This is a genomic window from Halomonas chromatireducens (assembly GCF_001545155.1).
Classification (GTDB): Bacteria; Pseudomonadota; Gammaproteobacteria; order Pseudomonadales; family Halomonadaceae; genus Halomonas; species Halomonas chromatireducens.
Genome location: NZ_CP014226.1, coordinates 1197241 through 1309743, shown reverse-complemented (window position 1 = coordinate 1309743; position 112503 = coordinate 1197241). Strand labels below are relative to the sequence as shown.

Below are 112503 nucleotides of genomic sequence, written 5' to 3'. Positions count from 1 at the left end.
CCCTGGGAGCAGAGCCGACAGGAGGCCCTGCTCAAGGCCACCGATCCCAGGGACCCCCAATGCAACGCCCTGGCCAAGGAGACTCTCGACGAGCTCCTCGCCAGCGAGTATCAGCGCACCGAACTGCTTCACCAGCCGCTTGCCGTCCTGATCATACATCTGCCTCAGCTGGAGATGGCCAGCGAACAGTTCGGCAGCCGAGCACGTCAAGCGCTGCTGGATACTCTATGCCGAGAGACCAATCGCTGTTCACGGCGTCATGACTTTCTGGGACGCCACAGCGCGGCTACATTCTGGCTGGTACTGCCCGATACCGGCGAAAGCGGCGCACAAATGGTGCAGCAGCGCATCGAGGAGGCCATCAACCGGACGGTGCTCGTGGACACCGGCCCACTGCGTGCGCCGACCCTGCTCTGTCAGCGCTTCGCTGGGGAGTCATGGACGCGCTTCGAGCAGCGCCTGCAGATCCTGACACGTCGCCTTACAGAGCATTGACATATGCCGACCGCTATCAAGGAGCCGATGCTTGAGCCTGACCGAGACCCTGTACCTGTTCGCTCCCTCGCCGGGAATGCTGCTGTTCATTATTGGCCTCATTGCCCTGCTCGAATCCCTGGCACTGGTGGGCCTACTGTTGCCCGGTGTGGTTCTGATCACCGCGGCCGCATCACTGGCTGGACACCAGGACATGGGCATCGCCGCTATCCTGCTGGCAGCATTCATTGGCGCGGTGATCGGAGACGGACTGAGCTTCATCCTGGGCTACACACAACGAGAACGGGTCACACGGCTCTGGCCTTTCTCGCGCCACCCGGAGTGGCTGGCCAGAGGCGCCCGGTTCTTCCAGCGCTATGGCAGTCTCTCGGTGTTCTTCGGGCGCTTCGTCGGCCCGGTGCGCCCGGTGATACCGCTCATTGCCGGCATGCTGCAGATGTCCCCGCGCGCCTTCGTCTGGGCCAACCTGGCCTCGGCGGCTCTTTGGGCACCGGCCTATGTTCTCCCTGGCTACCTGCTCGGCCAGACCTGGCAACAGCTGCTCGGCCTGCCTCCCGGCCTGGGTGGCCTACTGATCACCCTGACACTCCTGGTGGTAGCGCTGGGATTCATCTTTTCCTGGCTGCGTCATCAGTTCAGCCGCAGCGGTCGGCTCTATCGCCTGCTGGCAAGCGTCGCTCGGCGCCACCCGGTGATGCGACGCCTGTGGCTGACGCACAGCTGGCGTAGCAGCGGCGAGATACCGCTGGCAAGCTGGCTACTGCTGATTTTCTCGCTGGGCGGGCTCTCGGGACTGACCATCGCCGTGATACGACAGCGCGGCCCCTTCGATCTCGATCTCAAGGTACATGCCCTGTTCGACAGCCTGGCGGTGCCGGTATTGCCCGCTTTCGGCCAGCTGTTGGCGCGTGTCGGCGACATGTATGGCATTCTGGCACTGGTCATTCCCTGGGGTCTCTGGCTGCTGGCGAGGCGGCACCTGGCAGCTCTCCTTCATCTTGCCGCCGGGCTGGGCGCCATCGCCCTGCTCAATACACTGGGCAAAGCGATAATCGGCCGGCCGAGACCGGATACGCCGGACTACCTCACCGGTTCGCTGGCTTACCCGAGCGCCCATGCCTCCTCCGCCGTGGTGCTCTATGGCCTGGCCGCCGCCTTCCTTGCACAGGGACTGCCGCGTCAGAAACGATTCTGGGCCTACTGGGTTGCCATTGCACTGGCACTACCGATGGCCTTCTCGCGCCTGGTCATTGGCGTACATTGGCTAAGCGACCTGATCGGCGGCGCCCTGCTGGGGTTGGTAGTCTGCGCGCTCGTCCGCCTCTCGTGGCAAAACCAGCCTCGCCCGGCGCTGACGCCATGCCCCTGGCTCGCGCTGGCCGCGGCGTCTTTGGTCCTGGTGGGGGCGAGGGTGGCCTGGCTGCCACCGGTATAGACGCTGCCCGGTTACACCTCAGCCCAGCGCCAACCAAAGGCCGACGCCGACCATCAGCGTCCCGGCGATACGATTGAGGAGCCTCACATTGCCGCTCTCGCCAAGCGCACGACGCAAACCTCGCCCTCCGGCGGCATACAGTAATAGACAGATGAATTCGATCACCAGTATGAGCGTGATCAGAACGGCCAACTGGCCTGCCAGGCTGCGCGACGCATCCAGGAAGGGCGGCAGAAGTGCCACGAAGAAGGCCCAGCCCTTGGGATTGGCTACCGCCGTGATGAAGCCCTGCAGCGCCAACTGGCCGCGTGAGGCCGGGGGCAGGTCGACGTTTTCGAGGGGGATTGCCATGCGCCCCCGAGAGCGCCACATCATCACGCCCAGATAGCCCAGATAGACGCCCCCCACCCACTTGAACAGGGCGAAGAGCTCCGGCTGGCGCAGCATCAGCGCGGCGACACCGGCACCAGCGGCGGCGGCCACCAGACCCACACCCACCAGCTCGCCGGCCATCATCCACAGCGTGCGCTTCACCCCCTGGGTCATCCCCAGCACCATGGAAAGCGTCATGCACATGCCGGGCGTCAGCGAAACGAAAAGGAAGGTCGGGATGAAGACCGACAGGATCGACAATTTGATCAAGCATTCTCTCCATCGCTCTCTTCACCTTGCGGCTCCCCCCAGCGGGGCATCAGCCGGTGGTCGATGCGGAGCTGATTGAGGATTCGGGCAACAATGAAATCGATCAGGTCGTCGATGCCCTGTGGCCGATGGTAGAACCCCGGCGCGGCGGGCAGGATCACAGCACCAAGCCGCGACAGCGCCAGCATGTGCTCGAGATGGATCGCCGACAGCGGGGTTTCGCGGGGTACCAGGATCAGATTACGACGCTCCTTGAGCGCCACGTCGGCGGCCCGCTCGATCAGATTGTTGCTCGCGCCGGTGGCCACGGCCGACAGCGTTCCGGTGGAGCAGGGGCAGATCACCATGGCAGACGACGCCCCGGAGCCGGAGGCCACCGGGGCCATCCAGTCCTCGCGTCCGAAGCAGCGAATCTGGCCCGGCGCCGCGGCGCTGCGCTCGGTCAGCGCCTGAGCCAGGCGTTCGGGCCTCGCCGGCAGCTCCCGGTCGGTCTCGGTGGCGATCACCAGATGCGCCGCCTTGGACACCATCACCCACACTTCATGTTCAGCCGCCACCAGCGCCTCGATCAGGCGCAGCCCGTACTGAGCCCCCGAAGCGCCGGTAATGGCAACGGTGACCGCCGCCTTGAAGCCCTTATCCGACTTTGCTTCAGCCATGTGCCACCTCCAGGGCCGCCAGCAGCTTTTCATGAATGCCGCCAAATCCGCCGTTGGACATCACCACGATACGGTCCAGCGGCCTGGCCTCGGCCACCAGTGCCGCGACCAGCGCATCGATATCCGAGACCAGCCGGGCCGGCTCGGGTATGGCCGCCAATATCGGTTCCAGCGACCAGTCGAGGCCGGCAGGCTGATACCAGAAGCTCTGGTCGGCAGCGGCGACGCTCGCCGCCAACCGGTCGCTCAAGGTGCCCAGGCGCATGGTATTGGAGCGCGGCTCGATCACCGCCAGCAGCCGTCCCCGTGTCGTGGCGGCGCGCAGCCCTTCGAGGGTTGTCGCGATCGCCGTGGGGTGGTGGGCGAAATCATCGATGACCTGGATGCCGGCCACCTCGCCACGCACCTCCTGGCGCCGCCGCGGCGTCTCGAAGCGTGCCAGCGCCGCACAGCCCCGGGCCAGGTCGACGCCGCACACATGGCCCGCCGCAAGGGCCGCCAGGGCATTGCGTGCGTTATGGGTACCCGTCAACGGCCAGTCGACCACCGCATCCTCATCGATTTCCGCCTGCTGGTGAATCACCCGAAAGCGACTCGCATCGTCGCGCTCCAGCGCGAACCGCCAGGGGCTCGAGGGCGCGGCACCCAATCGTTCGACGGGCGTCCAGCATCCCTGCGCAAGAACACGGTCGAGGGCCGGCTCATCATCGGCCACCAGCAGCCTGCCGCGACCGGGGACGGTTCTCACCAGGTGATGGAACTGTCGTTCGATGGCGGCGAGGTCGGCAAAGATATCCGCATGGTCGAATTCCAGATTGCCGAGAATGGCGATCTCCGGGCGGTAATGCACAAACTTGGAGCGCTTGTCGAAGAAGGCCGTATCGTACTCGTCGGCCTCGACCACAAAGGGGGCGTCCGCCGCCCCGAGGCGTGCCGAGATGCCGAAGTTGCGTGGCACCCCGCCGATCAGGAAGCCCGGTTCAAGGCCGGCAGATTCCAGCAGCCAGGCCAGCAGGCTCGCCGTGGTGGTTTTGCCATGGGTGCCGGCCACGGCGATGACCCGCCGCCCCGGCAGCACATGCTCAGCCAGCCACTGGGGGCCGGACACGTAGGGCAGCCCCTGGTTCAACACCGCCTCTACCTCGAGGTTGCCGCGAGAGAGCGCATTGCCGACGATCACCAGGTCCGGCCGTGGGACGAGATTGGCCGCATCATACCCCTCACGCAGCGCGATGCCGGCCTCCTCCAGCTGGGTGCTCATGGGTGGATAGACATCGGTATCCGAACCGCTGACCTGGAACCCCAGTTCGCGAGCCAACAGCGCCAGACTGCCCATGAATGTGCCACAGATGCCGAGAATGTGAAGGTGCATCAGAATCCGACCTTATCGACAGGAAAACGGGCGCCAAGGCCCTACACAGAAGAGTCGGCAGACTATCACGGCCCGACGACACGCCTCCAGCGGCGTGCAGCCTCGCCGACTTTCGACTAGAATAATGCGCCTTTTCGTGAAGCATGAAACGGACCATTCCCCCGCACGAGATCAGGAGCACGCAAGCCCCATGGCCCAGCATAACGCCTTCTATGCCCAGTCGGGCGGTGTCACCGCCGTGATCAACGCCAGCGCCTGTGGAGTGATCGAAGCCTGCAAGCGTCACTCCGACCGCATCGGCAAGGTCTATGCCGGACACAACGGCATCATCGGCGCCCTCACCGAGGACCTGATCGACGTCAGCCAGGAGAGCGACGAAACCATCTCTGCTCTGCGTCATACGCCCGGCGGCGCCTTCGGTTCCTGTCGCTACAAGCTCAAGGATATCGAGACGCATCGTACCCAGTACGAACGCCTGATCGAGGTCTTCCGCGCCCACGACATCCGCTACTTCTTCTATAACGGCGGCGGCGACAGTGCGGACACCTGCCTCAAGGTATCCCAGCTCTCCGAAAAGCTCGGCTACCCCTTGACCGCGATTCATGTGCCCAAGACCGTCGACAACGATCTGCCGATCACCGACAACTCGCCGGGTTTCGGCAGTGTGGCCAAGTACATCGCCACCTCCACGCTCGAGGCCTCGCTGGATATCGCCTCCATGTGCGCCACCTCCACCAAGGTCTTCGTCCTCGAGGTCATGGGACGGCACGCCGGCTGGATCGCAGCTGCCGGGGCACTTGCCGGGAACGGGGAAGGCGAGCCGCCCCATCTGGTGATCTTTCCCGAGGTGGCCTTCGATCGCGCCCGGGTCATGGCCCGGGTGGAAGAGGCGGTGCAGAAGTACGGCTACTGCGTGATCGTGGTATCCGAGGGCGCACGCTACGAGGATGGCACCTTCCTGGCGGATTCGGGCAATACCGACGCCTTCGGTCATCGCCAGCTGGGCGGGGTGGCACCTACTCTTGCAGGCATGGTCAAGCAGGATCTGGGCTACAAGTACCACTGGGCCGTTGCCGACTACCTGCAGCGAGCCGCACGCCACCTGGCCTCGAGGACCGATGTCGAGCAGGCCTATGCGGTTGGGCAGAAGGCGGTGGAGCTGGCCATCGAAGGCAAAAACTCGATGATGCCGGCCATCAAGCGAGTCAGCGAAACGCCCTATGAGTGGCGCATCGAAGCCGCACCTTTGGCCGATGTGGCCAACCGCGAGAAGTTCATGCCCGCCGAGTACATCCGCGAAGATGGTTTCGGCATCACCGCGGCGTGCCGCCAGTACCTGTTGCCACTGATTCAGGGTGAGGACTATCCCCCCTACGAGAACGGCCTGCCAAAGGTCGCCCGCCTCAAGCTCGCCAAGGTCGAGCGCAAACTGGCGGAGTTCAAGCTCTGAAGAGCGTTACAGGCGCCTCAGCCGACATCAGGGTGTAGTGGGGCCCGAACGGGCTGGCCAGGCATGGCCAGCCCGTGGCTTGTCATGACATCACCTCAGCAGCCAGGACAATACCAGTAACAGCAGCAGGATCCCGGCGATACCCTGCCAGAAATTGGCTGGCTCGCGCAGCAGGCGAGAGGATTTCACTGCAGTCCGGCCCTTCCCGTCATGGTGACGCAACGCATAGAGAAACTCCGACATGCGCCGGAAGCGCAGCGGACGCTGCGGATCCAGTGCCCGCCGCAAGGTGTCGTCCAGTTCAAGCGTGATCTCCGGATTGAACAGCCGGGCACTGCGGTAGCTCAGTTGCTCCAGGTCGGTATGGCCGCGCAGCTGATTCGGGGCCAGCTCGTAGGGCAGCTTGTCGGTCAACAGCCAGTAGACGGTGGAAGCCAGGGAGTATTGATCGCTGCGCCGGCCGACACTGTCATCCAGCGCATACTCAGGTGCGCTGTGTTCGCTGAGCCCGAGCTGACGCGCCAGTTCGCGGGAGCGGCGATGCCCCTCCAGGTCACGCATGTGACAGGCACTGAAATCGGTCAGCACGACCTGGCCGTGGGTATCGATCAGGACATTGTCGGGGTGAATGCGCTGATGCAGCAGGTCTCGATGGTGGAGTGCCTGCACCGCCTTGCCCAGCTGAATCGCAATGTCCAGGCGCTGCGCCAGGCTGGCCTGGGGATGGCGCCTGGCCCAGTCAGACAGTGTCACCCCATCTACGTAGACCATGAGGTAGTAGAGGTAGCGTCGCGGACGGGAGGGCTCCATGACACGAGCCACGAAGGGCGACTTGACCCTCTCCACCACCCATTGCTGCAGCAGGAAGTGTTCCAGGTAGGCATTGCGGTTCGAGAGTTCAGGACTCGGGGCCTTCATCACCATCTCGCGCTCGGTGCGTGTGTCACGCACTCGATAGACCCGGGATTGTGCGGTGCGCGACAACACTTCCTGGATCTCCAGGCCATCAATGCGTTCGCCGGGCGACAATTCCGGGGGGATCGGCAGGTCACCGTAGATGCGCCCAGGGTGGTCACGGCCCTCTTCCGGTAACTGGTCGATGCGCACCAGTTGAAAGCAGAACTGATCGGCACCATAGCCCCGGGACTGGGCACGGTCACGCGCCGCGCTGGCGAGTCGTTCGCAGGCGGCATCCAGATCGCTGGCATCCTCGCGAATCAGTTGGACATAATCCGAGGGCATCAGCGTACCCCGCACCGCCTGGGTCGTGAACAGGAAGATATCGCCCTGCTTGAGGGGAAGCTGCAGGTAATCGATATCGATGCTGCCATCCAGGCCCAGCGCCCTGGAGGGGTAGCGATACCCGCCCAGGTCGGTAATGTGGTCCCGCGAAAGCTGCTCGAATTCCGCCCCACGCAGGCGAAAGACCAGGGTATCTCCCATATGAAAGAGATGAGCCTCGCGAGCTCGAAACACCATGGCGGAAAGCGAAGCGACGTAGCTACCATCTTCGACGAAGGTGCTCTGGCTGTAGCACCAGCCATTCAATGCGCGCAGCACTCGTGTCGCCGATGTCTTGACGTCCCAATGATCGGGAGTTGAAAAATAGTCGGCAAGAAAGCCTCGCACGCTGAGGTCACCCGCCTGCTTGGCGATGGCATTGCGCGAGCTGGTATCGCTGATCAGGGCGCAGGCGCCCTTCGCCGTGAGCTGCCCCGCCTCATCGGGTATACGTACTGACATGGAACTGCGGTGGCGACGCCGATCCGGGGCCACGAAAGCCTGACCGACATTCAGTGACAGCTGGGTAGGTACCAAGGCACGCTCCTCACGATTTGCCGCTTGCGCTATATTGCCGAGTGCTGCCGTCGATCGGCCGGCCTGCTACTTGCGCATGCCATCATACACGCTTGTCAGGAGCCAGGCCTGCCCACCAAAGCCCGAGCCAGCTATAAAGCCGATCCATCACCTATGTCGCATTGGTAATCCACAGCTTGGCTCCGTATAATTCGCCGCATTTCGGGCCACTCGCATTTGCGCCAAAGCATTTTCGCCAAACCAAGGAAGCGACGATGAACTTCGACAACATCCCTGCCGGCAAAGACCTCCCCAATGACGTCTATGTGGCGATCGAGATTCCTGCCCATCATGCACCGGTCAAGTACGAGATCGACAAGGAGATGGGTACACTGCTGGTGGATCGCTTCATGGCCACTCCAATGTTCTACCCGGCCAACTACGGTTTCATTCCCCACACCCTGGCCGACGATGGCGACCCCCTCGACGCCCTGGTGGTGACTCCCGTTCCAGTGCAGGCGGGCAGCATCATCCGCGCCCGGCCGGTGGGCATCCTGAACATGACCGATGAAGCCGGAGAGGATGCCAAGCTCGTCTGCGTCCCCCACGCCAAGCTGAGCACACTGTATGACGACGTGCATGAGGTCACCGACCTGCCCGAGCTGCTGCGCCAGCAGATCGCTCACTTCTTCGAGAACTACAAGGATCTCGAGAAGGGCAAATGGGTGAAAGTGGAATCCTGGGAAGGGGCCGATGCCGCCCGCAAGGCCATCGAGAAAGCCGTGGCGGCCTACGAAAAAGCCTGATCACACCCCCTGACACGGATCACCTTGCGGGCCGCCTTTGGGCGGTCCGCGACGCTTGTGCCCTGCTATGCCCTACCCCCCAGCTCTTTTCACCCATGGCGCAACGTCGTGGACGAATCCAGACCTGACTCTACCCAAAGCGACAACCAGGCGGGGGTAGTGCGACAAACAAACGCAGCCGGGCGGCGGTGCTTCGGTTCTAATATGCTATCGACGTGAGTTATTCTGGCAGGAGAAATTTTCATCTCGCCCCATGGCTCGCCACGCGGGAACTCCCAACGTCGAAGCGAGTCTCAAAGGCGCCCGACCAGGCCTGGAAAAGGATGACTGCGTTGCCTATCCGCTACCCCCTTAGATGGCTGGCCCTTCTGCTGCTTGCATGTCTGCCCCTTGTGGCCCAGGCGCAGTGGTTCTCGTCCTCATCGGGGAACCAGGGGGACTTCCTGCCGGTGATGGAAGCCTTCCAGCCCAGCGCCTGGCACGACGGCGAGACGCTCTACATCGGCTTCGAGAACGCCGAAGGTTATTACCTCTACCGTCATCAGTTAGGGGTCGAAAGCCGAAACGACGGCCCCGAGCTGGGTGAGCCGGAAATACCAGCGGGCGAATTCAAGAGCGATGAGTTCCTCGGCGATGTCTACGTCTTCTACGAGAAGGTCGTGTTCGAAGCCCCCATCGAAGGTCACGCCGCCGGCCCGCTGGACATCACTGTCCGTTTCCAGGGCTGTGCCGACGCCGGACTCTGCTACCCCCCGGAGCAGGTTGACCTGCAGGCACCGGAACGCAACATGCCCGCCGCCTTCGTGGGATGGCGTGACGGCGGAGAAGGCACCGGCGACGCGGATCGCTCAACGAGCGTAGCTGGAACGCTGCAGGCGCCGCAGAGCGAGGACGGTCGCTTCAATGCCCTGATCAGCAGCGCCAGCCTGCCGATGACGCTCGGCCTGTTCTTCGTTGCAGGCCTGGCGCTTACGTTCACGCCCTGCGTGCTGCCGATGGTGCCGATTCTCTCCTCGATCATCGTCGGCCAGAATCCGACCCGGCCCCGCGCCTTCATCCTCTCGGCCAGCTATGTCGGCGGGATGTCACTGACCTACGCCGCGGTCGGCGTACTGATGGGCCTGTTCGGTGCCGGCCTCAATCTCCAGGCACACCTGCAGTCGGCACCGGTACTAATCGTCTTTGCCGGCCTTTTCACCCTCTTTGCCCTGGCAATGTTCGGCACCTTCGACATGCGCCTTCCCCCTCGGCTGGCCGGGCGCATCGACGCCTTGCAGAACCGTGCCCAGAAGAGTGGCCCTGTCGGCCTGGCCGGTGCCGGCTCACTCTCGGTGCTGGTAGTTTCTCCCTGCGTCTCGGCCCCCCTGGCCGGCGCCCTGGTATTCATTTCCACCACCGGGGATGCAGTGATGGGCGGCGGCGCCCTGCTCGCACTGGGCCTGGGCATGGGTGTGCCACTGCTGCTGGTCGGTACCTTCGGCGCCACGGCACTACCGCGCACCGGCGCCTGGATGAACGGCGTCAAGATACTCTTCGGCATCCTGCTGCTCGGGGTGGCGATCTGGCTGGTGGAGCGCCTGCTGCCGCCTCCGGTCACCTTGCTGCTGTGGGCCGCCCTGGCCATCGGCAGCGCCCTGGCCCTTGGCGCGCTCTCGCTGAACCTCACTCAGGGCTGGCCACGTGTCCGCCAGGCCGCTGGCCTGCTGCTGCTCACCTGGGGTCTAGCGCTGGTGATCGGCGCCGCACGCGGGGGCCATGACCCGCTTCGTCCCCTGGCCCCACCGCTGGCCCTGACCGGCGACGCCCAGCAAGCCGCCGAGATAACCACCGTCGAAGACCTGGGATCACTGGAGGCCACCCTGCTGCGCAACGCCGAGCAGGACATGCCCACCTTCGTGCATTTCACCGCCGACTGGTGTATTTCCTGCAAGCAGATGGAACGCCAGGTCTACCCCACCCCCCAGGTGGCCGAATCGCTGTCGCAGTTCGCCCGCATCAACGTGGATGTGACCCGCACCGGCGACGCGTCCCGGGAGCTGCTGGACCATTTCGGCCTGTTCGGCCCGCCCAGCCTGATGTTCTTCGACCAGGGTGAAGAGATACGCGAGGCCCGCATCCAGGGTGAGGTACGGGCCAACGAATTTGCCTCCCACCTGGAGAGCCTCCTCGACTGGCTTGGCCAGCGCAGCAGCTGATCCCAGCCTCATCGCCCGCTCCTACCATGAATGACCGAATACCCTCCCAACCGAGATGGCGAACACCGTTCCCTCTCGCTGGACATCGTTCGCGATTTTAGGCACACTCCGCCAACAACACATATCAAGGCCGATAGCGTCGGCAATATTCGACATCTTGCCGGGATCTATCGAAAGTTGGCTTGGGTTAACAGCGTCCCGGCCACCTGTCACCTACTCACCGATCGAGACAGAGTCATGGACATCCGCAAGGTCAAGAAGCTGATCGAACTGCTCGAAGAATCCAACATCAGCGAAATCGAGATTCAGGAAGGCGAAGAGTCCGTCCGCATCAGCCGTCATCCCAATGGCGTAAGCTGGCCACAGCCTCAGATGGCCCCCCAGTATGGTGCGCCGCAGCCCACTTCAGCCCCGGCCAGCGCTTCGCCGTCACCGGAACCGGCTGCAGAAACGGCATCTTCCTATCAGGGCCACGCCTTGACCTCACCCATGGTCGGCACCTTCTATCGCAGCCCTGCGCCGGGCTCCAAGCCCTTCGTCGAGCTCGGCTCCAGCGTCAAGAAAGGCGAGACGGTGTGTATCGTCGAAGCCATGAAGATGATGAACCAGATCGAGGCCGATCGTGACGGTGTTATCGAGGCGATTCTGGTCGAGGACGGTGAGCCCGTTGAGTTCGACCAGCCGATGCTCGTCATCTCCTGATCTTTCACCCAGAACTGGCGGACTTCATCATGCTGGACAAGGTTCTCATCGCCAACCGCGGCGAGATCGCTCTGCGTATCCTGCGTGCCTGCAAGGAGCTGGGCATCAAGACCGTGGCCGTTCACTCCAAGGCAGACCGTGAACTGATGCACGTGCGACTGGCCGACGAGGCCGTGTGTATCGGGCCGGCTTCCTCGGCACAGTCCTATTTGAACATCCCGGCGTTGATCAGCGCTGCGGAGGTCACCGATTCCAGCGCCATACACCCCGGCTACGGCTTTCTCTCCGAGAACGCCAACTTTGCCGAGCAGGTGGAACGCTCCGGTTTCGTCTTTATCGGGCCCCGGGCCGAGACCATTCGGCTGATGGGCGACAAGGTCAGCGCCATCGAGGCGATGCAGATCGCCGGCGTGCCGACGGTACCCGGCTCGGACGGCCCGCTGGGCGATGACGAAGGCGAGATCATCGCCATCGCTCGACGCATAGGTTACCCGGTGATCATCAAGGCCGCCGCCGGCGGTGGCGGTCGCGGCATGCGCGTGGTACACACCGAGGCCCACCTGCTTTCCGCCGTCAACGTGACACGCACCGAGGCGCACTCCTCTTTCGGGGACGGTACCGTCTACATGGAGAAGTTTCTCGAGAAGCCGCGCCATGTCGAGGTTCAGGTGCTGGCCGACGGCCAGGGCAACGCCATCCACCTCTTTGACCGCGACTGCTCGCTGCAGCGACGCCACCAGAAGGTACTGGAAGAGGCCCCTGCGCCCGGTATCGACCCTGAGGCACGCGCCCGGGTACTGGAAGCGTGCCGGCAGGCCTGCATCGAGATCAACTATCGCGGTGCCGGAACCTTCGAGTTTCTCTACGAGGACGGCGAATTCTTCTTCATCGAGATGAACACCCGTGTCCAGGTGGAGCATCCGGTCACCGAAATGGTGACGGGGGTCGATATCGTACGCGAGCAGCTTCGCATCGCTTCCGGCCTGCCGCTGTCGATCGCTCAGGAAGACGTCAAGATCCATGGGCACGCCTTCGAGTGCCGCATCAACGCCGAGGATGCGCGCACCTTCATGCCCTCCCCGGGCAAGGTGACGCTCTACCACCCCCCCGGCGGCCTCGGTGTGCGCATGGACTCGCATCTCTATACCGGCTATACGGTACCGCCCCACTACGACTCGCTGATCGGCAAGCTGATCACCTGGGGCGACAGCCGGGAGATCGCCCTGACGCGCATGCGCAATGGACTCGACGAACTCCTGGTGGAAGGCATCAAGACCAATATCGATCTGCACAAGGATCTGGTTCGCGACGGCTACTTCCAACAGGGCGGCGTCAACATCCACTACCTGGAGAAGAAGCGCTAGCGATGGATGCGTTCGATACGTAACCCATGGCGCTGCAGCTTGCGCACGACACTGGGCTGACTGATGCCCAGCCGCCCGGCCATGGCATAGGTACTCGACAGCTGTTCGCCGGCTACCCGCGACATTCGCCTGATCGGTTTCTCGGACGAAGAGATCGAGAACGCCCGTGAAGCAGAACCGGTGTTTGCCGCCTATGAGCTGCGTGCCGGCATGTACGACGGCATGGACGAGGCAGTGCAGACCATCAGTATCCCCAATGTCCTGGTCGTCAATTCCGACATGGACGAGGATCTGGCCTACGAACTCACCAAGCTGCTGTTCGAGCGTACCGATGACCTGATCGCCGTGCACCCGGCGGCCAACGACACCACCGTGGAGTTCACCATGGAGTCCACTCCGGTGCCGCTGCACCCCGGTGCCATTCGCTACTTCGAGGAAATCGAGGCCGATATCCCGGACGACCTGCGTCCGTGATGACGCAAAGTTGACGCCAGGGACAGGAAACCATGCGTCCCGGAGTGCGCCAAGCCATGGCATCAGGGCGGACCACGTTGTCCGCCCTGATGCTGTGGGCGTTATGGTTTGGCCCGGCAGTGGCAGCTGGTGGCCAGTGGCTCGAGGTGCGAAGCGTCGAGGATGAGTTGCTGTTGCGCGTCCCGATGCCGGAGGGTGACCGCTGGTGCCTGGGCTGGAACCACTCCGTCAGGCATTTCCCGGTACTCGACTGCTATCGACATCACCAGGGCCGGATGGAGCTCGAGCGCAGCCATCAGCCCGATTTTGCCGCGGGCCTCGGACACTCCCAGGGGCGGGGTGAGCAGGTCTCCGACGGGAAGGGCGGCTATTGGATCGAGAATATCCACGAACCCGTACCCGGCAACCGCTATGTCTTGCGCGTTGGCTCACCTGAGGTCGATCATCGTTTAGTATGGCAGCGCGACGGTGAGACAAACCGGATCAGCCTCAGCGATATAGCCGCGGGCCAGCGTGTCACCATTCAACTCAACATGCTCGACAACTGAGCTAGCCAGACGACGTCTGACGAGGAATCCATGAGCGAGTCCACAAACCCACCGGTGGTGATGCCGGGTGGCAACGCCATCCAGCCCCGCTTCGTCCTGTGGTTGATCACCATCGTGGCGGTGGGGCTTTCCCTCTTCCAGCTTTACTCGGCGGGCATCCAGCCGCTGGGCCTCTTCTACCAGCGCAGCATCCACCTGATGCTGATCATGATGCTGGCTTTCCTGATGTTTCCGGTGTTCGGGCCCGGCCGCAAACGCGGTATCCTGGGCTGGCTCATCGATGCCATGTTCTTCGCCGGCGCCCTGGTCACGGGTGGCTATCTGGTGCTCTACCTGGACGAGATCATCAGCCGCGCGGGCTTCTGGAGCCAGACCGATATCCTTGTCGGCTGTATCGCCACGTTGACGGTGCTGGAGGCCAGCCGTAGAGCGGTGGGCTTCGGCATGACGCTGATTGGCGCCCTGGCCATTGTCTACGCCTTCGCCGGCCCTCGCGGTGAGCTGCCCTGGCTGGGGCAGTTCATGCCGGGCATCCTCGAACACCGTGGCTACAACCTGGATCGGGTTGCCGGACAGCTCTACCTGGGACAGGAAGGGATCTTCGGCCTGCCGCTGGGTGTGGCAGCCACCTATATCTTTATCTTTGTGCTGTTTGGTGCTTTTCTCGAGAGCACCGGCGCCGGAAAGTTCTTCATTGACATGGCCTATGCCGCGACCGGTCGCCAGCGGGGTGGTCCGGCCAAGGCTGCGGTCATCGCTTCTGCCGGCATGGGGTCGATTTCGGGCAGCGCCATCGCCAAGCAGCTCAATGCCGATCTCGCCATCATCGACAAGCGCCGTCCCCAGGCCAACCAGGCCCAGGTGATGCATATCATCGGCGAGATCGAGAACCGTACCTGCGTGGTGGTCGACGACATGATCGATACCGCCGGCACCCTGTGCAAGGCCGGCGACGCACTCAAGGCCCATGGCGCTCGCCGTGTGGTGGCCTATGCCACCCACCCGATCCTCTCCGGCCCTGCAGTGGACAACATCACCGGGTCGGTGCTCGACGAAGTGGTCGTCACCGATACCATCCCGCTGTCCGACGTGGCTCGCCGCAGTGGCAAGATCCGCCAGCTCAGCGTAGCCGGTCTGATCGCCGAGGCGATTCGTCGTGTCAGCAATGAAGAATCCGTCAGCGCCATGTTCCACTGAGTCTCAGCGACTTTCAGCAAGAACAGGGCGTCGGAAAAGTGCCCCACGGGGCTTTCGGAAACGCGGTGGTCAGGTCGCGGGCCGCCGTGATTTCCTTATCTCAAGCAAGAGGCAACATCATGTCCGATTTCACTCTCAATGCCAGCGTTCGCAACGACCTGGGGAAAGGTGCGAGCCGCCGCCTGCGTCGTGAGAACCTTCAGGTGCCGGCCATCATCTATGGTGGCGAGCAGGCGCCGCAGCCGATCTCCGTCGAGAAGGCCGCCTTCTACAAGGCCATCGAAGACGAAACCTTCTTCTCCTCGGTACTCAACCTGGTCGTCGACGGCAAGAAGCAGCAGGTCGTCGTGCGCGATCTCCAGCGCCACCCGTACAAGCCGCTGGTCACCCACGCCGACTTCCTGCGCGTGGATGCCACCCACGAAATCACCATTCGCGTGCCGCTGCATGTCGTGGGCGAAGAGAAGTCCAAGGGCATCAAGGACGAGGGCGGCGAGCTGCACATCCTCTCCAACGAGATCGAGATCAGCTGCCTGCCCAAGGACCTGCCCGACTTCCTGGAAGTCGACATCGCCGAGGTCACGCTGGGCACTACCCTGCACCTCTCCGACCTCAAGGTCCCGGCCGGTGTGACGCTTGTCGAGCTCTCCCACGGCGCCGATCACGACAACGCCGTGCTGACCATCAGCAAGCCCAAGGTGCGCGGTGAAGATGCCGAAGGCGAGGAAGGTGAAGGCGAGGAAGGCGAAGGCGCGGCCGAATAACCGGCCCTGTCGGGGCCGCCCTGCGGCGGCCCCTTCCCGACCCGACCAAGCGCTACGGCGCTTGTTTTTTTTGGAGACCCCGCATGCCCCAGGTGAAAGCGATCATCGGGCTGGGCAATCCCGGTGACGACTATGCAGAGACCCGTCACAATGCCGGCGCCTGGCTGGTGGAAATCCTGGCACGCCAGGCCGGTACCGAGCTGCGCCCGGAGAAGAAGGTCCTGGGCCTCTATGCCAAGGTAATGCTCGATGGGCACGACCTGCATCTGCTCGAGCCTACGACCTTCATGAACCGCAGCGGTGCCGCCGTGGCGGCCCTGTGTCAGTTCTACAAGATCGCCCCCGACGAACTGCTGGTGGCCCATGACGAGCTGGACATTCCACCCGGCGCAGCCCGCTACAAGCAGGGCGGCGGTCACGGCGGACACAACGGCCTGCGCGATATCATCAGCGCCCTGGGTAACGACAAGAGTTTCCATCGCCTGCGTATCGGCATCGGCCATCCCGGCGACTCACGTCAGGTCACCAATTACGTTCTGGGCCGACCCGGCAAGGCCGAGCTCGGTGCCATCGGCGGCGCCATCGGCGAATGCCTGGCCACCCTGCCGCTGGCCATCAACGGGGAGTGGGCCCGCGCCATGAGCCGGCTGCACAGCTTCAAGGGCTGACCCCGACGCCATTTTCGCCATCACTTTCAGGACATCATCATGGGTTTCAACTGCGGTATCGTCGGCCTGCCCAACGTCGGCAAGTCCACCCTCTTCAACGCCCTGACCAAGTCCGGCATCGATGCCGAGAACTTTCCCTTCTGCACCATCGAGCCCAATGTGGGCATCGTGCCGATGCCGGACCCACGCCTCGATGCGCTGGCCGCCATCGTCAAGCCGCAGAAGGTGTTGCCCACTACCATGGAATTCGTGGATATCGCCGGCCTGGTGGCGGGCGCTTCCAAGGGCGAGGGCCTGGGAAACAAGTTCCTGGCCAATATCCGCGAGACCCAGGCCATCGCCCATGTGGTACGTTGCTTCGACAACGACAACGTCATCCACGTGGCCAACCAGGTCGACCCACGGGCCGATATCGAGATCATCAACATGGAGCTGGCCCTGGCCGACCTCGATACCGTCGAGCGGGCCATCCAGCGTCTGGTACGTGTCGCCAAGGGCGGTGACAAGGAGGCCATCGCCACCAAGGCCATCCTGGAGCGCATCCAGCCCCACCTGGCGGAAGGCCAGCCGCTGCGCAGCTTCGGCCTCGACGATGACGAGCAGCGCCAGCTCAAGAGCTTTGGCTTCCTGACGCTCAAGCCGACCATGTACATCGCCAACGTCAACGAAGACGGCTTCGAGGCCAATCCCTACCTCGACGTGGTGCGTGAGATCGCCGCCGAGGAAGACGCCGTGGTAGTGCCGGTGTGCAACCAGCTGGAGGCGGAGATCGCCGAGCTGGACGACGATGAACGCGCCATGTTCCTCGACGAGATGGGCATGGAGGAGCCGGGGCTCGACCGGGTGATCCGCGCGGGCTACGGCCTGCTCGGCCTGCAGACCTATTTCACCGCCGGGGTGAAGGAAGTCCGCGCCTGGACGGTCAAGGTAGGCGCCACTGCCCCGGAAGCCGCCGGGGTGATCCATACCGACTTCCAGAAGGGTTTCATCCGCGCCGAGGTCATCGCCTATGACGACTTCGTCACCCTCGGCGGCGAGCAGGGCGCCAAGGATGCCGGCAAATGGCGCCTGGAAGGCAAGGAGTACGTGGTCAAGGATGGCGATGTGATCCACTTCCGCTTCAATGTGTAACCACAAACCTTGACCTGCCGGAGGCGAATCCGTAAACTTCGCCTCCGTTGAATGGCTACGTAGCTCAGCTGGTTAGAGCACATCACTCATAATGATGGGGTCCCCTGTTCGAATCAGGGCGTAGCCACCAGATACCGAAAACCCGGCGCCATTGGCGCCGGGTTTTTGTATGGCAAGTATCCTCGACATTTGAGATCCGGGAGCAGGACCGGTGCCTCCCGTACGTCGCTCAGGCCAGCTCTGCGCGATTGCAGAAGGCAACGAGCGCCCGCGTCAGGTATTCCACGTCCTGGGCGCCGGCGGTCTCCCGAATCGAGTGCATGGCCCACTGGGGGACGCCCACGTCCAGCGTCGGCACACCCAGTTCGGTGGCGGTAATCGGCCCGATGGTGCTGCCACAGCCCATGTCGGCGCGGGTAGCAAAAACCTGGACCGGAACCCCGGCCTCGTGGCACAGGTCGCGGAACAGCGCCGAGGTGGCACTGTTCGTGGCATAGCGCTGGTTGGCATTGACCTTGATCACCGGACCGCCGTTCAGGGCCGGCCCATGGGCTGCATCGTGCTTGTCGGTGAAGTTGGGGTGCAGGGCATGGGCGTTGTCGCAGGAGATCATGCGCGAGGCCTGGATCAGCCGGATGAAGCTCTCGTCTTTCCCCTCCCCCGCCCCGCCCACATCGCCGAGCTGGGCATTGATGCGGCGCAGGACATCACCCAGGAAGGGGCCCTGGGCGCCGCAGGCGCTGGCACTGCCAACCTCCTCGTGGTCGTTGGAGACCAGCACGACACCCTGGGCTCCATCCGACTCGAGCAGCGCCTCCAGGCCGATGAAGCAGGAGAGCAGGTTGTCCAGCCGGGCACTGGCGATCAGTTCGCCCCTCACCCCCACCCGCGCCGGAGGCTGGGTATCGAAGAGCGCCAGCTCGAAATCGAGAATCTCCGCGTCCCCGATGTCATGCTGGGCATCGAGCCACTCCAGCAGCAGCCGCGTGAGATCGGCCTTCTCGCCCCCCTGGAGGAAGACCGGCGCCATCTGGGTCTGGGCGTTCAGCGCTCGTCCGTTATTGGCTTCTCGATCCAGATGGATCGCCAGGCTGGGGATCGTCGCCACAGGACGGTCGACATGCAGCAGCAACCCTTCCAGCCGGCCATCGGCCCGGCGCAGATGTACGCGCCCCGCCAGGCCCAGGTCACGGTCGAACCAGGGGGCTAGCAACGCCCCGCCGTAGAGCTCGACACCCAGCTGCAGCCAGCCAGCCATCGATGTCTGGGCAGCATTGGGCTTTAGCCTCAGACCAGGGCTGTCGGTATGGGCACCGATCATGCGCAGGGCGTCGAGCCCCTCCCGGGGTAGCTGTATGGCAACGATGGAGGAGTCGTTGCGGGTAACATAAAATCGCTCCCCGGCCGCCAGCTGCCAGGGGTGTGACTCGTCCAGTCGACGGAAGCCGGCGGCCTCTAGCCGCTCGGCCATGACCGATACGGCGTGCCAAGGGGTCGGCGAGCGCTGCAGAAAGTCGAGCAGACGCTCAATGCGGGCTTCCTGTGACATGAGAATCCTCTTCAGGGGGTCTGTGGTTGACGAGACAACTGCTACAATACCGTGTCGTCCTTTGCAACTCGCAAGCCTTGCGCGTGTCTAGGGAAGGAAGTTTACACGAAACCGGGAGTGCTTCATTGATGAGCCTGCTAGCCGTTATTCGGCACTCAGCCATACTGCTGGCCCTTGTATTGCTTACCAGCAATGTGGCGCTGGCGAAGATTCAGCCCAGCGAAGCCCAGCGTCAAGCAGCGGTAGAGGTGGCCGACTCGCTGCGCTATGGGCACTATGCTGATGCCACCCTTGACGATGAGTGGTCGCGAGTGGCCTTCGAGCGCTATCTCGATGTACTCGATGGACAGCGTGCCTTCCTGCTCGGCAGTGACGTCGATGATTTTCGTCACCTCGAGGAGCGCATCGACGACATGCTCTTCGAGGGGGAGCTGGCCCCCGCCTATGAGCTCTATCAACGCTATCACGATCGCGCCGAGTCGCGCTTCGAGTGGCTGCTGGACAAGATCGACGAGGGCCTCGGCTACACGTATGAGACCGATATGCGCCTCGAGCTCGACCGCAGCGAGGCCCCCTGGGCCGAGAATCAGGAGGAACTGGATGAGCTGTGGCGCAAGCGGCTCAAGAACGCTGCCCTGACCCTCGATATCACCGGCCAGGACGAAGAACAGGTCGAGACCAACCTGCGCCAGCGCTATGAAGGGCAGCTCTCCCGGCTTCGCCAGACCAACGGTGAAGACGTCTTTGGCCTGTTCATGGCCGCAGTGACCAGCAGCATAGATCCCCACACCGAGTACCTATCCCCCCGCCAGGGTGAATCCTTCGACATCCAGATGCGCCTGTCGCTGGAGGGCATCGGCGCCATGCTGCAGTCCGACGGCGAATACGTGAAGGTCTCGAGCCTGGTTCCCGGAGGCCCGGCGGACCGCGCCGGTGTGCTGGAGCCGGCCGACCGCATCATTGGCGTCGGCCAGGAGGATGGCGAAGAGATCGTCAACGTGGTCGGCATGCGCCTGGACGAGGTCGTGGATCTCATCCGTGGGCCCAAGGGCAGCGTGGTGCGCCTGGAGGTGGTGCCGGCAGAAGCCATGGACATGACCCGCTCCCACGAAGTCGAGATCACCCGCGATACGGTCGATCTCGAGGATCAGGCGGCCCAGGGAGAAATCATCGAAGTCGAGCGTGACGACGGCATGAAGCGTATCGGCGTGATCAAGATCCCCACCTTCTATGTCGACTTCGATGCCTGGCAGGCCGGCGAGGAGGAGTTCCGCAGCACCACCCGTGACGTCGCCCGTGAAGTCGAGCGACTCAAGGAGGAAGGTATCGATGGCATCATGCTCGATCTGCGCAACAACGGCGGTGGCGCCCTGCAGGAAGCCAACTCGCTGATCGGCCTGTTCATCGACCGCGGCCCCACCGTTCAGGTGCGCGATGCGCGTGGGCGTATCAGCCTCTATGGCGACACCGAGGCCGGCACGCTCTACGACGGCCCGTTGGCGGTACTGGTGAACCGGCTGTCGGCATCGGCATCGGAAATCTTTGCCGGGGCCATTCAGGACTATGGCCGCGGCCTGGTGCTGGGGAATGCCACCTTCGGCAAGGGTACTGTGCAGACTCTGAGTGACCTCAGCCATGGCCAGATCAAGCTCACCCGAGCCAAGTTCTACCGCATCTCCGGCGAGAGCACCCAGCATCGCGGCGTCGAGCCGGACATACTGTTCCCCAACCTGGTGGATCCCGAGCGGATCGGCGAAAGCAGTCTGGACAACGCGCTGGAGTGGGATACCGTTCAAGAAGTGCAATATCGCCACTACGGCGAACCCTGGGAGTACCTGGAGACCTTGCGCTCACGCCACCGGGAGCGTGCTGACACCCACCCCAACTTCGTCTTTCTGGAGCAGCGCGCCGACATGGCTCGGCGCCTGCGCGAGGAGCACACCAGCGTGAGCCTCGATCGTGAACAGCGCCAGCGTGAAGTCGAGGCGCGGGACGCCGAGCAACTGTCGCTGGAAAACGAGCGCCGTGACGCCCTGGGCCTCGACCTCCTCGAAGAGCTTATCGATGCCCGCGACGAAGACGACGAGGAAGAGCCCGTAGAGCGTGTTCAGGTGACCGAGGCCGCCGCTATTCTCGCCGACTATGCCGAGCTCACTCAGCGCCGCATGGCCTCACGCTTCTGATGTCCTCCCCCTCCGGCCAATGCCGGAGGGGGCCTACCCTTGAAGCACCTGGCAGATTCGAGCTGACATTTGTGCTGCCGTTCAGTCGCCCGCAGCCTGGTCGGAGCTCCACGCCCGGACCATCATGCTGGCCATGCGGCGACAGGGCGAGAGATGTCTCGCTGGCAATGCCTCAACGTAGAGGGGTGAACGCCGAACGCCTCGGGCAAGGTGATGCCGAGCTGATCGGCAAGCAGGCCCACTATCGCCATGTGATGAATGGTGTGGCTGGTCAGGAAAGCGAGTTCGCGCGCCAGGCTGGTATCCAGCACCTGCACGCCACTGCCTAGGGGATAATTCAGGCTCAAGCAGCCAGTTGGACAGTGCCCAACCAGGGCGATCAGCTCAGCCTTGATGTCAGTCAGGCGATCAACGGCCTGTTGCGGCCACTGCTCCAGACGCTCATCCCGAGGACGATCTTCGTAGTCGATCACATCATCGTCCAGGCTGCTCAGCAAGGCATTATAGTGATCGATGATGTGTCGTATGTGCTTGCCCAGCGTATGGCGACCATCGTGACCAAAGTTGTGCCGGTACTGCTCCGGCGTGAGGGCATCAAGGAATTCCTCCAACTGTGACAATGCCAGGAGGTTCTCTTCAATGAGACCCGCCTGGGGAGGATATGCCTGATTTATTATAGATGACATGGCGGTTTACCTGTTGATCGCAAGTGAGAAAACCGGGGCCGGCGCCAGGGTTGCCGGCCCGACCACCCACTCAGGGATTTAACGTTCCATTAGCCCTCCGCTTCTGCTTCGGCCTCAGCTTCACCTTCCGCTTCTCCCTCAGCTTCGCCTTCTGCCTCCCCCTCGGCTTCCGCTTCGCCTTCGGCATGGGCTTCTGCCAGCATCAGAGGCGCTTCCACGCCACTGGTGTAGGTAGGCTCCGTTGATGATTCGCTGGCCACGGCCTGAAAGGCGGCACCACTGGCTACCAGCACCAGTGCCGGGGCTGCATAACCCAGCTGCTTGCTGAGCCTTCCCAGCAGGCTTCGGCGCTTCTCGTCTTGCAATGTCATGATGATGACCTCCGTAGTGTCATGAAGAGACATGCGATGGCATGTCATCGTGCAGAGAAGTCAGCCCTTACGGCTGGCTTCTTATCGGCGCCACCCTCTGCCGATGGCGCCTCGACTGCTCCCTTATTGGTGTGCCGTGATGACTCTGTCGGCGCTTGCTTCCAGTCCTTACAGCGTTCTTCGTCGAAAGATGAACTTCACCAGGCTTGATTTATGTACCGATTGGTTCTAAATTCAAGGCATGACACGTGGACGCCCCATCGCATTCAGCCCCGACGAGGCCGCGAGCGCCGCCATGCAGGTCTTCTGGGCCAGAGGCTACGACAGTGCTTCGACCCGCGACCTGCTGGAGGCGATGAAAATATCGCGCAGCAGCCTGTACCAGGCCTTCGGCAACAAGGAACAGCTGTTTCTCGAGGCGCTGCGCCGCTATCGCGGCAATCTGATCGATCGACTCAACCACCGGCTGGAAGCGTCGCCCTCAGCCTTGGGTTTTCTTCGGGAGCTGTTCGTGGAGACAGCCCAGGAGTCCGGCAGCGAGCGAGCTGCCCTGGGATGCCTGATCTTCAATTCCGCCAGTGAGCTTGGCCAACGTGGCGACATCGCAGCCATCGAGGCCAGGCTCAGCGTCCAAGCCATCACTGCCCTGTTCCACGAGGCCGTCGTTCGGTCACAGGCCGAAGGCGATATCGCCTCAGATCGTGACGCACTGGCGCTCGCAACCTATCTCACGCTGGGCATGGCCGGCCTGCGCACCTTGCTCAAGTCCGGCGCCGCACCCGCACAGACTGAAGCCGCGGCCGAGTTGCTGCTCGGCACATTGCGCTGAACGATCGAGGTGATTTTTTACGACATATATGGACCGATCAGTCCATATATAAACCGACACCCCACGGTGTCCCCTTACGCTATTGAAAGGAATACAGGAGAGTCATCATGACTGCCGACTATCGACTACAACTCCCCCCGCAGACACTCGAAAATGCCGATGCCAAGGCACGGCCACTGCTCGAGAAGGCCAACGCCAAGCTGGGGTTCGTGCCCAACATGTACAAGGGCATGGCCAAGGCGCCCGGCGTACTTGACACCTACCTGCACGGCTATGAACTTTTCCGAGAGGATTCCGGATTCACCCCCCCGGAGCAGGAAGTGGTATTCCTGACCATCAGTCAACTCAACGGCTGCAGCTACTGCATGTCCGCCCACAGCATGCTGGCAGAGAAAATGTCTCAGGTGCCTGGCGATGTGCTCGAGGCGATCCGTGAGGATCGGGAGATTCCCGACTCTCGCCTGGCCGCGCTTAGCGAATTCACCGGCGTCATGTTCGACACCCGCGGCATGCCGAACCGTGAAGACGTCACGGCATTCCTTGATGCCGGCTTCGAGGAGCAGCATGTGCTGCAAATCGTGCTGGCGCTGGCCGTGAAGACGCTGTCCAACTATTCCAACCACCTCAATCACCCGGAGCTCGACGAGGCTTTCGCTGGCCACGCCTGGAAGAAGTGAGTCTCCGCCCCGACATGCACTGTCGGGGCGATACTCACCGAAATCGCGATAGTGCATGGATCATGCGCTGTGGAAACACTGAACAAATCGACGAGCGAGATGAAGCACAAGGCGCACGGAGCGCAGGAACCGGAGCATATGGGGTATATGTGAGGATTCCGAGCACCGCGCAACGCAGCGATTCGCTCGCGCAGGCATTTGTGCAGTGCTTCCCTGTCGCTTATTGCCGAGCATGCTGTACTAGACGGCATTCGGTCTTATTGAACCTTTGCCGCTCCCTGGCCGAGAGCATAGGCTCACGATAAACCCGACAGACGAGGTCAAGCTCATGTTACGCGCTCTCGTACTCGCCTTCAGTGCGCTGTGGTTATCGGCGCAGGTCCAGGCCGCGGAGATTTCCCCACTGGTCGAGGCCGAGTGGCTCGACCCGCACCTGAATGACGAGAACCTGGTCGTCCTTGATGTACGCTCCTCCATCGATGGTGGCGGCGACCGCCAAAGCTTCGAGGCCGCCCCCATCCCCGGCAGCCGCTACAGCAGCTACACCGACGATGGCTGGCGCGAAGAGCGTGACGACGTAGCGGGCCTGCTGCCGGAGATCGAACCTCTGCAGGAATTGATCGGAAGCCTCGGTATCGACAATGATACGACGGTCGTGATCGTCCCCGCCGGGACCGGACCCACGGATTTCGGCAGCGCGGCACGCATCTACTGGACCTTCAAGATTCTAGGCCATGACGAAGTCGCCATTCTCGATGGAGGCTTCGCCGGCTGGCAGCAACAGGGCTTCGACGTCGCCAGCGGCTCCGTTCCCGCCACTGAAGCCAAACAGTTTCATGCCACCCTGCGCAAGGAGCTGATCGCCACGACCGAGCAGGTTGAGCAGGCACGTCAATCCCAGACCCAACTGGTCGATGCCCGTCCATCGGACTACTTCACCGGCGAAACGATATCACCGGCCGTGAGAACTGCCGGGACTATACCCGGCGCCAGGAGCCTGCCCTATCACAGCAACTTCGGCGACCGTGCGGGCGCCTATTACCTGGACCGGGAAGGTCTCTCCTCACGCATCAACACTGCCGAGCTGGATCGCAATGCTCACACCATCACCTTCTGCAATACCGGACACTGGGCGGCAACGGACTGGTTTGTGCTCAGCGAGGTCGCCGGATTCGACAACGTCGCGATGTATGACGGCTCCATGGCCGCATGGACGATAAGTGACTCGCGCCCCGTGCAACTCGCCCGGCGGGGGCTGGAGCGTCTTCAGGAGGCTCTCGATTGAAAGCGGTGGGTCAGCGCCAGACGCCTTTGGTGCCGGCCCGATGCGTCGCTCCTGGCAAGGAGACACAGCTCATTCGCGCTCCATCGAGAGAAGGAACGGGGCGGCTCAAACGTAGAGATGGGGTGAAGCAGGCCGGAGATGAGGCCTTATGGCTCCCGGAGCAGGACTCGAACCTGCGACCCAGTGATTAACAGTCACTTGCTCTACCAACTGAGCTATCCGGGATCGGTCTTGATGACAACAAGGCAGGATATGCTGACGCCATGCAAGAGCTGATGGCCTTCAACAAGCTGATGACCTTCAACAAGCTGATGGCTCTCGTCAAAGCGCTGATGGCTCTCAACAACAGCTGATGGCTTTCAACAGAAGCTGATGGCTCCTCGAGCAGGACTCGAACCTGCGACCCAGTGATTAACAGTCACTTGCTCTACCAACTGAGCTATCGAGGAATGGCGCTTCAATCAGATGCTAGTACGATCAGCACGCGTTCATTGGCTCCCCGAGCAGGACTCGAACCTGCGACCCAATGATTAACAGTCATTTGCTCTACCAACTGAGCTATCGGGGAATGGCCCTGAACACGGTGCGTAGTATACGGATCGCTTCGATCAGGTCAAGGGCGGATTCCCCGCCCCGGCCGCTTCTATGCACAACGAAAGGCGCCCGCACGAGCTTTTCGTGCGGGCGCCTTCAGGTATTCTGGTGGCTACGCCCTGATTCGAACAGGGGACCCCATCATTATGAGTGATGTGCTCTAACCAGCTGAGCTACGTAGCCTTTCGGTGCCGAGCCAATACCATTGCCCGGTCAACGGGGCGAAATTATGCCCGAAGCATGTCACGGTGGCAAGCTGGGGTTGTCGCTTATCTTTTATTGATTGAACGTTCAATAAAAAAATGGCATGCTGCAAGACATGCTTAATAGTGCCGCCAGCGACCGACGACACCGTCGTCACCGGTGGCAGTCGTCACCATGATACAAGGAGTGCCTGATGCCCAAGGTTGGAATGGAGCCCATTCGGCGTCAGCAGTTGATCCAGGCCACCATGGCGGCCATCGACGAGGTCGGCCTTGCCGATGCGACAGTCATCCGCATCGCCGGGCATGCCGGTGTCTCCGCCGGGATCATCAGCCATTACTTCGGCGGCAAGGACGGGCTGCTGGAAGCCACCATGCGACAGATCCTCACCGATCTGGGCGATGCCGTCGCCGCTCGCCGTCGAGCCCTGGGCGATGCGTCGCCCCGCGCGCACATCGGGGCAATCATCGACGGCAACTTCGACCGCAGCCAGGTCTCCGGCCCGGTGGCCAAGACCTGGCTGGCATTCTGGGCCAGCAGCATGCACAAGCCCCAGTTGCAGCGCCTGCAGCAGGTCAACGATCGACGCCTCTACTCCAACCTCTGCAGCCAGTTCCGCCGCCTCATGCCCCGAGCCAAGGCTCGCCAGGCCGCGCATGGCCTGGCAGCGACAATCGACGGTCTCTGGCTACGCGGCGCCCTGACGCCGGAAGGGCTGGATGCCGACGGTGCACGACGCCTGGCCCATGACTACCTCAATCAGCTGTTGGCCAACTACGAGTCCACACCCGTTTCCTGACAGGAGCAACCATGGCAAGCCTCGAAACCGAAACACTCTATATCGACGGCCGCCGGGTGGAAGCCACTTCCGGCGAGACCTTCGACGTCCACAACCCCTATGACGGCAGCCTCCTCGCCAGGGTGCAGCAGGCTTCACAAGCCGATGTGGACAACGCCGTCGCCGCGGCTCGCAGGGGCCAGCGCGTCTGGGCGGCCATGACCGGCATGGAGCGCGGACGCATCCTGAACCGTGCGGTCGCCTTGCTACGCGAGCGTAATGACGAGATCGCCGAGCTGGAGACACGCAATACCGGCAAGCCGATCAGCGAAACCGCCGCCGTGGATATCGTGACCGGTGCCGATGTCATCGAATATTATGCCGGCCTGGCCCCCGCCATCGAGGGCAGCCAGCTTCCCCTTCGCGAGTCGTCCTTCGTCTATACCCGCCGCGAGCCGCTAGGTGTGATCGGCGCCATCGCGGCCTGGAACTACCCCATCCAGATCGCCTGCTGGAAGGCCGCCCCGGCGCTGGCCGCGGGCAACGCCGTGGTGCTCAAGCCCAGCGAAGTCACGCCACTGACTGCCATGAAGCTGGCCGAGATATTCACCGAGGCCGGGCTGCCGGATGGCGTCTTCAATATTGTCCAGGGCGACGGACGCGTGGGACAGATGCTGACTGGGCACCCCGGCATCGACAAGGTGTCCTTCACCGGCGAAGTGGGCACCGGCAAGAAGGTGATGGCTGCCGCCGGGGGCTCCTCGCTCAAGGATGTGACCATGGAGCTCGGCGGCAAGTCGCCGCTGATCGTCTTTGCCGACGCCGACCTGGACCGCGCCGCCGATGCGGCGATGATGGCCAACTTCTATTCCAGTGGCCAGATCTGTACCAATGGCACTCGCGTCTTCGTCCATGGCTCCGTGAAGGAGGCCTTCGAGGAGAAGATCACCGAGCGCGTGGCCCGTATCAGGGCCGGCGACCCGCTCGACCCCGAGACCAATTTCGGCCCCCTGGTGAGCTATGGCCATCAGGAGAAGGTGCTCTCCTACATCGAGCTGGGCAAGCAGGAGGGTGCCCGGCTACTGATCGGCGGTGAGCCGATGGCAGAGGGCGCCTTCGCCAAGGGCGCATGGGCCGCGCCCACCGTTTTCACAGATTGCAGTGACGAGATGCGCATCGTGCGACAGGAGATCTTCGGCCCGGTGATGGCGATACTCGCCTTCGATGACGACGAGGAGCTCATCCGGCGCGCCAACGACACCCACTACGGGCTGGCCGCGGGCGTTTTCACCGAGAGCCTCGCCCGGGCGCACCGCACCATCCACCGCCTTGAAGCCGGCATCTGCTGGATCAACACCTGGGGCGAGTCGCCGGCCGAGATGCCGGTGGGCGGCTACAAGCAGTCCGGTGTGGGCCGCGAGAATGGCATCGAGACCCTGGCCCACTACACCCAGACCAAATCGGTGCAGGTGGAGATGGGGCCCTTCGAGTCGGTCTTCTAAGCCACAGATCTCGAGCTACAGGCCGTGTGTATGCTGCGGCCAGCAAGATGAGCGGCGCCGGGGACAGGTCGTAGAGGGGGTCCGATGCCAGGGATGGCATCGGTAGCGTCCAAGGAAGGATTCACAGCGCCTCCTCGATGGTCCGGCGCTCCGGGGCTTGTCGACGGGTCAGTCCCGAGCCCCCCGTTAGCAGGCCCGCTTCCGTGGCGTTATCAGTGAGAAAGGTTATGTCCCAGATTCGCGAATTCGACTACATCATCATCGGCGCCGGCTCGGCCGGCAACGTGCTTGCCGCCCGGCTTACGGAAGACCCCGAGGTCAGCGTACTGCTGCTGGAAGCCGGCGGCCCCGACTACCGTCTCGACTTCCGCACCCAGATGCCGGCGGCACTGGCCTACCCGCTGCAGGGCAAGCGCTACAACTGGGCCTTCGAGACCGACCCCGAGCAGCATANCCCTAGCTTGAGTGCCGAGTCGGCGTTCTTCGACATGAACACCTGCTCGATGGCGAACTCCCCGGGCCTGTGCAGCGCAATCAGCTCGCTGATGCCGGCATAGGCCTGGGCGAGACGCTGGGCCAGGTCGTCGCCCTGCATGGCCCGACCGGCAATGCCGACCAAGGGCGCCGTCTCGTGCTGAATGAACTGCGGCTGCGCGCCCTGGACTTGCACGACGATCCAGCACTGGAAGTCCTGGATCTGCGCGGCTGTGGTCGGCAGCACTACCTGCACCTGCAGCTCGACCGCCTGCCCCACCTGCGCGAGATCTATCTGCCGTGCCTGGCGGAGGGTGCCATCCTCCATCTCTTCAACTTGGATGTGCCGGCGTCCCTGACGGTCCATGGTCGTGTTCGCGAGATCGATGCGGACTGGCAGAAGGGCACGCTGCGTCTTACGCATCGGCAGCGGAGCTGGGAGGGGGTGCAACTTCTGGGGCATGACGCCAAGCCGGACGACCTTGTCGATCCGCCACTGGCGTTCCCTCTGAACGTCGTGCTGAGTTCGGAACTGCTCCAGGCGGCGACCATGGATGGTGCACTATGCCTGTCAGGGCAGGGGGAGTGGATGGACGGCTTCCAGCCTCTGCGCATGGGCCAGCGGCTGTGGATCGTGCCGAGCTGGCACCAGCCGCCAGACCCCGATGCGGTCAACCTGCATCTCGACCCGGGGCTCGCCTTCGGCACCGGCACCCACCCCACCACGGCACTCTGCCTGGAGTGGCTGGACGGCCTGAGCCTGACAGGCGAGCTAGATGAACGAGCCGTACTCGACATCGGCTGCGGCTCGGGCATTCTGGCCATCGCCGCGCTCAAGCTCGGCGCAGGACAGGCCATCGGCACCGATATCGATCCCCAGGCGCTACAGGCCAGCCGGGACAATGCCGCCCGCAACGCGATTGCCGATGAAGACCTCCGCCTCTGCTATCCCGAGGAACTGGCAGAGTCCGGCACGGCAACGACCTTTCCCGTGGTGATCGCCAATATTCTCGCCGGGCCGCTGATCGACATGGCAGCGACCGTTGCCGGACACGTGGCTCCGGCCGGCCGGCTGGTGCTCTCGGGCATCCTCGAGAGCCAAGCCGGCGAGGTCCTCGAGGCCTACCGGGAACAGGGCCTGGTCATGGACGAACCGGAGATTCGCGAAGGATGGGTGCGCCTGAGCGGACAACGACCGATCTGAAGCGGAACACCACCTATTGCCGCCTTCACCATACGACGACGGGGGCGTATGATATGCAGCCCCCAAGCCATTAGACTGCACCATGCCTGATAGCCGCCCCCTGCCACAGATCGGCCGACATCGCCTACCCAACCGGGTGGTCCTAGCCCCCATGGCCGGTGTGACCGACCGCCCCTTTCGACAGCTCTGCCGTCGACTGGGTGCTGGCCTAGTGGTAGGCGAAATGGTGACTTCGGATCCCTCGCTATGGCACACCCGCAAGTCTCGCCAGCGCATGGACCACCGCGGAGAGCCAGGCCCTCGCACGGTGCAGATTGCCGGTGGCGATGCGGCGATGCTCGCCGAAGCGGCTCGCCTTAACGCCGCTCAGGGGGCAGAGATCATCGATATCAACATGGGCTGTCCGGCGAAGAAGGTGTGCAACAAGGCCGCCGGCTCCGCACTCCTGCGCGATGAAGCCCTGGTGGCCGAGATTCTCGAGGCAGTGGTCGCCGCGGTGGACGTTCCGGTGACGCTCAAGATCCGCACTGGCTGGTGCGCCGACAGCAACAACGGGCTCCGCGTGGCCCGGCTCGCCGAATCGGCCGGTATCCAGGCGCTGGCGGTCCATGGCCGTCATCGTCAGCAGCGCTACAGCGGCCAGGCCGAGTACAATACCATCGCCGACATCAAGTCAAGGGTGAATATTCCCGTGTTCGCCAACGGTGATATCGACTCGCCGGAGAAGGCTGCCTTCGTTCTCGACTATACTGGAGCGGATGCGGTGATGGTCGGTCGCGGCGCCCAGGGCAACCCTTGGATATTCCGCGAGATTGACCATTACCTTCGCCATGGACAGGCACTGCCCCCACCCACGGAGCGCGAGCGCGCCGACGTATTGCTAGATCATCTGTCGGCCCTGCACGCCTTTTACGGGGAGACAATGGGGGTGCGCATCGCGCGCAAACACCTCGGCTGGTACCTCGCATCGGATCATCGACTCGGCGAGGGTCGGCAGCGCGAACTACGCGCTGCCTTCAATGTCCTTCAGCATCCAGCCGAGCAATATGACTTCATCGACGACCTCTTTTGCCCTGGGAGCGGCCCAGCCTCCTCCAGGGCAGCGAATGGAATCAGTGCCGCATGAATCGTGAAGCCTTCAACCGGAACCCCAACCTGTCGGAAATCGACATCGGTCCTTGCACCGAAGTGGCCGGCCTCGACACGCCGTCCTCGCCGGCAGCGTCGGTAGAACAGCCACTGCGTGAGGCCGTGGATTGCGCCATGCGACGTTACTTCGATCACCTCGATGGCGGTACTGCGACCGACCTCTATGCCATGGTGATGGCCGAGGTCGAAGCCCCGCTGATGGCTGCCGTATTGGACTATACCCAGGGCAATCAGACTCGCGCCGCCGAAATCCTCGGGCTCAACCGAGGCACGCTGCGAAAGAAGCTCAAGCAGCATGACCTGATCTGAATTGGCTGGCCCTTGGCCGCCCGGTAGTACCTACTACTTCCCCCCACCTTCAACATAGAGTCGCATCATGTCCGATATCCCCGCCTCCCGACCGGTTCGCCGCGCCCTCATCAGTGTTTCCGACAAGAGTGGCATCGTCGACTTCGCTCGGGGCCTGAGTGCACAAGGGGTCGAACTGCTCTCTACCGGCGGCACATTTCGCCTGCTTGCCGAAAGCGGTATCGCCGTGACGGAAGTCTCTGAGCACACCGGCTTTCCCGAGATCATGGATGGCCGGGTCAAGACGCTACACCCCAAGATCCAGCGAGGCATGCACCTGCTCGGCGANCCTCAACCTGGCGGCACGCTGGTGCGACCATCTGTTGCTGCTCTATCCCGGCGGCGACGCCTGCTTGCCGAAAGCGGTATCGCCGTGACGGAAGTCTCTGAGCACACCGGCTTTCCCGAGATCATGGATGGCCGGGTCAAGACGCTACACCCCAAGATCCATGGGGGCATCCTCGGCCGCCGCGGCCAGGACGATGCGGTCATGGCCGAACATGACATCGCCCCGATCGACATGGTTGTCGTGAATCTCTACCCCTTCGCCCAGACCGTGGCCAAGCCGGACTGCAGCCTGGATGATGCCATCGAGAACATCGATATCGGTGGCCCCACCATGGTACGTGCCTGTGCCAAGAACCATGCCCACACCACCATCGTGGTGGATGCCGGCGACTACGAGCGCGTGCTGGCCGAAATGAACGCACAGCAGGGCTGCGTATCCGGCGCCACCCGCTTCGACCTGGCCGTCAAGGCCTTCGAGCACACCGCTGGCTACGATGCCGCCATCGCCGACTACCTGGGCAGCCGGGTCCCCGGCAGCGAGGATGGCTTCCCGCGCACCTACAATCTGCAGTTCCACAAGAAGCAGTCCATGCGCTATGGCGAAAACCCGCACCAGAGCGCTGCCTTCTACGTGGAAGCCGATGCCCGCGAAGCCAGCGTAGCAACGGCCACTCAGCTGCAGGGCAAGGCGCTCTCCTTCAACAACGTGGCCGACACCGATTCCGCCTTCGAGTGCGTCAAGGCGTTCACCGAGACCGCCTGCGTGATCGTCAAGCACGCCAACCCCTGCGGCGTGGCGGTGGGCGCCAGCGCCAGCGAAGCCTATGACAAGGCCTTTGCCACCGACCCCACCAGCGCCTTCGGCGGCATCATCGCCTTCAACGTGCCACTGGACGCCGACACCGCCCGCGCCATCATCGACCGCCAGTTCGTCGAGGTAATCATCGCCCCAGGGGTTGAACAGGACGCTCTGGCCATCGTCGCCGAGAAGCAGAACGTGCGCCTGCTCGACGTCGGCGACAGCTGGCCCGGCAAGCGCGAGTACGCTCACGACTTCAAGCGCGTGACGGGGGGACTGCTGGTCCAGGACAGGGACCTGGGCATGGTCGGACGCGATGAGCTGACAGTGGTCAGCGACCGGGTGCCCAGCGAGCAGGAGATGCGCGACCTGGCCTTTGCCTGGAAGGTGGCCAAGTACGTCAAGTCCAATGCGATCGTCTACGCCAAGGCCGGCCAGACCATTGGCGTGGGCGCCGGCCAGATGAGCCGCGTCTACTCGGCCAGGATCGCCGGCATCAAGGCCGCAGACGAAGGGCTGGCGGTACCCGGCTCGGTCATGGCGAGCGATGCCTTCTTCCCGTTCCGGGACGGTATCGATGCCGCCGCTGCGGCCGGTATCACGGCGGTGATCCAGCCCGGCGGCTCGATGCGCGACCAGGAAGTGATCGACGCCGCCAATGAGGCGGGGATTGCCATGGTATTTACCGGCATGCGCCATTTTAAGCACTGAGCCTGCGGCGAGAAGCGGCAGGCTCATAGCGAGCACCGCCAACCCATCGTAATACAAGAAGCCCCCATCGACCTGAACTGCCCCCAAGTTGGACGGGCAGTCAGATTGATGGGGGCTTCGCTTGTTTGGCGGGTCACCGGTGCCTAACGTCGCGGCTATCCCGGCGACAGGACTTCGCGGAGGCGCTGTGAACACTTCCCTGGGCGCTACTTTTTCCTTCCCTGGAAAAAGACCTCCGCTACGACCTGTCCCCGGCGCCGCTCATGTCAGTGGCCACCCGTACCATCTTGCTGCCTGGCAAAAGGGACGAACGCCGCTGTTGCTTAGCCAAGATCGATGCAGAGGTACTTGGTCTCGAGAAACTCCTCCAGCCCCTGATGGCCGCCCTCGCGACCGAGCCCGGACGCCTTGACCCCGCCGAAGGGTGCGGTGGGGTTGGAGATCAGGCCGGTGTTGATGCCGACCATGCCGTCCTCCAGCGCATCGGCCACACGCCATACCCGACCCAGGTCTCGCGAATAGAAATAGGATGCCAGTCCATACTCAGTGTCATTGGCCATCCGCACGGCATCCTCTTCATCATCGAAGGGGAAGACCGCGGCAAGCGGGCCAAAGGTTTCCTCGTGGGCCACCTTCATTTTAGCTGTGGCAAAGCTGATCAGGGTCGGGGTGAAGAAATTACCTCCCAGCGGGTGCGGATTTCCCCCCAACAACAGTTGAGCGCCATGGTCCACCGCGTCATGCACGTGCTCACTTACCTTGTCCACGGCCTTGCTATCGATCAGCGGCCCGATATTGACGCCCGCATCGGTGCCATCACCCACCTTGAGCTCGCTGTTCATGGCGACTGCCAGCTTTTCGCAGAAGGCATTGACCACACTGGACTGCACCAAGAAACGGTTGGTGCAGACACAGGTCTGGCCGGCATTGCGGAACTTGGCGGCCATGGCACCTTCCACGGCGGCATCCAGGTCCGCATCCTCGAAGACGATGAAAGGGGCATTGCCACCCAGTTCCAGCGATATCTTCTGGATGTGCTGTGATGCCTGCGCCATCAGTTGACGCCCCACTTCGGTGGAGCCTGTGAAGGTGATCTTGCGCACGCTGGGAGACTCGGTCATTGCCGCCGCAATTTCGCTTGCCCGTCCGGGCACCACGTTGAACACGCCGCGTGGCACCCCGGCGCGCTCGGCCAGCAGCGCCAGGGCGGTGGCGGAGAACGGGGTCTGGCTGGCCGGCTTGACCACGATGGTACAACCGGCGGCCAACGCCGCACCGGCCTTTCGCGTGATCATGGCCGCGGGGAAATTCCAGGGCGTGATCGCGCCCACCACCCCCACAGCCTGCTTGGTCACCACGATACGCTGGTTGGTCTTGGCGGCGGGAATGGTTTCGCCGTAGATGCGTCGGGCCTCTTCGGCGAACCAGCGCAGGAAACTCGCGGCATAGGCTATCTCGCCGGCGGCTTCCTTGAGCGGCTTGCCCTGCTCATGGGTCATGATCATGGCCAGATCGTCCTGATGCTCCAGCATCAGGTCATGCCACTTCATGAGGATATCGGCCCGCTCCTGGGCGGTAAGTCCTTTCCATCCGGGGAGCGCTGCTTCTGCAGCAGCGATCGCACGCTCGGTCTCGGCACGCCCCAGGCGCGGCACGTTACCGAAGGACTCTCCGGTAGCGGGGTTGACGACATCGATCTGTTCGCCGCTGTCGGCGGCGACCCAACTGCCATCGATGTAGGCAAAGGGGCAGTAAAGCTGCGTTTCCTTCAAGGCTTCCATGATCGTCTCTCCCGGCCGATAAGCGGCCAATTGTACAAGTTAAACGCGGCTTGGCAGGGCGTCCTCAGTCCAGCGCCTCAGCGCCCTGTTCCGGCACCATGTGCTGCTCGACCCCTTCCTCAAGCGGGGGCTGAACCATGGCAGTCAGTATGGCAAGTATCAGCACCAGCGCGATGGCGATCCAGCAGAAAGGGCGGCCAATGTAGCGCTCGGGGTTGCGGCGGATCTGACGCAGCCCCATGACGCCAAAGATGGCGGCGGCGATATTCACCGGGGGCATGCTGCCTGCGAGCAACAGCGAGATGATTGCCGTGACGATGGACGCCATGGCCCAGGGGGAATAGTGTCGGCGCGATGAGGATGGGGACATTTTGTCTCTGTGCAACGAGTCTTCACTCCCTGTGAGTCCGGAAATAATCCCTCTACATGCTACGCGTTCAGCCCCCGCGCACCAAATCGAGGATAATGATGCGAAGAAAGGTCGAATCACTCAGGGGGAAAATCAGCGCGGGCGACGGGGTTCTCGGCTTGCCGACAGCGTGACCGACACCGAATCGGCAAAGCGCAGCGCATGAGGCTTGTCGATCTCGACCTGTGCAGTGAGAACGGCCTCATGGGACATGATCAAGTCGAGGACCTCACGGGTCATTCGTTCCAGCAACAGAAACCGGTTCTCCTCGACCAGGGCAATGACCGCCTTGGTAATGGTGCGGTAATTCAACGCCTGCTCAATATGATTGAACGCCACGGCATTGTCCGCACGATAGCGGATCACCGCATTGATCAGCACATCCTGGCGTTTCTGTATCTCGTCGTCCTTGATCCCGATATAGGTGCGCAAACGCAGGTTCTTGATACGGATGGTCGCAAGATCGTGATCAAGGTGTTGATCATCCAGGGCGTACAGCGTCATGGCGTGGACTCCAGTGGAAGAACAGGTCGCAGCAGAAAGTAATGGATCGCCGTCGATCCGAGACGTCAGCGGCTGTTGACCAGGGTGAGAAACTCCTGTCGCGTCGGCTGGTTTTCACGGAAGGCCCCCAGCATCACCGATGAGGTCATACTCGAATTCTGCTTCTCCACGCCTCGCATCATCATGCAGAGATGCCGCGCTTCGACAACGACGGCTACCCCCCTGGCATCGGTTACCTGTTGCACCGCTTCGGCGATCTGTCGCGTCAGGTTTTCCTGGATCTGCATGCGCCGGGCAAACATGTCGACGATACGCGCAAACTTGGATAGCCCCAGCACCTTGCCATTGGGGAGGTAGGCGATATGGCACTTGCCGATGAAAGGCAGCAGGTGGTGTTCACACATCGAATAGAGCTCAATGTCCTTTACCAGCACCATCTCGTCGGTTTCGGATTCGAACACCGCTCCGTTGATGATGTCCTCAAGCGTCTGGGCATAGCCGCGGTTGAGAAACTGCATGGCCTTGGCTGCCCGCTTGGGGGTATCACGCAGCCCCTCTCGCTGCGGGTCCTCACCCAGTTCGAGAATGATCTGGCGATAGTGGTTGGCAAGTTCTTCGATCATGGTCGGCCCCACGCTTACCGATGGTTGGGTGATGGCCTGGCCACCACTTAATGCACAAATGATATACAAAATTTCATCTTTGTATAACTAAAGTTTTCTTGAAACGGTGATTCTATCGCAACCGCGTCCCGATCGCAGGCCAAGAGTCACCCGCGGTACTTCCCTGCGACATTCGCCCACTGCGGCCCCTCGGAGGGCTGTGATAGAATCGCCTCATTCGAATGACTGCCCCATGCGCAGCCGTGTCCATCGAGAGCCCGTTATGATCAAGATCCCGATCCTGGCAGCCGCCGGCCTGGCCCTGCTGATTATGCCCTTTGTCGCTTCCGCCGCCACCCTGACGCTGCCCGCCGATGCAAGCGTCGCCGTTCATGTCATCGACGAACTCACTCTCGATGACGAGACACCACGCCAGGATGACATCCTGCTCAGTCCTGCCGGTGGTGACAGCCCTGCATCCCATGCGCTGCCAGAATACTGTGTACTGGTGGGTAATGCCCGGCTGGATGGCGAACGCGTCCGCATCACCGCCCAGGCCCTTACCTGTATCGAGGCAAAAGGCGAAGAGAGTGAAATTTTCAGTGGCGAGATATCGGCTGCCGCCTACGAAATGGACGGTAGCTACGGCGTGGACGCCTGCGACGACGGCCGCTGCGAGCTGACGCCGGAACACGTCTTCCAGCTCAAGCTCGCCAGCGCGCTCGACATCGAGCAACAGGACAACCCCGCGGCACGTATCAATGAACAGCGCCGCCAGGCCGAAGGCGCCGGCATCGCCAATCCGATCCCGGCCGGACGTCCCGACCCGGATCAGTAAGCCCCTGACGACTAAAGCGAACGCGCCCCCGGAGGGGCGCGTCTGCCTTCTCATGCCTCTCCAGGCGATCCTCAGGCCAGCCAGCGCGGCGACTTTTCCAACAGCAGGCGCTGCTGCTCCAGCATGCGGATATGACCGTCCCAGTAGCCGGCATCGGCCAGCCAGGGAAAGGCCGGCGGGAATGCGGGATCCTCCCAGCGTGCTACCAGCCAGGCGCTATGGCGCATCAGCCGAAAGGTTCTCAGCGGCTCAATCAACGCCAGCTCACGGCGATCGAAGTCTCGGTGCTGCTCGTAGCCCTCCATCACTTCCGACAGCTGCATCTGCCACTCGGCGTCGTGCTCCGCCGTGAGCAGCATCCAGAGGTCCTGAATTGCTGGGGCCATCAGGCAGTCATCGAAGTCCACCAGAGTAAAGTTCTCATCGCGTCCAAGCACGTTGCCTATATGGCAGTCGCCATGCACGCGGATCGCCTTCTCACCAGCCCAGGCATACGGCTGAAGGGACTCGTGAAGGGCGGCAGTCACCCGCTCATAGGCTCGGCGCTGCTGACGCCCCAGCCAGTGGCTGCCAAGCACCCGCTCCCTCGCTTCCAGCACCATGGCATCCAGGTCCAGAGTACTTCGGTGCTGGAATGACGAGCGCTCGCCAACGGCATGCAGCGCGCCGATGACCTCACCCATGGCGAACAGGTGCGCGGGGTTTTCCAACTCGGGGGCCTGCCCGGACACCTGGGGAAAGAGCGTGAAACGAAACCCCTGGTCATGATGCAGCGATTGCCCTGCCGCATCCCGCCAGGGCGCTGATACCGCCACACCGGCCTCTTCCAGCTCGATCAGGAAGTCATGCTCTTCCTGGATCTGGGCGTCGCTCCAACGCTCGGGGCGGTAGAACTTGACCACCCAGCGACGGCGCTCGTCGTCGTGCACCAGAAACACGCGGTTCTCATAGCTGTTCAGCGCGAAGGGCTCGCCGGGCAGCCACAGGCCCAGGGACTCCACCGCCGCCACGATTCGTGACGGTTCAAGCCGGGCAAAGGGATGCGTCGACGCCATGCTGCCTCCGAAGTTCCAGTAAGGGACTACTAACGGAGTTGCATGCTACCAGAGTTGGGAAAAAGGCGTACGCGCTACCGCCCAGGCCTCCACTTCTTCTGCCCCGGCACGGCGACACGCCTGGGCCAGGGCGTCCAGCGTCGCCCCGGTTGTCATGACATCGTCCAGTAGCGCCACTCTATCGGGTAGCGGGCCGGCCACCTCGAAGCCACCCTTCAGGTTGCGCCGGCGCTCGCTGCGGTCGAGCCCTCTCTGGGAGGGGGTATCCTCCAGGCGCCTGGCCAGCCGCAGCGGAACGCCGAGGCGCGGTGCCAGTCGCCGGGCCAGCCACTCGGCCTGATTGAAACCCCGCTGCCGGGCCCGGTTCGGATGCAGCGGCACGGCGAGCAGCGCATCGGGCCGCGGAATGTCGGTCAGCCGGGTTTCGAGCATCGCAACCAGCACGCTGCCCGCCCGGGGCGAGGCCTGGAACTTGAAGCGCTGCATGAGCGACGCCACCTCGTCCTGGTAGCGCAGCGGCACCCAGGCCCGGTCGAATTTCGGCGGCTGCGCCAAGCAATGACCGCAAAGACACCCTGCCGGCGAGCCTGAGGGCTGCGGCTCGGCACAGCGCGGGCAGGCCGGAAGGTTCCAGGGTAACGCCTCGAAGCAGGGCTGGCACCAGGGCTGCCCGGCCTTGCCGGGCGCCAGACAGAAGGCGCAGCGCCCGGGCAACACGCGCCTCAGGCCAACGTCCAGACCCGACAGGGCCAGCCGGGGCCATTGGGTCCATCTATACCCGGTGCCAGGCGCCTGCCGCTTCGCCGTTGCCTTGCTCGCCATCTTCTCCATCGCGCCCCCACCCCAACCTAGTCAACACTGGATATACCAAGGGGTTGACAGCAATGACCCCCTACGCAATCCTACCGTCAACCAAATATATTCAACCGGTTGACCAACAGCGAGTCTGATCATGTCCTCAGCGCCTAATCCTCCCAGCCCCTCCGAGCAGACCCTAGCCGGAAATCCCGAGGTCCGCCACGACTGGTCCCTGGCCGAAATCGAGGCGCTGTTTGCCCTACCCTTCAACGACCTGCTGTTTAGGGCGCAACAGGTACACCGCGCCCATTTCGACCCCAACGCCGTGCAGGTCTCCACCCTGCTGTCGATCAAGACCGGCGCCTGCCCCGAGGACTGCAAGTACTGCCCCCAGTCGGGACATTACAATACCGACCTCGACAAGGAAAAACTGCTGGAAATCGAGAAGGTGGTGGAACAGGCCAGAGCGGCACGCGACGCCGGAGCGAGCCGCTTCTGCATGGGGGCCGCCTGGCGCAGCCCCCGGGAGAAGGACCTCGAGGTGGTAATGGAGATGGTCAGCCGGGTCAAGTCGCTGGGGCTCGAGACCTGCATGACCCTCGGCATGGTGGACAGCGACCAGGCCAAGCGCCTGGCCGGCGCCGGGCTCGACTACTATAACCACAACCTCGATACCTCCCCGGAGTACTATGGCGAGATCATCACCACACGTACCTACGGCGACCGGCTGGAGACGCTGGCGAGCGTGCGGGAAGCGGGCATGAAGGTCTGTTCCGGGGGGATACTGGGCATGGGCGAGGCGCCCCGTGACCGGGCGGCCCTGCTGCAGCAGTTGGTCCGCCTGGAGCCGCACCCTGAGTCGGTGCCCATCAACATGCTGGTCAAGGTACCCGGCACGCCGCTGGAGGATGTCGAGGACCTCGATCCCATCGTCTTCATCCGCGCCATCGCCGTGGCCCGCATCCTGATGCCGAGGAGCCACGTGCGACTCTCCGCCGGGCGCGAGCAGATGAGCGAGTCCACCCAGGCCTTGGCCTTCCTGGCCGGCGCCAACTCCATCTTCTACGGCGAGCGGCTGCTGACCACCGCCAACCCCCAGGCGGAGCGCGACCGCGCCCTTTTCGACAAGCTCGGCCTGCACCCGGAGCGTCGCGAGACCTGCACGGACGACTCACGCCAGCAGGAAACCCTGGAAGCGGCCATGGCCCTCAAGACGGGCCAGTCCAGGGCCGATGCCCTCGCCTACGACGCCACCCTGGCCTGAGTCGCGCCGTGATCCAGCAGTCCCACTGGCCCCGGCGGCTCGCTGCCCGAGCACAGGAGCGCAGGCTCCAGGGGCTCTGGCGCCAGCGAGATACGCACGGGCCTGACAGCGGCATGCATGACTTCGCCGGCAACGACTATCTCGGCCTGGCCCGGGACCCTCGCCTGGCCCAGGCCCAGGCCGAAGGCGCCAGGCGCTTCGGTGCCGGTGCCGGCGCCTCGCACCTGGTCAGCGGCCACCTCGGCGTCCATGAGGCCCTGGAGCAGCGCCTGGCCGAGCTTACCGGCCGGCCACGGGCGCTGCTCTTCTCCACCGGCTACATGGCCAACCTGGGCACCTTGCAGGCGCTCTGCGATGGCAACACCCACCTCTTCCAGGACCGTCTCAATCACGCCTCGCTGCTCGATGGCGCGCGCCTTGCCGGTGCCCGGTCGCGACGCTTCCACCACCGAGACCTGGATGACCTTGACCGCCTTCTGGCACGGGTGCCGTCCGACACCCTCAAGCTGGTGATCAGCGACGGGGTCTTCAGCATGGATGGCGACGTGGCCGATATCGAGGGCCTGGCCTCCGTCAGCGCCCGACACGATGCCTGGCTGATGATCGATGACGCCCATGGCCTGGGTGTCCTCGGCGACCGCGGGGAAGGGTGTGCGGGACGAGCCCAGGATGCCGCGGGGGTGCCAATCCTGGTCGGTACCCTGGGCAAGGCCCTGGGAACCGCCGGTGCCTTCGTCGCCGGCAGCCATGAACTGATCGACCACCTGATCCAGTTCGCTCGTCCCTATGTCTATACCACCGCCCAGCCCCCTGGAGTGGCCGCCGCCACCCTGAAGGCGCTGGAGATTCTCGCTGCCGAACCCGAACGACGCGCCCGGCTGCTGAGCCTGGTACGCTATTTTCGCCATGAGGCCGAGCGGCTCGGGCTGCCCCATGCCAACTCCGACACGCCGATCCAGCCCCTGCTGCTGGGCGAGAGCCTTCGCACCCTGCGCTGGGCCGCCGCGCTGCGGGAAGCCGGCTTTCTCGTCGGCGCCATTCGACCGCCCACCGTACCGCAAGGCCAGGCGCGCCTGCGTATTACCCTCAGTGCGCGACATACCCACGACACCCTCGATGCTAGCCCTGATCGAAGGTAGCGGTTTCGCTGCCTACGAGGNCCTACGAAGAGCTTGCCGAGTGGCGCGACACCCTGATGGATCATATCCGCGAGGACAACCCGAGACTGATCGGACTGGACAGCGACTATCGCGAGACCCAGCCACAGCTGCGCGTCGATATCGACTACTCCCGTGCGGCAGACCTGGGGGTCACCGTTACCGAGATCGGCCGCACCCTCGAGGTACTGCTGGGCGGGCGCAACGTGACGCGCTATCTGGACAACGGCCAGGAGTACGACGTCATCGTCGAGGGTGACCGGGGCAGCCAGGCCAGCCCCCGCGCGCTGGATAACATCCAGGTGCGCTCGGCGCGCTCGGGCGAGCTGATTCCCCTGGCCAGCCTGGTGAGCTTCTCCGATTTCGCCGGTGCCAGCACCCTGAACCGCTTCAACCGGCTGCGCGCCATCACCATCGAAGCCAACCTGGCCGACGGCTACTCCCTGGGTGAAGCCCTGGATTACCTGGAGGCCGCCGCCGCCGAGGTGCTTCCCGGACAGGCCCAGACCGATGTCAGCGGCGCCTCCCGCGACTTCCGCCAGGCCAGCGGTGCCACTACCTTCCTGCTGATCCTGGGTGCGCTGGTGGTATTCCTGGTATTGGCGGCTCAGTTCGAGAGCTTCATCCACCCCTTCGTGATCATGCTCACGGTGCCTTTGGCCATGAGCGGCGCCATGCTGGGGCTGTTCGTCACCGGCCAGTCGCTCAACATCTACAGCCAGGTAGGCCTGGTGATGCTGATCGGCCTGGCGGCCAAGAACGGTATCCTGATCGTGGAGTTCGCCAACCAGCTGCGCGACGAAGGCCTGGCCTTCCGAGACGCCCTGCTCGACGCCGCGGTGACGCGCCTGCGCCCGATCCTGATGACGGCGGTGACCACCATGGCCGGCTCGATCCCGCTGATCGTTTCCAGCGGCGCCGGCGCCGAGTCGCGCATGGTGATCGGCACGGTGATTCTCTCCGGCGTCGCCGCCGCCACCCTGTTCACGCTGTTCGTGGTGCCGGTAGCCTACGACCTGCTGGCTCGTCACACCGGCTCCCCCGGCGATGTGAAACGCCGCCTGGAAGCGGAGATGAGCGTCGGCCCGGCCGCCCGAAGCGACGGAACCCACCATCAGGACGGCACCGACAGTCAGAAGGCATGAACGACGAAGGCCACCCAGAGGTGGCCTTCGTGTATGTCGCTGCTGGCGATCGTTCAGCAGTCGCCGAGGCGCTCGCCTTCGATCGTCGTGTTCATGGTCATCTCACCCATCGGCGAGTCGGTCTGGATATTGACGCTGCCTTCGACGCGCTCGCCCAGGAAATCCATCCGGCCGTCGATATCGGCCTGGCCACCATCGGCGTGGCACACCATCTTGTAATCGACACCGTCAGCGGAGACGTTGTGCTCCAGCAGCTCACACCCCTCTTCCACTTCCAGGAACTGGAAGTCGGCATCGTCGAGGTCGCCCTGCACGATGCACTCCTGATGGCTCTCGGTCTGGTCGGGGATCGGCATATCGCCTTCGACCGATGTGGTACTGGTGAACTGCCACTGGCCGGGTACGATATTGGGCGATTCTGCCACGGCGGTCAGCGGCAACATCAGCACGGTAGCGGCAAGCAAGGAACGAAAGGGCATGAAGACTCTCCAGTGGTTTAGTGAAGGGCGGAAGAAATGATCGATTGCCGCACGGTCGCGGCGCGCCTCCTCCAGATCGGAGAGCCGCAGGTGGGTATCGACGGAATTGAGGTTGCGNGCGAGAAAGCGCTGCGCAAGTCGCTGCGCCTGGGCCAATATGTCAACCGGTGGATGCAAGATCCGGCCACCCCGCCCTGTATCGAGCCCATGTCCCAGGATCGGCGTTTCGATGATGAGGCGTGGCAGCAGTGGCCTTACAATCTCTTCTACCAGCCTTCGGGAAAGCGGCCTTCGCGGTCGAGCAGGGCCATCACCTCCTCGTCGGAGAGCCCTTCGGTACGGTTCTCGAGCTTGGGCGCCGCATCAAGATGAGCGCGCATCTGTCGGAAGGTCCAGCCTTCGGGAATCGTCAACGGATAGGTCACCACCCGGTCGCTGCCCAGCAGCTCGATCAGATCACGGCCGCTCATGCCCGGCTCGAGCATATACTCCCCGGTACGCAACCGCGGAATCGTCTCGGGTTCCAGACGTGTCAGCAAGCGGAAGGCCCAGACGTCCTCGATCACGCCACGTTCCGCCAGATCCGCTACGGCTCGATTGAACCCCGCCCCCCGCGGCACCTCGTAGAGGGTCTCCTCCTCAACCGCAATGGGTGCCTCGAGCCGGCTTTCCCAATAGCGATAACCGGCAAACGCCGCCACGCCGGCCACGATCACCAGTACCGCCAGAAACTTGACTAGACGCAACATGCGAATTCCTCGTTCACTCTGCAAAACCCACCGGATAGCCCAGCAGGTCGTGTGCCACGGCCTGGAAGTGTCGATGGGCACGGCCTATCGGCCAGGTCGCCAAACTGCCACCCTCGGCGTCATCGAGCCGCGCCAAAGGCCAGACTCCCTGCACCGAATTGACCAGCCAGACCGCCTCGGCACCGGCCAGAACGTCCGGCGTCGCCTTGACTTCGCTGACCGCGAGATGCGCCAGCAGTTCGGCTCGCAGGGTGCCTGCCACGCCGCAATCGTCCAGCAGCGGCGTCTCAAGGCGCCCCTCACGCTGCCAGAACAGGTTCATGCATGTCGACTCGACCAGCCAGCCGTCGCTGTTGCACAGCACGCCATCCGCCAGGTCGGGATCCGACCATTCCGCCCGCGCCAGCACGTTCTCGAGCCGATTGAGATGCTTCAGTCCGGCCAGTAGCGGTTGAATGCCAAGCCTGAGCCGACAATGCCGGACTCGCACCCCATCCCGCCAGCGCAATGGCTGCGGTGAAAAGGCCATCACTTGCCAGCGCAGGCGGGGCAAAGAGGAGGCCGGCGGCAGGTAGCCCCGCCCACCGCTACCCCGAGTCAGTATCAACTTGAGGATCCGGAGACCCGGCCCGGCCTGGCCTGGCAGGCGATCCAGCTCGTCTCGCGACGGCAGCGGAAAGCCCAGCACCTGGCAGCCGCGGGCCAGGCGAGTCATGTGCTGGTCCCACAGCAACGGCTGGCCGTCACGAACCAGCACCGTCTCGAAAAGACCGTCGCCATAGGCCAGGCCACGATCGTCCAACGGCACCCACTGACGCTCAGGCGCCCGGGGCACGCTCATCACACCTTAGAAAACACAAGGGTGCCGTTGGTGCCGCCGAAGCCGAAGGAATTGGACAGCGCCACGTCGATCTTCATTTTTCGGGCGGTATGCGGCACGTAGTCCAGGTCGCAACCCTCCTGGGGGTTGTCGAGATTGATGGTCGGGGGTGCCACCTGATCGCGGATGGCGAGTATGCTGAATACCGCCTCAACGGCGCCAGCGGCACCCAGCAGATGACCGATCATCGACTTGGTGGAACTGACCGCCACCGAATTCGCCCCACTGCCCATGACCTTCTTCACGGCCCGGGTCTCGGCCAGGTCGCCGGCCGGGGTCGACGTGCCGTGGGCGTTGATGTAGTCGACCTCGGTGGGGTCGATTCCCGCATCGCGTATGGCATTGCGCATGGAGAGCGCCGCGCCACTGCCGTCTTCCGGCGGGGCCGTCATATGGAAGGCGTCGTCGCTCATGCCGAACCCGGTCAGCTCGGCATAGATCTTCGCCCCGCGTGCCTTGGCGTGCTCGTACTCCTCGAGCACCAGGATGCCGGCGCCATCGGAGAGGACGAACCCGTCGCGGTCGCGGTCCCAGGGGCGACTGGCTGCCGTGGGATCGTCGTTGCGATTCGACAGCGCCCGGGCAGCAGAGAAACCACCGAGGCCCAGCGGCGTGGTCGCCATCTCGGCGCCACCACAGATCATCACGTCGGCATCGCCATATACAATGGTTCGTGCGCTGTAGCCGATATTGTGGGTCCCGGTTGTACAGGCAGTGGTGATGGCGATGTTGGGACCACGAAAACCGTGCTGGATAGCCAGATTGCCGGAGATCATGTTGATGATGGAGCCCGGTACGAAGAACGGGGAGATACGGCGCGCGCCGCCCTTGTTCATCGCATTGTGGTTATGCTCGATCATCGGCAACCCACCAATGCCGGAGCCAACTGCCACCCCGATGCGTTCGGCATTCTCCTCGGTACACTCGATACCGGCATCGGCAATGGCCTGAGCACCTGCTGCTATCCCGTACTGGATGAACAGGTCCATCTTCCGGGCTTCCTTGGGGTTGAGGTAGGGACTGATGTCAAAATTCTTCACCGACCCACCGAACCGGGTATTGAAGCTGCTGGCATCGAAATGATCGATAGGGGCGATGCCGCTCTTGCCGGCCAGGATGTTCCCCCAGCTCTCATCCACGGTGTTGCCCAACGGTGTCACCAGACCGAGTCCGGTCACCACAACTCTACGAGCCATCAGTATTCCTCCCGACATCCTTGATGACACGACCCGTCCTCAGGGCCGTCAGTGGGCGCATTATACCCAACATGCCCCCTCCTTGGGCAGCAAACAACCCGCCCCCAATATAGCGAAAGCCGCCCTGGCCATCAGGACGGCTTTCGAGGGTCGCTCTAAGGGACCCATATACCTCAGCAAGCGGTTACGACCGCGCCCTTACTGGTGGGCGTTGACGTAATCGATAGCTTCCTGAACGGTGGTGATCTTCTCGGCTTCCTCATCGGGAATTTCGGTATCGAATTCCTCTTCGAGCGCCATGACCAGCTCGACGGTGTCCAGGGAATCAGCGCCCAGGTCTTCGGTGAAGGAGGAGCTGTTCTGGATGTCCTCTTCCTTGACGTTCAGGCGCTCGGCCACAACCTTCTTCACGCGCTCTTCGATGGTGCTCATTATGACGTACTCCAGTCGTTCAAGTTAGCCGTTCAGATGACCAGCCGGTTGGTCCACAACCTCAAGTTGCGGGGTAGTTTATAGACGCCCCCCCGTCGGCGCAACCGCCGACCAGCGAGAGCCTCAACGCATATTCATGCCACCGTTGACCTGCAGGGTCTCGCCGGTGATGTAGCCCGCACTCTCGCCGGTCAAGAAGTGGATGGCGCCCAACGCTTCCACGGTGCCGCCCTGGATGATGCGATAATGGCCCGGCACCTGGGGGTCCTCGCTGAACAGCTTGACCTCGTGGCCGACCAACACATTGGGCAGGAAAGCGTCGTCCATGCCCTGGGCGAACACCACCGAGAAGATGGCAATACCCGCCAGCAGAGCCACGCCCACATCGAGAGTCGCCACCGCGGCGGCGGCACGGGGCAGGCTCTGCCGCTCGGGCAGGCCTTGGTGACCCGATAGACGGACTTGAGATTGGTGTCGAGCACCGAATCCCACTCGTCTTCCTTCATCCGCATCAGCAGATTGTCACGCGTGATGCCGGCGTTGTTGACCAGGATGGTGGGGGCACCAAACTCCTCGGTGATCGACTTGACCAGGGCGTCGACACTGCCCTGATCGGTCACGTCCAATGCCCGACCTGCGCCTTCGATGCCGCTGGCGCGAAGATCCTCGTCGATCTTCGCCGCACCGGCTTCGGTCGTGGCCGTGCCGATAACGATCCGTCCCTGTCGACCCAGCTCATGGGCGATGGCCCGTCCAATGCCGCGACTGGCCCCTGTCACCAGGGCGATTCTACGTTCGCTCGTCATAGCGGTTCCCGATTAGAATGCTGTTTGAATCTATAGGGCGACAAACACCCCACTGACTTGTCCCGTCCCAACGGTATCACTGCGAAGCAGACTCGCGTGCCAGCTCCAGTGCGGCTATCAGGCTGTCGGGATCATTGACCGCCAAGCCCTTGCTACCTTTGGCAATGCGCTTGCCAAGACCGGTCAGTACCTTGCCCGGCCCGCACTCGATGAACACCTCGGCGCCACCCGCCACCATGGCGTCGACGCAGGAAGTCCAGCGTACCGGCTGATAGAGCTGCTCGACCAGGCGCGTGCGCACCGTCTCGACATCCGCATGCGCCTGAGCATCGACGTTCTGATAGACGGTATAGCGCGGCGCACGCATGTCGATTTCCGCCATGGCGGCCTTGAGTTCCTCGGCCGCCGGACGCATCAGAGCGCAATGCGACGGCACCGATACCGGCAGCGGCATGGCGCGCTTGGCTCCCGCACCCTGGCACAGCACGATGGCCCGCTCGACCGCCGCCTTGCTGCCGGCAATCACGACCTGTCCCGGCGCATTGTAGTTCACGGCCGCAACCACATCATTCTGCTCGGCTTCGGCACAGGCCTTTTCAACGGTAGCCTCGTCGAGACCAAGAATGGCCGCCATGCCTCCCTGGCCAGCCGGCACGGCTCGCTGCATTGCTTCACCTCGCAGCTTGACCAGGCGAACCCCATCGGCGAAGCCGATGACCCCGGCACAGACCATGGCGCTGTACTCGCCCAGGCTATGCCCCGCCATGGCCCCTGGCCGCGGCCCTTCCAGCTCCTGCCAGACGCGCCAGATGGCGACACTGGCGGTCAACAGGGCAGGCTGGGTGCAGGCAGTAGCGTTGAGTGCCTCCTCGGGGCCCTCCTGTACCACCTTCCACAGGTCGTAGCCTAACGCATCGGCCGCCTCCTCGAAGGTAGTGCGGACGACGCTATAGCGTTCGGCAAGCTCACGCAGCATGCCAATCTGCTGGGAGCCTTGGCCGGGAAATACGAGGGCAAAAGGTTGCGTCATGTCGTTTCACCTATGCTCTTATTGAGTCCGTTCATGCCGGCTGCCGAGCTCAAGAGCCAGCTGAGAGGGAAGACCTCGACTGACTTCTTGTACCGCTCGCAGCACGGCATAGGAGAAGCCAGTGGCATCGGCGCCGCCATGGCTCTTGATCACGATCCCGTCGAGTCCCAGCAGGCTGGCACCGTTATAGCGAACCGGATCCAGGTCATTCTTCAATCGCCGCAGCGCCGGCCGGGCCAGCAACCCCACCAGACGGCTACCCCAATGCGCCTCGAAGGTCGACTGCACACGCTCGATCAGCATTCGCGCCAGACCTTCGCTTGCCTTGAGCACCGCATTGCCGACGAAGCCGTCGCAGACGACCACATCGGCTGCCCCGGCGAAGATGCCATCACCCTCGACGAAGCCGCAATAGTTCAATGATGGCATGCCACTGAGGTAAGCATCCGCCTCGCGCACGCTGGCACTGCCCTTGGTGCCCTCACTGCCCACATTCAGCAGCGCCACCCTGGGCGATGCCAGGCCGTCGATATGTCGCGCCATGACGCTGCCCATGCGAGCGAAGTCCACGAGCCGTTCGGCGGTGACATCGACATTGGCCCCCAGGTCCAGCAGGTAGCAGCGCCCCTCGCCCCGAGTGGGAATCGCCGTACTGATGGCCGGTCGCGGAATGTCCGCCACCGTCCCCAACTCGCGCCGGGACAACGCCATGAGAGCCCCGGTATTACCCGAACTGATGCCTGCCAAAGCACCGCCACGCGACAGATGCGCCAGCATGCAAGCCATGCTTGTGCCGCCACCGCGACGCAATGCATCGGTGGGACGCTGGTCCTGGCGGATAACATCGGAGGCGTGATGAATAGACAAATGCGAACCAGCCGCGGCGAGGTGCCGCGGCAGGCTCTCTAGCTCGGATTCCAGCAGATCGCGAGGGCCAAACAGGTCGATCGACAGGCCTGGCCGAGCCAGCACCGCCGCAGCCGATCCCTGAACGGCAGAGGCTGGGCCCGAATCTCCCCCCATCGCATCGACGGCGACCCGCACGCTCAACGGCCGAGCATCACTGTCAAGCTGTCGACTCAGGCGTCGATGATCTTGCGGCCACGGTAGAAACCGTCGGGAGCGATGTGGTGACGCAGATGAGTGGTGCCGGTTTCCTTGTCCTGAGACAGGGTCGGGCCGCTCAGCGCATCGTGGCTACGACGCATGCCGCGCTTGGAACGGGTCTTACGGTTCTGTTGAACTGCCATGGGAAATCACTCCAGAGTGAATCGACAATGAATCAGGGTTTTCCCTTGAGGCGGCGCAGCACCTCAAAGGGATTCGCGGGAGTCGGCTCGGACGATTCGGCCTCCTCCCCGCTACTCAGCTGGTCGCGCGAGACCCGACACAGGGCCTCATCGTGGTAAACCACCTGGGGCAGGCTGAGAATGAGTTCGTCCTCAACCATCTCCAGCAGGTTCAGCTGTTCGTTTTCCACCAGCACCGGCTCGTGGGTGCTCGGCAGCTCTGCCGCGAGCGCGTCGCTCGTAACCATGCCCAGCAGGAATTCGCTTTCGACATGCTGTGACAGCGGCTCGAGGCAGCGACGACAAGGCAGCTGCAACTCGGCCTCCAGGCGTCCGTGAATCACACGGCGCCCCTGGGGGTCGATGGCAAAGTCGAGCCAAACCTGGCAGTCGCCCTCCTGCGCACCAACCTGCTCGGCGAGACGCTCGAACTGGTCGAGCGCCACCAGGCCTTCGAGGCGTTCGGCGCGGGCGGCGAGCTTGTAGGGCTCGACCCTATTGGGAAGTCGTGAGGTCAACATAGGCGCGCAATGATAGGCACTCCCCAGCCCCCTGTCAAAGACACCTTCGCGTCGGGTTACAATGGTGTCGTTCCAGGGAGGCGCTGAACAAATCGCCGAGCCAGTTCAAGCGCAAGGCGCACGGAGCACAAGAACCGGAGCATATGCGGTATATGTGAGGATTCTGACGGTCCGACGCTTCGGCACCGCGCAACGCAGCGATTCGCTCGCGCAGGCATTTGTGCGGCGTTTCCCCAGGCCGTCGATGCACCGCATGCGGCCCCACTCTTTCAGGAGACGTCAATGTCACGACTCGTACTCGCCTCAAGCTCACCCTGGCGCCGCCAACTGCTCGAGCGCCTGGGGCTGCCGTTCGACTGGGCGAGCCCCGATATCGACGAAACGCCGCGCCCCGGCGAGCCCCCCGAAGCGTTGGTACACCGCCTCTCACTGGCCAAGGCCGCCAGCGTGGCCGAGGGTTACCCCGACCACCTGGTCATCGGCTCGGACCAGGTGGCGGTCTTCGACGGTGGCATCCTCGGCAAGCCCGGCGACGCCGCCACCGCGCGCGCACAGCTGGCGCGGTTCTCCGGGCATCGCGTGCGCTTTCTCACCGGCCTGGCACTGATCGACAGCCGCGCAGCACGTCACTGGGTCTGCCACGAGTGCTACGACGTCGTGTTTCGTCAGCTCAGCGACGCCGAGATTTCCCGCTACGTGGAGCGAGAGCAGCCGCTGGACAGCGCCGGGAGCTTCCGCATGGAGGGGCTGGGCATCGCCCTGTTCGAGAAACTCGAGGGCGATGACCCCAACACTCTGGTCGGCCTGCCACTGATCCGCCTCTGTGCCCTGCTGCGCGAGGCGGGACTGGATCCTTTAGCCTACTAAAGCCGCGGCTTCTCCGGCGACAGGCCTGCGCGGAGGCGCTGTGAACCCATCCCTGGGCGCTACATTCTTCATCCTTGAAGAATGACCTCCGCTCCGCCCTGCCCCCGGCGCCGCTCCCCGTCGCCGAGGCACCTGTCGATACCCGGCACCGACATGCAAAGCGGGGGCCTCCAGCTTCGAACTACGGCAGCTGGTAGCGTACCGGCGACTGGCTAGACGGCACGCCTGCCCACTCGGCGGCGACGCGACCGAACTGGCGGGATAGGCGCTCGAACGGGTCGAGACGAGGCGTATAGTCATGGATGCGCAGCTCGTCGAACAGCTCATGGGACAGGGCATCCAGGCTGCTGATGCCGTCGACGAGTCCCAGCTCCAGCGCCTGCTCCCCGTTCCAGATCAGCCCGCTGAAGAGCCTGTCGTCATCGGCCAATCGATCACCGCGACCGGCCTGGACAGCATCGATGAACTGCCGGTGCGTGGTATCCATGACCGACTGCCAGAAGTCACGCTCTTCGGGAGCCACCGGCGAGAAGGGATCAAGGAAGCCCTTGTTCTCGCCACTGACATAGATGCGGCGCTCGATACCCAGATGCTCGATGGCCTCCTCGAAGCCGAAGCTGGCGAATATCACTCCGATCGACCCCACCAGGCTGGCCGGCGCCGCCACGATCTCGTCGGCCGCGGCGGCAATATAGTAGGCGCCGCTGGCGCCGATATCCTCGATCACGGCGATGATCGGCTTGTCGCCTTGTTCGCGCAGTCGAAGGATCTCGTTGAAGACGCGCTGAGACTGAACGGGACTGCCGCCAGGACTATCGATATGCAGCACGACCGCAGCGGCACTCTCCGCCTCCCAGGCCCGATTGAGCCCCCTGATGATGCGCTCGGCGCTGGCCGGCGACTCGCTGTCGATGACACCGTGAACCTTGACCACGCCCAGGTGCTGCCGCTCGGGCTCACGCGCACCCGGGTCAATGAAGAGGCTGTAGAGCGTCGCCGACAGCGACGCCAGTATCAGCGCGGCGAAAAAGAAGCGAAAGAAAAGCTTCCAGCGCCGGGTGCGACGCTGCTCCACCAGCACGCCACCGATCCACCGATCCAGCATCTCCTGCTGAGCCAGCCGCTGACGCTCACGCAGGACCTCGGCACTCTCCGGTGGCGGGGGCGACGTGGCGGCCTGTGCCTCCCTCGCCCGCCGCGCCTCCTCGGGGCTCAACTCGGGCCCTTGAGTCCAGCGATCCTCCTGCCCCGCTTCCCGCTTGTCGTCCCGCTTGTCATCACTCATGGATCGCGTTCCTTACAGCCGGTTATCGATTCAACCAGTCAAACAGCTCCGGCACCGCTTCAGCAGTGAACACGGGGCGGCTGGCCGCCAGTCGCTCGGGAGCATGCACCCCCCAGGTCACGGCGATCCGGTCCATGCCCAGCGCCCGAGCCATCTCCAGATCATATTCAGTGTCGCCAATCATCACCGCCTCCTCGACATCGACGCCCAGCTCGATCAGGAGTTCCTCCAGCATCTGCGGGTGCGGCTTGGAGCGCGTCTCGTCGGCGGTACGGCTGGCATGGAACCAGTCGCCGCTTCCGCTCTCGCGGAAGATGCGATCCAGGCCGCGCCGGCTCTTGCCGGTCGCTACCGCCAGGCGACGCTCGCTGATGCCACGCAGGCCCGCGACACCCGCCTCGACCCCGGGAAAGAAGCGCATTGGCGTGGTATCGCCCTGGACGAAATGGAAGGAGTAGCGACTGCGCAGCAGCTCCGACCGCTCGGGATCGATCCCGGGACAGAGCTTGTCGATGGCCTCGGGCAACCCCAGACCGATGATGTCGCGTATCGCATCGTCGGTCAGTTCGCCCCAGCCCGCATCCCGGGATGCCGCCTGCATGCAGGCGACGATACGGGCGGCAGAATCCATCAGGGTACCGTCCCAGTCGAATATCACCAGTCGATAACGCATCGAGGCTCCGGTTCAGGAGGTGGAAGAGAGCAGGGGTCAGGTCAACTTGCGGGCACGCTGCAACACGGCTTCCAGGTCGTCGGGGAGCGGCGCCCTTATCTGCACCGGCCTGCCGCTGGTCGGCTCGGGAAAGGTCAACGACGCCGCATGCAGGAAAAGGCGCGACAAGCCCAGCTTGCGTGCCAGCACTTCACCCTCCCGGGTGCCATATTTATCATCGCCCAGCAGCGGAAAGCCGGCATGGGCCGCATGCACGCGAATCTGATGGGTACGGCCGGTTACCGGCTCCGCCTCGATCAGGGTTGCCCTGGGGAAGGCCTCGCGCACACCGAAGCGCGTACGCGACACCTTGCCGGCGGCATCGACCCTAACCCGGCGCTCGCCGTTACCGGCATCGAAGCGCTCCAGGCGGGCGCTGATGAACTCACGCTTCTCCGGCCAGCGTCCCGCCACCAGGGCGAGATACTGCTTGTCCATCTTGTGCTGCTTGAGGGCATCGTTGAGGGCCAGCAGCGCCGGGCGCGACTTGGCCAGCAGCAGGCAGCCGGATGTGTCCCGGTCCAGCCGGTGCACGAGCTCCAGAAAGTCGAGATCCTCGCGCACCTGGCGCAGCGCCTCGATCAGGCCGATCTTGACGCCACTGCCTCCGTGCACGGCCAGCCCAGCCGGCTTGTTGATCACCAGCCAGTCACGCCCCTCCACCAGTACGCTTCCCGCCAGCAGGTTGCGCAGGCTGTCGCTGACCTCCCTCACCGCCTCACGGGGCGTCATCCGCAGCGGCGGGATACGCACCAGATCGCCCATCACCAGTCGGTAATCGACCTTGACCCGCTTCTTGTTGACCCGCACCTCGCCCTTGCGCACGATGCGATAGACAAGGGGACGCGGCACGCCCTTGAGGCGCGTCATCAGGAAGTTGTCGATTCGCTGGCCGACCTGGCCCTCGCCCACTTCCACCCACTGTACGTCGCGCCCTTCGGTCATGACACTCCCGCTCGAAACCTGTTGTGAGCCGGCATTCTAGCCTACTCGGCCACTCGCTGCGCCAATTGCCGCATATTACCATTGCTGCTATATTGCCAGCTCGCTCGGATGGATCCCTTCGGTCCCATAAGCGCCTGCCCGACAGACACGCAGGCCGGAGCGACGAAATCAGGCCGCGACGACCCGCTGACTCGGTCCCGCCGCCGACGAGTGACCCAGTGTTACCGATACGACAGCAAGACGACAGCAAGACACCTTGATGTAACGAAGACAGCAGTAACGAAGACAGCAGTAACGACATCAATAGAAAGCAAGACGTAGCGAAGGCCCACGTCATGAGGAAAAGTGACACACGACGAGAGTCGCACGGCTGAGCGCTACGGATACACCGCTATCGATGGATAGCGACAAACAAGGCAATGGCGAACTCTACGGTGAAGCCTCGCTACCGGTTGCCCAATTTGCATCGCGACTATACGTCTTTCACTACGACCCGCTCGAAAAGGGCGAACCGGCCGATATTCCAACCGATGATGTAGTTCGGGCCAAGGGTCTGGCCCAGGATAGCTGGGCATCTGGGCGCAAGCATCGGATGCCCGGCAGTCAAGCTCGACGGGACCACTCGAGATCGAGCGTCAATTTCTGCTCAGGGCAGAAGGAGAGCAACACATGTCGATTGCATCAGAAACCCCGGCTTCCAAGGATGTTTCGAGCTGGACCGACCCAACAATGGATTCGGTCAAAGGCACTGAAACGCCCAAGGACCCCAACAAGGGGTATATCGCGCTGCTTGGCTGGAGCGTTAACGCCATCAAGGCGGCACAGAAGTTTGATCGTCGCTACGTGGTGGTGGCGCCCGACTGGGCCGCCGATTTCTGCGAAGCCAATAATATCCCGTATATTCAATGGGACTTCCTGCGTCTGAATGATCGATCCCTGGAAATTGCGGAGACCCTCAAGGCAGAAGGCGTTGATGTGGCCATACCGTTGTTCGAGGAAACCGTCGAATGGTCCGGCGCTATCAACTCCGTCCTCATGGACAGCCCCCGCATGTACGGGCAATCCATCCTTTTCAGGGACAAGGCGCTGATGAAGCGCCGCGCCCAGCTTGGCGGTATTCGCGTGGGGATCTTCGAGGAAGCCCACGAAAAAGATGACATCATCCGTTTCATGAAACGGGTCAACCAGACGTTGCTCAAACTCGACGGTGACCCGGATGACCCGATTCACGTCAAGGCCTTCGACAAGGCCGGCTGTCTCGGGCACCGCATGATCCGCAAGATAGAGGAGATCGACAGCATACCGGCCGAAGAGTATCCCTTGCTGATGGAAAGTCACCTTGATGGCTGGGAGTTTGCCGTCGAGGCCTGGATCCATGATGGTAAGATCAAGTTCCTCAATATCTCTGAATACGTGACACTGGGCTATTCGGTGTTCGTCCCCGCCACACGGGAGCTCGAGAGCTGGCGCAACGCCATTACCAAGCAGATCGAGAAGCTGATCAAGACGTTCGACATCCAGTTCGGTCTGATTCACCCCGAGTACTTCGTGGCGGCGGACGGCGAGATGTACTTCGGCGAGGTCGCCTACCGCCCGCCGGGCTTCAAGGCCTTTGAGCTCATCGAACGCGCCTACGGATTCAGTGCCTATCAGGCGTCGATGCTGGTCTTCGATCCCAAGAGTACCAAGGAGGAGGTCGATGCCTTCTTCCCCCGCGAAGTGGTCGACGCGAAAGGCTATGCGGGTTGCTTTGGCGTATACCCGAGGCGTCGTGTCGTGAGCAAACTCGAGATGCCCAAGGAAACCATCGAGCATCCGTACTTCGAGTCTCACGAGCTGATAGAGCCGGTCGAAGAGACGGTTCCGGACCGTTCGGCTTTCGGGACGCACTGGGGGCTGTTGTTCTTCTTCGGTGACGATCCGATCACGATGCGGGACCTGCTCAAGGCTCAAGAGGACCTGGACTTCTACGTCTAGCCACTCGTTCAGCCGACTCGCATCCAGGCTGATGTGACCAGGGGCGGGGCCTATGCCCTGCCCCTTTTTCTTGCCGCAGGCTCCGGCGCATCAGGCTGGCTAAACAATGTTTTTTGACATGCGAGCGCGCCTAATGGCCACCGCCGGAGCCAGCGACATCACCTAAAAAAAAGCGGCGAAGAAGAGCTGGTGGGCTTCCTGGTCGTGACCTATCAGTGAGCCGTCGTGCTTCTAGCGCGCCCGCAGGCAGGGAAGGAGGCAAGCGGTGACGAGCATGGTCTACTGGCTTGATATGGCGGGGGTGATCGTCTTTGCGTTATCGGGCGTAATACTCGCCTGTCGCTCGCGGATGGATCCCTTCGGCATGCTGGTGCTGGCGGCGGTGACCGGCATCGGCGGAGGCACCCTGCGTGNTGGGTCATGCCCATCTCCTCGGCGTTGATCATGGCGAACAGCGACCACTTGACGATATTGAACCACTGGTCGTCGCCCTGACGGACCGCCGGGCCCAGTGGCTCCTTGGAGATGATGTCCGCCGAGTACTCAACATGATCATGTCGTGCTGGACCCACCGTGGGTACCGGTACGATCGGGCGCCACTGTGCATCCGCGACATGCGCTGAGCACGAGCACGCAGCACCCAGAGGTTCGCCTTCTTCGATGCCCACCGGTGCGTCCAGTTTGCGAGACACTATGAAACGGATGCTCATCAATGCGACCCAGCCTGAAGAACTGCGGGTTGCTCTGGTCGATGGACAACGCCTTTACGACCTGGACATCGAATCCGGTGCCAGGGAACAGAAAAAAGCCAACATCTACCGCGGCAAGATTACCCGCGTAGAGCCTTCCCTCGAAGCCGCCTTCGTCGACTTCGGTGCCGATCGCCATGGCTTCCTTCCCCTCAAGGAGATTTCCCGCGAATATTTCCTGAAGGAAACTTCGGGACGCCCCAGCATCAAGGAGGTGCTCAAGGAGGGACAGGAAGTCATCGTTCAGGTGGACAAAGAGGAGCGCGGCAACAAGGGCGCTGCACTTACCACCTTTATCAGTCTGGCCGGCCGCTTCCTGGTACTGATGCCCAACAACCCCCGTGCCGGCGGCATCTCGCGCCGCATCGAGGGTGACGAGCGCAGCCAGCTCAAGGAGGCCATGGGCGAGCTCACCGTACCGGACAAGATGGGCGTGATCGTGCGTACCGCCGGCATTGGTCGCAGTGCCGAAGAGCTCCAGTGGGACCTCGACTACCTGGTCCAGGTGTGGGAGTCGATCACCGAGGAAGCCGTCAAGCGACCGGCTCCGTTCCTGATCTATCGCGAATCCAATGTCATTATCCGCGCCATGCGCGATTACCTGCGCCAGGATATCGGCGAGGTGCTCATCGACAGCCCGGTCGTGCATCAGGAAGCGCTGACCTTCATCCGCCAGGTGATGCCCTCCTACCAGCAGAAGATCAAGCTCTACGCCGATGAGGTTCCGCTGTTCTCGCGCTTCCAGATCGAATCGCAGATCGAGACCGCCTACGAGCGTGAAGTGAAGCTGCCCTCCGGCGGCTCCATCGTCATCGACCACACCGAGGCACTGGTCTCCATCGATATCAACTCGGCTCGCGCCACCCGTGGCAGCGATATCGAAGAGACCGCCCTGCAGACCAACTCCGAGGCCGCCGACGAGATCGCCCGCCAGCTGCGTCTACGCGATATCGGTGGTCTGGTGGTGATCGATTTCATCGACATGAGCCCCGCGCGTAACCAGCGGGAAGTCGAGAACCGCATGCGCGATGCGCTCAAGCTGGACCGCGCCCGGGTGCAGATCGGCCGCATATCGCGCTTCGGCCTGATGGAAATGTCTCGCCAGCGTCTGCGCCCCTCCCTGGGTGAAACCAGCGGTGTCGTCTGTCCCCGCTGTAACGGCCAGGGCACCATCCGTGACGTGCGCTCCCTCTCGCTATCCATCATGCGCCTTATCGAAGAAGAGGCCATGAAGGAGCGCAGCGCACAGATCCGCGCCATCCTGCCGGTGCCGGTTGCGACCTACCTGCTCAACGAGAAGCGTGCCGTGCTGGCCGATATCGAGGCCCGCCAGGACGTGCGTGTGCTGGTACTGCCCAACCCGGACATGGACACGCCCCACTACGACGTTCAGCGCCTGCGCGATGACCACGTCGAGGAGGATGGCGAGCAGGAGAAGTCCAGCTTCGAGCTCTCGGTCGACACCGAAGTGGGCAAGGAGCCGGACGCCAGCATTGCCAAGCCGGTGTTGCGTACCGAAGCGGCGGTGAAGACGGTCATCCATAACGAGCCGGCGCCCGCATCGCTCCAGCATCAGCAACAACAGCCGCAGCAGAGCGCCAGCGAACCGGCGACACCGGCACTACCTAGCAGCCCCGGGGTGCTCGGCCGCCTGGTGAAGGGCATGGCCAAGTGGCTGGGAACCACTGACAGCACCGAGGCCGAAAGCCAAACGCCCCGCAAGCCTGCCGCAGCCGAGCCGCAGTCCCGCAGCGACGACCGTAATGGCCGTGGCCGCCAGCGCCGGCCGCGTGGCGAAGGGCGTGACGATGCTCGCGCTCAGCGCAGCCAGGGTCGCCAGCAGGAAGGCGGTCGCGGCGATCGCCAGGCCAATGAGCGTCAAGAAAGCCAAGCCGGTTCAGGGCGTGGCGACACGCGGGGCAATCGTGGCGGTCGTGGCCAGAGCCGGCAGGACAGGTCTCAACAGCAGGATCGTCAGGAGAAGCCTCAGCCGCAGGAGGAAAGCCGGCAACCCTCGCGCGGCCGTGACGACTCGGCCCGTCGTCAGAAGCCGGATAGCGCCGAGAAGCCGCAGGAAAAGGTAGCGGCGAAGTCTGCCGAGAGTGCGAAGCCCGATGAAACCATCAAGGTGGATGATGGCAAGCCGAAGCGGACACGTAACAACCCGCGCAATCGTACACGCAAGCATGCCATCAACCCCCAGGCTGAAGCCGAGCAGAAGCGCCTGCAGGCCGAAGCCGCGGATACCGCCCAGGCCCAGCCCGAGTCGCCCGAGCCGGTAGAGACAGCAGCCGATAAGCTCAAGCCGGCAGAGACAGCGGCCGACACGCACAAGGCGGAAGCCAAGCCCGAGCAGCCGAAGGCCGAGCAGTCCAAGCCAGAGGCGCCCAAGCCGGCAGAGAAAGCGGCCGACGCGCCCAAAGCGGAAGCCAACCCCGAGCAGCCGAAGGCCGAGCAGCCCAAGCCAGAGACGCCCAAGCCGGCAGAGAAAGCGGCCGACGCGCCCAAGGCAGAAGCCAAGCCCGAGCAGCCGAAGGCCGAGCAGCCCAAGCCAGAGGCGCCCAAGCCGGCAGAGAAAGCGGTCGACGCGCCCGAGGCGGAAACCAAGCCCGAGCAGCCAAAGGCCGAGCAGCCCAAGCCAGAGGCGCCCAAACCGGCAGAGAAAGCGGTCGACGCGCCCAAGGCGGAAACCAAGCCCGAGCAGCCAAAGGCCGAGCAGCCCAAGCCAGAGGCGTCCAAGCCGGCAGAGAAAGCGGCCGACGCGCCCAAAGCGGAAGCCAAGCCCGAGCAGCCGAAAGCCGAGCAGGCGAAGGCCGAGCAGCCCAAGCCAGAGGCGCCCAAGTCGGCCGAGAAGCCCGCCGACGCGCCCAAGGCGGAAGCCAAGCCTGAGCAGCCGAAGGCCGAGCAGCCCGGTGAGGCAGACGCGGATGCCGACGCCCCCAAGGACGAAACGCCGGCACAGCGCCGTCGGCGCCGTCGTGCTCACAACGATCCGCGGGAGATCCGCCGTCGTGAGCAGGAAGCCAAGGCCCAGGATGGCAAGCAGGGCTGACGCCCGGCCTGCCATAAAGGAAACGCCCGCGCATTTGCGCGGGCGTTTTCGTTTCGATGGCTGTTTTTCGACGACGGGCGATCGACGACGGACTGTCCATCACGGACTATGGAGGCTCAGTGGCAATCAGCCCGCCAGGCGTGGCTCGCGCTCGAGCTCGACACCGAAACGCTCGGCCACCTGGCCGGCCACCGCTGCGGCAAAGTCCAGCAGCTCTGCGGCACTGCCGCCACCGAAGTGGACCAGCACCAGGGCCTGGCGGTCGTGTACGCCGAAGTGCCCTTGCCGCCAGCCCTTGAGGCCACAGCGTTCAATCAGCCAGCCAGCCGCCAGCTTGATACGACCATCCGGCTGGGTGAAGTGCGGCAATTCCGGATAGGCCGTCAGCAGTCGATCGGCTGTCTCCCGGCTCACCAGGGGGTTCTTGAAGAAGCTGCCTGCATTGCCGAGCAGTGCCGGGTCGGGCAGCTTTTCGCGGCGCACCCGGCAGACGGCCTCGGCCACCTGCAGGGCCGTCGGAGCGTCGCCGACCCGGCTGGCCAGGTCGCCGTACTCGAGCCGCGGATGCGGCGTTCGGGAGAGGCGGAGCACCAGGCGGGTGATTACCACCCTGCCCGCGAGCTCATGCTTGAAGATGCTGTCGCGATATCCGAAGGCGCACTCCTCTGGCGTCAACACCTGTTCACGAGCGTCGTCCATGTGGATCAGATGCACGGCCTCCAGCACATCGCAGAGCTCCACGCCGTAGGCGCCGATATTCTGGATCGGTGCGGCGCCACAGTGTCCCGGGATCAGCGCCAGGTTCTCGATGCCCCATAGCCCGTCAGCAGCCAGGGCCATGACCAGCGTATGCCAGTTGACCCCGGCCCCGGCATGCACCAGCACCTGGTTCGGCGTCTCTTCCAGCCACCAGTCACCCAGGGCCGGCTGCAGCACCAGCCCCGACAGCCGCTCCGGCAGGATCAGATTACTGCCACCGCCCAGTACCGTCACCGGCGAATCCTGCTGCGTGGCCTGCAACAGGAGCGCCTGCAGCGCAGGAGTGCGGTGCGGTGCCGCGAAGGCTTCGGCGACACAGGGCAGCCCCAGGGTGTTGGCACGACTCAGGTCATGGTCGGTCAGGATCTCACCGCTCAAGACGGCTGCGCCTCGAGTCGCTGGCGAATCTCCTCGATCAGCCCCCTGGAAGCCGCATCGACCAGGTCCAGTACCTCCTCGAAGCCCTGCTCGCCCCCGTAGTAGGGATCGGGGACCTCGCGCCCGGCATGGCCGGCGAAGTCAAGAAACAGCCCCACATGGGCCCGGCAGCCGGCTGGGCGCTGCTCGTGCAGCGCCGCCAGGTTGGCCTGATCCATGGCCAGCAGGTAGTCGAAGCGGTTGAAATCGTCTGCCGCAAGCTGGCGAGCCCGCAGGTTGCCCAGGTCGACGCCCCGCCGCATGGCGGCTTCATGGGTCCGGGGGTCAGGCGCCTTGCCAACGTGCCAGGCAGCGATGCCGCAGGAGTCGACCTCGACCCGTTCGGACAGGCCGGCGGCTTCCAACTGCTGGCGAAAGACGCCTTCGGCAGTAGGGGAACGGCAGATATTGCCAAGGCAGACAAACAGTACGCGCATGGCGAGTTCCTCAGTGATTCCGGGCCAGCAGCGACCTGACCCGCTCAAGATCCTCGACGGTATCCACGCCGGCAGGATTTGGCAGCGCCGCCAGGGCGACCTGAATGGCATGGCCGTGATGCAGCGCCCTCAACTGCTCAAGCTGCTCGAGCTGCTCCAGGGGCGACGGCGTCCAGTCACCATATTGCGCCAGGAAGCCGGCGCGATAGGCATACAGCCCGATGTGACGCAGCCAGCCGTCGGTCTCGAGCCAGTCGGGGCGCGACGCGAACGCCTGGCGGTCCCAGGGGATGGGGGCGCGGGAGAAATAGAGGGCGCGGCCTGAGAAAGCCCGCACCACCTTGACAACATTGGGATTGAACAACGTATCCACGTCAGCGATCGGCTCGGCCAGGGTCGCGATGGAGGCCTCGGGGTCATCGAAGAGCCTTGCCGCCACCTGATCGATCAACTGCGGCGGAATCAGCGGCTCGTCGCCCTGAACGTTGACCAGTACCGCTTCGTCCGCAAGACCCAGCCGTTCGGCCACTTCGGCGAGTCGATCGGTACCCGACGGATGGTCGGCCCGGGTCATCACGACCTCGGCATCGAAGGGCGCCAGCGCTTCGCGGATACGGGCATCGTCTGTCGCCACGATCACCCGCTGGGCGGCGCTTTCGCAGGCACGGCGCCAGACGTGCGCCACCATGGGCTCGCCGGCAATGTCGAGCAGCGGCTTGCCCGGCAGCCGCGACGCAGCGAAGCGAGCCGGGATCACGGCAATGAACGCATTGGCCGCGCCCCCCATCAGGCGCCTCCCATGCGTCCGGGTGACGTCGGCAGCTTTTCATCGACGTCCAACTGACGGGCTTCTTCGGGCAGCATGACGGGGATACCATCGCGAATCGGATAGGCCAGGCCATCGTAGAGGCAGTGCAGCTCCTGGGCCTCACGATTATACTTGAGCTTGCCCTTGCACAGCGGGCAGACCAGCATCGCCAGCAGTTCCTTGTCCATCTTGTACCTCCGCGGTGAACGGTGACCGTCGCCAGACAGTGGCCACGGTATCGTATAGGTTATCGTAGCGCTTCCAGCCGAGCATCCAGCCATGCCGCGAATCCGGCAACCGGCTGCGCTTCCACCTCCAGCACCCAGCTGTCGGCCGGCGCAAGGAACTGGCATTTCTCGGCATCCTTGGCCGTCATCACCACCGGCAGCCCGTCGTCGAAGGCAAGGTCCCGCGCGGTGAAGGCGTGATGGTCGGCCATGGCATGTGGCCGGGCCTCAATTCCCATCTCTGCCAAAGTGGCGAAGAAGCGGCCCGGGTTGCCGATACCCGCCACCGCATGAACCGGCCCTGAGAAAGGCAGCGGCAAGAGCGGAAAGCGTGAATCGTCCTGCAGTGCGCGCCACTGCATCGGCGCCAGCCGAAAGGTCCAGCCCCGCTCGGGCATGGCAAAGGATGGGGCGCCGTTGACCAGCACCGCATCCACCTCCTCCAGTCGGGCCAGCGGCTCGCGTAGCGGGCCTGCCGGGAGGCAGCGTCCATTGCCGAAGCCACGCCGTCCATCGACGATGACCAGCTCCATATCACGGCCCAGCGCCAGGTGCTGCAGCCCATCGTCACTGATCAGGATATCGACCGCGTATTCCTCCTCGCCCAGCGAGAACACCAGGAATTCACGGTTGTGGGCTTCGGCCGCAGTCATGGCTGCTTCGGTCGTCTGGTTCATGAGGAAGTCTCCAGCTCTTTGTCGGTTAAGGNGCACCCAGTAACTCCAAAACAGCGGACTTCTTCGCTCTTTGGATGCTCTTCACCTGCCATAGCCGCTGATCCCCTTTCTTGATGGAACCACGCTCGGGCAATACGCGCACCTTGTCACCCTTCCGAATCGGTCGCAGCGGCAGTTCTACCGCTTCCGGGCAAGAATCGACGCTACCCGCCCCAACTTCGATGCCCCCTCCCGGGAGCAGTTGATGATGGAGGAGCGCTTCTGGAAATCGTAGACACCCAGCGGCGATGAGAAGCGCGCCGTTCCTGAAGTCGGTAGCACATGATTGGGGCCGGCACAGTAGTCGCCCAGCGCCTCGGCGGTGTAGCGCCCCATGAAGATGGCGCCCGCATGGCGCACCTCCGGCAGCAGCGCTTCCGGATCGGCCATGGAGAGCTCCAGGTGCTCCGGCGCGATCCGGTTGATCAAGCGGATCGCCTCCTCCCTGTTGCGGCAGTGAATCAGTGCGCCGCGGCGCGACAGTGACTGCCGCACGATCTGCTCCCGCTCCAGGGTCGGCAGCAGCCGCTCGATGGATGCCTCCACGGCATTCAGGTGGCTGGCGTCCCAACTGACCAATAGCGCCTGGGCATCCTCGTCATGCTCCGCCTGGGAGAAGAGATCCATGGCCAACCAGTCGGGGTCGGTTCCCCCGTCGGAGACCACCAGTATCTCGGAGGGACCGGCAATCATGTCGATCCCCACCTGGCCGAATACCGCGCGCTTGGCAGTGGCGACGTAGATGTTGCCGGGGCCCACGATCTTGTCGACCCGGGGCACCGTCTCGGTGCCATAGGCCAGCGCTGCCACCGCCTGGGCGCCGCCTATGGTGAAGACATGGTTCACCCCGGCCAGGTGCGCCGCCGCCAGCACCAGTTCATTGAGCACACCGTCCGGGGTGGGCACTACCATGACGATCTCGCGCACCCCGGCAACATGGGCGGGTATGGCGTTCATCAGCACCGAGGAGGGGTAGGCCGCCTTGCCCCCGGGGACGTAGATACCGGCACGATCCAGGGCCGTGACCTGCTGCCCCAGGACGGTACCGTCGGCTTCGGTGAAAGCCCAGGACTCCGGCTTCTGCCGGTCATGGTAAGAACGGATACGCTCCGCCGCCTTCGACAGGGCATCGCGCTGCTCTTCGGGAAGACCGACGAAGGCCTCCTCGAGGCGCTCCGCACCGAGGGTCAGCTCCGCCATGCTCGACACGGCTAGCCGATCGAAGCGATTGGAGTACTCGATCAGCGCTGAGTCGCCCCGCGCCCTGACACCGGCAAGGATGTCATGGACACGACGCTGTATCTCGGCATCGGATACGCCCTCCCAGGCGAGCAGCGCGTCGAGGCGCGTCTCGAAATCGCCGTCGGCGGTTGAGAGCCGCGCAATCTCGACGGTATCGACAAGGGTTTCGCTCATGATGGCGTTCGCCTCTACAAGAATGAAAGCAGTGGTAATGCGCTCACTTGCCTTACGCCGCGGCGCTCAAGGCGAGATGGCGCTTTCGCTGGCACGCCGCTTGCCCACCGCATCGGTCAGGCGAGCAATCAACGGCTTGAGCTGTGCGTGCTTCATGGTCATGGCCGCCTTGTTGACCACCAGACGAGTACTGATCGGTGCGATCAGTTCCCGCGGCGACATGCCGTTGGCGCGCAGCGTATTACCGGTATCGACGATATCGACGATCTCGTCGGCCAGATTCATCAGCGGTGCCAGCTCCATGGCGCCATAGAGCTTGATCACCTCGGCCTGGATGCCCTGCTCCGCGTAATAGCGCCGCGCCACGTTGACGAACTTGGTGGCCACCCGGCGACGCGCACGGGCCGGCTCGGCGCCATCGATGCCGGCGGTCATCAGCTTGCACCTGGCGATCTCGAGATCCAGCGGCTCGTAGAGACCCTCGGCGCCATGCTCGAGCAGCACGTCCTTGCCGGCAACACCCAGGTCGGCGGCCCCGAGCTGGACATAGGTGGGTACGTCGGTGGCGCGGATGATAACGAGCTTGACGTTCGCCAGGTTGGTGTCAAAAAGCAGCTTGCGGCTCTTGCCCAGGTCCTCTGCCGGCGTGATGCCGGCAGCGGCCAGCAGCGGCAGCGTTTCATCGAGAATACGGCCCTTGGAAAGGGCCAGAATCAATTGCTTGCTCATGGTCTCGCCTGTGGTCGGAAAAGCGCATGTCGAACGAATCGCTCAACCGGGAATTCGACGGATCCGCGCACCAAGTAGTTGGAGCTTCTCCTCGATGCATTCATAGCCGCGATCGATATGGTAGATACGATCCACCATGGTCTCCCCTTCCGCCATCATCGCCACGATCACCAACGAGGCCGAGGCCCGCAGATCGGTGGCCATGACCGGCGCTCCGGAGAGTCGCTCGACACCGGTAATCAGCGCCGTATTGCCCTCAAGCACGATGTTGGCGCCCATGCGATTCAGTTCCTGCACATGCATGAAGCGGTTCTCGAAGATGGTCTCGACCACCCGCGAGTTACCGTCCGCCACCGCATTCAGGGCCACGAACTGGGCCTGCATATCCGTGGGAAAGGCAGGATAGGGCGCCGTACGAATATTCACCGGACGCGGCCGGCGCCCCTCCATGTCCAGCTCGATCCAGCCGTCTCCCAGGGTGATCTTGGCACCGGCCTCTTCCAGCTTGGCCAGCACCGCCTCGAGAATGTCGGCACGGGTATTGCGCACCCGCACCTTGCCGCGACTGAGCGCGGCGGCCACCAGGAAGGTGCCGGTCTCGATGCGATCCGGCATGACGTCATGGTAGGCACCGTGGAGCCGCTCGACACCCTCAATCACGATGGTATCGGTACCCTGTCCGCGAATATTGGCCCCCATCTTGATCAGGCACTCTGCCAGATCAACCACCTCGGGCTCGCGGGCAGCGTTCTCCAGTATCGTGGTACCGGTGGCCAGGGTCGCAGCCATCAAGAGATTTTCGGTGCCGGTAACGGTGACGGTGTCGAAGAAGATCGTGGCCCCCTTGAGTCGCCCATCCACCCGGGCTCGGATATAGCCACCCTCGACGCGAATCTCCGCGCCCATGGCTTCCAGTCCACGAATATGCAGATCCACGGGGCGCGAGCCGATGGCACAGCCACCGGGCAGCGACACATCCGCATGACCGAAGTGCGCCAGCAGCGGGCCGAGCACGAGGATGGAGGCGCGCATCTTCTTGACCAGTTCGTAGGGAGCATGGCAATCCTTCACCTGGGCTCCATCAAGCTGGATGGTCATCTTCTCGCCCATCACCGGCTCGACGCCCATGCGCCCCAGCAGCTCCAGCGTTGTCGTGATGTCCTGCAGATGCGGCAGATTGCCGATGGTCACGGGCTCATCGCCGAGCAGCGTGGCACAGAGAATAGGCAGGGCCGCATTCTTGGCGCCGCTGGCCCAGACCTCGCCGTTGACCGGGCCATTGCCGGTAATAATCAACTTGTCCATGGAGGTTCGACCGTCAGGCGCCCTGATTCTGTGAAGCCGCATTCTCCGGCGCGCTAATCCACTGCGCCGGGGTATAGGTCTTGATGCTGACGGCATGAACGGCACCGGAGGCGATCTCTTCCGACAGGGCGCCATAAATCAACTGCTGGCGCTTGACCGGCGACAGGCCGTCGAACACATCGCCCACGGCGATGACCTGGAAATTGCACCCTTCGCCTTGAATATGAAAATCGCAGCCTTCGATACGGGCCTCTAGCAGCGCCTTGACATCACTGGGTTGCATGGAAACCGGAACTCCTGTGATCGATTCGGGGGGCACACGACCCCAGGGGGTCGGTGCCAGAGACAGATTATGGTGACATGGTAATGAAAAGCGCCCCACTTGGCGATGCCGGGCAGGGCGGAACTCAAGAGAAGGATGTTTCAGCAACAGGCAGCAGGGCATCGAGACCGGCAACCCTTGTCAGCCTGAGCAGGGGCTGGGAGAGCCGTACCGAATCCAGCTGAATGCCGGCAGCACGCGAGCATCGGGTCCACTCCAGCAAGACGCTGAGTGCCGCACTGCTGACCTGCTCCACGCCACTCAGGTCCAGCTCCATCCGGGAGCCGGACGGCTGCTCGGCCAGCCAGCCGCTACCGGCTTCGGCAAGCTGTGCAGCCATGTCGAAATCGACATTGCCAGTCACGGCCAGCCTGGCGGGGCTGGCCTCGAGACGCACACCGCCACGGTCGAGCAGCAGGCTCAATCTCTTCCGCCTTCTTCGAGTTCGTCGGCAGCGAGTTCTGGCGACCAGTTGGCGATCACGGCATCGTAATCCCGATTATGGTCGCGCATGGCCTGGTCGAACTGGTTGCGGAACGTCAGGCCCAGATTGATGCCATTCACAATGACATTGACCACTTTCCACTGCCCGTCAGAGAGGCGCAGCGTATAGCTGACGGGATAGACGGTACCATCAACAGCAACCACCTCCATGGCCACGCTCGCCTGATCTTCGTGACGCGGTGCCCGCTGGCTGTCAAGCACGCGAAGCTCACGATAGTCGAAGGTGACCAGGCCCTTGGTATAGGTGTCGATCAGCGTCTGGCGGAAGGTATTGGCGAAGCGGGAGCGCTGCTGGGGCGTGGCGTTCTGGAAGTAGCGTCCCATCACACTCGCACCGATATAGCGAAAATCGGCAATCTCATCCAGGCTCTCATCGACCAAGGCCTTTAGCTCATTCACATTGGCCGCAAAGTAATCCTCACGCCCTTCTATCTGTCCCATCATCTCGTTGATGCTGTCGCGAATCACCTGCTCCGGGCTGCGCTCCGGCTCGGCCTGTGCCGACAGTGAGAACAGCGCCAGGCACAACCCCACCACCATCAGGCGAAGGAGAGTATGGGAGCGAGACATCAGTGTCTTGGGTTGACCNGAGGATACCCTCGCCTGCCTGTTGCCACGCCTCGGCGCCCTCGCCCAGGGACGACAGCGCCGCCGGCAGGCCGCCCAACAGCCGCTCCATGGGCAGCGGTTCGCCGATCACTCCGGTGGAAAACGGCAGTACAGCCTCCTCGCCGACGCCTGCCAGCCTTGCCAGTTCAGCGCAGGTGGCCTGGGCATCGCGCAGCCCCACCTCGCCGGTGCCGGCATTGGCATTACCGGTGTTGATCACCAACAGGCGTGGGCCCTCACCGCGCGACTGACACTCGGTCAGATGCTGCCTGGCCACCGTGACGGGAGCGGCACAAAAGGCATTTCGCGTGAAGCTGCCGGCCACCCTGGCGCCAGCTGGAATCTCGATGACCACCAGGTCCCGCCGTCCCGGCTTCTTGATGCCCGCCATGGCGGTGCCCAGGCGCAGCCCGTCTATCACCGGCATTGCCGGAAAGCGTGTCTCACCCACAGCCATGGAAAGTTTACTCCTCAATCAGTTAGGGCGATCAAATTGCCGAGCGAGATGAAGCGCCAGGCGCCAGGCATTCGATTCAGCTCAGCTGGCCGCAGCACTGCTTGTACTTCTTCCCCGAACCACAGGGACAGGGATCGTTACGACCGACCTTGGGTCCTTCGCGCCGAACCGGGCGGCCATCGGCACCCGGCGCCATGGCCGCCGGCGCACGCTCGTCGCCCTCTTCAGCCGGCGGAGCGTCATGCCGGCTGTTGGCCGCGGCCTTCTCACGCTCCAGCGCTTCACGCCGCTGGCGTTCCAGCTCGTCGACCTCCTCGGGCTTGCGCACGTGTACGTGACTCGTCACGCGGGTAATATCCGCCTTGATATTGGTCAACAGCGTCTGAAACAGCTCGAAGGACTCGCGCTTGTACTCCTGCTTGGGGTTCTTCTGAGCATAGCCGCGCAGGTGAATACCGCGACGCAGATGATCCATCGACTGGAGATGCTCCTTCCAGCGAGTGTCGAGAATCTGCAGCATGATCTGCTTCTCGAAGCGTCGGATCAGTGCCGCACCGGCCGCCTCGACCTTCTCCTCGTATGCCTTGCGATGCATCTCCCGCAGGCGTTCGCGCAGCTGCTCCTCATGGAAGCGGTCATCCTGCTCGGCCCACTCCACCACCGGCGCGTCGAGGTTGAACTCGCTGCGCAAGTGCTCCTGCAGCCCGGGCAAGTCCCACTGCTCCTGCAGGCTCTGGGGCGGCACGAAATCACTGATGGTCTGTTCCAGCACTTCATCGCGAATGCCCAGCACGTTCTGGGAGACGTCGTCGGAGGAGAGAATCTCGTTGCGTTGCTCGTAGATCACGCGCCGCTGATCATTGGCCACGTCATCGTATTCGAGCAGCTGCTTGCGGATATCGAAGTTGCGGCTTTCCACTTTTTTCTGAGCGCGCTCGACGGCGTTGGAAACCATCTTGTGCTCGATCGCCTCACCGCGCTCGAGACCTAGTGCCTTCATCATGCGCTGCACCCGGTCAGAGCCGAACAGGCGCATCAGGCTGTCTTCCATGGAGAGGAAGAAGCGAGTCGAACCCGGGTCGCCCTGGCGGCCCGCACGGCCGCGAAGCTGGTTGTCGATACGCCGCGATTCGTGGCGCTCGGAGCCGACCACATGCAGGCCGCCCGCTGCCAGCACCGCCTCGTGGCGGACACGCCACTCCTCCTTGAGCTGCTCGATCTGCTCGTCGGTGGGGTTCTCGATCTTGGCCGCCTCCGCCTCCCAGTTGCCGCCCAGCACGATATCGGTACCGCGACCGGCCATGTTGGTGGCAATGGTAACGGCGCCGGGACGGCCGGCCTGGGCGATGATCTCGGCTTCGCTCTGGTGCTGCTTGGCGTTGAGCACGTTGAAGGCGAGGCCGTCCTCCTTCATCAGATTGGCCAGGTACTCGGAAGTCTCGATGGATGCCGTGCCCACCAGCACGGGGCGCCCCGCCTCGGTCTCGGCCTTGACGTCCTTGATGATTGCCTCGAACTTCTCCTCGGCTGAGAGGTAGACCAGATCATTCAGGTCCTTGCGAATCAGCGGCCGGTTGGTGGGAATCACCACCACGTCCAGCCCGTAGATCTGGCGGAATTCGAAGGCTTCGGTATCGGCGGTGCCGGTCATGCCGGCCAGCTTCTCGTAGAGACGGAAGTAGTTCTGGAAGGTGGTCGACGCCAGCGTCTGGCTCTCGCGCTGTACGGGCACTCCCTCCTTGGCCTCTACCGCCTGGTGCAGACCCTCCGACCAGCGACGTCCCGGCATGGTTCGCCCGGTGTGCTCGTCGACGATAACCACCTGGTTCTCGGCAACGATATAGTCGACGTCACGCTGATAGAGATGCCGAGCGCGCAGCGCCGAATGCATGTGCTGCAGCAGGTTGAGGTTTTGGGCGGCGTACAGCGAGTCGTGCTCGCCCAGCAGCCCCTCCTCGCGCATCAACTCCTCGACCTTGTTGTGGCCCGATTCGGTGATCTCCACCTGTTTCTGCTTTTCCTCGATCAGGAAGTCGCCGCTGACCGGAACGTCCGGGTCCTCAGACACCTCTCCCTTGACCAGATGCTTCGCCAGCCGGTCCACCACCTGATAGAGCTCGGTGTTCTCGTCCACCGCACCCGAGATGATCAGCGGCGTGCGCGCCTCGTCGATCAGGATGGAATCGACTTCATCGATGATGGCGTAGTGCAGCCCCCGCTGAACCTTGTCCTCCAGCGAGAAGGCCATGTTGTCGCGCAGGTAGTCGAAGCCGTACTCGTTGTTGGTCCCGTAGGTGATGTCGCAGGCATAGGCGCTGCGCTTCTCCTCGGATGTCTGCCCCGCGTAGATGGTACCTACCGACAGTCCAAGGAACTCATACAGCGGACGCATCCACTCCGCATCGCGGCGAGCCAGGTAATCGTTCACGGTGACCACGTGCACGCCCTTGCTTGGCAGTGCATTGAGATAGACCGCCAGGGTGGCAACCAGGGTCTTGCCCTCACCGGTCTTCATCTCGGCGATGCGCCCGCGGTGCAGCGTCAGGCCGCCTACCAGCTGGACATCGAAGTGACGCATGCCCATGACCCGCTTGCTCGCCTCGCGCACCGTGGCGAAGGCTTCGGGTATCAGCGAGTCGAGTGTTTCACCAGCCGCAAGGCGTTCGCGGAACTCGGCGGTCCGTGCCTGGAGCGCAGCGTCGTCCAGCGCCTCGAACTGAGGCTCCAGAGCGGTGGCCTCGGCGGCCTGGCGGTGCATTCGCTTGACTTCACGGTCGTTCTTGGAGCCGACGACCTTGCGTAAAAGAGAGTTGATCATGAAACGTCCAATATCGGCATATGACAATCGGCCAGTAGTGAAAGCGGACATGGCATAGCGCCAAGCCCCCACCGGCAGGAATCGATGGCTTCAGAGGTGGCGTCGCGGGCCAGGTGGGCCGCGGCGCGTCAGGACGTCATGAGCGGCAGGCCAGCACCGCCAGGGCGGCAGCTGCTGCGGAGGTCGGACACGACAAGCCATGACCCTTGGCTTGCGCGGTGGCCAGTGCGGCAACGCTCGACGGCGTGCCACGTAACGGCAGCGGGCACGCATCAGCGTCGGGGCCAGGATGCAGGTCTGGACCACCCGTTCCGCCAGCCGCAGGGTCTCCGCCTGGCTCAGCCCGGCGGGCAGCAGACAGCTCACCAACAGGCCGGCCAACCACCAGCGCGAGCGCTGTCGGCGGCGCGCCGCTGCCCCGGGGTTCGGGGCGCCGACGGTACGGCCTTGGGGCAGGACAGTGGTCATGCTGTAGCGTATCTCCCGAGCGTGCTAGGCTTTGCCGTAACCACGGGCGTTGGACATCAGGACAGCGGCCAAGGTCGCAATCGGCAACCTGGAGAAGGCGTTTGCCCCCGAGAATAAGCCCATGAGTATAAAGGTTAAGCGTTCACGCGCACAGCCCATGTCTCGCCTGCTTGGTGGCAACGGCGAATTGGCCCCGTTGATGCGCACGGCAAGGCTGATCGCACGGGCCCAGCAGCACCTGCGGGACAGCTTGCCGGAAGAGGTGAGCGAACATGTCCACGTCGGGGGATTTCGCGAAGGAAAATTGACGATCATCACCGACCGCGCCGTGTGGCTGACCTGGCTCCGCTATGAACAGCAGCGCCTGCTCACCCTGCTCCATCAGCTGCCTGAATTCGCCGCTGTCACAGGATTCAACCTCAAGGTGAGACCGGTGCGCCCGCTCAAGGTGCCGGCGCGCCAGGTACGACAGCTGCCGACGCCAGCCGCCGACGAGATCGCCGCCTGCGCCGCCGACACCGAGGACCCCCGCCTCAAGCACGCCCTGGAGCGTCTCGCCTCCCACGCTCAGCCCCGCGACTAGACCAGCCTGCGCGGGATCGCGTCCGCACCCGCAGGCTCATAACAACCGATACCGCTCATTCCAGTCGATAGGTATCGCCCTCGACCTCGACTTCCTTGATGTCGGCAAACGAGACCATCACGCCCTGGATGTCGCCGGGCTCCCCGTCGTGCTCCGTCAATGTCGTCTCGGGAATGACCTTCACCCCGGTAGCCCCGACATGCTGAACACGGGCCGAGAACCGCTTGCCCTCACGCTCTACCACGACTCGCTCACCAAACATGCAGCGCCCAATCTGGACCAGTAGCTCGGCTTCATTCACTGGCTTGACGGCCATGTCTCTCCTCCCTGATACGTTTGCCCTTGATCGCTTGTCTACCCCAGTGACAAGGAAAAAGCTCATGAATTCACTGTGCTGCTAGTACTGTAGGCAATTCTTCACTCCTTCACCCGCAACCGAGCTTTTCGGGTGCCTGTGGCTAACCCACCGGTGCTGACGCTATGCTTTAACGAGACGCAACTTTCGCTAGTGACGCCGTGCTCAGTTGAAGCAACACCCTTATTCCAGGAACCGACATGTCTCTCAGCAAGACCCGCTCCAGTTTCTACCGCCGACTCTACGTGGCTCACCTGATAAGGACCGGAGTCGCCAGCGTGGCGGCCATCATCGAAGCAACCGGCATGCCGAGACGTACCGCCCAGGACACCATCTCGGCCTTGGCCGAGCTCGATATCCACTGCGACTTCGAGCCCGAACCCGGCAAGAGACACAACATCGGATGTTACGTAATACGTGACTGGGGCCCTATATCCCCTGAGTGGGTCGCCGCCCATGCCGACCGGCTTCGCCAAGCACTCGACTATCCCGCCATGTCATGAGACAGCTGTTCCCTTCCATCCTGCCACTGCAACATCGCCTGCCCAGGCTCGCCTTGCTGATGGTCGCCCTGCTGTCATCGGGTGGCTGTGTCAGCAACGCAACGCTGCAGTCGCCAGGCCCGGGGGCCGAAGAACCGAGAATCACGACGCATCAAGTCGTTGCCGACGATGGCTATCGGCTTCCTCTACGCCATTGGCCCGCCCAGGGCGAAGCCGGCAGCGTGGCTCTGGCAGTGCATGGTTTCAATGACCATGCCGGTAGCTTCAGCGTGCTTGCCGACGCCCTGACCCGCCAGGGCGTGGAAGTCTATGCTCATGACCAGCGTGGCTTCGGCACCACCGAACAGCGCCGTCTGTGGGCGGGGCACCAGCGGCTGAGCGATGACGTAGCTCTGCTCGCCGATTTGATGCGTGAACGTCATCCTCACACGCCCATCTACCTGATCGGCAAAAGCATGGGTGCGGCTATCGTGATACTCACCATGACCGGCGACGACCCTCCCCCGGTGGATGGCAGCGTATTGATCGCCCCCGCCGTGTGGGGACGAGAGGCGATGCCGTGGTACCAGCGGCTGGGGCTGTGGCTCGGTGTTCGCCTGATACCACAGGTGTCCTTCTCGGTACACACCACGCGGAGCCTGGGAATCGAGCCCACCGATGACGAAGCGATCAAGCGCCAGCTGGCCCAGGATCCGCTGATCCTACGTAGCGCCCGAGTGGATACCCTTCACGGGGTGACCGACACCATGGACCGGGCGCTGCATGCCGCCCCGGACCTGCCCGGCCCCACCCTGGTCCTGTATGGCGACGAAGACCAGGTCATTCCCGCCGAGGCATTTTGCGCGCTGTTGAACCGCCTCCCTGAGACGGAGCCGGCAACGGGGACAGGCTGGCGCCTGGCGCTCTACCCCGATGGCTACCATATGTTGACCCGCTATACCCAACGCGCTCGCACCGAGCAGGATATCGTTGCCTGGCTGACCAATCCGGCCGCCCCCCTGCCTTCCGGCCACGAGACGAGCCGCGACCAGGCCCGCGAGGCACTTTGCCAATGAGCTAGATGCTGTGCATTCGACGCTGCAAGCGGAAAGTGCTCTGCGAATGGCCGCAGTAAATATGGTTGACAAGTCACGATCCGGGGCAGAGTGTAGTTGGATGAGCGTTGAAAGGCACGGAACCGCCCACCATGACAACGGCACGTCAGACGCGCTTGTAAAGCATTTAGACGCCACCATCGAGCGGCTTTCCGCCGCGAATGCCGTTGCAGACGTCTCTCCCGTATTCGAGGTTATCGATGCGGCACGCCCCCTGATGTTCGAAGCCAGGGGGCTAGAAGTCCTCTATGCGCGCGTGCCGGTGATCGAGGCTGCAGGATTCTTCGGCGGTAGCGACTGGGATTACCCTCAGCCACTGGTGCCTTCGCTCGCCGTGCGTACGGTGCGGCACGGCGACCCGGTCGCCACCCTGATCGAGAGCCTTAGCCAGATTCGTCTGCTGGCTGTTGCCAAGGGCGACTACTCCCACCCTTCAGTCTCGTCAGAACACGCTCATCACTTTCTTGCCCAAGTGATGGCCATGAACCTCGATATCGTGGTCAGCGACCTGCAAGAGAGCGACCGGCTGCGGCCTGCCCGCCTTGGGCTTGCCGTCCAGAACCTGTATCACTACTTGCTCGAGCATCTGGGCTACCAGAATCTCCTAGAGCATCTAGTGGCCGAGGTCTGGCGGATTCTTGAGCAACGTCCAGTCCAGGTCAATGGCGTCAAGCAAATGGTGACCCAGATTGCCGCCTGCTTGAACACCCCGGCCACCATGGTGGGAGAGGCCGGGGAGGATGCCCGGAAGCTCGTCGATGCCGTGTTCGGGCCAACCGAAGGCTGTCGCGAAGATCCCGGCTTCGAGGTGTACGCCGAGAGGCTAGCAAGCATGGACGACGCGGCCCTGCTGCAGGAGGCCATGGCGTTTGCCCAGGGGATGCACAGCACTTGCCTGGTCTCGCCCTACATGCCGGATTTTATCCGCTACCTGCGTAAGCGATGGAACGAGCTGATCCCCACGGCACTCGGCCTGAGCCACACGGGGGCAGACGCTTTTCACTGTTACCCAGCGCTGATTCACACATTGATTGATGAAGCCCTGTTTACCGAAACCAGCCAGGCCGCCTACGGCCTTGCCATGATGCTAGAGCGAGGCATTCTGTACTCGCCTCCGGTGGCCCCATCGCTATGGCGGCAACTGGGGCTCACGTTGTGCGATGCGGCGGCACAGAAGGTCGTTGCTGTGTTTGGTGATCGACGCTCGCCCGAATGCTTTCTTCTCGCCGACGTGCTCAATGTCCTCGGCCGCCCGCTCGGCATAGGCCAGGGTAACTACCCCACCTGCCAGTCGACACGCGCCCTGTCCATGTGGGCCTTCAATACCCCGGCAGACCTGCTGCGAATCGTCGCCTGGGCAGCCCGCGACGACGCGATCGTGATGCGCTTCGAAGGCCACAATATTTCCTCCCGCGAGCTCGGCGCAGGCCTAGCCACCGAGCCGCCCGTGGAGGTGGATGCCGTTTCCCTGCTCACCGTCCCTCATCTCGATCGCATCTACTTCGAGATGGGTCGACGCAGTGCCGGGCGCGGAGAGGATCCGCACAAGTGGGTCAACGCTGAATTTCATGGCGATCATGTCGGGCATGGGTTCCGCATCGCTGTCGATATTTTTACCGTGGGACTGAAGGACTTCGAGGGTTTCATCCGTGATTTTTATGCGGCATATCACCCCTTCTACAACGGCAACATTCCGGTGATCAATCCGCAACCGGCGGGTATTGCCGTGACCGACGGCGCCACACGCTTTCTCGGCTGGCACGCCATCACGTTCCAGCGCCTTGCGCTAGACCCAAGCCAGGTCATGCGGGTGTACTTCTTCAATCCCAACAACGATAGCAGGCAAGACTGGGGACAGGGGATCGTTACATCGACACAAGGCAATGGCGAACTCTACGGTGAAGCCTCGCTACCGGTTGCCCAATTTGCATCGCGACTATACGTCTTTCACTACGACCCGCTCGAAAAGGGCGAANAGCTCGGCTCTCGCCCTTGTCAGGGCAGGGATGTCAGGCAGTTGCTGGATCAGGGTCTCGACTCGGGCAAGCGAGGCTTCGACGATGTCGCGATAGCGCTGTAGTCTTGCTCGTTCATTTTCGCGCCGGCCTGAGAGGAGCCGCCACCACCCTTGACGGTGACAAAGACGTCGAACTGACCCACGGTGTCGGTCAGCTCAAGCGGCTGGCGAACCACCATGCGCCCGGTGACGCGGCCGAAGTACTGGTCCAGCTCATGGCTGTTGACGGTGATCTTGCCGGTTCCCGGCTTGAGAAAGACACGGGCAGTGGATGTCTTGCGGCGCCCGGTACCGTAATAGTGCTGTGTCATGGCGATGACCCCCTCAGATGTTCAGTTCTTGCGGCTGCTGGGCGGCGTGCGGATGCTCGGCGCCGGCGTAAACCTTGAGCTTGGAGTACATCGCACGTCCCAGGGGGCCCTTCGGCAACATACCCTTGACAGCGGACTCGATAACACGCTCGGGAGCATGAGCGATCATCTTCTCGAAGCTCATGGAGCGCAGGCCACCCGGGTAGCCGGTGTGGCGATAGTAGGTCTTGGCCTTCGCCTTGTTGCCGGTGACATGCACCTTCTCGGCGTTGATCACGACGATGTAGTCGCCGGTATCGACGTGAGGAGTGAATTCCGGCTTGTGCTTGCCGCGCAGGCGACGAGCAATTTCGGTGGCCAGACGACCGAGCGTCTTGTCCGCAGCATCGACGACATACCAGTCGCGCTGGACGGACTGCGGCTTAGCAGTGAACGTCTTCATGGATGAAATCACCACAATATATTGATGTATTGGATCCTGCCGCCGGGGCTGCCGACATGGGATCTTCCCTATTCTTCTTGGTTGTCGCCACCAGCAGCGACGACAACGATCAAGCGAGGCGGCATTCTACACGACTCCATGGCATATGATAAGAGGCATATCACGGCTTATGCGGCAGCGCCAGGTACTCGTGTGACTGCATCTCCTGAAGTCGTGACAAGGTTCGCTGAAACTCGAATTCGAGCCGGCCATCGGCGTAAAGCGCCTCGGCAGACGTCTCGGCGGAGAGCAGCAGCTTGACACCGCGGTCGTAGAACTCGTCAACCATGTTGATAAAGCGCCGCGCCTGGTCGTCGGTTGCCGCACCCATACGGGTCACGTTGGAAACCAGCACGGTATGGTACTCCCGCGCCAGCTCAATATAGTCGTTCTGGCTGCGCGGCCCGTCGCACAGTTCGCGAAACTCGAACCACACGACATCATCATGCAGCCGGCGCGCATGAAGCACGCGATGATTGACCTCTATGGACACATCGGTCTCGCCGTCGTGCCCGGCTATCTCACGGAAGCTGCGAGCTAGCTCGGCGTCGGCCGCGTCGTCGAGTGGCGCATGGAAGATCTCGGCACGTTCCAGCGCACGCAGTCGATAGTCGATGCCGGAATCAACATTGACCACCTGGCAGTGTCGCTTGATCAGGTCGATGGCGGGCAGGAATCGGGTTCGCTGTAGCCCGTCCTTGTATAGCTCGTCGGGAACGATATTCGACGTCGCGACGAGTACGACGCCACGCTCGAACAGCGATTCCAGAAGGTTGGCCAGGATCATCGCATCGGTGATGTCCTTGACGAAGAATTCATCAAAACAGATGACACGGGCCTCGGCGGCAAACTTGCCGGCGATCAGGCTCAAGGGATTCTTCTCGCCCTTGTAGTGCTCGAGTTCGTTATGCACACGCTGCATGAAGCGGTGGAAATGGGTACGCATCTTGTCGGGAAACGGCAGCGACTCGTGGAAGGTGTCGACCAGATAGGTCTTGCCGCGCCCCACCCCACCCCAGAGATAGAGTCCCTGAACCGACGGCAATGTCGGTCCCTGATCAGACTTGTCGCGCTTGCCGAACAGGCCTGCCACCCGCGACTTCAGGCCACGGCTCGTAGTAACCGCCCTCGGCTGGGCCCGCGGCATCGCCACCAGCTCATCGAAAAGACGCTGCAGGTGCATGACAGCCTGCTCCTGGGCCGGATCGTACTGAAATCCCTTACGCTCGATGTCGGCACGATATCGCGCCAGTGGCGTAATACCGGGAGTCGAACGAGAGTCCACGGGGGTCGCAGTCGCACACATGGCTATTCCTTGCTGACTTGGCTCATAAATTGGCAAGCTGTGCATTATACGCTCCTAGCAACCTTTGCGCAGAACAACGCCGTGCTGACGCGGCGTTGACCGGCCGACCGCCCACACCCCTATAATGGGGCGCCAGACGACCGAGTGCGGCGCCATGGCAAGACCACGCGCTCAGCGTGCATCAGCATCAGGGGGAGAACCACGTGGATTATGGCAACATCAACTGGCTGGTCGCCATCGTCGGCCTGCTGGCCGGTCTGGGCCTCGGCGGCCTGGGCTACCATCTATTCGGCGCCTCTGCGAGTCGCCTGCAGCATCAGCGACAGCAGCTGGCGGAGCGCGAGAGGGAGCTGAGCGAACTCAAGGAGGGTCTGGGAGAGCACTTTACCCAGGTCGGCATGATGGTCGCCAATATACAGCGCGAGATCCGCACTCTCGAACACCGGGTGACCGAAGACGCCAGCACACTCAACTGTGAGACGCCTGCCACCCGCCGTCTCGATGTGGCGACGCAAAAGACGCTCGCCCCGCAGGCCGACGAAATTCCCACACCCCGCGACTATGCCGACGGTACCGGCGGCACCCTATCGGAAGACTTCGGACTCAAGTCCGACACCGAGACCAGAGACGCCCCGCAGCCGCCACGCTACTGACCAGGGGACGTAAGGATGCCGCCAGCCCGGCGTCACGCCGGGTTGTCGATATCGACGAAGCGGTGCTCGATGCCGAACTCCCGGACCAGCCACTCGCCCAGCGCCTGAACGCCATAGCGCTCGGTGGCGTGATGCCCGGCGGCTAGATAGTGAATACCGAGCTCGCGGGCCAGGTGAGTGGTACGCTCGGAGATCTCACCCGAGATGAAGGCGTCGGCGCCGGCCTCCCAGGCCCGGGTAATCATGTCCTGCGCCCCCCCCGTACACCAGGCCACACGCTTCACCGCTCCCACGTCAGGCGCCTCGACCAGCAGCGGCGCACGCCCCAGGCAAGCGGCCACATGGCTCGCCAACTCGGCAGCCCCACGCGCTTCCGGAAGACGACCTAGCCAGATAAGCCCTTCACCGATGTCGCCGTCGGCAAAACCCTCCACCTGGAAGCCCAGCCGGCGAGCCAGCTCAGCATTGTTTCCCAGCTCGGCATGCGCATCCAGGGGCAGATGGTAGGCAAGCAAATTGATATCATTGAGCAACAGCGTGCGCAGGCGACGCTGCTTCATGCCGGTGATGGGAACCGGCTCGTTCTTCCAGAAATAGCCGTGATGGACCAGCACCAGGTCGGCCCCCCAGGTCACCGCTTCATCGAGCAGGGCCTGGCAGGCGGTCACACCGGTCATGACGCGGGCGATGGGTACACGTCCGGCCACCTGCAGCCCATTGACCGTGTAATCCTGGAACCGCTGCACATCGAGCAGTGCATCACAGCTCCTTACCAGGTCGTCGCGGGAAATCATTAGGCCCTCCGGACAGCAGTTCACTTGAATGTTAGGATAGTGCCATTGTAACGACTGCGCGGGGCGGCATCGACTGCTCCCCGCCAATCAGGAAAGTACTGCATGCGTCGTCCGCTCTTAGCCTATGCCCTTCCCGTCCTCATCGGCGTGCTGCTGGCTATCGTACTGCTTAACACCTTTCCGCAGCTCCTGGGGCCACCTCAGTCCTCTCCACCCGAGCCCCCCCCTGCTGTTGAAGCGCCCAGCGAGCTGAATCAGCCGGCATCCCGCGCCACGCCCGAGGTGCGGCAAGCCGAACCCCTGAGCCGTATGCAGGGGCCGGTCAGCTATTCGGAGGCGGTGGAGAAGGCCGCCCCGGCGGTGGTCAATATCTACTCGTCACGAGTCGTCGCTCTCGAAGAGCACCCGATGATGTCCGACCCCTTCTTCCGCCAGTTCTTCGGCGACGACGTACCCAGTCAGCAACGCTTTCTCTCCAGCCTGGGCTCCGGTGTCATCGTCAGCGAAGACGGCTATGTACTGACCAACCATCACGTGATCGATGGCGCCGACGAGATCCAGGTGGCCCTGCGGGACGGTCGTGAAACCCTGGCCCAGGTCATCGGCACCGATCCGGAAAGCGACCTGGCCGTGCTGCGCATCGACCTTGAAGACCTCCCCGTCATCACCCTGTACGACACCGAGGACGTGGCGGTGGGCGACATTGCCATGGCCATCGGTAACCCCTTCGGCGTCGGCCAGACCGTCACCATGGGCATCATCAGCGCCACGGGGCGCACCCACCTGGGCCTGAGTGCCTACGAAGATTTCATTCAGACCGATGCCGCCATCAATCCCGGCAACTCCGGGGGGGCACTGATCAATGCCGAAGGCGCCCTGGTGGGTATCAATACGGCCATTTTTTCACGCTCCGGCGGCTCTCAGGGAGTGGGTTTCGCCATTCCCACCCGTCTGGCCCATAGCATTCTCGATGACCTGGTGACCCAGGGGCGCGTGATTCGAGGCTGGCTGGGCATAGAGGCCCAGGAAATCACCCCGGAGCTGGCCGCCTCCTTCGGCCTGCAAGCCCCTCGCGGCGTCGTCATTTCCGGAGTGGTAAGGGACGGACCCGCCGCCCGGGCAGGTCTGCGTCCAGGAGACGTCCTGCTGGAAGTCGATGGTCGCCCGATTCTCGATGCACGGGTAGCCATGAGCGACATCGCCGCCATCCAGCCCGGCGCCACCCTACCGCTGACCGTCGTGCGCAGCGGCGACAAACTCAGCATCGAACTGGAAGTCGGTGAACGCCCTCCCCCTCAGTTGAGACAGCCGGAACGCTGAGGCGCAGACACCCGCACGCCACCTGCCAACACGAAAAAAGACCCTGCCCACTTTCGATGGACAGGGTCTTTCGTGTTATCGCCCCGGCAGCGGCCGACAGCGCTACTTCTGGATCCGATACTCGGCTGAACGCGCATGGGCGGTCAACGACTCGCCCCGGGCAAGAATCGACGCAGCCCACAAGCTGACCATCCTCGCCTCCATCGCCTACGGGGTGCCGTTGCAGTTCGAGAAGGCCTACACCGAAGGCATCTCCCGGGTCACCTTCGACGACGNCCACGCACGTACGGTGGCCATCAGGCCCGTATCCATCATCAGGTACATGCCGACCATGACGGCGGCAAAAGCAGCCTCATGGAGGCAGCCTTCCTCCAGGTGCAGGTGGTAGAGCTCGCCATAGGCGGCCAGCGTACCTTCCAGGTCGCCCGTGCCGTAAGCCGCCTGGGCCTGTAGCGCCAATAGCTCGGCTGACGCGGGCATGGACAGTCCGGCGAGCAGTTGCTGTGCCCGGGCGAAGTCGCCGACGTCCAGGGCGGTGCGAATTGACGACAGATCCGCTTTCGTCATCGCTCAGTTGCCTTTGTTGCGGTTGTAACAAGGATTGTTACGCCCTTGGTGTAGGTGCCCCGGCACCTATCCGAAGCCGCTTACTGAAAGGAGTATTTCGACATGAACGAAACACTTTATGACAGACTCGGCGGTCGAGCCGGCATTGACAAGCTCTGCGATCGCATAGTCGAACTTCACCTGCATAACGACGTCGCCGGCCCACGTTACCAAGCGCTCGATCAAGAAGCGCTGGATCGGGCCCGCATCAAGGTCAAGGAGTTCATCGCGGCCGGTTCCGGTGGGCCCGTGGAGTACACTGGACGGTCGATGATCGAGACCCACACCGGGATGAACGTCAGCGCGGCCGAATACGTGGCCGTGGTCGACGACATCATGCAAGCCATGAACGAAATGGAGTATCCGCGCCCGGTCTGCGACGAAGTGCTGGGCATTGCCTATTCGCTCAAGGAGGAAATCATCCACCGATGAGCGAGGCCAAGCCCAACCGCGATCGATTCAGCCGGTATCGGCCAGTTTGCGCCGGTCGATACCGGTCTACCCGCATCGCAATGGTTCATATCCAAGCGATCGTTAGCCAAGCTGAGCTGCTCTCATAGCCTGCCCCTATCAAAGCGAAAGCCTCCCCACAGCTTGACGGCTTCGGTCCTTAATCCTTCACTGATACGTGACGGCTTATGGGATTCTGACTGCTTCCGGGATAGGGTCGGAAGCTGTTTACAAAGAATGAGGCGATACGGCGATATCGGCTCACACGTCCTGTAAGCCACCATTCAGTCGAGGAGAAGACCGTGTCTGAACAAAAGTCTACACGCCGGGAGTGGGGGGCACGCACCACGCCCAGTCTGCAGGGCAATGAACACTGGTGGCCCGACCAGCTCAACCTCAATGTATTGCACCAGAAGCACCCCGACGCTAGCCCATTCGGAGCCGATTTCAGTTATGCCGAGGCGTTCTCCAAGCTCGACGTCGACGAACTGTGCGCCGACCTCGATGCGCTGATGACCGACTCGCAGGAGTGGTGGCCCGCCGACTGGGGTCACTACGGGCCGTTCTTCATTCGCATGTCGTGGCACGCGGCCGGCACCTATCGTGCGGTCGACGGCCGCGGTGGCGGCGGCACCGGTGCTCAGCGCTTCGCACCGCTAAACAGCTGGCCCGACAACGGCAACCTGGACAAGGCACGCCGGCTGCTGTGGCCGATCAAGCAGAAGTACGGCGAGAAGATCTCCTGGGCCGACCTGCTGGTCCTCGCCGGCAATCGGGCGCTGGAGACGATGGGCTTTCGCACCTTCGGTTTCGGCTTTGGCCGCTCCGACATCTGGGCGCCCGAGGATGACATCTACTGGGGCCCCGAGACCGAGTGGCTCTCGACCAACGACGAGCGCTACACCGGCACCTGGGAAGACGGCAGCCGCTCCCTGGACAACCCGCTCGCCGCGGTCCAGATGGGGCTGATCTACGTTAACCCGGAAGGCCCTAACGGCGTTCCCGACGCGATGAAGTCTGCCCAGGACGTACGCGAGACCTTCTCGCGCATGGGCATGAACGACCGCGAGACCGTCGCGCTGACCGTGGGCGGCCACACCTTCGGCAAGATGCACGGCAACGGCTCGCCCGACGCCGTCGGCGACGCGCCAGAGGCGGCGAAGATCCACCAGCAGGGGATCGGCTGGGCCAACAAGAACGAGACCGGCCTGGGTGAGTACACGGTCACCTCCGGGCTCGAAGGCGCCTGGACCCCGACGCCGACCAAGTGGGACAACTCCTACCTCAACACCATCTTCGCCCACCAGTGGGAGGTCAAGAAGTCGCCCGCGGGTGCCAATCAGTGGGAGCCGGTGGAGGTGAAGGAGGGGTTCTGGGTGCCCGATGCCCACGTCGAAGGCAAGAAGAATCCGCCGGTGATGAACACCGCCGACATGGCGATGATCACCGATCCCGCCTACCTCGAGATCGCCAAGGAGTACCACCAGAACCCGGACGTGCTCGCCGACGAGTTCGCCCGTGCCTGGTACAAGCTGCTGCATCGCGACATGGGCCCGCAGGCCCGCTACCTCGGCCCGCACGTACCCAACGAAGACCTCGTCTGGCAGGACCCGGTGCCCAAGCATGAGGGGCCGCTGGTCAACGACCAGCAGATCGCCACGCTCAAGCAGCAGATCGCCGACGCCGGCCTGACCGCCAAGCAGCTGGTGGGGACCGCCTGGGCCGCGGCCTGCACCTACCGCCAGACCGACCACCGCGGCGGCGTCAACGGCGCGCGCATTCGTCTCGAGCCGCAGATTGGCTGGGACGTCAACGTGAGCTCCGGCGTGCCCGAAGTGCTCGACAGGCTCCAGCAGATCAAGGACGCCTCCGGTACTAACATCTCGCTGGCGGACATGATCGTGCTGGGCGGTAACATGGGAGTCGAGATGGCGGCGAAGGCTGCCGGCCACCGCATCACGGTTCCGTTCTCCCCGGGCCGCACCGATGCGAGCCAGGAGATGACCGAGGTGGATGCACACGCCTTCCTTGAGCCGAGGCACGATGCCTTCCGCAACTACATGCAGAAGCAGGCGACCTCCATCCCGGCCGAGCACCTGATGATCGACCGGGCGTTCATGCTCAACCTCAGCGTACCGCAGATGACGGCGCTGCTCGGCGGCATGCGGGCCATCGGCGTCAACGTCGGTGACAATAGCAACGATGGCATCCTCACGCCCTTCTATCTGTCCCATCATCTCGTTGATGCTGTCGCGAATCACCTGCTCCGGGCTGCGCTCCGGCTCGGCCTGTGCCGACAGTGAGAACAGCGCCAGGCACAACCCCACCACCATCAGGCGAAGGAGAGTATGGGAGCGAGACATCAGTGTCTTGGGTTGACCTGTCATGGGGTGACCTCTTAACGAAGCGATGATTGAGTGACACAAGGCCAGGGCCTCTAGTCGCTGACCATATTGGACACGAATTGCTGAATGAGTTCTTCCAGCACCATGGCGGACTGGGTGTCGCGGATGGTATCGCCATCGGCAAGGGTGTCCGGATCCCCGCCGACCGTAAGCCCGATGTACTGCTCGCCAAGCAGTCCGGCAGTGAGAATCGCAGCGGTGGTGTCTCGAGAAAGCCTGCCCTCGAGTTCGCCGTCGAGCTCCAACACCACGCGGGCATCGTACCAGTCGGTATCGAGCTCGATGGCTGTCACCCGCCCCACGGTCACACCCGCCATGGTGACTCGGGCACGTGGCTTGAGGCTGCCGATATTGGCAAAGTTGGCCTCGAGCCGAAAGGTGTCGCCCGGGGCGGTAAAGGCCATGCCACTGACCCGCATCCCCAGGAACAGGAGCCCGAGGATACCCGCCAGCATGAACAGGCCAACCCCCAGCTCCATCGTCTTGCTGCGCTTCATTGCGTCTCTCCGAACGTCAAAACAAGTCTTCCCGTCATCAGGAAAATCCACCAAACATCAACGCGGTGAGCACGAAATCCAGGCCGAGCACCGCCAGTGACGAGTAGACCACGGTGCGCGTGGTAGCCCGCGAAATGCCTTCCGATGTGGGCACCAGGTCATAACCCTGAAACACCGCGATCCAGGTGACCACCAGGGCGAAGACCACGCTCTTGACCATGCCGTTGCCGACATCACCAATGAAATCAACGCTGCCCTGCATATTGCCCCAGTAGGAGCCTTCAAAGACCCCGAGCCACTCGACCCCCACAAGGTAACCGCCGTAGATGCCGACCACACTGAAGCCAACGGTCAACACCGGCAGCGCCACGAAACCGGCCCACAGCCGGGGGGCCACTATCCGCCTCAGGGGGTCGACGCCGATCATCTCCATGCTGGTGAGCTGCTCGGTGGCCTTCATCAGGCCGATCTCGGCGGTCAACGCCGAGCCGGCCCGGCCGGCAAACAGCAGTGCCGCCACGACCGGTGAGAGTTCACGCAGCAGCGACAGCGCCACCATCTGACCCAGCGCCTGCTCGGCACCAAAGTCAACCAGCAGGGTGTAGCCCTGTAGCGCCAGCACCATGCCGATGAAGAGCCCGGAAACCAGCACGATGGCCAGCGACAGCACGCCGACGAAATGCACCTGCCGCAGCCACAGGTACCAGCCCTCCCGGGACGGCACACCAACGGCTGACTGGGCCAGGAACTGCCCTGCCCGGCCCAGGGCTTCGAGCACTTCGCAACCGCGCCGCCCGAAGCTCACGATTCGCCCGATCATGGGCGCCCCTCCCCATTGAGGATGTCGCTGAAGAAATCCGTCGCCGGATAATGAAAAGGGACCGGACCATCGGGCTCGCCATGGACGAACTGACTGACTCGCGGATCCTCATCCACGTCCAGTGAATCCGGCGTACCCTGGGCCATGACCCGGCCATCGGAAATCACGTAGACATAGTCGGCTATGGACAGCGTCTCCTGAATATCGTGCGACACCACGACGGCAGTCAGGCCCAGCGCATCATTGAGCCGCTTGATCAGCTGGACCAACACCCCCTTGGAAATCGGATCCTGCCCCACGAAGGGCTCATCGTAGAGAATCAGTTCGGGGTCCAGGGCAATGGCACGCGCCAGAGCGACCCGCCGGGCCATCCCCCCGGAAAGCTCCGATGGCATCAGGTCGCGCGCGCCGCGCAGCCCGACTGCCTGCAGCTTCATCAGCGCCACGTCACGGATCATCGCCTCGGGCAGATCGGTATGTACGCGCAGGGGAAAAGCCACGTTCTCGAATACGCTGAGATCGGAGAAGAGTGCACCGCTCTGGAACAGCATGCCCATGCGACGCCGCAATCGAAAAAGCGCCTTGCGGGACAGGGCATGCACATCCTCGCCGTCGATACTGACGCGACCAGCATCGGGGGCAAGCTGCCCGCCAATCAGCTTGAGCAGGGTCGTCTTGCCCGTACCGCTGGGACCCAGGATGGCGGTGATCTTGCCCCGCGGGATTTGCAGTTCCACGCCGCGGAAGATGTCCTTCTCCCCCCGGGCGAAATGCAGACCCTCCACCACCACGAAGGGGGAATCGGTCATTGCGAGACGTCCATCGAAAAAATTATCGAACATCGTATCCTAACCGGGTCGCAGGGCGCCAGCCCAACGCAGGCCGCACTTGCACCCGGGCCCGCCAGCACGTCTAATATACGCCTCCTGGATGCCTCGGCCCCGCCTTATTCATGCTGATCCCCCTGCTCATGGCCACTGTCGGCCTCATCGGTCTGGTCTGGAGCGCCGATCGTTTCGTCGGCGCTGCCGCAGCCACGGCGCGCGGCACCGGCCTGAGTCCCCTGCTGATTGGCATGACCGTGGTGGCGCTGGGGACCTCGGCCCCGGAAATGGTCGTGGCAGTATTCGCAGCACTGGATGGTATCCCCGACCTGGCCACCGGCAACGCACTTGGCTCGAATATCGCCAACATCGGCCTGGTTCTCGGCATCACGGCCTTGGTTCGACCGATCCCCGTCCCCTTCTCTCTGGTGCGGCGCGAGCTGCCGCTGCTTCTTGGCGCCACCGGACTGGCAGGCTATGCCCTGGCCAACGGCATCCTGGGGCGCTTCGACGCACTGTTTCTCTCCCTCCTGCTGATCTTCAGCCTGTGGTGGCTGGTTCGTGCCGATACCCCGGACGCCGCCCCGATGGGAGATATACCCGACCTGGCGCTGCCACGGGCGCTTAGCTGGCTGGTCGGCACGCTGCTGCTGCTGGCACTCAGTTCCCGCATACTGGTCTGGGGCGCCAGTGAACTGGCCCAGGGCATGGGCGTCAGTGAGCTGATCATCGGCCTGACCGGCGTGGCCATCGGCACAAGCCTGCCGGAGCTGGCCGCCTGCGTGGCCAGCGCCCTCAAGGGGCACCATGAACTGGCGATCGGCAATGTCATCGGCTCGAACCTGTTCAACCTGCTGGCAGTGCTGCCCATTCCTGCCCTGCTCGCACCTGGGCCGATCGATGCGGCAGCGGCAAGCCGCGACTATCCGATCATGCTGCTGCTGACCCTGGCCATGTCCATGCTGCTTCTGTGGCAGCGCCAAGGCCGCATCGAGCGTCTGCCTGCCAGCCTGCTGCTGGGGTGCTATCTCGCCTATCTGGGCTGGCTGGGGCTTGTCGGCAACGGCGCTCCTTGAGTGAAACGCCACAACGGGCAACAATCATCATCATGACCATAGACGCTGCTTCTCCACATCAAGCCGATCCCGCCGACGTATCGCCATTGCGCGATAGCGCCCGTCGCACGCTTCAAATCGAGCACCAGGCCATCGGCGCCCTTGCCGATCGACTGGATAGCCATTTCGATCATGCCTGTGAGCTCATGCTTGCCTGCCAGGGTCGGGTGGTCGTCACCGGCATGGGAAAATCGGGCCATATTGCCGGCAAGATCGCCGCGACCCTGGCCAGCACCGGGACGCCGGCCTTCTTCGTCCACCCCGGCGAAGCCAGCCATGGCGACCTCGGCATGATCACTCCGGGCGATGTGGTGCTGGCCCTTTCCAACTCCGGTGAAACCGGAGAAGTCACAGCGATTCTGCCACTACTCAAGCGTATGGGCACGCCGCTGGTCAGCATGACGGGGAACCCCGAGTCGACCCTGGCCCGCCATGCCGACGCTCACCTGAGTGCCGCCGTCGCCCGTGAGGCCTGTCCCCTGGACCTGGCCCCCACCGCCTCTACCACAGCGGCGCTAGCCCTGGGAGATGCCCTGGCCGTCGCCCTGCTGGAAGCCCGCGGCTTCACCGCTGAGGACTTCGCCCGCTCACACCCGGGAGGCAGCCTGGGAAAGCGGCTCCTGCTACGGGTCGCCGATCTCATGCATCAGGGTACGCGACTGCCGAGCGTCCCGATGGGCAGCCCGCTGCGGGACGCACTATTGGAGATGTCCCGACAGGGGCTCGGCTTCACCTGTGTGGTGGACGTGCAGAATCGACTGATTGGTGTCTATACCGATGGCGACTTGCGCCGCACCCTGGACCAGCATACCGACCTCAGCCAACTGAGTGTCGATGACGTCATGACTCGCCCCGGCAAGCGCATCGCCCCCGACCTGCTGGCCGCCGAGGCGGTGCGCGTCATGGAGGACAATCGGATCACGGCCCTGGCCGTGGTCGACGAAGAAGGACATCCGGTCGGTGCCCTGCACATGCACGACCTGCTGCGCAGCGGCGTGATCTGACGACCCATTGAACCCCTGACCTTTTGAACCACTGACCTTTTGAACCACAAGGAGAGCCCATGGCTCTGGCAACTCCGATCAACGACCCCCGGCTCCTCGACCGTCTACGCCAGATCCGTCTACTGGCCCTCGATGTCGATGGGGTACTGACCGACGGACGACTCTACTTCCAGGCCGACGGCGTTGAGATCAAGGCATTCCATACCCAGGACGGGCTGGGCATCAAGCTGCTGCGGCGCGCCGGCATCCAGGTTGCCCTGCTGACGGGTCGAGAATCCTCCATGGTCAGTCATCGCGCTGCCGCGCTGGGCATCGACCACGTCTTCCAGAGCTGTGAGGACAAGCTGGCCACCTTGCGCGAACTCTGCCGACGCAAGAACCTCTCTCTGGAGCAGGTCGCCTATTGCGGCGACGATCTTCCCGACCTGGCCGCCATCCAGCGGGCCGGCATTGGCATCACCGTCCCTGGAGCCCCTCCCTACATTCACGCCCTGGCCGACTGGGTCACTTTACGCAGCGGTGGCCACGGGGCCGTTCGCGAGATCTGCGATACCCTGCTCGAAGCCCAAGGACACCGAGACGCCCTGGTCGACACCTATCTTCACGTCCAGCACTGACCCCATGCTGCCCAAGCGCCTGCCCCGCCCCTCGTTTCGACTATGGCTCCTGCTGATCCTGATTGGCCTGGGAGCACTGCTTGCATGGCTAGCGCCCTGGCAGACTCCCGCTCCCGGCCCGGTGCCCACCGACGAGGCCGGCGAACCTGACTACTACCTCGAAGAAGCCAGGCTGACGCGATTCGACGCCCAGGGCCGTGCCCACCAGCGCCTGGACAGCCCGCGCCTGGTGCATACTCCTCACGATGATGTCACCCGAGCGGTAACCCCGGTGGCCCACTTGATCGATCGAGAGGGTAGGCGCTGGATTGCCAGCGGCGACGAAGGGCGACTTGGCCCCGGGGGCAATCCACTGACACTGACCGGCAACGCCCGACTGTTCGCCCCCGAGGAGCGCTGGCAGCTCGACACAGAAATATTGCACTTCGACGCCAATGTCGGGCACGCCTGGAGCGACACCCCGGCACTGCTCCAGCAGCCCCCCCAACACATGCGCGGCGACCGCTTCGATGCCTGGATCCATGACAACCGGTCACGTTTGACCGACAATGTTCGCGGCCACCACCCCCCGGAGCGCGCCCAGCAGGGCCAGGCCGAAGCCATCGAACCAGAGGATGTCACGCCATGAAGCAATTCAAGTTCCCAACCGCCCGCATGCTAATCGCCCTGGCGCTGGTTGGCATGGCGTGGGGAAGCGGCCCGGCCCTGGCCCAGCAGCGAGACGCCGACCAACCCATCGAAGTCGAGGCCGACCAGCTCGATCTCGACGACACCGCCGGCACCGCCGTCTATACCGGTGACGTGGACATTCGCCGGGGGACCATGCAACTGACCGGCAACCGGGTCGAGATCCGCCGCAACCAGGCTGGCGAACTGACTCGCGCCATCGCCACCGGCGAGCGCGCCTATATCGAGCAGCAGCCCGACCCGGACGAACCCGTGGTGCGTGGCTGGGGGCGAACCATCATCTATCATGTCGCCGAGCGCCGCGTCGAACTGATCGACAGGGCCGAGCTGCATCAGCGGGGCGATACCTTCGATGGCGGCTATCTGGAGTACTTCCTCGATCGCCGCGTGGTTCAGGCTCGTGCCGAGAGCGAAGGTGTCGAAGGGCGCCAGCGGATTCGCATGACCCTGCAACCGGAGCGCTGACGTGGTAATGAAGACCCTGAGAGCCACTCACCTGGCCAAGAGCTACAAGCGTCGCCGTGTGGTACACGACATCAGCCTCTCCATCGAGCAGGGCAGCATCGTCGGCCTTCTCGGCCCCAACGGTGCCGGCAAGACCACTTCGTTCTACATGATCGTTGGCCTGGTCCGCGCCGACGCCGGTGAAGTGCATATCGACGACCTGGACCTGAGCGGGTCGGCCATGCATGAGCGTGCCCGCGCCGGCATTGGCTACCTTCCCCAGGAAGCCTCGATCTTTCGCAAGCTCTCGGTGGCGGATAACATCATGGCCATTCTCGAGACGCGCAAGGACCTGGACCGACGAGGCCGTCATGCGCGCTTGGAAGAGCTGCTGGAAGACTTTCATGTTACCCATATCCGCAACAATCTCGGCATGAGCCTGTCTGGCGGCGAACGGCGACGGGTGGAGATCGCCAGGGCGCTGGCCACCGAGCCGGCCTTCATCCTGCTCGATGAGCCTTTCGCTGGCGTGGATCCTATTTCCGTTGGTGAAATCAAAGGCATCATCCGTCAGCTCAAGGCGCGTGATATCGGCGTCCTGATCACCGACCACAACGTGCGCGAGACATTGGATATCTGCAATACCGCCTACATCGTCGGAGACGGGCAGATCATTGCGGAAGGTGATGCCAATGCCATTCTCGCCAACCGCAGGGTGCGTGAGGTCTATCTCGGCGAGGACTTCCGTCTCTAAACCTGGCGACTCGATCAACACAACTGCCTGCTGTCAATATAAACATGCATATTCGGCACGGAAATTGCGGATGGCATGCTTATTGCACTCAAAACACTTGCAAGTCGAACCATTGGGGGCTAGGGTGGTTTTTTTCGGCAGATGAGCCCCCTATTCTCATGGCCATGAAAGCATCCTTGCAACTCCGTGTCGGCACTCAGCTGACCATGACGCCCCAACTGCAGCAGGCGATTGCGCTGCTGCAGCTCTCGACGCTCGATCTGCGTCAGGAGATCCAGCAGGCGCTGGAAACCAACCCCATGCTGGAACTCGACGACGGCTTCGGCGAACAGACCGCCGAAGCGGTCCAAGACGACGATTGGGCCAGCGAAATTCCCTCTGAACTTTCCACCGACAGCGACTGGTCTGACACCTACCCCGACCATGGCGCCAGCTCGGGCAGCGGCGAAGGACCTGATTTTGAACGCCAGGCCGCCGGGCAGAGCCTGGCCAGCCACCTGATCTGGCAGCTCGCGATGACCGATCTCAGCGAGCGCCAGCGCCAGATCGCCGAGAGCCTGATCGATGCCGTGGACGGCACCGGCTACCTGGCGCAGCCGCTGGAAGAGATTCGCGACGGGCTCCGCCAGCAGGGCCTCGAGGGCCTGCCAACCCGGGAGGTCGAGCAGGTGCTGCTGCGTCTGCAGCAATTCGAACCTACCGGTGTCTTTGCCCGGGACCTGCGTGAATGCCTGATGCTGCAGCTCGCGGCACTACCCGACGACACCCCGCTGCTCCCCCAGGCCAGGCGCCTCGTCCGCCAGTTCCTCGAAGCCCTGGCCAGCGACGATCGCCGACTGCTCAAGCGCCGCCTGGGGCTGGACGATGAGGCCCTGGAGGAGGTGATCGGTCTGATTCGCTCGCTGGACCCGCGCCCGGGCAGCGAGTTCGCCGAGGTGAGTGGCAATTACATCACCCCCGACCTGCTCGCTCACCATGACGAGCGCGGCTGGCGTGTCGAGCTCAACGCCGACGCCCTGCCAAGACTGCGCATCCAGCCCGATTACGTGGCCCTGGTAAGGCGCGCCGACAAGAGCCAGGACAACCAGTTTCTCAAGGATCACCTTCAGGAGGCGCGCTGGCTGATGAAGAGCCTGGCCAGCCGGAACGACACCCTGCTGCGGGTCGGCCGCGAGATCATGGCCCGCCAGCTCGACTTTCTCGAGCAGGGGGAGGAGGCCATGCGGCCACTGATACTGGCTGATATTGCCCAGGCCGTGGATATGCATGAGTCGACCATCTCTCGCGTAACGACCCAGAAATTCATCCACACGCCGCGCGGCGTGTTCGAACTCAAGTTCTTCTTCTCCAGCCATGTCGGCGGCGGAGAAGGCGAAGGCGACGCCTATTCCAGCACCGCGATCCGTGCCCGGATCCGCAAGCTAGTACAGGACGAGCCGCCCCGCAAGCCGCTGTCGGACAGTCGCCTGGTCGATCTGCTGGCCGAGGACGGCATCCGCGTTGCGCGGCGAACCGTCGCCAAGTACCGGGAAGCGTTGGGCATACCCTCCTCAAGCGAGCGCAAGCGATTTCGCTGACCCCAGCCCGCTCTCTTGACCCTTCGCAGGAAACCGGAAAGGGAGGGGTTTGCAGGGCCTCAAAAAGGGTTACAATCGAGGCACCACCCGAAGGACGAAGGAGCCTGTCATGCAAGTCAATATTACCGGCCACCATGTGGAACTGACCGATGCCCTGCGTGACTACGTCAGCGAAAAACTGACCCGCGTGCAGCGCCACTACGACAACATCACCAACGTCCAGGTCACGCTTTCGGTAGAGAAGGAGCGTCAACTGGCCGCCTGCACCCTGCATGCTGCCGGCGCCGACCTTCATGCCGAGGCCACCGATCCCGACATGTACGCCGCTATTGACGCACTGACCGACAAGCTCGACCGTCAACTGGTCAAACACAAGGAAAAAGCCCAGGCCCGCGCCCAGGGCGCCGGCATTCGCTGATTGCCATGACACTGGAAACCATTCTGCCGCCGGAGCGCGCCTTGTTCGGCGTCCCCGGTGGCAGCAAGAAACGGGTGCTGGAATTCTTCAGCACCTTCATCGCACAGAACACGCCGAGCCTCGACAGCCAGGAAGTCTTTGCCCGCCTGATCGGCAGAGAACGCCTCGGTAGCACGGGCATCGGCAATGGGGTGGCCATTCCTCACGCCAGGAGCCCCCACTGTCACAGTCCGGTCGCGGCCTTCCTCCAGCTGGCGGAGCCTATCGATTTCGACGCCATCGACGGCGAGCCGGTCGACCTGGTCTTCGTACTGCTGGTCCCGGAAGAGGCGGACGATACACATCTGGCGCTACTCAGCCAGGTGGCCAGCATCATGAACGATGTCGACACTCGAGTGGCACTGCGCAAGAGCAACAGCCAACGTGAGCTCCACGAGCGGCTCATTGAAGCCATTCGACGACAGACGCCGACGCCGCTCTGACCTTCCCGGGCCGCCCGGCCAGCCAACCAGGAGACCCGCATGCAGCTCGTGATCATCAGTGGCCGTTCCGGCTCCGGCAAGTCGATCGCACTGCAGGCGCTCGAAGACTTGGGCTACTACGCCATCGACAACTTTCCAGCGATGCTGCTGGGATCGCTGGTAGAAGAACTGCCCAGCGGACCGTCCGGCCAATCCTCCATTGCTGTCAGCATCGACTCACGCAACCTCCCCCATGCCCTGGAGCGCTTCCCCCGTCTGCTCGAGGAGCTGCGCGCCCGCAAGATCGATTGCCAGGTCATCTACCTCACCACAGATGCAAGAATTCTGATCGAGCGATACTCGGCCACACGGCGACGCCATCCGATGACACGTGGCAGCGACATGACGCTGGGAGAGGCAATCGAGTCGGAAGACGCCACCCTGAGCGACATTCGCAACCTGGCCGACCTGATCATCGACACCTCCCGGCTTTCGGTCCATGACCTGCGAGGCCGCATCACCGACCAGGTTGCCAGCCATCGGCCCGATCAGTTGACGCTTACCGTCGAGTCCTTCGGCTTCAAGGGAGGGGTGCCCCTTGATGCGGATATCGTCTTTGATGCCCGCTGCCTGCCAAACCCCTACTGGGACCCGCGGCTGCGTTCTGCCACCGGCCGCGAGCCCAGCATCGTTGAGTTCCTGGAGCAGTATCCGCTGGTGGGGGAGATGCTTGACGACATCATCGGCTGGATCGAGCGCTGGCTCCCCGCCTATCGCAGCAGCCACAGAAGCTATCTCACCGTCGCCATCGGCTGCACCGGTGGACAGCATCGCTCGGTATACCTTGCCGAACGGCTGGCACACCACCTGGCCCAGCTGCAGCCTGACGTTCGCCTGCGCCACCGAGAGCTCGGCATACACACGCCGGTCTCCCCCTCACCACAGGACGCTCCGGGAAAGCCTGAACGCAAGGAGTCGTAAGCGTGGCCAGCCGCAAGCTAACACTGACCAACAAGCGTGGCCTGCACGCCAGAGCGGCCACCAAGCTGGTGCAGTGCTGCCAACCCTACCAGGCACGAGTCACTGTCAGCCGTGGCGGCCAGGATGCCGACGCCTGCAATATCATGTCACTGCTGATGCTCGGCGCCCCGTGCGGCACCGAGCTGACGGTGAGCGCCGAGGGACAGGACGCCGAACAGGTCCTCGATGCGTTGGAGACCCTGTTCGATGCCCGCTTCGAAGAGGATGCCTAAGCACCCCTCCCCCTGGACGTGACACAGCGCCCCTGATGGCCCGCCTCAGCCTCCAGCGATGGTCATCTCATCGATCAACCAACTGCCGGAGTGGATACTGCCACGGGTGTCGATATCGCTGCCGACCGCGGCCAGCCCCTTGAACATCGCTTCCATATTCGAAGCGATGGTGAACTCCTCCACCGGGTGCTGGATTTCCCCGTTCTCCACCCAGAAGCCGGCAGCGCCCCGGGAATAATCGCCGGTGACGCCATTGACCCCCTGCCCCATCAGCTCGGTGACGAGCACCCCGCGGCCCATGCGCGCCAGCAGTTCGTCGCGGGTTGCCAGCGGAGCGTCGATACGCAGGTTCCGCGCACCGCCGGCGTTGCCGGTGGTTTGCATGCCGAGACGCCGGGCGCTGTAGGCGGACAGCATGTAGCTGGCCAGTTGCCCATTCTCGATGAAAACGTTGTCACGGGTCTGGACCCCGTCATTGTCGAAGGGGGAGCTGGCCATGCCGCCCCTCTCCATGGGCCGCTCATAGAGGGAGAACCAGGCCGGGAAGAGCCCGTCGCCCAAGCGGTCGCAGAGAAAGGAGGCCTGCCGGTACAGCGAGCCCCCGGCGATCGAACTCATGAGATGGCCAATCAGGCCACTGGCCACCGTGGCATCGAACAGCACCGGCAGGCGCCCGGTATCAGGCCGCCGGGAGCCCATGCGGCGCAGTGTCTTCTCCGCCGCCGAACGTCCGACAGCCTCGGGTGCCAGCAGATCCCGCGGATCGCGGGCACTGGTATAGTCGTAGTCGCGCTGCATGCCCCCTTCATCCTCGGCGATCAGCATGCAGGAGAGCGAGTGGCGGCTGCCGCACTGGCTGCCCAGGAAGCCGTGGCTGTTGGCATAGACCCGCACCCCTTCCCCACTGGAGAGCGAGGCCCCTTCGGACTGGCGTATCCCCGGCTGGCTCCTGCCTGCAGCCTCGCAGGCCAGGGCCAGGTCGATGGCCTGCTCGGTGGTCAACGCCCATGGATGGTGCACGTCCAGATCGGGGAGCTCCGTCGCCATCAGCGCGGCATCCGCCAGCCCCGCCGCGGGATCCTCGCCGGTGTAACGGGCGATGGCCACGGCCTTTTCCACGACCGCGTGTATCGACTCATCGCTGGCATCCGTCGAGGAGGCACTACCCTTGCGCCCCCCCTGATAGACGGTCACCGCGATGCCCTGGTCGCGGGACAGCTCGACGGTTTCCACTTCGCCCTCACGCACGCTGATACCGATTCCCTGGTCGACGCTGGCACCCACTTCGCAGGCGTCGGCGCCCAGGCGGCGTGCCAGTGCCAGTGCCTGCTCGGCACGGGACGTCAGCAGCGGCTGTTGAGCGGCGGCATCGAAAGCCTGTGTCATCTGTCTCTCCCTCATTCACCGGCCCGGCCGGCATTCGAACGTGTCAGTATCCCGCCATGCGCTGGCGGGCTGGTATACTGTGTCGCATTGATCCCACCGGGGCGATCAAGCTCACGATACTGTTGACCCTTCACACTAGTTGGTAACGGCATGTCCCAGGAAGTCCCTTCACAGCCAGACGAGCGGCCCAGCAAGTCACAGCTCAAGCGCGAGATGCACAAGCTGCAGGCGCTGGGCGAACAGATCATCGCCATGACGCCAGCGGAGCGGTCACGGTTCCCGCTCTCCGACGACCTGCTGGCGGCGGTGGAGGAGACCTCGCGCATCCGCTCCCATGAAGGGCGTCGCCGCCATATGCAGTACGTCGGCAAGCTCATGCGCGGCGAGGACCTCGACGCCATCCAGGCGGTGTTCGATTCCATCGAGCAGGAATCCCGCCATCGCGACCTGGCCTTCCACCGCCTCGAGAAGTGGCGTGACCGCCTCATCGAGGAGGGCGACGACGCCGTCGAAACCTTCATTGCCGACTATCCCGATGTCGACCGCCAGGGCAGTGGCCAGCAGCAGGGCGACAAGGCGTGTAGCGATGGTGGAAACGCGCATCCTGATCCTCGTGTCTAACATCCCGTGTCGGCCATGGTAGGATTGGCCNTCAATCATGTGCTGCTGGTCGCGCACCCCCCGGAAGCCCAACCCAACCTCTATCGCTGGCTGCGCTGGCTTCGTCGCGGGCTGATCGCCGCGGTAATCCTGGGTGGGTGGCTCTTCTACCGTACTGTCGGGGTCAATCATGACCTGACCACCCTCGGGCTCGCCTTCACTGGGCTTCTCGAAGCCGGCCAGCATGCGCAGCAGGGTCGACTTGCCCGAGCCCGAGCCACCCAGCAGGGCGAATATCTCCCCCCGTCGAATGGAGAGGGAGACGTCGTCCACCGCCAGGGCGCCATCGAAGCGCTTGCTGACCCGGCGGATCTCCATCAGCGCCTCCCCATGCGCCGACCGCGGCTTGCCAGAGACGGAAGGAGCCGGTGGCGGCTGTTCGGCGGGTCGTGCTTCAGCAATGCCGGAAGGCATCGAATCGGAAGACACAGGCTCGACACGTCGAGCCCGGCCCGTGGCGCGCGGCTGGGGTTGCGACATTGCAGCGTCTCCTGGCAGCCAATCGGAGGTAGCCGGCCCGGGCGGGCCGGCGTATCGGCATCAGATACCCGACTTCACTCTGTTCCAGGTACGGGTACGGACGCGCTGAACGGCCAGGGGCTTCTCTTCCGCCACATAAAGATTATCCATCACCTCCTGGTCGGGATAGATGGAGGCATCGTTGAGAATATCCGGATCGAGGAATTCGTTGGCGGCCACGTTGGGGTTGGCATAGACGACGTACTCGGTGATCGCCGCCGCCACCTCGGGCTCGAGGATGAAATTGATGAAGGCGTGGGCGTTGTCGGGGTTCGGTGCGTCGGCGGGAATCGCCATCATGTCGAACCACAGCGCCGCGCCCTCCTTGGGGATCGAGTAGGCGATGGTGAAGTCCCGGCCGGCTTCCTCGGCGCGATCGGCGGCCTGGAAGATGTCGCCGGAGTAGCCGGCCGCCACGCAGATATCGCCGTTGGCCAGGTCCGAGATATAGCGCGAGGAGTGGAAGTAGGTGATGTTGTCACGCACGGCGGCGATAAGATCGCCCGCCGCCTCGAGGTCCGCGGTCTCCTCGGAGAGCGGGGAGAGCCCCAGGTAGGCCATGGCCGGTGAGAGCATCTCGTCCCCCGAGTCGAGCATGGAAATGCCGCAGCCCCCCTCCTTCAGCGCGGTGGTGACCTCCGGATCGAAGATCAGCGCCCAGGAATCCACCGGGGCGTCCTCGCCGAGAATCTCGGTAACACGTTCAACGTTGTAGCCGATGCCGTTGGTACCCCACATATAGGGTATGGAGTGTCGGCTGCCCGGGTCGATGAACTCCAGGTCGTCCATCAGCTCGGGGTTGAGGTTGGCCATGTTGGGCAGCTTGTCATGATCCAGCTCCTGGTAGACCCCGGCACTGACCTGGCGCGTCAGATAATGATTGGACGGCACCACCACGTCATAGCCGGAGCGACCCGAGAGCATGGCGGCATCGAGCACCTCGTTGCTGTCGTAGACATCGTAGATCACCCGAATGCCGGTCTGCTCGGTGAACTTCTCGAGGGTATCGGGGGCGATATAGTCCGACCAGTTGTAGACCCGCACCTCGTTGGCCAGGGCAGCACCGCTCAGCAACGCCAGGGAGGCCGCCGCCACGGCCAGGGAAAGCTTGCTGTGCCGGGACATCATGACACCTCGTTGCTGTTGTTATTCACATGGTTTCGTTGATAACCGGCATCCTTTCGCCGGGACCGTCCAGCACGCCACTGCGCTTCCCTTGCGAGCCTGGCAACAGGCTGAGGGCAACCAGCCGGCGCGGTGACGTGCTCTTCCCCTCTCTCTTGCTGGTGGCCCTTGCGGCTCGGCAGCTTCAGACGCTGAGCAGCAGGAACTCTCTTTCCCAGGCACTGATTACCTGCTTGAAATTCTCGTTCTCGACTCGCTTTACCGCCACATAGCCGGTCACGAAGCGGTGGCCCATGTAGCGCTCCAGTTCTGCACAGTGCTCCATCCGCTCCAGCGCCTGCTCCAGGGTGAAAGGCAAGCGCATGTTGCGACGCTCGAATGCCCGCCCCTGCACCGGCGCCGACGGGTTCAGCCCCTGCTCCATGCCGAGATAACCGCACAGCAGGCTGGCGGCAATGGCAAGGTAAGCATTGGCGTCGGCCCCGGGAAGCCGGTTCTCGATGCGCCGGTTCTGTGGCGTGGAGTCGGGGACGCGCAGCCCGCAGGTGCGGTTCTCTTCCCCCCACTCGACGTTGACCGGTGCCGAGGTGTCCGGCAGAAAGCGGCGAAAGGAGTTGACGTTGGGCGCCATCAGCGGCAACGCCTCGGGGATGAAGCGCTGAAGCCCGCCGATATGATGCAAGAAGAGCTGGCTCATGGAGCCGTCGTCGTTGGCAAAGATGCTACGACCCGTGGTGGCATCGAGCACGCTCTGGTGGATATGCATGGCGCTGCCCGGCTCATTGGTGATCGGCTTGGCCATGAAAGTGGCAGCCACGTCATGCTTGAGGGCCGCTTCTCGCAGCGTGCGCTTGAAGAGGAATATCTGGTCGGCCAGCATCAACGGATCGCCGTGGCGGAAGTTGATCTCCATCTGAGCGGTACCCTCTTCATGAATCAGGGTATCGATATCCAGGCCCTGGGCCTCGCACCAGTCGTACATATCCTCGAACAGCGGATCGAACTCGTTGGCCGCATCGATGGAAAAGGATTGCCGGCCGGTCTCCTGCCGCCCGCTGCGACCGATCGGCGGCTGAAGAGGAAGATCCGGGTCCTCGCATCGCTTGGTAAGATAGAACTCCATTTCCGGCGCCACCACCGGCTTCCAACCCCTCTCGGCATAGAGGGCAAGCACTCGTTTCAGCTGGTTGCGACAGGAGAGTTCGATGGGGTTGCCCATCTTGTCATAGCAGTCGTGTATCACCTGGGCCGTGGGCTCCAGCGCCCAGGGAACAGGATAGACGGCCGAGATGTCCGGCTTGCACACCATGTCGATATCGGCAGGATCAAGCAGTGAATAGTAGAGGTCGTCCTCCACATAGTCGCCGGTCACGGTCTGAAGCAGAACGCTTTCGGGCAAACGCATGCCTTTCTCGGCCATGAACTTCGAAACGGGGGTGATCTTGCCTCGGGCAATCCCGGTGATATCGCTGACCAGGCACTCCACCTCGGTGATGCGCCGTTCCTTGAGCCAGCTCTCTAGATCTTTCATGAAAACCTCATTGTCGCCCCGTTTCGGGCTGATGGTTATAGACGATCGCGCAGTTTGTAGAAGGTAGTCGCCAGCACCAGCAGCGGCGTGCGGAGCCTGTTGCCACCAGGAAAGCGCCGGTGGGGCATGGCAGCGAAAAGATCGAACCGCTCGCTCTGATCGGCAATGGCATCGCTCATCAATTGGCCGGCGAGCCCCGCCAGGGCCATGCCGTGGCCGGAATAGCCCTGGGCGTAGTAGAGGTTATGGCCGATGCGGCCAAAATCTGGCGCCCGATTCAGGGTTATGGCCACGTCGCCCCCCCAACGGTAGTCAATCGGCACACCCTCCAGTACGGGAAACAGGCGGGCAATCTTGGTGTCCATTCGCTGGCGCAAGCCACGCGGCTCACGGCCATCGTAGCTCACCTCGCCGCCATAGATCAGCCGCCGATCGGCAGAGAGCCGATAGTAATCGAGCACGAAGTTGGCATCGGCCAAGGCATCGTTGCGTGGCAATACCGAAGCGACCTGCGCTTCGCTCAAGGGGGAGGTCGCCACCATGTAGTTGGCGGCGCGCATCATTCGCCCCTCCAGTTCCGGCACCAGCCCGCCCAGATACGCATTGCCGGCCACCACCACGAAGTCAGCGGTGACGCTGCCACCATCAGTTTCTATCTTAGCCTTCTGGCCACGTTGGATGCTCAGCACCCTACTGTTTTCGTGAATCGTTACCCCGGCACGCTGTGCAGCACGTGCCAGCCCCAGCGTGTAGTTCAACGGATGCAAATGCCCGCCCTCGCCCTCGTACAGAGCGCCGGGGTAGGCATCGGTCACCACCCGCTCACGCAGTGCCGGACCCTCGAGCCAAGCCATGTCGGTGTAGTCATAATCCCGAGCCATGCGCTCCTGAAACGCCTGTAGCTCGCGCACGTGGCGCGGCTTGACAGCGGCGTGCAGAAAGCCCCAGGCCAGGTCGCAGGGAATGGCATGACGCTCAACCAGCCCGGCCGTGAGTCGAACCGCTTCACGGCTCATATCCCAGATGGCACGGGCCCTTTCACGGCCCAGCGCATGCTCCACAGTGGCAATGTCGGTCCCCAGGCCAGGCAGGATCTGGCCACCACTGCGCCCGGAGGCGCCAAAGCCGACCTCCCGAGCTTCCAGAAGATGCACCGAATAGCCCCGCTCAGCCAGGTGCAAGGCCGCCGAGCAGCCGGTTACCCCACCGCCGATCACACAGACATCGGCCCGCTGGTCGCCTTCCAGCGGCGGACAGGCCTCCAGGACTACCGCCACCGTATCGCGGTAATAGGATGCCGGGATGTCGAGCGTTGTGGCAGCAGCCATGAAACCTGTCCTTGCACTGATGTGGCCGGGAACAGCCGGCATGATGAGCGATGATTGGCTTATGGTTGAGCCGCCTTGGCGTCCAGACCATGCGTCTAGTCTGGCACCAAACCCGCAGACCCTGTCAAGTATTCAATAACGAACAACGTCAACACACAATCACCATCACTTGCTTGTACGGCATAATAATCGCCTTTTATAGAGTATATAGAGCATGAAGCACCGTGACCTCAGGAGAAACCGGAGGAGGATGCCTGTCAAGAAATCACCATCAATCTGACACGCCGGCCCTAGCAGCCAGGCGTGGGTCCGGTGTGGCGAAGGCTCGCTAGCCATGACGAGCCACGGAGGCGAGAAAGACATCAAGAACGCGATGAGGACGGCGGTCCCGGCGGGTAATCGTGACCAGAGGTATGGAATAGGTGCAGGTCTCGGGAAAGAGTACACGCAAGCCCCCCGCCGCAATCCAGGGTGCAGCCAGGTGATCAGGCAGGTAGCCGATATAGCAACCGGTCAGGATGAGGAAGACCGCGCCCTCGCGATCGGAAGCCATGGCGGTACCATTAAGTCTGGCATGGGCCTGGCGGGCCGCTTCGGGCAGCGGATAAGCGGGAAGCACCGCCTCATGGCGTTCCAGCACCGCTTCATCCGTCGATTCTTCCGACAGCCCGAAGAGTGGATGGCGGTCGGCGCAGTACAGCCGCAACGTTTCCTCATAAAGCGGGCGCGCATCGACGCTGGTCGGCAGGTTGACCTCGGGAACGACGCCCACATGCAGGCGGGCATCCAGCACGCCTTGGGCGATACGATCCGGCGCTTCCATGTGGATGTTGATACGCACATTCGGCCCCTGTGCCTTGAGATCGGCCAGGGCATCGGTCACATGCATCCGGGGCATGCTGACCAGGTTGTCGGTCAGACCGATGTTGAGCTCGCCCCGCAGGTTGCGATGCAGGCCGTTTACCTCAGTACGGAAGGTTTCCAGTGCCGACAGCAGCGTCAGGGTCGCCTCGAAGACCTGTCGCCCCTCCTCGGTCAACGCGAAGCCGCCGCGCCCCCGCTGGCACAGCTTCAGCCCCAGGCGTTTCTCGAGATCGCTCATGTGCTGGCTGATGGCCGGCCGGCTGATGCCGAGGGCGGTCTCTGCTGCGGAAAAGCCGCCACACTCCACCACGGACTTGAAGACACGAATCAGGCGGATATCGAAATCACTGACCTGCCCCAGCTTCAGCCCCGATCGGTCGACCATGTTCGAGTCCTCAGCGCGGGGCGCATACCGGACAGGCGGGGTCCCGCGGCACCTGGAAGTGGCGCCACTGGCCGCTCATGCCGTCGAAAGTGGAGAGCCCGCGATGTGGCGTGCCCGCACCACTGAGCAGCTTGACCGCCTCCAGCGCCTGAAAGCAGCCGATCAGCCCCACCAACGGCGCCACGACGCCATTCTCGGCGCAGCGCAGCGCCTCGTCGTCGCCCTCTTCGGGGGGATAGAGGCAGGCATAGCAGGGGCTTTCCGGGTCACGGGGGTCGAACACGGCCAGTTGGCCGGAGAAGCGGATCGCTGCACCAGATACCAGTGGCTTGCCCGCCTTGCGACTGGCGGCGTTGATGGCATAGCGGCTGGAAAAGCGGTCGGTACAGTCGAGCACCAGATCCACCGCGGCCACGGCATCATCCATGGCCGCCCCCACCAGATGCTGCGTCACCACCGAGATATTGCGGCCGGGATTGAGCGCCAACGCCGACTCGCGTGCCGACTCGGCCTTGTTGCGCTCGAGGTCGGTCATGCCATGAGCGATCTGGCGCTGCAGGTTGGAGAGTTCAACGCTGTCGGCATCGGCCAGGGTGAGATGCCCCACCCCGGCAGCGGCAAGATAGAGTGCCACCGGCGAACCCAGGCCACCGGCACCCACCACCAGCACCCGGGACGACAACAGCCGCTCCTGGCCATCGATATCGATCGACTCCAGCATGATCTGGCGGCTGTATCGCAGCAGTTGGCCATCATCCATTGCCATCACTTGCCTTCCAGCTCCTCGATGTCGGGCACATAGAGGGAGAACTCCTCCTTGACCTCTTCCATCACCACATAACTCTTGGACTCCTTGACCCCCGGCAGGGTCAACACCACATCGCCCAACAACTGGCGATAGGCTGCCATTTCCGGAATCCGGCACTTGAGGATATAGTCGAACTGCCCCGATACCAGATGGCACTCCTGGATCTGGGGCAACCTCGACACCGCCCGACGGAACTCGTCGAATACCGCTGGAGACTGGGTCTCAAGGCTGATCTCGACGAACACCAGCAGATTGGCCTTGAGGGCCCTGGGATCAAGCACGGCCTTGTAGCCGCGGATAACCCCGGACTTCTCCAGCCGTTTGACGCGTTCCAGACACGTCAGGGAATCGCTGAACAAATCGCCGAGCGAGATGAAGCGCAAGGCGCCCGGAGCACAGAACCGAGCGAAGCGACAAACAGCCGTAGGCTGGCCCCGAAGGGGCGAGAAGCCGAAGGCTGTGANCTCTCCAGATCGAGCTCCAGGTTGTAGCGCAGGTCGCTGCCCCGCTGCGGCGCATGGGGGCTGCGCCGGCCACCGCCACCGCCGAAGATGTCGCCGAACACGTCGCCGAAGATGTCGCTGAAGCCGCCGGCTCCCGCACCACCGCCGAGCCTGCCTGGGCAAGCCGCTCCGTTGCACGGCCCAGCAAGCTGTCGATATCCATCAGGCTTCCTGCTGCAGCGCCGCAAGCTGCTCGGCCTGATGTTCATGAATCAACGGCTCGATGACTTCGTCGAGTTCGCCAGCCATGACTTCGCCAAGCTTGTAGAGGGTGAGGTTGATACGGTGATCGGTCAGCCGCCCCTGGGGAAAGTTATAGGTGCGGATCCGTTCGCTGCGATCCCCTGAACCCACCAGCGAACGGCGCGTATCGGCCTGTTCGCGGCGTTGGCTGTCCTGGGCGCTCTGCTTGAGCCTGGCAGCCAGCAATGACATCGCCTTGGCGCGGTTCTTGTGCTGGCTGCGCTCCTCCTGGCACTCGACCACCACGCCGGTGGGCAGGTGGGTCAGCCGAATGGCCGAATCGGTGGTATTGACGTGCTGCCCCCCGGCTCCACTGGAGCGAAAGGTGTCCACACGAAGGTCGGCCGGGTTGATATCCACATCACCCACCGTGTCGGCCTCGGGCATCACCGCCACCGTACAGGCCGAGGTGTGGATACGACCCTGGGACTCCGTGGCCGGCACGCGCTGCACGCGATGGGCCCCGGACTCGAACTTGAGGCGGGCATAGACCCCCTCGCCCTTGACCCGCGAGATGACCTCCTTGTAGCCACCCTGCTCGCCGTGGCTGGCACTGACCACTTCGACTTTCCAGCCGCGCTTCTCGGCATAGCGTGAGTACATGCGGAACAGGTCCCCGGCGAACAGCGCCGCCTCGTCGCCCCCCGTACCGGCACGGACCTCGAGGAAAACATTGCGACTGTCGTCCGGGTCCCGGGGTACCAGCAGTTGCTTGAGCCGAACCTCCAGCGCTGCTAGCCGCTCACGCCCCTCCACCAGCTCCATCTCGGCGAGCTCACGCATCTCGGCGTCACTGTCACTGGCGAGGTGAACGGCATCTTCGAGCTCGCCTTCGACGTGGCGATAGTCACGCCAGGCATCGACGAGAGCTTCGAGTTCGGCGTATTCCCGGGAGTAGTCGCGAAACCGAGGCTGGTCGGTAATCACCTCGGGCTCCGCCAGCAGGGCGGCGAGCTCCTCGAAGCGCTCGACGAAGGCGTCGAGTCGCTGGCGTAGGGTCGCTTTCATGGCGTTTCCTGTCAGGGTTTTATTGAAGAGGAATCAAGCAGCAGTGCTTCGGCCGCAGCCAGCAGGTCGCGGCGCTCACTGCCCGACGCTTCGCGCAGTGAAACCGTTGGCCGATGCAGCATACGGTTAGTGAGCTGATGGGCGAGAATGCGAACCACCTCTTCTGGATCTTCTCCACGAGCCAACCGTGCCATTGCCTGCTGCTCCGAATGCCGGCGCAGCTCGTCGGCCTGGTCTCGATAGCGCCGGATCAACTCCCCACCACTGCGGATACGCCGTTCATGAAGCCATACACTGACGCCATGTTCGATCAACGACTCGGCCTGGTCGGCCGCAGCCTGCCGGTGGCGCCGATTTTCCTGGATCACCTCGTTGAGGTCATCCACGGTATAGAGAAAGACGTCATCCAGGTCACCGACTTCCGGCTCGATATCCCGCGGCACGGCGATATCGACCATGAAAATCGGTCGATGGCGACGCTTCTTGAGCGCCCGTTCGGCCATGCCCTTGCCGAGAATCGGTAACGGAGCCGCAGTGGACGAGATCACGATATCCGAACGCACCAGCGCATCAGGAATTTCGCTCAATGAGATCGCCTCGGCATTGAACTCCCGGGCCAGCACCTCGGCCCGCTCACGAGTACGATTGGCCACGATCATGTTGCGCACACCCGCCTCACGCAGATGACGTGCCACCAGCTCGATGGTTTCGCCCGCACCGATCAAGAGCGCACGGGAGCGGCCGAAGTCGTCGAATATCCGGCTGGCCAGGCTGACCGCCGCGTAGGCTACCGAGACCGGGTTCTGGCCAATACCGGTCCGCGTGCGCACCTGCTTGGCCACCGAAAAGGTATGCTGGAACAGCAGTTCCAGCTCGCCGCCCAGCCCGCTGGCCAGACGCGCCGACTGGTAGGCTTCCTTGAGCTGGCCGAGAATCTGCGGTTCGCCCAGCACCATCGAATCCAGTCCCACGGCCACTCGCATCAAATGGCGAGCGGCGTCGTTGTCATGGTAGTGATAGGCACAGGAAGTCAGGTCATCAACCGGAAGCCCGTGAAAATGACTCAGCCAATCGAGAATCAGCCGCTCTCCGCTGGACTCGGTGACGCAATAGAGCTCGGTTCGGTTACAGGTCGACAGCACGGCAGCTTCGCGTACCTGCGGGACACCGCGCAACTCACCGAGCGCCGACTCCAGTTGAGTCGGCGTAAAGGCTACCCGCTCGCGTACCGCGACGGTGGCTGTCTTGTGGTTGATGCCAAGGGCAAGAAGCGTCATGCGTTAAGCGTCTTCGCGTAATGTCGTCAGGCGGTACGGAACAAGAAAACCCACCTCTGGTGGCGCTGGATTCTACCACAGCCTTCCATGCTCGGCGCCATGTACGCAAAGGTGACAATTGACGCACGACAAGGGTGGGGTGTTTCCTTCGCCTGTACCGACAATGGCGTCGATCCCTTTGCCCACCGGCCCCGAGTCGGTATGCTGGCAGCTGGCATCCTGGACGAGATACGCATGCCCCCGACTTTGACACGCAACATTCGCCAGGGACTGGCGAGCCTTGGCCTTGCCACACTGCTGACCGGCTGCCAAGGCATGCCGTTGACCCACTTGATGCCGGGCCACGAGGACCCGCTCGACTCGGCGCCCCCCATTGAGCGGGGCCTGGATGCCGAGGGTCTCTCGACTCTGCTGGTGGCAGAACTCTCCGGCCAGCGCGGCGACTATCGGCGCGCCACCCAGGGCTATATGGCAATGGCCGAGCGTTACCAGGTGGCGGAACTGGCCGAGCGTGCCACCCTGGCGGCACGCTTCAGCAATGACCCTCTGTTATTGGAGGAAGCGGTAGAGCAGTGGCACCTGCTATCACCGATGGCAGAGGCTCCGCTTCGCCTCCTGGCGGGCCTGGCCCTGCAGCGTGGCGACTGGGTGGGCGCACTCGAAAAGCGACTGTTGCTGGTCGAGCAGGGCGCCCATGGGGAGCTCACCCTGTTCATGGAGCTGGCGCTGGATGCCGGGGTCCCTCCCCTCCCCCTGCGAGAGCGATTGAGCGAGCACCTCAGCCGACCCGGTGCCAGCGACCACCCGCATCATCACGATGCGATGCTTGCCATGGCCATACTCGAGGCTGCCACAGGGCAGTCACACCTCGCTCAAACCCGACTGGATGATCTGGCACGAGACCATTCGGAACTGCCGGCCCTGTGGATGACCCGTGCTCGCCTCGCGCTGGATGACGGCAATACCAGCCAGGCTCGGGACGCCGCTCGCCGTGGCCTGGAAGTCTCGCCAGACGATCCCCGCTTCCTGCTGCTGCTGGCCCAGACCGAGCTGCAGCTTGGCAATGTGGCCGCCGCCGAGGCGCACACCGACACGCTGCTCGACGAGCATGAAGGCAACCAGGAACTCCGCACGAGCCTGGCCGCCCTGTTCCTCGAGGACGGTCACTTCGAGGCCGCCCGCCGCCTGCTGCTACCTCTGGTAAGTAGTGACCAGCCGCCGCCCACTGCCTACTATCTCCTCGGAGCCATTGCCGAGCAGGAGGGCGAGGTCGATAACGCGCTTCTCTATTATCGCCAGGTCGCGACGGGGGGCGACTTTATCAGGGCCAGGCTGCGTGCCGCCCGCATGCTGATCGAAGATGACCGCCTGCTGGATGCCCGCGCCTTCCTGCGCATCGAACGATTGCGCCATGAGGACCACTTCAACGAGCTGGTCATGCTTGAAGTCGAGCTGCTGGACGAAGCCGGCATGACGGGAGAAGCCGATGCTCTGCTCGACCGTGAGCTTGCCCGCACCCCCAACGACGAGCAGCTGCTGTACCTTCGTGCCATGCGGGCCTGGTCCGAAGGAGATATCGAGGCCATGGAACGTGACCTGACTCGCATCATCGAGCGCAACCCCGACAACGCCACGGCCCTCAATGCACTGGGATATACCTTGGCAGACCTGAATATCGAGGGCCGACTGGAGGAAGCCCGGGAGCTGATCGAACGGGCTCATGAGATCGAGCCGGGAAGTGGCGCAATCATGGATAGTCTGGGGTGGGTCTACTTCCGTCTAGGCGACCCGGAGCGGGCCCTACCCTGGCTGGAACGCGCCTATGCAGCCATGCCCGACCAGGAGATTGCCGCCCATCTCGCCGAGGTGCTGTGGACGCTCGAGCGCCACGACGACGCCCGCTCCCTCGTCGAAGAGGCACTGCAGCGCTTCGACGAGCATCCTGTCATCGACGAACTCCTCGAGCGCATTCCCGAATTGAGACCCTGACCGTACCCCCCCCTGATTTCATTCACCAGACATGCACCCGCTGACGAGATACTGCCATGACGCTCCACGCCAACGCACTGCGACTACTGCTCTCGAGCCTGGCCTTGATGGTGCTGGCCGGCTGTGCCGCCCCGATGCCCGCTCCTGATTCCGATCGTGCAGCAGGCCAGTGGGAAGCCCAGCAGGAACGCCTCGAGGACCTGGACACCTGGATGCTGGCCGGCAAGGCCGGGCTGCGCACCCCCCAGGAGAACACCAGCGCCAACCTCGACTGGAGCCAGCACCCCCACTACTATCGCATCCTGATCAGCGGCCCCTTCGGCAGCGGCCGCAACACGCTGGAGGGTCGCGAAGGCCGCTTCTCGCTGACTACCTCCGAGGGACGTTTCGAAGCCGAGACCCCCGAGGCGCTACTGCAACAGCAGTTGGGCTGGACCCTGCCGGTCAGTTCGCTCTCCGACTGGATTCGCGGCCTGCCAGCGGAGCACAGCCAATACCACATCGACCACGATGAGCTCGGCTTCCCCCGCCGCCTCGAGCAGGATGGCTGGGAAATCGACTACCGCGATTGGACCCTGGTCGAATCGCTGTGGCTGCCTCGCCGCATGATCATGGAGTACGGCGAGCTGCGCGTGACCCTGGTGGTCACCGATTGGCGCCCCGTCCTCGACGACTGATCCATGACGGCGACGCTGAACCTGCCGGCACCGGCCAAGCTAAACCGGATGCTTCACATTGTCGGTCGACGAGCCGATGGCTACCATGAGCTGCAGACGCTGTTCCAGTTTCTCGACTACGGCGACACGCTGCAGTTGACCCGGCGCGACGATGGCGACATCACCCTGTCACCGGCCATGGACGGCATACGTAGCGAAGAGAACCTCATCGTACGGGCGGCCAGGCTGCTGCAGGCCGAGACCGGCTGCCGCCTTGGCGCCGACATCCACCTGACCAAGCGCCTGCCCATGGGGGGTGGCCTGGGCGGCGGCAGCTCCGATGCCGCCACGACGCTGCTGGGGCTCGACCGGCTATGGGGTCTGGGTCTCGGTGAGGAGCGACTGGCCGCCATGGGCCTGGCCCTGGGGGCCGATGTACCGGTCTTCGTCCGCGGCCGCTCCGCCTGGGCTGAAGGCGTCGGCGAACGGCTGACCCCGGTGACCCTGGATACTCCCTGTTTCGTGGTAGTTCATCCCGGGGTCGCTGTCGCCACCGCCGCGGTGTTCGGCGCCGCGCAATTGACACGTGATACCCCCCCGATTACCATGGCGCGCGCACTGCAGGGGGGAGCGCCCAGTTGGCACAATGACTGCGAGCCGACGGTCCGGTCACTCTGTCCGCCAGTGGCGGAAGCCCTTGACTGGCTGGGCAGGCGCGCACCGACCATGCTGACGGGCACCGGTGCCTGCGTCTTCGCCCGGGTAGAGACCGACGCGGAGGCAAAGCGCATCGTGGCCGACCTGCCCAGCCGCTTCATGGCATTCACGGCGCGCGGCCTCAACCTCTCCCCGCTACATGCTGCTCTGGGCCGCTGATCGTGCCAGGGTCACGAACTGTCGGCCGTTGCGGACGAGGTGCCGAACCGATGAGTCCCGAGAGCCCCCCAACACTGCATAGGTGGATGCGAACTCGCCGCAGGCGACCTTCGGCCAGGCCGCCCGGGCGCGGTCGAGCAGGTAGTGGAACAGCCGCTCGCCCTCGGCCGGCGGCGCGGCGCTGGAGAAGNTCTTCACCGGCACCTTCTTCGATCACTACAAGGCCTTTGTGGTCTACACCGACGATGACGGGCACCCGGATAAGGTGCTGTATCGACTTAAGCAGCAGCCGACATCCTGATGTCCTTGCTCCAGTTCACCTAGCCGGGTGGTGTGGGCCATCGGGACGCTGGCACCGCCCAGCGCTTCAGCGCGCCCTTCGCCGGCGACCTGTGGGCGGCCTACCAGCGCCTTCGGCTTGCCACACCGACCCCCTTTTCCGGCTATCTGGCCTGGGATGAGCAGGCCATCCTCTCGCTCTCGCCCGAGCGCTTCCTGCTGTGCGATGAAGAGGGCCTCGTCGAGACCCGCCCGATCAAGGGCACCCGCCCACGCGGAGCGACGCCGGAAGAGGACCTCCGCCTGGCCGAGGCACTCTCCATCAGCCTCAAGGACCGCGCCGAGAACGTGATGATCGTCGACCTGCTGCGCAACGACCTGGGCCGGGTATGCCGCCCGGGCAGCGTCAGGGTCCCCCAGCTCTGCGGGCTGGAAAGCTACGCCAACGTTCACCACCTGGTCAGCATCGTGTGTGGCGAGCTGGCCGCCGGAAAGCGCCCGCTCGACCTGCTGGCAGCGGCTTTTCCCGGCGGCTCGATTACCGGGGCACCCAAGGTCCGCGCCATGCAGATCATCGATGAGCTGGAGCCCAGCAGGCGCAGTGTCTACTGCGGCAGCCTGGGCTATGTGGACGTTCGCGGGCGCATGGACACGTCCATCGCCATTCGCACCGCGGTCGCCGATGCCGGCAGGCTGCATCTATGGGGCGGTGGTGGACTGGTGGCGGATTCCGACGTGAATGACGAGTACACCGAGACGCTGGACAAGATTCGGCACCTGATGACAGCGCTGACTGCCGAGCCTCAGCACAACTTGGAATAACGGGTGCATTTTTTTGATCTTTTGGATATATCTATCCAATGAAATGGTATTGGGGGCGAATCTGCAGGCTTTGGTAGGGTGTGGCCAACGACACTCAAAGACACTGGAGTCTCCCATGGCCTCACCCCTCGACGTGATCAATGCCGAACACGGCAATGAACCCGATGCTCTCATTCGCTGGGCACTGGAGCAGGGCAAGCGGCCCATCTGCACCACCAACTTCCGCCCCTTCGAAGCCGTCATCCTGCATATGGTGACGCGCCATATGCCATCGATTCCCATCGTCTGGATGGACAACGGATACAACACAGAGGCCACCTATCGCTTTGCCGACGAACTGGTCAAGCGCCTCGACCTCAATCTGGTCAGCTACCTGCCGCGACGCTCCCGGGCACACCGAGAAGCCGTGGAAGGCCCAATGCCGGGCATCGAAGACCCGCGCCACGAGGCCTTCACCCGGGAGGTGAAGCTGGAGCCTTTCGAACGTGCATTGAGTGAAATGGCACCGGATGTCTGGTTCACGGCACTGCGTGCCGAAGACACCCCCGAACGGGCTCTCATGGCACCCGTAAGCCGCAATGCCAATGGCCTGCTGAAGGTATCGCCGTTGCTGCACTGGAGTGCCAAGGATATGTACAACTATCTACTGGACCATGACCTGCCCGACAACTTCGACTATTTCGACCCCACCAAGGTGGATGAGAAACGCGAATGCGGCCTGCACTTGCAACATTGAGTGCGTTGACCGCTAGCCGAGGGCATCGGTTTTGAACACGGCCTAGCGAACCGGTAGCTCGATATCCTTGAACAGGCCATCTTCGTGGCGTGGTCCTGCCGCCAGGGCGGCATCGACCAGGTCACGCTCGAGATGGCCGGCAAAGCCCTTGACGAATTCATACATGTAGCCGCGCATGAAAGTGCCGCGACGAATCCCGATCTTGGTGACGGAGCTCTCGAACAGGTGCCCTGCCTCGACTGCGACCAGGTCGTCATCCAGTTCGGGATCCACCGCCATGTGCGCCACGATGCCCACACCCAGGCCCAGGCGGAC

The 112503-nt window shown here is 63.4% G+C and carries 107 protein-coding genes, 5 tRNA genes and 15 pseudogenes (2 of these 127 cut by a window edge); 58 read left to right on the top strand and 69 right to left on the bottom strand.

Features of this window, described 5'->3' with window-relative positions; translation table 11 throughout:
- Window positions 1-495, top strand: partial view of a diguanylate cyclase domain-containing protein gene (locus LOKO_RS06185; RefSeq protein ID WP_066446407.1) — the 3' portion only. Its footprint begins 441 nt before the window's first position; the window shows 495 of its 936 coding nt (coding positions 442-936); its start codon lies beyond the left edge, outside the window; it ends in the stop codon at window positions 493-495.
- A gap of 31 nt (window positions 496-526) precedes the next feature.
- A complete protein-coding gene (locus LOKO_RS06180; protein WP_066446405.1) occupies window positions 527-1930 on the top strand; it encodes a bifunctional DedA family/phosphatase PAP2 family protein in 1404 nt (467 codons plus the stop codon).
- 18 nt (window positions 1931-1948) lie between these two features.
- Here LOKO_RS06180 and LOKO_RS06175 read toward each other — a convergent pair whose 3' ends face one another.
- The 3 genes from LOKO_RS06175 to mpl are packed head-to-tail and all read right to left on the bottom strand — an operon-like array spanning window position 1949 to window position 4603.
- Complete coding sequence (locus LOKO_RS06175; protein WP_066446402.1) at window positions 1949-2572, bottom strand: LysE family translocator; 624 nt, start codon at window positions 2570-2572, stop codon at window positions 1949-1951.
- Window positions 2569-3231, bottom strand: a complete 663-nt coding sequence (locus tag LOKO_RS06170; protein WP_066446396.1) for a flavin prenyltransferase UbiX — start codon at window positions 3229-3231, stop codon at window positions 2569-2571. Before LOKO_RS06170 ends, LOKO_RS06175 begins: the two co-directional genes overlap by 4 nt.
- Window positions 3224-4603, bottom strand: coding sequence for a UDP-N-acetylmuramate:L-alanyl-gamma-D-glutamyl-meso-diaminopimelate ligase (mpl, locus tag LOKO_RS06165; protein ID WP_066446393.1), 1380 nt, complete (start codon window positions 4601-4603; stop codon window positions 3224-3226). The genes LOKO_RS06170 and mpl overlap by 8 nt, the downstream gene beginning before the upstream one ends.
- A gap of 190 nt (window positions 4604-4793) precedes the next feature.
- Here mpl and LOKO_RS06160 point away from each other — a divergent pair, with 190 nt between their 5' ends.
- On the top strand, window positions 4794-6053 hold the full coding sequence (locus LOKO_RS06160) for a 6-phosphofructokinase (RefSeq protein ID WP_066446390.1): 1260 nt from the start codon (window positions 4794-4796) through the stop codon (window positions 6051-6053).
- A gap of 90 nt (window positions 6054-6143) precedes the next feature.
- Here the strand turns inward: LOKO_RS06160 and LOKO_RS06155 are convergent, their stop codons facing one another.
- Window positions 6144-7796: a bifunctional protein-serine/threonine kinase/phosphatase gene (locus tag LOKO_RS06155; protein ID WP_417935392.1), complete on the bottom strand. Its 1653-nt coding sequence runs from the start codon at window positions 7794-7796 to the stop codon at window positions 6144-6146.
- 329 nt (window positions 7797-8125) lie between these two features.
- Between LOKO_RS06155 and ppa the strand changes: the two genes are divergently transcribed.
- The 4 genes from ppa (at window position 8126) to accC (ending at window position 12917) form a co-directional block, all read left to right on the top strand.
- Window positions 8126-8656, top strand: coding sequence for an inorganic diphosphatase (gene ppa / locus LOKO_RS06150; RefSeq protein ID WP_066446386.1), 531 nt, complete (start codon window positions 8126-8128; stop codon window positions 8654-8656).
- 323 nt (window positions 8657-8979) lie between these two features.
- Complete coding sequence (gene dsbD / locus LOKO_RS06145; protein WP_066446384.1) at window positions 8980-10851, top strand: protein-disulfide reductase DsbD; 1872 nt, start codon at window positions 8980-8982, stop codon at window positions 10849-10851.
- A 237-nt stretch (window positions 10852-11088) separates the two neighbouring features.
- Entirely contained in the window at window positions 11089-11553 is a 465-nt protein-coding gene (gene accB / locus LOKO_RS06140; RefSeq protein ID WP_066446383.1) for an acetyl-CoA carboxylase biotin carboxyl carrier protein, read from the top strand.
- A 29-nt stretch (window positions 11554-11582) separates the two neighbouring features.
- Window positions 11583-12917: an acetyl-CoA carboxylase biotin carboxylase subunit gene (accC, locus tag LOKO_RS06135; protein ID WP_066446380.1), complete on the top strand. Its 1335-nt coding sequence runs from the start codon at window positions 11583-11585 to the stop codon at window positions 12915-12917.
- Here accC and LOKO_RS20385 read toward each other — a convergent pair.
- Complete coding sequence (locus LOKO_RS20385) at window positions 12914-13042, bottom strand: hypothetical protein (protein WP_256380001.1); 129 nt, start codon at window positions 13040-13042, stop codon at window positions 12914-12916. The genes accC and LOKO_RS20385 overlap by 4 nt on opposite strands.
- On the opposite strand from LOKO_RS20385, the pseudogene LOKO_RS06130 reads away from it, so the two are divergent.
- The 7 genes and pseudogenes from LOKO_RS06130 to LOKO_RS06100 form a co-directional block, all read left to right on the top strand.
- Window positions 13029-13391: pseudogene (locus LOKO_RS06130) on the top strand (TAXI family TRAP transporter solute-binding subunit); the annotation flags it as partial. The gene LOKO_RS20385 and the pseudogene LOKO_RS06130 sit on opposite strands and share 14 nt — an antisense overlap.
- A 56-nt stretch (window positions 13392-13447) precedes the next feature.
- Entirely contained in the window at window positions 13448-13939 is a 492-nt protein-coding gene (locus LOKO_RS06125) for a DUF1850 domain-containing protein (RefSeq protein ID WP_083517453.1), read from the top strand.
- Window positions 13940-13969: 30 nt separating this feature from the next.
- A complete protein-coding gene (gene prs, locus LOKO_RS18645) occupies window positions 13970-15136 on the top strand; it encodes a ribose-phosphate diphosphokinase (protein WP_144439618.1) in 1167 nt (388 codons plus the stop codon).
- A gap of 119 nt (window positions 15137-15255) precedes the next feature.
- A complete protein-coding gene (locus LOKO_RS06115) occupies window positions 15256-15900 on the top strand; it encodes a 50S ribosomal protein L25/general stress protein Ctc (protein ID WP_066446377.1) in 645 nt (214 codons plus the stop codon).
- A gap of 83 nt (window positions 15901-15983) precedes the next feature.
- Window positions 15984-16568, top strand: coding sequence for an aminoacyl-tRNA hydrolase (pth, locus tag LOKO_RS06110; RefSeq protein ID WP_066446375.1), 585 nt, complete (start codon window positions 15984-15986; stop codon window positions 16566-16568).
- Window positions 16569-16607: 39 nt separating this feature from the next.
- On the top strand, window positions 16608-17699 hold the full coding sequence (gene ychF / locus LOKO_RS06105) for a redox-regulated ATPase YchF (protein WP_066446373.1): 1092 nt from the start codon (window positions 16608-16610) through the stop codon (window positions 17697-17699).
- A 53-nt stretch (window positions 17700-17752) separates the two neighbouring features.
- A tRNA-Met gene (locus LOKO_RS06100) sits at window positions 17753-17829 on the top strand.
- A 99-nt stretch (window positions 17830-17928) separates the two neighbouring features.
- On the opposite strand, the gene LOKO_RS06095 is transcribed toward LOKO_RS06100, so the two are convergent.
- Entirely contained in the window at window positions 17929-19248 is a 1320-nt protein-coding gene (locus LOKO_RS06095; protein ID WP_066446372.1) for a M18 family aminopeptidase, read from the bottom strand.
- 128 nt (window positions 19249-19376) lie between these two features.
- Here LOKO_RS06095 and LOKO_RS06090 point away from each other — a divergent pair, with 128 nt between their 5' ends.
- A complete protein-coding gene (locus LOKO_RS06090) occupies window positions 19377-21431 on the top strand; it encodes a carboxy terminal-processing peptidase (RefSeq protein ID WP_066446369.1) in 2055 nt (684 codons plus the stop codon).
- Between the two features lie 122 nt (window positions 21432-21553).
- On the opposite strand, the gene LOKO_RS06085 is transcribed toward LOKO_RS06090, so the two are convergent.
- Together LOKO_RS06085 and LOKO_RS19620 are read right to left on the bottom strand one after the other, a co-directional pair.
- On the bottom strand, window positions 21554-22117 hold the full coding sequence (locus tag LOKO_RS06085) for a DinB family protein (protein WP_083517452.1): 564 nt from the start codon (window positions 22115-22117) through the stop codon (window positions 21554-21556).
- 89 nt (window positions 22118-22206) lie between these two features.
- Window positions 22207-22488 carry a hypothetical protein gene (locus tag LOKO_RS19620; RefSeq protein WP_158509928.1) on the bottom strand — a complete coding sequence of 94 codons (282 nt, stop codon included), beginning with the start codon at window positions 22486-22488 and terminating at the stop codon, window positions 22207-22209.
- A 241-nt stretch (window positions 22489-22729) separates the two neighbouring features.
- Here LOKO_RS19620 and LOKO_RS06075 point away from each other — a divergent pair, with 241 nt between their 5' ends.
- From LOKO_RS06075 to LOKO_RS06065, 3 genes are all read left to right on the top strand, one after another.
- A complete protein-coding gene (locus tag LOKO_RS06075) occupies window positions 22730-23317 on the top strand; it encodes a TetR/AcrR family transcriptional regulator (protein WP_066446367.1) in 588 nt (195 codons plus the stop codon).
- 107 nt (window positions 23318-23424) lie between these two features.
- Entirely contained in the window at window positions 23425-23994 is a 570-nt protein-coding gene (locus LOKO_RS06070) for a carboxymuconolactone decarboxylase family protein (RefSeq protein WP_066446366.1), read from the top strand.
- Between the two features lie 328 nt (window positions 23995-24322).
- Window positions 24323-25279: a sulfurtransferase gene (locus LOKO_RS06065; RefSeq protein ID WP_066446354.1), complete on the top strand. Its 957-nt coding sequence runs from the start codon at window positions 24323-24325 to the stop codon at window positions 25277-25279.
- 149 nt (window positions 25280-25428) lie between these two features.
- Here LOKO_RS06065 and LOKO_RS06060 read toward each other — a convergent pair.
- The 4 genes from LOKO_RS06060 to LOKO_RS06045 all read right to left on the bottom strand — a co-directional run bounded on the left by LOKO_RS06060 (window position 25429) and on the right by LOKO_RS06045 (window position 26056).
- Window positions 25429-25504, bottom strand: a tRNA-Asn gene (locus LOKO_RS06060).
- Window positions 25505-25652: 148 nt separating this feature from the next.
- Window positions 25653-25728, bottom strand: a tRNA-Asn gene (locus LOKO_RS06055).
- Window positions 25729-25771: 43 nt separating this feature from the next.
- Window positions 25772-25847, bottom strand: a tRNA-Asn gene (locus LOKO_RS06050).
- 132 nt (window positions 25848-25979) lie between these two features.
- Window positions 25980-26056: transfer RNA gene (locus LOKO_RS06045), tRNA-Met, on the bottom strand.
- 214 nt (window positions 26057-26270) lie between these two features.
- On the opposite strand from LOKO_RS06045, the gene betI reads away from it, so the two are divergent.
- The 3 genes and pseudogenes from betI to LOKO_RS06030 all read left to right on the top strand — a co-directional run.
- Window positions 26271-26876, top strand: a complete 606-nt coding sequence (betI, locus tag LOKO_RS06040; RefSeq protein ID WP_201025362.1) for a transcriptional regulator BetI — start codon at window positions 26271-26273, stop codon at window positions 26874-26876.
- An 11-nt stretch (window positions 26877-26887) separates the two neighbouring features.
- Window positions 26888-28357 carry a betaine-aldehyde dehydrogenase gene (gene betB, locus LOKO_RS06035; protein WP_066446352.1) on the top strand — a complete coding sequence of 490 codons (1470 nt, stop codon included), beginning with the start codon at window positions 26888-26890 and terminating at the stop codon, window positions 28355-28357.
- 227 nt (window positions 28358-28584) lie between these two features.
- Window positions 28585-28809 (top strand): annotated as a pseudogene (locus LOKO_RS06030) (choline dehydrogenase); the annotation flags it as partial.
- On the opposite strand, the gene LOKO_RS18635 reads toward LOKO_RS06030, so the two are convergent.
- A complete protein-coding gene (locus LOKO_RS18635; protein ID WP_235588949.1) occupies window positions 28773-28952 on the bottom strand; it encodes a crossover junction endodeoxyribonuclease RuvC in 180 nt (59 codons plus the stop codon). The pseudogene LOKO_RS06030 and the gene LOKO_RS18635 sit on opposite strands and share 37 nt — an antisense overlap.
- On the opposite strand from LOKO_RS18635, the gene prmA reads away from it, so the two are divergent.
- From prmA to purH, 4 genes are all read left to right on the top strand, one after another.
- Window positions 28881-30035 carry a 50S ribosomal protein L11 methyltransferase gene (gene prmA / locus LOKO_RS20090; RefSeq protein WP_235588948.1) on the top strand — a complete coding sequence of 385 codons (1155 nt, stop codon included), beginning with the start codon at window positions 28881-28883 and terminating at the stop codon, window positions 30033-30035. The two genes, LOKO_RS18635 and prmA, sit on opposite strands and share 72 nt — an antisense overlap.
- 82 nt (window positions 30036-30117) lie before the next feature.
- Window positions 30118-31161, top strand: coding sequence for a tRNA dihydrouridine synthase DusB (gene dusB / locus LOKO_RS06020; protein ID WP_083517451.1), 1044 nt, complete (start codon window positions 30118-30120; stop codon window positions 31159-31161).
- Window positions 31158-31493: a DNA-binding transcriptional regulator Fis gene (gene fis / locus LOKO_RS06015; RefSeq protein WP_144439617.1), complete on the top strand. Its 336-nt coding sequence runs from the start codon at window positions 31158-31160 to the stop codon at window positions 31491-31493. Before dusB ends, fis begins: the two co-directional genes overlap by 4 nt.
- 67 nt (window positions 31494-31560) lie before the next feature.
- The gene (gene purH / locus LOKO_RS06010) at window positions 31561-33330 is read left to right on the top strand and encodes a bifunctional phosphoribosylaminoimidazolecarboxamide formyltransferase/IMP cyclohydrolase (RefSeq protein ID WP_066446350.1); all 1770 of its coding nucleotides are present in this window, start codon (window positions 31561-31563) and stop codon (window positions 33328-33330) included.
- A 323-nt stretch (window positions 33331-33653) separates the two neighbouring features.
- Here purH and LOKO_RS06005 read toward each other — a convergent pair whose 3' ends face one another.
- The 4 genes from LOKO_RS06005 to folE all read right to left on the bottom strand — a co-directional run bounded on the left by LOKO_RS06005 (window position 33654) and on the right by folE (window position 36647).
- A complete protein-coding gene (locus LOKO_RS06005; protein WP_066446342.1) occupies window positions 33654-35111 on the bottom strand; it encodes an NAD-dependent succinate-semialdehyde dehydrogenase in 1458 nt (485 codons plus the stop codon).
- 64 nt (window positions 35112-35175) lie between these two features.
- On the bottom strand, window positions 35176-35481 hold the full coding sequence (locus LOKO_RS06000) for a DUF4190 domain-containing protein (RefSeq protein ID WP_066446340.1): 306 nt from the start codon (window positions 35479-35481) through the stop codon (window positions 35176-35178).
- A gap of 132 nt (window positions 35482-35613) precedes the next feature.
- Window positions 35614-36024, bottom strand: a complete 411-nt coding sequence (gene folX / locus LOKO_RS05995) for a dihydroneopterin triphosphate 2'-epimerase (protein ID WP_066446338.1) — start codon at window positions 36022-36024, stop codon at window positions 35614-35616.
- Window positions 36025-36089: 65 nt separating this feature from the next.
- Window positions 36090-36647, bottom strand: a complete 558-nt coding sequence (folE, locus tag LOKO_RS05990) for a GTP cyclohydrolase I FolE (RefSeq protein ID WP_066446337.1) — start codon at window positions 36645-36647, stop codon at window positions 36090-36092.
- A gap of 262 nt (window positions 36648-36909) precedes the next feature.
- Here folE and LOKO_RS05985 point away from each other — a divergent pair, with 262 nt between their 5' ends.
- Window positions 36910-37464 (top strand): hypothetical protein, encoded by a 555-nt coding sequence (locus tag LOKO_RS05985; protein WP_066446333.1) that lies wholly within the window; start codon window positions 36910-36912, stop codon window positions 37462-37464.
- A 71-nt stretch (window positions 37465-37535) separates the two neighbouring features.
- Here LOKO_RS05985 and LOKO_RS05980 read toward each other — a convergent pair whose 3' ends face one another.
- Both LOKO_RS05980 and LOKO_RS05975 read right to left on the bottom strand, forming a co-directional pair.
- The gene (locus LOKO_RS05980) at window positions 37536-38519 is read right to left on the bottom strand and encodes a serine/threonine protein kinase (protein WP_066446331.1); all 984 of its coding nucleotides are present in this window, start codon (window positions 38517-38519) and stop codon (window positions 37536-37538) included.
- 45 nt (window positions 38520-38564) lie between these two features.
- On the bottom strand, window positions 38565-39341 hold the full coding sequence (locus tag LOKO_RS05975; RefSeq protein WP_235588947.1) for a ComF family protein: 777 nt from the start codon (window positions 39339-39341) through the stop codon (window positions 38565-38567).
- A 130-nt stretch (window positions 39342-39471) separates the two neighbouring features.
- Between LOKO_RS05975 and bioB the strand changes: the two genes are divergently transcribed.
- The 3 genes and pseudogenes from bioB to LOKO_RS05960 all read left to right on the top strand — a co-directional run.
- Window positions 39472-40581: a biotin synthase BioB gene (gene bioB / locus LOKO_RS05970; protein ID WP_066446329.1), complete on the top strand. Its 1110-nt coding sequence runs from the start codon at window positions 39472-39474 to the stop codon at window positions 40579-40581.
- A 113-nt stretch (window positions 40582-40694) separates the two neighbouring features.
- Entirely contained in the window at window positions 40695-41720 is a 1026-nt protein-coding gene (gene bioF, locus LOKO_RS05965; RefSeq protein WP_083517450.1) for an 8-amino-7-oxononanoate synthase, read from the top strand.
- Window positions 41721-41743: 23 nt separating this feature from the next.
- Window positions 41744-42883 (top strand): annotated as a pseudogene (locus LOKO_RS05960) (efflux RND transporter permease subunit); the annotation flags it as partial.
- A 53-nt stretch (window positions 42884-42936) separates the two neighbouring features.
- Here LOKO_RS05960 and LOKO_RS20710 read toward each other — a convergent pair.
- The 12 genes and pseudogenes from LOKO_RS20710 to LOKO_RS05910 form a co-directional block, all read right to left on the bottom strand.
- Window positions 42937-43326, bottom strand: coding sequence for a DUF3617 domain-containing protein (locus tag LOKO_RS20710; RefSeq protein WP_470303293.1), 390 nt, complete (start codon window positions 43324-43326; stop codon window positions 42937-42939).
- A gap of 305 nt (window positions 43327-43631) precedes the next feature.
- A pseudogene (locus LOKO_RS05950) lies at window positions 43632-44111 on the bottom strand (endolytic transglycosylase MltG); the annotation flags it as partial.
- Window positions 44112-44124: 13 nt separating this feature from the next.
- Complete coding sequence (gene pabC, locus LOKO_RS05945; protein ID WP_066446323.1) at window positions 44125-44952, bottom strand: aminodeoxychorismate lyase; 828 nt, start codon at window positions 44950-44952, stop codon at window positions 44125-44127.
- Window positions 44952-46190, bottom strand: coding sequence for a beta-ketoacyl-ACP synthase II (fabF, locus tag LOKO_RS05940; protein WP_410505415.1), 1239 nt, complete (start codon window positions 46188-46190; stop codon window positions 44952-44954). Before fabF ends, pabC begins: the two co-directional genes overlap by 1 nt.
- A 195-nt stretch (window positions 46191-46385) precedes the next feature.
- Window positions 46386-46619: an acyl carrier protein gene (gene acpP / locus LOKO_RS05935; protein ID WP_008956801.1), complete on the bottom strand. Its 234-nt coding sequence runs from the start codon at window positions 46617-46619 to the stop codon at window positions 46386-46388.
- A gap of 123 nt (window positions 46620-46742) precedes the next feature.
- Window positions 46743-46826: pseudogene (gene fabG, locus LOKO_RS19220) on the bottom strand (3-oxoacyl-ACP reductase); the annotation flags it as partial.
- Window positions 46815-46940 (bottom strand): annotated as a pseudogene (locus LOKO_RS20590) (peptidase M42); the annotation flags it as partial. The pseudogenes fabG and LOKO_RS20590, both read right to left, overlap by 12 nt.
- Before the next feature lie 104 nt (window positions 46941-47044).
- A pseudogene (locus tag LOKO_RS18630) lies at window positions 47045-47425 on the bottom strand (SDR family NAD(P)-dependent oxidoreductase); the annotation flags it as partial.
- Between the two features lie 76 nt (window positions 47426-47501).
- Window positions 47502-48455 (bottom strand): ACP S-malonyltransferase, encoded by a 954-nt coding sequence (gene fabD, locus LOKO_RS05925; protein ID WP_066446318.1) that lies wholly within the window; start codon window positions 48453-48455, stop codon window positions 47502-47504.
- A gap of 18 nt (window positions 48456-48473) precedes the next feature.
- The gene (gene plsX, locus LOKO_RS05920; protein ID WP_066452246.1) at window positions 48474-49499 is read right to left on the bottom strand and encodes a phosphate acyltransferase PlsX; all 1026 of its coding nucleotides are present in this window, start codon (window positions 49497-49499) and stop codon (window positions 48474-48476) included.
- Window positions 49500-49534: 35 nt separating this feature from the next.
- Window positions 49535-49705, bottom strand: coding sequence for a 50S ribosomal protein L32 (gene rpmF / locus LOKO_RS05915; protein ID WP_066446316.1), 171 nt, complete (start codon window positions 49703-49705; stop codon window positions 49535-49537).
- A gap of 32 nt (window positions 49706-49737) precedes the next feature.
- Window positions 49738-50265 (bottom strand): YceD family protein, encoded by a 528-nt coding sequence (locus LOKO_RS05910; protein WP_066446314.1) that lies wholly within the window; start codon window positions 50263-50265, stop codon window positions 49738-49740.
- A 282-nt stretch (window positions 50266-50547) separates the two neighbouring features.
- On the opposite strand from LOKO_RS05910, the gene LOKO_RS05905 reads away from it, so the two are divergent.
- Window positions 50548-51132, top strand: a complete 585-nt coding sequence (locus LOKO_RS05905) for a Maf family protein (RefSeq protein ID WP_066446312.1) — start codon at window positions 50548-50550, stop codon at window positions 51130-51132.
- A 181-nt stretch (window positions 51133-51313) separates the two neighbouring features.
- On the opposite strand, the gene sppA is transcribed toward LOKO_RS05905, so the two are convergent.
- The 3 genes from sppA to LOKO_RS05890 are packed head-to-tail and all read right to left on the bottom strand — an operon-like array spanning window position 51314 to window position 54074.
- Window positions 51314-52417, bottom strand: a complete 1104-nt coding sequence (sppA, locus tag LOKO_RS05900) for a signal peptide peptidase SppA (protein ID WP_066446309.1) — start codon at window positions 52415-52417, stop codon at window positions 51314-51316.
- A gap of 22 nt (window positions 52418-52439) precedes the next feature.
- Window positions 52440-53090, bottom strand: a complete 651-nt coding sequence (locus LOKO_RS05895; RefSeq protein ID WP_066446307.1) for an HAD family hydrolase — start codon at window positions 53088-53090, stop codon at window positions 52440-52442.
- A 36-nt stretch (window positions 53091-53126) separates the two neighbouring features.
- The gene (locus LOKO_RS05890; protein WP_066446305.1) at window positions 53127-54074 is read right to left on the bottom strand and encodes an RluA family pseudouridine synthase; all 948 of its coding nucleotides are present in this window, start codon (window positions 54072-54074) and stop codon (window positions 53127-53129) included.
- Between the two features lie 669 nt (window positions 54075-54743).
- Here LOKO_RS05890 and LOKO_RS05885 point away from each other — a divergent pair.
- Both LOKO_RS05885 and LOKO_RS18625 read left to right on the top strand, forming a co-directional pair.
- Entirely contained in the window at window positions 54744-56051 is a 1308-nt protein-coding gene (locus LOKO_RS05885; protein ID WP_066446302.1) for an ATP-grasp domain-containing protein, read from the top strand.
- A gap of 265 nt (window positions 56052-56316) precedes the next feature.
- Window positions 56317-56463, top strand: a pseudogene (locus LOKO_RS18625) (TRIC cation channel family protein); the annotation flags it as partial.
- Between the two features lie 4 nt (window positions 56464-56467).
- Here LOKO_RS18625 and LOKO_RS20080 read toward each other — a convergent pair.
- A pseudogene (locus LOKO_RS20080) lies at window positions 56468-56587 on the bottom strand (amino acid ABC transporter substrate-binding protein); the annotation flags it as partial.
- Between the two features lie 157 nt (window positions 56588-56744).
- On the opposite strand from LOKO_RS20080, the gene rne reads away from it, so the two are divergent.
- Complete coding sequence (rne, locus tag LOKO_RS05880) at window positions 56745-59852, top strand: ribonuclease E (protein ID WP_066446295.1); 3108 nt, start codon at window positions 56745-56747, stop codon at window positions 59850-59852.
- Window positions 59853-59978: 126 nt separating this feature from the next.
- On the opposite strand, the gene murB is transcribed toward rne, so the two are convergent.
- The 14 genes and pseudogenes from murB to LOKO_RS05810 all read right to left on the bottom strand — a co-directional run bounded on the left by murB (window position 59979) and on the right by LOKO_RS05810 (window position 71844).
- Window positions 59979-60989: a UDP-N-acetylmuramate dehydrogenase gene (gene murB, locus LOKO_RS05875; protein WP_066446286.1), complete on the bottom strand. Its 1011-nt coding sequence runs from the start codon at window positions 60987-60989 to the stop codon at window positions 59979-59981.
- Window positions 60986-61465, bottom strand: a complete 480-nt coding sequence (locus LOKO_RS05870; protein ID WP_066446284.1) for a low molecular weight protein-tyrosine-phosphatase — start codon at window positions 61463-61465, stop codon at window positions 60986-60988. Before LOKO_RS05870 ends, murB begins: the two co-directional genes overlap by 4 nt.
- A gap of 10 nt (window positions 61466-61475) precedes the next feature.
- Window positions 61476-62252: a 3-deoxy-manno-octulosonate cytidylyltransferase gene (gene kdsB, locus LOKO_RS05865; protein WP_066446281.1), complete on the bottom strand. Its 777-nt coding sequence runs from the start codon at window positions 62250-62252 to the stop codon at window positions 61476-61478.
- Window positions 62252-62461 (bottom strand): Trm112 family protein, encoded by a 210-nt coding sequence (locus LOKO_RS05860; protein WP_066446276.1) that lies wholly within the window; start codon window positions 62459-62461, stop codon window positions 62252-62254. The genes kdsB and LOKO_RS05860 overlap by 1 nt, the downstream gene beginning before the upstream one ends.
- 59 nt (window positions 62462-62520) lie before the next feature.
- Window positions 62521-63213, bottom strand: a complete 693-nt coding sequence (gene lpxK / locus LOKO_RS05855) for a tetraacyldisaccharide 4'-kinase (protein WP_417935380.1) — start codon at window positions 63211-63213, stop codon at window positions 62521-62523.
- Between the two features lie 141 nt (window positions 63214-63354).
- On the bottom strand, window positions 63355-64632 hold the full coding sequence (hisD, locus tag LOKO_RS05850; protein ID WP_066446273.1) for a histidinol dehydrogenase: 1278 nt from the start codon (window positions 64630-64632) through the stop codon (window positions 63355-63357).
- Between the two features lie 66 nt (window positions 64633-64698).
- On the bottom strand, window positions 64699-65361 hold the full coding sequence (gene hisG / locus LOKO_RS05845) for an ATP phosphoribosyltransferase (protein ID WP_066446271.1): 663 nt from the start codon (window positions 65359-65361) through the stop codon (window positions 64699-64701).
- Between the two features lie 42 nt (window positions 65362-65403).
- Window positions 65404-66666 (bottom strand): UDP-N-acetylglucosamine 1-carboxyvinyltransferase, encoded by a 1263-nt coding sequence (gene murA / locus LOKO_RS05840; RefSeq protein ID WP_066446268.1) that lies wholly within the window; start codon window positions 66664-66666, stop codon window positions 65404-65406.
- A gap of 13 nt (window positions 66667-66679) precedes the next feature.
- Window positions 66680-66949 carry a BolA family protein gene (locus LOKO_RS05835; protein WP_066446267.1) on the bottom strand — a complete coding sequence of 90 codons (270 nt, stop codon included), beginning with the start codon at window positions 66947-66949 and terminating at the stop codon, window positions 66680-66682.
- Between the two features lie 124 nt (window positions 66950-67073).
- The gene (locus tag LOKO_RS05830) at window positions 67074-67412 is read right to left on the bottom strand and encodes an STAS domain-containing protein (protein WP_066446265.1); all 339 of its coding nucleotides are present in this window, start codon (window positions 67410-67412) and stop codon (window positions 67074-67076) included.
- On the bottom strand, window positions 67409-68062 hold the full coding sequence (locus tag LOKO_RS05825; RefSeq protein ID WP_066446262.1) for an MlaC/ttg2D family ABC transporter substrate-binding protein: 654 nt from the start codon (window positions 68060-68062) through the stop codon (window positions 67409-67411). Before LOKO_RS05825 ends, LOKO_RS05830 begins: the two co-directional genes overlap by 4 nt.
- 1 nt (window position 68063) lies before the next feature.
- Window positions 68064-68558: pseudogene (locus LOKO_RS05820) on the bottom strand (bifunctional ornithine acetyltransferase/N-acetylglutamate synthase); the annotation flags it as partial.
- A 76-nt stretch (window positions 68559-68634) separates the two neighbouring features.
- Window positions 68635-71376: a preprotein translocase subunit SecA gene (gene secA / locus LOKO_RS05815; RefSeq protein ID WP_066446256.1), complete on the bottom strand. Its 2742-nt coding sequence runs from the start codon at window positions 71374-71376 to the stop codon at window positions 68635-68637.
- 90 nt (window positions 71377-71466) lie between these two features.
- Window positions 71467-71844 (bottom strand): hypothetical protein, encoded by a 378-nt coding sequence (locus tag LOKO_RS05810; RefSeq protein WP_144439616.1) that lies wholly within the window; start codon window positions 71842-71844, stop codon window positions 71467-71469.
- A 121-nt stretch (window positions 71845-71965) separates the two neighbouring features.
- On the opposite strand from LOKO_RS05810, the gene LOKO_RS05805 reads away from it, so the two are divergent.
- Window positions 71966-72427 carry a DUF721 domain-containing protein gene (locus LOKO_RS05805; protein WP_066452244.1) on the top strand — a complete coding sequence of 154 codons (462 nt, stop codon included), beginning with the start codon at window positions 71966-71968 and terminating at the stop codon, window positions 72425-72427.
- A 55-nt stretch (window positions 72428-72482) separates the two neighbouring features.
- On the opposite strand, the gene LOKO_RS05800 is transcribed toward LOKO_RS05805, so the two are convergent.
- A complete protein-coding gene (locus LOKO_RS05800; RefSeq protein WP_066446254.1) occupies window positions 72483-72743 on the bottom strand; it encodes a hypothetical protein in 261 nt (86 codons plus the stop codon).
- 239 nt (window positions 72744-72982) lie between these two features.
- Here LOKO_RS05800 and LOKO_RS05795 point away from each other — a divergent pair, with 239 nt between their 5' ends.
- Complete coding sequence (locus tag LOKO_RS05795; protein WP_066446245.1) at window positions 72983-73285, top strand: winged helix-turn-helix domain-containing protein; 303 nt, start codon at window positions 72983-72985, stop codon at window positions 73283-73285.
- A complete protein-coding gene (locus LOKO_RS05790; RefSeq protein WP_201025361.1) occupies window positions 73282-74340 on the top strand; it encodes an alpha/beta hydrolase in 1059 nt (352 codons plus the stop codon). The genes LOKO_RS05795 and LOKO_RS05790 overlap by 4 nt, the downstream gene beginning before the upstream one ends.
- Window positions 74341-76476: 2136 nt before the next feature.
- Here the strand turns inward: LOKO_RS05790 and rpsI are convergent.
- The 3 genes and pseudogenes from rpsI to zapE all read right to left on the bottom strand — a co-directional run.
- Window positions 76477-76707, bottom strand: a pseudogene (gene rpsI / locus LOKO_RS05780) (30S ribosomal protein S9); the annotation flags it as partial.
- Between the two features lie 13 nt (window positions 76708-76720).
- Window positions 76721-77149, bottom strand: a complete 429-nt coding sequence (rplM, locus tag LOKO_RS05775) for a 50S ribosomal protein L13 (RefSeq protein WP_043516860.1) — start codon at window positions 77147-77149, stop codon at window positions 76721-76723.
- Between the two features lie 160 nt (window positions 77150-77309).
- Window positions 77310-78494, bottom strand: a complete 1185-nt coding sequence (gene zapE / locus LOKO_RS05770; RefSeq protein ID WP_066446240.1) for a cell division protein ZapE — start codon at window positions 78492-78494, stop codon at window positions 77310-77312.
- A gap of 203 nt (window positions 78495-78697) precedes the next feature.
- Here zapE and LOKO_RS05765 point away from each other — a divergent pair, with 203 nt between their 5' ends.
- Window positions 78698-79147, top strand: a complete 450-nt coding sequence (locus LOKO_RS05765) for a ZapG family protein (protein ID WP_066446237.1) — start codon at window positions 78698-78700, stop codon at window positions 79145-79147.
- A 32-nt stretch (window positions 79148-79179) separates the two neighbouring features.
- Here LOKO_RS05765 and LOKO_RS05760 read toward each other — a convergent pair whose 3' ends face one another.
- Entirely contained in the window at window positions 79180-79941 is a 762-nt protein-coding gene (locus LOKO_RS05760) for a Nif3-like dinuclear metal center hexameric protein (protein ID WP_066446235.1), read from the bottom strand.
- 102 nt (window positions 79942-80043) lie between these two features.
- Here LOKO_RS05760 and LOKO_RS05755 point away from each other — a divergent pair, with 102 nt between their 5' ends.
- The 4 genes and pseudogenes from LOKO_RS05755 (at window position 80044) to katG (ending at window position 84620) form a co-directional block, all read left to right on the top strand.
- Window positions 80044-81261, top strand: coding sequence for a Do family serine endopeptidase (locus LOKO_RS05755; protein ID WP_066446232.1), 1218 nt, complete (start codon window positions 80044-80046; stop codon window positions 81259-81261).
- Between the two features lie 166 nt (window positions 81262-81427).
- Window positions 81428-81535, top strand: a pseudogene (locus tag LOKO_RS20580) (hypothetical protein); the annotation flags it as partial.
- Between the two features lie 395 nt (window positions 81536-81930).
- On the top strand, window positions 81931-82299 hold the full coding sequence (locus tag LOKO_RS05745) for a truncated hemoglobin (protein WP_066446229.1): 369 nt from the start codon (window positions 81931-81933) through the stop codon (window positions 82297-82299).
- Window positions 82300-82619: 320 nt separating this feature from the next.
- Window positions 82620-84620 (top strand): catalase/peroxidase HPI, encoded by a 2001-nt coding sequence (gene katG / locus LOKO_RS05740; protein ID WP_235588946.1) that lies wholly within the window; start codon window positions 82620-82622, stop codon window positions 84618-84620.
- Window positions 84621-84754: 134 nt separating this feature from the next.
- On the opposite strand, the gene mlaD is transcribed toward katG, so the two are convergent.
- From mlaD to LOKO_RS05725, 3 genes are read right to left on the bottom strand one after another with little or no spacing between them, the layout of a single operon-like run.
- The gene (gene mlaD, locus LOKO_RS05735; RefSeq protein ID WP_066446226.1) at window positions 84755-85219 is read right to left on the bottom strand and encodes an outer membrane lipid asymmetry maintenance protein MlaD; all 465 of its coding nucleotides are present in this window, start codon (window positions 85217-85219) and stop codon (window positions 84755-84757) included.
- A gap of 37 nt (window positions 85220-85256) precedes the next feature.
- Window positions 85257-86039 (bottom strand): lipid asymmetry maintenance ABC transporter permease subunit MlaE, encoded by a 783-nt coding sequence (gene mlaE, locus LOKO_RS05730; RefSeq protein WP_066446223.1) that lies wholly within the window; start codon window positions 86037-86039, stop codon window positions 85257-85259.
- A complete protein-coding gene (locus LOKO_RS05725; protein WP_066446220.1) occupies window positions 86036-86848 on the bottom strand; it encodes an ABC transporter ATP-binding protein in 813 nt (270 codons plus the stop codon). The genes mlaE and LOKO_RS05725 overlap by 4 nt, the downstream gene beginning before the upstream one ends.
- 143 nt (window positions 86849-86991) lie before the next feature.
- On the opposite strand from LOKO_RS05725, the gene LOKO_RS05720 reads away from it, so the two are divergent.
- From LOKO_RS05720 to LOKO_RS05670, 11 genes are all read left to right on the top strand, one after another.
- Window positions 86992-87939, top strand: coding sequence for a calcium/sodium antiporter (locus LOKO_RS05720; RefSeq protein WP_066446218.1), 948 nt, complete (start codon window positions 86992-86994; stop codon window positions 87937-87939).
- Between the two features lie 32 nt (window positions 87940-87971).
- Window positions 87972-88982 (top strand): KpsF/GutQ family sugar-phosphate isomerase, encoded by a 1011-nt coding sequence (locus LOKO_RS05715; RefSeq protein ID WP_066446215.1) that lies wholly within the window; start codon window positions 87972-87974, stop codon window positions 88980-88982.
- 59 nt (window positions 88983-89041) lie between these two features.
- Window positions 89042-89599, top strand: a complete 558-nt coding sequence (locus LOKO_RS05710) for a KdsC family phosphatase (RefSeq protein WP_066446211.1) — start codon at window positions 89042-89044, stop codon at window positions 89597-89599.
- A gap of 4 nt (window positions 89600-89603) precedes the next feature.
- Window positions 89604-90227: an LPS export ABC transporter periplasmic protein LptC gene (lptC, locus tag LOKO_RS05705; protein WP_066446207.1), complete on the top strand. Its 624-nt coding sequence runs from the start codon at window positions 89604-89606 to the stop codon at window positions 90225-90227.
- Window positions 90224-90751, top strand: a complete 528-nt coding sequence (gene lptA / locus LOKO_RS05700; RefSeq protein ID WP_066446203.1) for a lipopolysaccharide transport periplasmic protein LptA — start codon at window positions 90224-90226, stop codon at window positions 90749-90751. The genes lptC and lptA overlap by 4 nt, the downstream gene beginning before the upstream one ends.
- A gap of 7 nt (window positions 90752-90758) precedes the next feature.
- Complete coding sequence (gene lptB / locus LOKO_RS05695; protein WP_066446194.1) at window positions 90759-91484, top strand: LPS export ABC transporter ATP-binding protein; 726 nt, start codon at window positions 90759-90761, stop codon at window positions 91482-91484.
- Between the two features lie 158 nt (window positions 91485-91642).
- A complete protein-coding gene (locus LOKO_RS05690; RefSeq protein ID WP_066446191.1) occupies window positions 91643-93061 on the top strand; it encodes an RNA polymerase factor sigma-54 in 1419 nt (472 codons plus the stop codon).
- 109 nt (window positions 93062-93170) lie between these two features.
- Window positions 93171-93479, top strand: a complete 309-nt coding sequence (hpf, locus tag LOKO_RS05685; RefSeq protein WP_043514205.1) for a ribosome hibernation-promoting factor, HPF/YfiA family — start codon at window positions 93171-93173, stop codon at window positions 93477-93479.
- 5 nt (window positions 93480-93484) lie between these two features.
- Complete coding sequence (gene ptsN, locus LOKO_RS05680; protein WP_066446187.1) at window positions 93485-93961, top strand: PTS IIA-like nitrogen regulatory protein PtsN; 477 nt, start codon at window positions 93485-93487, stop codon at window positions 93959-93961.
- A gap of 39 nt (window positions 93962-94000) precedes the next feature.
- Window positions 94001-94921 carry an RNase adapter RapZ gene (gene rapZ, locus LOKO_RS05675; RefSeq protein WP_066446184.1) on the top strand — a complete coding sequence of 307 codons (921 nt, stop codon included), beginning with the start codon at window positions 94001-94003 and terminating at the stop codon, window positions 94919-94921.
- Window positions 94922-94923: 2 nt separating this feature from the next.
- Window positions 94924-95193 (top strand): HPr family phosphocarrier protein, encoded by a 270-nt coding sequence (locus tag LOKO_RS05670; protein WP_066446182.1) that lies wholly within the window; start codon window positions 94924-94926, stop codon window positions 95191-95193.
- Between the two features lie 45 nt (window positions 95194-95238).
- Here the strand turns inward: LOKO_RS05670 and pmbA are convergent, their stop codons facing one another.
- On the bottom strand, window positions 95239-96579 hold the full coding sequence (gene pmbA, locus LOKO_RS05665) for a metalloprotease PmbA (protein ID WP_066446179.1): 1341 nt from the start codon (window positions 96577-96579) through the stop codon (window positions 95239-95241).
- Between the two features lie 150 nt (window positions 96580-96729).
- Here pmbA and yjgA point away from each other — a divergent pair, with 150 nt between their 5' ends.
- The gene (gene yjgA, locus LOKO_RS18615) at window positions 96730-97200 is read left to right on the top strand and encodes a ribosome biogenesis factor YjgA (RefSeq protein WP_083517689.1); all 471 of its coding nucleotides are present in this window, start codon (window positions 96730-96732) and stop codon (window positions 97198-97200) included.
- Window positions 97201-97422: 222 nt separating this feature from the next.
- Here the strand turns inward: yjgA and LOKO_RS05660 are convergent.
- The 10 genes and pseudogenes from LOKO_RS05660 to hemA form a co-directional block, all read right to left on the bottom strand.
- Window positions 97423-97557, bottom strand: a pseudogene (locus tag LOKO_RS05660) (ATP-binding cassette domain-containing protein); the annotation flags it as partial.
- Window positions 97558-97779: 222 nt separating this feature from the next.
- Complete coding sequence (locus LOKO_RS05655) at window positions 97780-98883, bottom strand: polyamine ABC transporter substrate-binding protein (RefSeq protein ID WP_066452242.1); 1104 nt, start codon at window positions 98881-98883, stop codon at window positions 97780-97782.
- Window positions 98884-99067: 184 nt separating this feature from the next.
- Window positions 99068-100414 (bottom strand): glutamine synthetase family protein, encoded by a 1347-nt coding sequence (locus LOKO_RS05650; protein WP_066446176.1) that lies wholly within the window; start codon window positions 100412-100414, stop codon window positions 99068-99070.
- Window positions 100415-100449: 35 nt separating this feature from the next.
- Window positions 100450-101742, bottom strand: coding sequence for an NAD(P)/FAD-dependent oxidoreductase (locus tag LOKO_RS05645; RefSeq protein ID WP_066446173.1), 1293 nt, complete (start codon window positions 101740-101742; stop codon window positions 100450-100452).
- Window positions 101743-102070: 328 nt separating this feature from the next.
- Complete coding sequence (locus LOKO_RS05640) at window positions 102071-102991, bottom strand: LysR family transcriptional regulator (RefSeq protein WP_066446170.1); 921 nt, start codon at window positions 102989-102991, stop codon at window positions 102071-102073.
- A 10-nt stretch (window positions 102992-103001) separates the two neighbouring features.
- Window positions 103002-103751 (bottom strand): HesA/MoeB/ThiF family protein, encoded by a 750-nt coding sequence (locus tag LOKO_RS05635; RefSeq protein WP_066452241.1) that lies wholly within the window; start codon window positions 103749-103751, stop codon window positions 103002-103004.
- A 5-nt stretch (window positions 103752-103756) separates the two neighbouring features.
- Entirely contained in the window at window positions 103757-104158 is a 402-nt protein-coding gene (locus tag LOKO_RS05630) for an Lrp/AsnC ligand binding domain-containing protein (RefSeq protein WP_470303286.1), read from the bottom strand.
- A gap of 107 nt (window positions 104159-104265) precedes the next feature.
- Window positions 104266-104406, bottom strand: a pseudogene (locus LOKO_RS20070) (molecular chaperone DnaJ); the annotation flags it as partial.
- 58 nt (window positions 104407-104464) lie between these two features.
- The gene (gene prfA, locus LOKO_RS05625; RefSeq protein ID WP_066446167.1) at window positions 104465-105553 is read right to left on the bottom strand and encodes a peptide chain release factor 1; all 1089 of its coding nucleotides are present in this window, start codon (window positions 105551-105553) and stop codon (window positions 104465-104467) included.
- Between the two features lie 11 nt (window positions 105554-105564).
- Window positions 105565-106830, bottom strand: coding sequence for a glutamyl-tRNA reductase (hemA, locus tag LOKO_RS05620; protein WP_066446164.1), 1266 nt, complete (start codon window positions 106828-106830; stop codon window positions 105565-105567).
- Window positions 106831-107064: 234 nt separating this feature from the next.
- Between hemA and LOKO_RS05615 the strand changes: the two genes are divergently transcribed.
- The 5 genes and pseudogenes from LOKO_RS05615 (at window position 107065) to LOKO_RS05590 (ending at window position 112188) form a co-directional block, all read left to right on the top strand.
- Window positions 107065-108819 (top strand): tetratricopeptide repeat protein, encoded by a 1755-nt coding sequence (locus LOKO_RS05615; RefSeq protein ID WP_066452240.1) that lies wholly within the window; start codon window positions 107065-107067, stop codon window positions 108817-108819.
- A gap of 56 nt (window positions 108820-108875) precedes the next feature.
- Window positions 108876-109496: a lipoprotein insertase outer membrane protein LolB gene (gene lolB / locus LOKO_RS05610; protein WP_066446159.1), complete on the top strand. Its 621-nt coding sequence runs from the start codon at window positions 108876-108878 to the stop codon at window positions 109494-109496.
- A gap of 3 nt (window positions 109497-109499) precedes the next feature.
- A complete protein-coding gene (ispE, locus tag LOKO_RS05605) occupies window positions 109500-110351 on the top strand; it encodes a 4-(cytidine 5'-diphospho)-2-C-methyl-D-erythritol kinase (RefSeq protein WP_066446156.1) in 852 nt (283 codons plus the stop codon).
- Between the two features lie 357 nt (window positions 110352-110708).
- Window positions 110709-111452: pseudogene (locus tag LOKO_RS05595) on the top strand (anthranilate synthase component I family protein); the annotation flags it as partial.
- Between the two features lie 115 nt (window positions 111453-111567).
- Window positions 111568-112188 (top strand): phosphoadenosine phosphosulfate reductase domain-containing protein, encoded by a 621-nt coding sequence (locus tag LOKO_RS05590; RefSeq protein WP_066446146.1) that lies wholly within the window; start codon window positions 111568-111570, stop codon window positions 112186-112188.
- Window positions 112189-112230: 42 nt separating this feature from the next.
- Here LOKO_RS05590 and cysB read toward each other — a convergent pair whose 3' ends face one another.
- Window positions 112231-112503, bottom strand: partial view of an HTH-type transcriptional regulator CysB gene (gene cysB, locus LOKO_RS05585; protein ID WP_066446143.1) — the end only. 699 nt of this gene lie beyond the right edge of the window; only the last 273 of its 972 coding nucleotides appear in the window; the start codon falls outside the window, past its right edge; the stop codon is at window positions 112231-112233.

Coding starts and splice junctions, on each gene's coding strand:
- LOKO_RS06170 (WP_066446396.1), bottom strand. CDS start 3,231: ATGGCTGAAGCAAAGTCGGATAAGGGCTTCAAGGCGGCGGTCACCGTT.
- mpl (WP_066446393.1), bottom strand. CDS start 4,603: ATGCACCTTCACATTCTCGGCATCTGTGGCACATTCATGGGCAGTCTG.
- LOKO_RS06160 (WP_066446390.1), top strand. CDS start 4,794: ATGGCCCAGCATAACGCCTTCTATGCCCAGTCGGGCGGTGTCACCGCC.
- LOKO_RS06155 (WP_417935392.1), bottom strand. CDS start 7,796: ATGTCAGTACGTATACCCGATGAGGCGGGGCAGCTCACGGCGAAGGGC.
- ppa (WP_066446386.1), top strand. CDS start 8,126: ATGAACTTCGACAACATCCCTGCCGGCAAAGACCTCCCCAATGACGTC.
- dsbD (WP_066446384.1), top strand. CDS start 8,980: ATGACTGCGTTGCCTATCCGCTACCCCCTTAGATGGCTGGCCCTTCTG.
- accB (WP_066446383.1), top strand. CDS start 11,089: ATGGACATCCGCAAGGTCAAGAAGCTGATCGAACTGCTCGAAGAATCC.
- accC (WP_066446380.1), top strand. CDS start 11,583: ATGCTGGACAAGGTTCTCATCGCCAACCGCGGCGAGATCGCTCTGCGT.
- LOKO_RS20385 (WP_256380001.1), bottom strand. CDS start 13,042: ATGTCGCGGGTAGCCGGCGAACAGCTGTCGAGTACCTATGCCATGGCC.
- LOKO_RS06125 (WP_083517453.1), top strand. CDS start 13,448: ATGGCATCAGGGCGGACCACGTTGTCCGCCCTGATGCTGTGGGCGTTA.
- prs (WP_144439618.1), top strand. CDS start 13,970: ATGAGCGAGTCCACAAACCCACCGGTGGTGATGCCGGGTGGCAACGCC.
- LOKO_RS06115 (WP_066446377.1), top strand. CDS start 15,256: ATGTCCGATTTCACTCTCAATGCCAGCGTTCGCAACGACCTGGGGAAA.
- pth (WP_066446375.1), top strand. CDS start 15,984: ATGCCCCAGGTGAAAGCGATCATCGGGCTGGGCAATCCCGGTGACGAC.
- ychF (WP_066446373.1), top strand. CDS start 16,608: ATGGGTTTCAACTGCGGTATCGTCGGCCTGCCCAACGTCGGCAAGTCC.
- LOKO_RS06095 (WP_066446372.1), bottom strand. CDS start 19,248: ATGTCACAGGAAGCCCGCATTGAGCGTCTGCTCGACTTTCTGCAGCGC.
- LOKO_RS06090 (WP_066446369.1), top strand. CDS start 19,377: ATGAGCCTGCTAGCCGTTATTCGGCACTCAGCCATACTGCTGGCCCTT.
- LOKO_RS06085 (WP_083517452.1), bottom strand. CDS start 22,117: ATGTCATCTATAATAAATCAGGCATATCCTCCCCAGGCGGGTCTCATT.
- LOKO_RS19620 (WP_158509928.1), bottom strand. CDS start 22,488: ATGACATTGCAAGACGAGAAGCGCCGAAGCCTGCTGGGAAGGCTCAGC.
- LOKO_RS06075 (WP_066446367.1), top strand. CDS start 22,730: ATGACACGTGGACGCCCCATCGCATTCAGCCCCGACGAGGCCGCGAGC.
- LOKO_RS06070 (WP_066446366.1), top strand. CDS start 23,425: ATGACTGCCGACTATCGACTACAACTCCCCCCGCAGACACTCGAAAAT.
- LOKO_RS06065 (WP_066446354.1), top strand. CDS start 24,323: ATGTTACGCGCTCTCGTACTCGCCTTCAGTGCGCTGTGGTTATCGGCG.
- betI (WP_201025362.1), top strand. CDS start 26,271: ATGCCCAAGGTTGGAATGGAGCCCATTCGGCGTCAGCAGTTGATCCAG.
- betB (WP_066446352.1), top strand. CDS start 26,888: ATGGCAAGCCTCGAAACCGAAACACTCTATATCGACGGCCGCCGGGTG.
- dusB (WP_083517451.1), top strand. CDS start 30,118: ATGCCTGATAGCCGCCCCCTGCCACAGATCGGCCGACATCGCCTACCC.
- fis (WP_144439617.1), top strand. CDS start 31,158: ATGAATCGTGAAGCCTTCAACCGGAACCCCAACCTGTCGGAAATCGAC.
- LOKO_RS06005 (WP_066446342.1), bottom strand. CDS start 35,111: ATGGAAGCCTTGAAGGAAACGCAGCTTTACTGCCCCTTTGCCTACATC.
- LOKO_RS06000 (WP_066446340.1), bottom strand. CDS start 35,481: ATGTCCCCATCCTCATCGCGCCGACACTATTCCCCCTGGGCCATGGCG.
- folX (WP_066446338.1), bottom strand. CDS start 36,024: ATGACGCTGTACGCCCTGGATGATCAACACCTTGATCACGATCTTGCG.
- folE (WP_066446337.1), bottom strand. CDS start 36,647: ATGATCGAAGAACTTGCCAACCACTATCGCCAGATCATTCTCGAACTG.
- LOKO_RS05985 (WP_066446333.1), top strand. CDS start 36,910: ATGATCAAGATCCCGATCCTGGCAGCCGCCGGCCTGGCCCTGCTGATT.
- LOKO_RS05980 (WP_066446331.1), bottom strand. CDS start 38,519: ATGGCGTCGACGCATCCCTTTGCCCGGCTTGAACCGTCACGAATCGTG.
- LOKO_RS05975 (WP_235588947.1), bottom strand. CDS start 39,341: ATGGCGAGCAAGGCAACGGCGAAGCGGCAGGCGCCTGGCACCGGGTAT.
- bioB (WP_066446329.1), top strand. CDS start 39,472: ATGTCCTCAGCGCCTAATCCTCCCAGCCCCTCCGAGCAGACCCTAGCC.
- bioF (WP_083517450.1), top strand. CDS start 40,695: ATGCATGACTTCGCCGGCAACGACTATCTCGGCCTGGCCCGGGACCCT.
- LOKO_RS20710 (WP_470303293.1), bottom strand. CDS start 43,326: ATGTTGCCGCTGACCGCCGTGGCAGAATCGCCCAATATCGTACCCGGC.
- pabC (WP_066446323.1), bottom strand. CDS start 44,952: ATGAGCGTGCCCCGGGCGCCTGAGCGTCAGTGGGTGCCGTTGGACGAT.
- acpP (WP_008956801.1), bottom strand. CDS start 46,619: ATGAGCACCATCGAAGAGCGCGTGAAGAAGGTTGTGGCCGAGCGCCTG.
- fabD (WP_066446318.1), bottom strand. CDS start 48,455: ATGACGCAACCTTTTGCCCTCGTATTTCCCGGCCAAGGCTCCCAGCAG.
- rpmF (WP_066446316.1), bottom strand. CDS start 49,705: ATGGCAGTTCAACAGAACCGTAAGACCCGTTCCAAGCGCGGCATGCGT.
- LOKO_RS05910 (WP_066446314.1), bottom strand. CDS start 50,265: ATGTTGACCTCACGACTTCCCAATAGGGTCGAGCCCTACAAGCTCGCC.
- LOKO_RS05905 (WP_066446312.1), top strand. CDS start 50,548: ATGTCACGACTCGTACTCGCCTCAAGCTCACCCTGGCGCCGCCAACTG.
- sppA (WP_066446309.1), bottom strand. CDS start 52,417: ATGAGTGATGACAAGCGGGACGACAAGCGGGAAGCGGGGCAGGAGGAT.
- LOKO_RS05895 (WP_066446307.1), bottom strand. CDS start 53,090: ATGCGTTATCGACTGGTGATATTCGACTGGGACGGTACCCTGATGGAT.
- LOKO_RS05890 (WP_066446305.1), bottom strand. CDS start 54,074: ATGACCGAAGGGCGCGACGTACAGTGGGTGGAAGTGGGCGAGGGCCAG.
- LOKO_RS05885 (WP_066446302.1), top strand. CDS start 54,744: ATGTCGATTGCATCAGAAACCCCGGCTTCCAAGGATGTTTCGAGCTGG.
- rne (WP_066446295.1), top strand. CDS start 56,745: ATGAAACGGATGCTCATCAATGCGACCCAGCCTGAAGAACTGCGGGTT.
- LOKO_RS05870 (WP_066446284.1), bottom strand. CDS start 61,465: ATGCGCGTACTGTTTGTCTGCCTTGGCAATATCTGCCGTTCCCCTACT.
- kdsB (WP_066446281.1), bottom strand. CDS start 62,252: ATGGGGGGCGCGGCCAATGCGTTCATTGCCGTGATCCCGGCTCGCTTC.
- LOKO_RS05860 (WP_066446276.1), bottom strand. CDS start 62,461: ATGGACAAGGAACTGCTGGCGATGCTGGTCTGCCCGCTGTGCAAGGGC.
- hisD (WP_066446273.1), bottom strand. CDS start 64,632: ATGAGCGAAACCCTTGTCGATACCGTCGAGATTGCGCGGCTCTCAACC.
- hisG (WP_066446271.1), bottom strand. CDS start 65,361: ATGAGCAAGCAATTGATTCTGGCCCTTTCCAAGGGCCGTATTCTCGAT.
- murA (WP_066446268.1), bottom strand. CDS start 66,666: ATGGACAAGTTGATTATTACCGGCAATGGCCCGGTCAACGGCGAGGTC.
- LOKO_RS05835 (WP_066446267.1), bottom strand. CDS start 66,949: ATGCAACCCAGTGATGTCAAGGCGCTGCTAGAGGCCCGTATCGAAGGC.
- LOKO_RS05825 (WP_066446262.1), bottom strand. CDS start 68,062: ATGTCTCGCTCCCATACTCTCCTTCGCCTGATGGTGGTGGGGTTGTGC.
- secA (WP_066446256.1), bottom strand. CDS start 71,376: ATGATCAACTCTCTTTTACGCAAGGTCGTCGGCTCCAAGAACGACCGT.
- LOKO_RS05810 (WP_144439616.1), bottom strand. CDS start 71,844: ATGACCACTGTCCTGCCCCAAGGCCGTACCGTCGGCGCCCCGAACCCC.
- LOKO_RS05805 (WP_066452244.1), top strand. CDS start 71,966: ATGAGTATAAAGGTTAAGCGTTCACGCGCACAGCCCATGTCTCGCCTG.
- LOKO_RS05800 (WP_066446254.1), bottom strand. CDS start 72,743: ATGGCCGTCAAGCCAGTGAATGAAGCCGAGCTACTGGTCCAGATTGGG.
- LOKO_RS05795 (WP_066446245.1), top strand. CDS start 72,983: ATGTCTCTCAGCAAGACCCGCTCCAGTTTCTACCGCCGACTCTACGTG.
- LOKO_RS05790 (WP_201025361.1), top strand. CDS start 73,282: ATGAGACAGCTGTTCCCTTCCATCCTGCCACTGCAACATCGCCTGCCC.
- rplM (WP_043516860.1), bottom strand. CDS start 77,149: ATGAAGACGTTCACTGCTAAGCCGCAGTCCGTCCAGCGCGACTGGTAT.
- zapE (WP_066446240.1), bottom strand. CDS start 78,494: ATGTGTGCGACTGCGACCCCCGTGGACTCTCGTTCGACTCCCGGTATT.
- LOKO_RS05760 (WP_066446235.1), bottom strand. CDS start 79,941: ATGATTTCCCGCGACGACCTGGTAAGGAGCTGTGATGCACTGCTCGAT.
- LOKO_RS05755 (WP_066446232.1), top strand. CDS start 80,044: ATGCGTCGTCCGCTCTTAGCCTATGCCCTTCCCGTCCTCATCGGCGTG.
- LOKO_RS05745 (WP_066446229.1), top strand. CDS start 81,931: ATGAACGAAACACTTTATGACAGACTCGGCGGTCGAGCCGGCATTGAC.
- mlaD (WP_066446226.1), bottom strand. CDS start 85,219: ATGAAGCGCAGCAAGACGATGGAGCTGGGGGTTGGCCTGTTCATGCTG.
- mlaE (WP_066446223.1), bottom strand. CDS start 86,039: ATGATCGGGCGAATCGTGAGCTTCGGGCGGCGCGGTTGCGAAGTGCTC.
- LOKO_RS05725 (WP_066446220.1), bottom strand. CDS start 86,848: ATGACCGATTCCCCCTTCGTGGTGGTGGAGGGTCTGCATTTCGCCCGG.
- LOKO_RS05720 (WP_066446218.1), top strand. CDS start 86,992: ATGCTGATCCCCCTGCTCATGGCCACTGTCGGCCTCATCGGTCTGGTC.
- LOKO_RS05715 (WP_066446215.1), top strand. CDS start 87,972: ATGACCATAGACGCTGCTTCTCCACATCAAGCCGATCCCGCCGACGTA.
- LOKO_RS05710 (WP_066446211.1), top strand. CDS start 89,042: ATGGCTCTGGCAACTCCGATCAACGACCCCCGGCTCCTCGACCGTCTA.
- lptC (WP_066446207.1), top strand. CDS start 89,604: ATGCTGCCCAAGCGCCTGCCCCGCCCCTCGTTTCGACTATGGCTCCTG.
- lptA (WP_066446203.1), top strand. CDS start 90,224: ATGAAGCAATTCAAGTTCCCAACCGCCCGCATGCTAATCGCCCTGGCG.
- lptB (WP_066446194.1), top strand. CDS start 90,759: ATGAAGACCCTGAGAGCCACTCACCTGGCCAAGAGCTACAAGCGTCGC.
- LOKO_RS05690 (WP_066446191.1), top strand. CDS start 91,643: ATGGCCATGAAAGCATCCTTGCAACTCCGTGTCGGCACTCAGCTGACC.
- hpf (WP_043514205.1), top strand. CDS start 93,171: ATGCAAGTCAATATTACCGGCCACCATGTGGAACTGACCGATGCCCTG.
- ptsN (WP_066446187.1), top strand. CDS start 93,485: ATGACACTGGAAACCATTCTGCCGCCGGAGCGCGCCTTGTTCGGCGTC.
- rapZ (WP_066446184.1), top strand. CDS start 94,001: ATGCAGCTCGTGATCATCAGTGGCCGTTCCGGCTCCGGCAAGTCGATC.
- pmbA (WP_066446179.1), bottom strand. CDS start 96,579: ATGACACAGGCTTTCGATGCCGCCGCTCAACAGCCGCTGCTGACGTCC.
- yjgA (WP_083517689.1), top strand. CDS start 96,730: ATGTCCCAGGAAGTCCCTTCACAGCCAGACGAGCGGCCCAGCAAGTCA.
- LOKO_RS05655 (WP_066452242.1), bottom strand. CDS start 98,883: ATGTCCCGGCACAGCAAGCTTTCCCTGGCCGTGGCGGCGGCCTCCCTG.
- LOKO_RS05650 (WP_066446176.1), bottom strand. CDS start 100,414: ATGAAAGATCTAGAGAGCTGGCTCAAGGAACGGCGCATCACCGAGGTG.
- LOKO_RS05645 (WP_066446173.1), bottom strand. CDS start 101,742: ATGGCTGCTGCCACAACGCTCGACATCCCGGCATCCTATTACCGCGAT.
- LOKO_RS05640 (WP_066446170.1), bottom strand. CDS start 102,991: ATGGTCGACCGATCGGGGCTGAAGCTGGGGCAGGTCAGTGATTTCGAT.
- LOKO_RS05635 (WP_066452241.1), bottom strand. CDS start 103,751: ATGGATGATGGCCAACTGCTGCGATACAGCCGCCAGATCATGCTGGAG.
- prfA (WP_066446167.1), bottom strand. CDS start 105,553: ATGAAAGCGACCCTACGCCAGCGACTCGACGCCTTCGTCGAGCGCTTC.
- hemA (WP_066446164.1), bottom strand. CDS start 106,830: ATGACGCTTCTTGCCCTTGGCATCAACCACAAGACAGCCACCGTCGCG.
- LOKO_RS05615 (WP_066452240.1), top strand. CDS start 107,065: ATGCCCCCGACTTTGACACGCAACATTCGCCAGGGACTGGCGAGCCTT.
- lolB (WP_066446159.1), top strand. CDS start 108,876: ATGACGCTCCACGCCAACGCACTGCGACTACTGCTCTCGAGCCTGGCC.
- ispE (WP_066446156.1), top strand. CDS start 109,500: ATGACGGCGACGCTGAACCTGCCGGCACCGGCCAAGCTAAACCGGATG.
- LOKO_RS05590 (WP_066446146.1), top strand. CDS start 111,568: ATGGCCTCACCCCTCGACGTGATCAATGCCGAACACGGCAATGAACCC.